101 protein-coding genes, 1 tRNA gene and 1 pseudogene (2 of these 103 cut by a window edge) are annotated in these 115343 nt (G+C 58.4%); 55 read left to right on the top strand and 48 right to left on the bottom strand.

The annotated features are described in order from the left end of the window. Positions 1-1738, top strand: the 3' portion of a protein-coding gene (locus tag RQ935_RS04765; protein ID WP_311497433.1) for a cation-translocating P-type ATPase. 155 nt of this gene lie to the left of the window's left edge; only the last 1738 of its 1893 coding nucleotides appear in the window; its start codon lies off the left edge, out of view; it ends in the stop codon at positions 1736-1738. Between the two features lie 261 nt (positions 1739-1999). On the opposite strand, the gene RQ935_RS04760 is transcribed toward RQ935_RS04765, so the two are convergent. From RQ935_RS04760 to ispH, 3 genes are all read right to left on the bottom strand, one after another. Next, positions 2000-2395 carry a hypothetical protein gene (locus RQ935_RS04760; RefSeq protein WP_311497432.1) on the bottom strand — a complete coding sequence of 132 codons (396 nt, stop codon included), beginning with the start codon at positions 2393-2395 and terminating at the stop codon, positions 2000-2002. Positions 2396-2435: 40 nt separating this feature from the next. Continuing rightward, positions 2436-3521, bottom strand: a complete 1086-nt coding sequence (gene ychF, locus RQ935_RS04755) for a redox-regulated ATPase YchF (RefSeq protein ID WP_311497431.1) — start codon at positions 3519-3521, stop codon at positions 2436-2438. 750 nt (positions 3522-4271) lie between these two features. Next, complete coding sequence (gene ispH / locus RQ935_RS04750; RefSeq protein ID WP_311497430.1) at positions 4272-5276, bottom strand: 4-hydroxy-3-methylbut-2-enyl diphosphate reductase; 1005 nt, start codon at positions 5274-5276, stop codon at positions 4272-4274. Positions 5277-5458: 182 nt separating this feature from the next. Between ispH and xseA the strand changes: the two genes are divergently transcribed. From xseA to RQ935_RS04735, 3 genes are read left to right on the top strand one after another with little or no spacing between them, the layout of a single operon-like run. Further along, a complete protein-coding gene (xseA, locus tag RQ935_RS04745) occupies positions 5459-6721 on the top strand; it encodes an exodeoxyribonuclease VII large subunit (protein ID WP_311497429.1) in 1263 nt (420 codons plus the stop codon). A gap of 6 nt (positions 6722-6727) precedes the next feature. After that, positions 6728-6982, top strand: coding sequence for an exodeoxyribonuclease VII small subunit (locus RQ935_RS04740; protein WP_299296827.1), 255 nt, complete (start codon positions 6728-6730; stop codon positions 6980-6982). Then, the gene (locus RQ935_RS04735; protein ID WP_311497428.1) at positions 6979-8097 is read left to right on the top strand and encodes an acyltransferase family protein; all 1119 of its coding nucleotides are present in this window, start codon (positions 6979-6981) and stop codon (positions 8095-8097) included. The genes RQ935_RS04740 and RQ935_RS04735 overlap by 4 nt, the downstream gene beginning before the upstream one ends. Here the strand turns inward: RQ935_RS04735 and greA are convergent. Together greA and RQ935_RS04725 are read right to left on the bottom strand one after the other, a co-directional pair. Next, a complete protein-coding gene (greA, locus tag RQ935_RS04730; RefSeq protein ID WP_311497427.1) occupies positions 8057-8542 on the bottom strand; it encodes a transcription elongation factor GreA in 486 nt (161 codons plus the stop codon). The genes RQ935_RS04735 and greA overlap by 41 nt on opposite strands. A 196-nt stretch (positions 8543-8738) precedes the next feature. After that, positions 8739-9431, bottom strand: a complete 693-nt coding sequence (locus tag RQ935_RS04725; protein ID WP_299296893.1) for a hemolysin III family protein — start codon at positions 9429-9431, stop codon at positions 8739-8741. Between the two features lie 108 nt (positions 9432-9539). Here RQ935_RS04725 and uppS point away from each other — a divergent pair, with 108 nt between their 5' ends. The 5 genes from uppS (at position 9540) to RQ935_RS04700 (ending at position 15650) form a co-directional block, all read left to right on the top strand. After that, positions 9540-10316, top strand: a complete 777-nt coding sequence (gene uppS, locus RQ935_RS04720) for a polyprenyl diphosphate synthase (protein ID WP_311497426.1) — start codon at positions 9540-9542, stop codon at positions 10314-10316. A 98-nt stretch (positions 10317-10414) separates the two neighbouring features. Further along, positions 10415-11827 (top strand): PhoH family protein, encoded by a 1413-nt coding sequence (locus RQ935_RS04715; protein WP_311497425.1) that lies wholly within the window; start codon positions 10415-10417, stop codon positions 11825-11827. 156 nt (positions 11828-11983) lie between these two features. Further along, positions 11984-12157: a cutinase gene (locus RQ935_RS04710; protein WP_299296816.1), complete on the top strand. Its 174-nt coding sequence runs from the start codon at positions 11984-11986 to the stop codon at positions 12155-12157. A gap of 115 nt (positions 12158-12272) precedes the next feature. Continuing rightward, positions 12273-13559, top strand: a complete 1287-nt coding sequence (locus tag RQ935_RS04705) for an adenylosuccinate synthase (RefSeq protein ID WP_311497424.1) — start codon at positions 12273-12275, stop codon at positions 13557-13559. Between the two features lie 252 nt (positions 13560-13811). Next, positions 13812-15650 carry a phosphoenolpyruvate carboxykinase (GTP) gene (locus RQ935_RS04700; protein WP_311497423.1) on the top strand — a complete coding sequence of 613 codons (1839 nt, stop codon included), beginning with the start codon at positions 13812-13814 and terminating at the stop codon, positions 15648-15650. A gap of 86 nt (positions 15651-15736) precedes the next feature. Here the strand turns inward: RQ935_RS04700 and RQ935_RS04695 are convergent, their stop codons facing one another. Then, positions 15737-16270, bottom strand: coding sequence for a hypothetical protein (locus tag RQ935_RS04695; protein WP_311497422.1), 534 nt, complete (start codon positions 16268-16270; stop codon positions 15737-15739). A 120-nt stretch (positions 16271-16390) separates the two neighbouring features. After that, a complete protein-coding gene (locus tag RQ935_RS04690) occupies positions 16391-18148 on the bottom strand; it encodes a CAP domain-containing protein (RefSeq protein WP_311497421.1) in 1758 nt (585 codons plus the stop codon). Positions 18149-18568: 420 nt separating this feature from the next. On the opposite strand from RQ935_RS04690, the gene topA reads away from it, so the two are divergent. Together topA and RQ935_RS04680 are read left to right on the top strand one after the other, a co-directional pair. Next, positions 18569-21298 (top strand): type I DNA topoisomerase, encoded by a 2730-nt coding sequence (topA, locus tag RQ935_RS04685; protein ID WP_311497420.1) that lies wholly within the window; start codon positions 18569-18571, stop codon positions 21296-21298. A 70-nt stretch (positions 21299-21368) separates the two neighbouring features. Further along, positions 21369-22838 carry an MFS transporter gene (locus RQ935_RS04680; protein WP_311497419.1) on the top strand — a complete coding sequence of 490 codons (1470 nt, stop codon included), beginning with the start codon at positions 21369-21371 and terminating at the stop codon, positions 22836-22838. A gap of 1 nt (position 22839) precedes the next feature. Here the strand turns inward: RQ935_RS04680 and RQ935_RS04675 are convergent, their stop codons facing one another. From RQ935_RS04675 to RQ935_RS04650, 6 genes are all read right to left on the bottom strand, one after another. Further along, positions 22840-23310, bottom strand: a complete 471-nt coding sequence (locus RQ935_RS04675; protein ID WP_311497418.1) for a peroxiredoxin — start codon at positions 23308-23310, stop codon at positions 22840-22842. A gap of 109 nt (positions 23311-23419) precedes the next feature. Further along, the gene (locus RQ935_RS04670) at positions 23420-25549 is read right to left on the bottom strand and encodes a hypothetical protein (RefSeq protein WP_311497417.1); all 2130 of its coding nucleotides are present in this window, start codon (positions 25547-25549) and stop codon (positions 23420-23422) included. A 76-nt stretch (positions 25550-25625) separates the two neighbouring features. Continuing rightward, complete coding sequence (locus RQ935_RS04665; RefSeq protein WP_311497416.1) at positions 25626-26015, bottom strand: hypothetical protein; 390 nt, start codon at positions 26013-26015, stop codon at positions 25626-25628. 72 nt (positions 26016-26087) lie between these two features. Then, a complete protein-coding gene (locus RQ935_RS04660) occupies positions 26088-28829 on the bottom strand; it encodes an ATP-binding cassette domain-containing protein (protein WP_311497415.1) in 2742 nt (913 codons plus the stop codon). Continuing rightward, a complete protein-coding gene (locus tag RQ935_RS04655; RefSeq protein ID WP_311497414.1) occupies positions 28819-29832 on the bottom strand; it encodes an ABC transporter permease in 1014 nt (337 codons plus the stop codon). The genes RQ935_RS04660 and RQ935_RS04655 overlap by 11 nt, the downstream gene beginning before the upstream one ends. After that, the gene (locus tag RQ935_RS04650) at positions 29820-31463 is read right to left on the bottom strand and encodes an ABC transporter substrate-binding protein (RefSeq protein WP_311497413.1); all 1644 of its coding nucleotides are present in this window, start codon (positions 31461-31463) and stop codon (positions 29820-29822) included. The genes RQ935_RS04655 and RQ935_RS04650 overlap by 13 nt, the downstream gene beginning before the upstream one ends. 194 nt (positions 31464-31657) lie before the next feature. Between RQ935_RS04650 and RQ935_RS04645 the strand changes: the two genes are divergently transcribed. Then, positions 31658-32140: a metalloregulator ArsR/SmtB family transcription factor gene (locus RQ935_RS04645; RefSeq protein WP_311497412.1), complete on the top strand. Its 483-nt coding sequence runs from the start codon at positions 31658-31660 to the stop codon at positions 32138-32140. 50 nt (positions 32141-32190) lie between these two features. Here RQ935_RS04645 and RQ935_RS04640 read toward each other — a convergent pair whose 3' ends face one another. From RQ935_RS04640 to RQ935_RS04625, 4 genes are all read right to left on the bottom strand, one after another. Continuing rightward, positions 32191-33567 carry an MFS transporter gene (locus tag RQ935_RS04640; RefSeq protein ID WP_311497411.1) on the bottom strand — a complete coding sequence of 459 codons (1377 nt, stop codon included), beginning with the start codon at positions 33565-33567 and terminating at the stop codon, positions 32191-32193. Positions 33568-33684: 117 nt separating this feature from the next. Continuing rightward, positions 33685-34407 (bottom strand): ABC transporter, encoded by a 723-nt coding sequence (locus tag RQ935_RS04635; protein WP_311497410.1) that lies wholly within the window; start codon positions 34405-34407, stop codon positions 33685-33687. Continuing rightward, complete coding sequence (locus RQ935_RS04630; protein ID WP_311497409.1) at positions 34404-35978, bottom strand: MFS transporter; 1575 nt, start codon at positions 35976-35978, stop codon at positions 34404-34406. The genes RQ935_RS04635 and RQ935_RS04630 overlap by 4 nt, the downstream gene beginning before the upstream one ends. 644 nt (positions 35979-36622) lie before the next feature. Next, on the bottom strand, positions 36623-37348 hold the full coding sequence (locus tag RQ935_RS04625; RefSeq protein WP_311497408.1) for a 2-C-methyl-D-erythritol 4-phosphate cytidylyltransferase: 726 nt from the start codon (positions 37346-37348) through the stop codon (positions 36623-36625). A gap of 737 nt (positions 37349-38085) precedes the next feature. Between RQ935_RS04625 and RQ935_RS04620 the strand changes: the two genes are divergently transcribed. From RQ935_RS04620 to RQ935_RS04605, 4 genes are read left to right on the top strand one after another with little or no spacing between them, the layout of a single operon-like run. Then, on the top strand, positions 38086-39303 hold the full coding sequence (locus RQ935_RS04620) for a DUF1538 family protein (protein ID WP_311497407.1): 1218 nt from the start codon (positions 38086-38088) through the stop codon (positions 39301-39303). After that, positions 39296-39973 carry a P-II family nitrogen regulator gene (locus tag RQ935_RS04615; RefSeq protein WP_311497406.1) on the top strand — a complete coding sequence of 226 codons (678 nt, stop codon included), beginning with the start codon at positions 39296-39298 and terminating at the stop codon, positions 39971-39973. Before RQ935_RS04620 ends, RQ935_RS04615 begins: the two co-directional genes overlap by 8 nt. Next, entirely contained in the window at positions 39974-41608 is a 1635-nt protein-coding gene (locus tag RQ935_RS04610) for a DUF1538 domain-containing protein (protein WP_311497405.1), read from the top strand. Next, complete coding sequence (locus RQ935_RS04605) at positions 41605-41916, top strand: P-II family nitrogen regulator (RefSeq protein ID WP_279105576.1); 312 nt, start codon at positions 41605-41607, stop codon at positions 41914-41916. The genes RQ935_RS04610 and RQ935_RS04605 overlap by 4 nt, the downstream gene beginning before the upstream one ends. 90 nt (positions 41917-42006) lie before the next feature. Here the strand turns inward: RQ935_RS04605 and RQ935_RS04600 are convergent, their stop codons facing one another. After that, entirely contained in the window at positions 42007-42489 is a 483-nt protein-coding gene (locus RQ935_RS04600) for a CarD family transcriptional regulator (RefSeq protein ID WP_169756031.1), read from the bottom strand. A 140-nt stretch (positions 42490-42629) separates the two neighbouring features. On the opposite strand from RQ935_RS04600, the gene RQ935_RS04595 reads away from it, so the two are divergent. Then, positions 42630-42863 carry a hypothetical protein gene (locus RQ935_RS04595; protein ID WP_311497404.1) on the top strand — a complete coding sequence of 78 codons (234 nt, stop codon included), beginning with the start codon at positions 42630-42632 and terminating at the stop codon, positions 42861-42863. Positions 42864-43106: 243 nt separating this feature from the next. On the opposite strand, the gene RQ935_RS04590 is transcribed toward RQ935_RS04595, so the two are convergent. The 14 genes and pseudogenes from RQ935_RS04590 to RQ935_RS04525 all read right to left on the bottom strand — a co-directional run bounded on the left by RQ935_RS04590 (position 43107) and on the right by RQ935_RS04525 (position 58525). Beyond that, entirely contained in the window at positions 43107-43841 is a 735-nt protein-coding gene (locus tag RQ935_RS04590; RefSeq protein WP_297723276.1) for a phosphoglyceromutase, read from the bottom strand. A gap of 81 nt (positions 43842-43922) precedes the next feature. Then, on the bottom strand, positions 43923-44246 hold the full coding sequence (locus RQ935_RS04585; RefSeq protein ID WP_311497403.1) for an AzlD domain-containing protein: 324 nt from the start codon (positions 44244-44246) through the stop codon (positions 43923-43925). After that, positions 44243-45001, bottom strand: coding sequence for an AzlC family ABC transporter permease (locus RQ935_RS04580; RefSeq protein ID WP_311497402.1), 759 nt, complete (start codon positions 44999-45001; stop codon positions 44243-44245). Before RQ935_RS04580 ends, RQ935_RS04585 begins: the two co-directional genes overlap by 4 nt. A gap of 22 nt (positions 45002-45023) precedes the next feature. Then, positions 45024-46544 carry a cysteine--tRNA ligase gene (gene cysS / locus RQ935_RS04575; RefSeq protein WP_311497401.1) on the bottom strand — a complete coding sequence of 507 codons (1521 nt, stop codon included), beginning with the start codon at positions 46542-46544 and terminating at the stop codon, positions 45024-45026. 209 nt (positions 46545-46753) lie between these two features. Then, positions 46754-47731, bottom strand: a complete 978-nt coding sequence (rlmB, locus tag RQ935_RS04570) for a 23S rRNA (guanosine(2251)-2'-O)-methyltransferase RlmB (protein WP_311497453.1) — start codon at positions 47729-47731, stop codon at positions 46754-46756. A 55-nt stretch (positions 47732-47786) separates the two neighbouring features. Further along, positions 47787-48341 (bottom strand): DUF1003 domain-containing protein, encoded by a 555-nt coding sequence (locus RQ935_RS04565; RefSeq protein ID WP_311497400.1) that lies wholly within the window; start codon positions 48339-48341, stop codon positions 47787-47789. A 205-nt stretch (positions 48342-48546) separates the two neighbouring features. Continuing rightward, a pseudogene (locus RQ935_RS04560) lies at positions 48547-49827 on the bottom strand (magnesium transporter MgtE N-terminal domain-containing protein); the annotation flags it as partial. A 41-nt stretch (positions 49828-49868) separates the two neighbouring features. After that, positions 49869-50801: a cytochrome c biogenesis CcdA family protein gene (locus tag RQ935_RS04555; RefSeq protein WP_311497398.1), complete on the bottom strand. Its 933-nt coding sequence runs from the start codon at positions 50799-50801 to the stop codon at positions 49869-49871. A gap of 70 nt (positions 50802-50871) precedes the next feature. Then, positions 50872-51714, bottom strand: coding sequence for a thioredoxin domain-containing protein (locus RQ935_RS04550; RefSeq protein WP_311497397.1), 843 nt, complete (start codon positions 51712-51714; stop codon positions 50872-50874). A 67-nt stretch (positions 51715-51781) separates the two neighbouring features. Then, the gene (locus tag RQ935_RS04545; RefSeq protein ID WP_311497396.1) at positions 51782-53626 is read right to left on the bottom strand and encodes an N-acetylmuramoyl-L-alanine amidase; all 1845 of its coding nucleotides are present in this window, start codon (positions 53624-53626) and stop codon (positions 51782-51784) included. A gap of 21 nt (positions 53627-53647) precedes the next feature. Then, the gene (locus RQ935_RS04540) at positions 53648-54859 is read right to left on the bottom strand and encodes a hypothetical protein (protein WP_311497395.1); all 1212 of its coding nucleotides are present in this window, start codon (positions 54857-54859) and stop codon (positions 53648-53650) included. A gap of 65 nt (positions 54860-54924) precedes the next feature. Further along, positions 54925-55731, bottom strand: a complete 807-nt coding sequence (locus RQ935_RS04535; protein ID WP_311497394.1) for an anaerobic ribonucleoside-triphosphate reductase activating protein — start codon at positions 55729-55731, stop codon at positions 54925-54927. A 71-nt stretch (positions 55732-55802) separates the two neighbouring features. Beyond that, the gene (locus RQ935_RS04530) at positions 55803-56435 is read right to left on the bottom strand and encodes a hypothetical protein (protein WP_311497393.1); all 633 of its coding nucleotides are present in this window, start codon (positions 56433-56435) and stop codon (positions 55803-55805) included. A 194-nt stretch (positions 56436-56629) separates the two neighbouring features. Next, positions 56630-58525, bottom strand: coding sequence for a ribonucleoside triphosphate reductase (locus RQ935_RS04525; protein ID WP_311497392.1), 1896 nt, complete (start codon positions 58523-58525; stop codon positions 56630-56632). A gap of 182 nt (positions 58526-58707) precedes the next feature. On the opposite strand from RQ935_RS04525, the gene RQ935_RS04520 reads away from it, so the two are divergent. Then, positions 58708-59856 carry a pyridoxal phosphate-dependent aminotransferase gene (locus RQ935_RS04520; protein ID WP_311497391.1) on the top strand — a complete coding sequence of 383 codons (1149 nt, stop codon included), beginning with the start codon at positions 58708-58710 and terminating at the stop codon, positions 59854-59856. Positions 59857-59888: 32 nt separating this feature from the next. Here the strand turns inward: RQ935_RS04520 and RQ935_RS04515 are convergent, their stop codons facing one another. The 7 genes from RQ935_RS04515 to RQ935_RS04485 form a co-directional block, all read right to left on the bottom strand. Further along, entirely contained in the window at positions 59889-61325 is a 1437-nt protein-coding gene (locus RQ935_RS04515; RefSeq protein ID WP_311497390.1) for an ATP-binding protein, read from the bottom strand. Then, entirely contained in the window at positions 61318-63879 is a 2562-nt protein-coding gene (locus RQ935_RS04510; RefSeq protein WP_311497389.1) for a histidine kinase N-terminal 7TM domain-containing protein, read from the bottom strand. The genes RQ935_RS04515 and RQ935_RS04510 overlap by 8 nt, the downstream gene beginning before the upstream one ends. An 11-nt stretch (positions 63880-63890) precedes the next feature. Next, complete coding sequence (locus RQ935_RS04505) at positions 63891-64520, bottom strand: response regulator transcription factor (protein ID WP_311497388.1); 630 nt, start codon at positions 64518-64520, stop codon at positions 63891-63893. A 168-nt stretch (positions 64521-64688) separates the two neighbouring features. Beyond that, the gene (locus RQ935_RS04500) at positions 64689-66149 is read right to left on the bottom strand and encodes a cell wall-binding repeat-containing protein (RefSeq protein WP_311497387.1); all 1461 of its coding nucleotides are present in this window, start codon (positions 66147-66149) and stop codon (positions 64689-64691) included. Between the two features lie 90 nt (positions 66150-66239). Further along, positions 66240-67097 (bottom strand): phosphatase PAP2 family protein, encoded by an 858-nt coding sequence (locus RQ935_RS04495; protein WP_311497386.1) that lies wholly within the window; start codon positions 67095-67097, stop codon positions 66240-66242. 165 nt (positions 67098-67262) lie between these two features. Beyond that, entirely contained in the window at positions 67263-68732 is a 1470-nt protein-coding gene (locus RQ935_RS04490; RefSeq protein WP_311497385.1) for a TPM domain-containing protein, read from the bottom strand. Between the two features lie 11 nt (positions 68733-68743). After that, positions 68744-69955, bottom strand: a complete 1212-nt coding sequence (locus RQ935_RS04485) for an ATP-binding protein (protein ID WP_311497384.1) — start codon at positions 69953-69955, stop codon at positions 68744-68746. 138 nt (positions 69956-70093) lie between these two features. Here RQ935_RS04485 and ispF point away from each other — a divergent pair, with 138 nt between their 5' ends. Next, a complete protein-coding gene (gene ispF / locus RQ935_RS04480) occupies positions 70094-70579 on the top strand; it encodes a 2-C-methyl-D-erythritol 2,4-cyclodiphosphate synthase (protein WP_311497383.1) in 486 nt (161 codons plus the stop codon). Between the two features lie 61 nt (positions 70580-70640). Here ispF and RQ935_RS04475 read toward each other — a convergent pair whose 3' ends face one another. After that, positions 70641-70979: an Lsr2 family protein gene (locus tag RQ935_RS04475; RefSeq protein WP_311497382.1), complete on the bottom strand. Its 339-nt coding sequence runs from the start codon at positions 70977-70979 to the stop codon at positions 70641-70643. A gap of 176 nt (positions 70980-71155) precedes the next feature. On the opposite strand from RQ935_RS04475, the gene RQ935_RS04470 reads away from it, so the two are divergent. Continuing rightward, positions 71156-71296, top strand: coding sequence for a hypothetical protein (locus RQ935_RS04470; protein ID WP_311497381.1), 141 nt, complete (start codon positions 71156-71158; stop codon positions 71294-71296). Between the two features lie 395 nt (positions 71297-71691). Here the strand turns inward: RQ935_RS04470 and RQ935_RS04465 are convergent. The 4 genes from RQ935_RS04465 to tmk form a co-directional block, all read right to left on the bottom strand. After that, positions 71692-71764: transfer RNA gene (locus RQ935_RS04465), tRNA-Thr, on the bottom strand. 119 nt (positions 71765-71883) lie between these two features. Further along, a complete protein-coding gene (locus RQ935_RS04460; RefSeq protein ID WP_311497380.1) occupies positions 71884-73452 on the bottom strand; it encodes an alpha/beta hydrolase in 1569 nt (522 codons plus the stop codon). 3 nt (positions 73453-73455) lie between these two features. Further along, complete coding sequence (locus tag RQ935_RS04455; RefSeq protein WP_399532000.1) at positions 73456-74808, bottom strand: DNA polymerase III subunit delta'; 1353 nt, start codon at positions 74806-74808, stop codon at positions 73456-73458. Beyond that, entirely contained in the window at positions 74805-75524 is a 720-nt protein-coding gene (gene tmk, locus RQ935_RS04450; protein ID WP_311497379.1) for a dTMP kinase, read from the bottom strand. The genes RQ935_RS04455 and tmk overlap by 4 nt, the downstream gene beginning before the upstream one ends. An 81-nt stretch (positions 75525-75605) precedes the next feature. Between tmk and purD the strand changes: the two genes are divergently transcribed. Continuing rightward, the gene (gene purD / locus RQ935_RS04445; protein WP_311497378.1) at positions 75606-76868 is read left to right on the top strand and encodes a phosphoribosylamine--glycine ligase; all 1263 of its coding nucleotides are present in this window, start codon (positions 75606-75608) and stop codon (positions 76866-76868) included. Between the two features lie 68 nt (positions 76869-76936). Here purD and fliW read toward each other — a convergent pair whose 3' ends face one another. From fliW to RQ935_RS04425, 4 genes are all read right to left on the bottom strand, one after another. Continuing rightward, complete coding sequence (gene fliW, locus RQ935_RS04440; RefSeq protein ID WP_297723213.1) at positions 76937-77389, bottom strand: flagellar assembly protein FliW; 453 nt, start codon at positions 77387-77389, stop codon at positions 76937-76939. Then, the gene (locus tag RQ935_RS04435) at positions 77386-78369 is read right to left on the bottom strand and encodes a flagellin (protein WP_308535796.1); all 984 of its coding nucleotides are present in this window, start codon (positions 78367-78369) and stop codon (positions 77386-77388) included. Before RQ935_RS04435 ends, fliW begins: the two co-directional genes overlap by 4 nt. A 5-nt stretch (positions 78370-78374) precedes the next feature. Then, a complete protein-coding gene (locus RQ935_RS04430; RefSeq protein WP_311497377.1) occupies positions 78375-80345 on the bottom strand; it encodes a FlgK family flagellar hook-associated protein in 1971 nt (656 codons plus the stop codon). Between the two features lie 127 nt (positions 80346-80472). Next, entirely contained in the window at positions 80473-80958 is a 486-nt protein-coding gene (locus RQ935_RS04425) for a flagellar protein FlgN (RefSeq protein WP_311497376.1), read from the bottom strand. 179 nt (positions 80959-81137) lie between these two features. Here RQ935_RS04425 and RQ935_RS04420 point away from each other — a divergent pair, with 179 nt between their 5' ends. The 34 genes from RQ935_RS04420 to RQ935_RS04255 all read left to right on the top strand — a co-directional run. After that, a complete protein-coding gene (locus RQ935_RS04420; protein WP_311497375.1) occupies positions 81138-82439 on the top strand; it encodes a sigma-70 family RNA polymerase sigma factor in 1302 nt (433 codons plus the stop codon). Positions 82440-82573: 134 nt separating this feature from the next. Continuing rightward, positions 82574-84139, top strand: coding sequence for a flagellar filament capping protein FliD (fliD, locus tag RQ935_RS04415; protein WP_311497374.1), 1566 nt, complete (start codon positions 82574-82576; stop codon positions 84137-84139). 118 nt (positions 84140-84257) lie between these two features. Beyond that, positions 84258-84707: a flagellar export chaperone FliS gene (gene fliS, locus RQ935_RS04410; protein ID WP_308535801.1), complete on the top strand. Its 450-nt coding sequence runs from the start codon at positions 84258-84260 to the stop codon at positions 84705-84707. Beyond that, positions 84697-85005, top strand: coding sequence for a hypothetical protein (locus RQ935_RS04405; RefSeq protein WP_311497373.1), 309 nt, complete (start codon positions 84697-84699; stop codon positions 85003-85005). The genes fliS and RQ935_RS04405 overlap by 11 nt, the downstream gene beginning before the upstream one ends. A gap of 777 nt (positions 85006-85782) precedes the next feature. Next, entirely contained in the window at positions 85783-86130 is a 348-nt protein-coding gene (gene flgB / locus RQ935_RS04400) for a flagellar basal body rod protein FlgB (RefSeq protein WP_297723197.1), read from the top strand. Then, positions 86127-86525: a flagellar basal body rod protein FlgC gene (gene flgC / locus RQ935_RS04395; RefSeq protein ID WP_308535803.1), complete on the top strand. Its 399-nt coding sequence runs from the start codon at positions 86127-86129 to the stop codon at positions 86523-86525. The genes flgB and flgC overlap by 4 nt, the downstream gene beginning before the upstream one ends. A gap of 7 nt (positions 86526-86532) precedes the next feature. Further along, on the top strand, positions 86533-86964 hold the full coding sequence (locus RQ935_RS04390) for a flagellar hook-basal body complex protein FliE (protein ID WP_311497372.1): 432 nt from the start codon (positions 86533-86535) through the stop codon (positions 86962-86964). Further along, on the top strand, positions 86964-88574 hold the full coding sequence (gene fliF, locus RQ935_RS04385; protein ID WP_311497371.1) for a flagellar basal-body MS-ring/collar protein FliF: 1611 nt from the start codon (positions 86964-86966) through the stop codon (positions 88572-88574). The genes RQ935_RS04390 and fliF overlap by 1 nt, the downstream gene beginning before the upstream one ends. Before the next feature lie 2 nt (positions 88575-88576). Further along, positions 88577-89602 (top strand): flagellar motor switch protein FliG, encoded by a 1026-nt coding sequence (gene fliG / locus RQ935_RS04380; protein ID WP_311497370.1) that lies wholly within the window; start codon positions 88577-88579, stop codon positions 89600-89602. Next, complete coding sequence (locus RQ935_RS04375) at positions 89592-90296, top strand: FliH/SctL family protein (protein WP_311497369.1); 705 nt, start codon at positions 89592-89594, stop codon at positions 90294-90296. Before fliG ends, RQ935_RS04375 begins: the two co-directional genes overlap by 11 nt. Then, positions 90293-91627 carry a FliI/YscN family ATPase gene (locus RQ935_RS04370; protein WP_311497368.1) on the top strand — a complete coding sequence of 445 codons (1335 nt, stop codon included), beginning with the start codon at positions 90293-90295 and terminating at the stop codon, positions 91625-91627. Before RQ935_RS04375 ends, RQ935_RS04370 begins: the two co-directional genes overlap by 4 nt. 12 nt (positions 91628-91639) lie before the next feature. Beyond that, a complete protein-coding gene (locus RQ935_RS04365) occupies positions 91640-92179 on the top strand; it encodes a flagellar FliJ family protein (protein ID WP_311497367.1) in 540 nt (179 codons plus the stop codon). Beyond that, positions 92176-93375: a C40 family peptidase gene (locus tag RQ935_RS04360; RefSeq protein WP_311497366.1), complete on the top strand. Its 1200-nt coding sequence runs from the start codon at positions 92176-92178 to the stop codon at positions 93373-93375. The genes RQ935_RS04365 and RQ935_RS04360 overlap by 4 nt, the downstream gene beginning before the upstream one ends. A gap of 1 nt (position 93376) precedes the next feature. After that, complete coding sequence (locus RQ935_RS04355; protein WP_311497365.1) at positions 93377-94855, top strand: flagellar hook-length control protein FliK; 1479 nt, start codon at positions 93377-93379, stop codon at positions 94853-94855. A gap of 16 nt (positions 94856-94871) precedes the next feature. After that, positions 94872-95633, top strand: a complete 762-nt coding sequence (locus RQ935_RS04350; protein ID WP_311497364.1) for a flagellar hook capping FlgD N-terminal domain-containing protein — start codon at positions 94872-94874, stop codon at positions 95631-95633. A 17-nt stretch (positions 95634-95650) separates the two neighbouring features. Continuing rightward, complete coding sequence (locus RQ935_RS04345; RefSeq protein ID WP_311497363.1) at positions 95651-97096, top strand: flagellar hook protein FlgE; 1446 nt, start codon at positions 95651-95653, stop codon at positions 97094-97096. Between the two features lie 125 nt (positions 97097-97221). After that, the gene (locus tag RQ935_RS04340; RefSeq protein WP_311497362.1) at positions 97222-97494 is read left to right on the top strand and encodes a flagellar FlbD family protein; all 273 of its coding nucleotides are present in this window, start codon (positions 97222-97224) and stop codon (positions 97492-97494) included. 2 nt (positions 97495-97496) lie between these two features. After that, complete coding sequence (locus tag RQ935_RS04335; protein WP_311497361.1) at positions 97497-98267, top strand: MotA/TolQ/ExbB proton channel family protein; 771 nt, start codon at positions 97497-97499, stop codon at positions 98265-98267. Positions 98268-98324: 57 nt separating this feature from the next. Then, positions 98325-99263 carry a flagellar motor protein MotB gene (locus tag RQ935_RS04330; protein WP_298634106.1) on the top strand — a complete coding sequence of 313 codons (939 nt, stop codon included), beginning with the start codon at positions 98325-98327 and terminating at the stop codon, positions 99261-99263. A 204-nt stretch (positions 99264-99467) separates the two neighbouring features. Beyond that, entirely contained in the window at positions 99468-100061 is a 594-nt protein-coding gene (locus tag RQ935_RS04325) for a flagellar basal body-associated FliL family protein (protein ID WP_282920897.1), read from the top strand. A 105-nt stretch (positions 100062-100166) separates the two neighbouring features. Further along, entirely contained in the window at positions 100167-101087 is a 921-nt protein-coding gene (locus tag RQ935_RS04320; RefSeq protein WP_295027919.1) for a flagellar motor switch protein FliM, read from the top strand. Next, positions 101084-101833, top strand: a complete 750-nt coding sequence (gene fliN / locus RQ935_RS04315; RefSeq protein WP_295027917.1) for a flagellar motor switch protein FliN — start codon at positions 101084-101086, stop codon at positions 101831-101833. Before RQ935_RS04320 ends, fliN begins: the two co-directional genes overlap by 4 nt. A gap of 29 nt (positions 101834-101862) precedes the next feature. Beyond that, positions 101863-102822: a flagellar biosynthetic protein FliO gene (locus RQ935_RS04310; protein ID WP_311497360.1), complete on the top strand. Its 960-nt coding sequence runs from the start codon at positions 101863-101865 to the stop codon at positions 102820-102822. Further along, positions 102815-104068, top strand: coding sequence for a flagellar type III secretion system pore protein FliP (fliP, locus tag RQ935_RS04305; RefSeq protein WP_311497359.1), 1254 nt, complete (start codon positions 102815-102817; stop codon positions 104066-104068). Before RQ935_RS04310 ends, fliP begins: the two co-directional genes overlap by 8 nt. After that, positions 104065-104337, top strand: a complete 273-nt coding sequence (locus RQ935_RS04300; RefSeq protein WP_295027914.1) for a flagellar biosynthetic protein FliQ — start codon at positions 104065-104067, stop codon at positions 104335-104337. Before fliP ends, RQ935_RS04300 begins: the two co-directional genes overlap by 4 nt. 14 nt (positions 104338-104351) lie before the next feature. Then, positions 104352-105098, top strand: a complete 747-nt coding sequence (locus RQ935_RS04295; RefSeq protein ID WP_282920903.1) for a flagellar biosynthetic protein FliR — start codon at positions 104352-104354, stop codon at positions 105096-105098. Beyond that, on the top strand, positions 105095-106198 hold the full coding sequence (locus RQ935_RS04290; RefSeq protein WP_311497358.1) for an EscU/YscU/HrcU family type III secretion system export apparatus switch protein: 1104 nt from the start codon (positions 105095-105097) through the stop codon (positions 106196-106198). The genes RQ935_RS04295 and RQ935_RS04290 overlap by 4 nt, the downstream gene beginning before the upstream one ends. Positions 106199-106313: 115 nt before the next feature. Next, on the top strand, positions 106314-108407 hold the full coding sequence (locus RQ935_RS04285; protein WP_311497357.1) for a flagellar biosynthesis protein FlhA: 2094 nt from the start codon (positions 106314-106316) through the stop codon (positions 108405-108407). Beyond that, a complete protein-coding gene (locus RQ935_RS04280) occupies positions 108382-109788 on the top strand; it encodes a hypothetical protein (protein WP_311497356.1) in 1407 nt (468 codons plus the stop codon). The genes RQ935_RS04285 and RQ935_RS04280 overlap by 26 nt, the downstream gene beginning before the upstream one ends. 429 nt (positions 109789-110217) lie before the next feature. After that, positions 110218-110616: a carbon storage regulator CsrA gene (csrA, locus tag RQ935_RS04275; RefSeq protein ID WP_311497355.1), complete on the top strand. Its 399-nt coding sequence runs from the start codon at positions 110218-110220 to the stop codon at positions 110614-110616. A gap of 183 nt (positions 110617-110799) precedes the next feature. Then, complete coding sequence (locus RQ935_RS04270; protein ID WP_311497354.1) at positions 110800-113340, top strand: chemotaxis protein CheA; 2541 nt, start codon at positions 110800-110802, stop codon at positions 113338-113340. Positions 113341-113346: 6 nt separating this feature from the next. Beyond that, the gene (locus RQ935_RS04265; RefSeq protein WP_004008847.1) at positions 113347-113784 is read left to right on the top strand and encodes a chemotaxis protein CheW; all 438 of its coding nucleotides are present in this window, start codon (positions 113347-113349) and stop codon (positions 113782-113784) included. Between the two features lie 241 nt (positions 113785-114025). Then, on the top strand, positions 114026-115153 hold the full coding sequence (locus tag RQ935_RS04260) for a chemotaxis response regulator protein-glutamate methylesterase (RefSeq protein ID WP_282920909.1): 1128 nt from the start codon (positions 114026-114028) through the stop codon (positions 115151-115153). Continuing rightward, positions 115150-115343 carry the start of a protein-glutamate O-methyltransferase CheR gene (locus RQ935_RS04255; protein WP_282920910.1) on the top strand. The gene runs 631 nt beyond the window's last position, so only the first 194 of its 825 coding nucleotides appear in the window; the start codon lies at positions 115150-115152; the stop codon falls past the right edge of the window. Before RQ935_RS04260 ends, RQ935_RS04255 begins: the two co-directional genes overlap by 4 nt.

Here is a 115343-nt window from a genome sequence, read left to right as displayed (position 1 = left end):
CGCGACGGTACTGTATTGGGTTGGCCTGCTGCTAGGGGCGTATACGTTCGCGCCCGGGGCGATCCGGAACCTTGTCACGAAGCGCAAGCTTGGCATTGGCTTGCTGATGACAATCAGCGCGATCGGCGCGGTGATCCTCGGTTACGTCGGAGAGGCCGCGGCGTTAGCGTTCCTGTACTCGATCGCCGAGGCACTGGAAGACAAGGCGATGGACCGGGCCCAGGGCGGACTGCGGGCACTGTTGAAGTTGGTACCGCAGACCGCGACGGTGCTACACGACGGCACAGCGGCCGAGGTCGCAGCGAAGGACCTCGTAGTTGGCGAGCTAATGCTCGTGCGCCCCGGGGAGCGGATCGCCACGGACGGCATCATTCGGTCCGGGCGCTCCAGCCTTGACACCTCAGCGATCACCGGAGAATCCATTCCGGAGGAGGTTGCGCCCGGCGACGAGGTGCCCGCGGGAGCGATCAACTCCGCCGGTGTGCTGGAAGTCCAGACGACCGCAGCTGGAACGGACAACTCGCTGACCACACTCGTCGACCTCGTCGAGCAGGCGCAGGCGGAAAAGGGCGACCGCGCCCGGATCGCCGACCGGATTGCCCAACCCCTAGTGCCCGGGGTGATGATCCTGGCGGTGCTGGTCGGCGTGATCGGCTCGCTGCTGGGCGACCCCGAGACGTGGATCACCCGTGCGCTGGTAGTCCTGGTCGCAGCATCGCCGTGCGCGCTGGCAATCTCCGTGCCGCTGACGGTCGTGGCCGCGATCGGCGCGGCCAGCCAGTTCGGCGTGGTCATCAAGTCTGGCGCGGCGTTCGAGCGGCTCGGCGGCATCCGTCACCTGGCGGTGGACAAGACCGGAACCCTCACCCGCAACCAGCCCGAGGTTACCGGCGTGGTCCCGGCAGACAGGTTTGATCGGGCGCAGGTGCTTACTTTCGCGGCGGCAGTTGAGCAGCAATCGACGCACCCCCTCGCCGCGGCGATCGCGGCAGCGGGGCCCGAAGCGCCCACCGCCTCGGACATCAGTGAGGAAGCTGGGCATGGCATCGGCGGCACCGTCGAAGGCCGACGGGTGCTGGTGGGCAGCCCCCGATGGATCGACGCCGGACCACTGAAAGCGGACGTTGAGCGCATGGAGTACGAGGGCCAGACCTGCGTCCTGGTCACCGTCGATGACGCCCTCGCCGGAGCGATCGGGGTCCGCGACGAGCTGCGGCCCGAGGTGCCCGAAGCCGTGCAGACCCTGCGCGCCAACGACGTGGAAGTGAGCATGCTCACCGGCGACAACACTCGCACCGCCCGGGCGCTGGCTGAAATCGCCGGAATCGACGACGTGCGCGCCGAGCTGCGCCCGGAGGACAAGGCAAGCATCGTAGCCGAACTCTCCTCCAAGACGCCGACGGCGATGATCGGCGACGGCATCAACGACGCGCCGGCACTGGCGGGCGCGACGGTGGGCATAGCGATGGGAGCGACCGGCTCTGACGCCGCGATCGAGTCCGCTGACGTCGCCTTCACCGGCCACGACCTCCGGCTAATCCCGAAGGCGTTGCAGCACGCCCGCCGAGGAAGCAGGATCATCAACCAGAACATCGTGCTATCTCTGGCCATCATCATCGTGTTGATGCCACTGGCGATCAGCGGCGTGCTGGGCCTGGCCGCCGTCGTGTTGGTTCACGAGGTCGCCGAAGTGATCGTGATCTTGAACGGCCTGCGGGCTGCGCAAGCGAAGCGCTGAGGCTGTGACCGGCAAGTCTCATAAGGGTTAAACCACACGCCGAGTGGACACGCCTTGGGCCAGGCACGTCATTCGAGTTCACGGTCCGGCTCCGTGAAATCGGGATCGTACTCGGCGACCTGGCCCTTCTCGGTGCGTGCGGGCACGGGGGTTGTGGGCGAGCCACCACCCGACACGTGCCCCAGCCGGTCAAGGGCCCCCGAGTGCTCCGCGCCCCCAGCGCAGATCGTGGAAGGATCGAACTTCCTCAGGGACCAAGCGTCACTGCGAAACTCTTTTCGTCCCGCAACTTGAATAGTTCAGCGGCCTTGATACTGCGGACATCCATTCGGAGTGCTGCCGAATCTCATCGACACAGCCCGCGACTACCTGGGCAGCGTGTTTGACAAAGGGCCCCACCCCCATCAGCGTCGCCGAGCCCTCGCCGGTCCAGTTGTCGTAACCGACTAGATGCAGATTCTTCACCGCGGTTTCGCGGCCGCGCATGAGGTGGCGGAATAGACCGAGGGCCGAACGAAAATCAGTGCACCAGATTAGGTGGTCGTGGTCCAGCTCGCTCAAGCTATCGCAGATGGGGATGTCCCCGAGATTCGGGCCGGAATCGCTGCCGAGAATCCGGCGGCGGCTGCGTCGGCGAACGAACGGACCGCGCTTCAACCTACCCCCCAATAACGCAAAGCACCATCAACGCCCGGCGTTAGACGTTAAATTTGAACTCCACCACGTCGCCGTCGGCCATCACGTAGTCCTTGCCCTCCTGGCGGACTTTGCCCAGTTCACGAGCCTTATGAATGTCGCCGATTGCCACCAGTTCATCGTAAGAAATCACGTCGGCCTTAATAAAGCCACGTTCAAAATCGGTGTGAATCACGCCGGCCGCTTGCGGGGCGGTGTCGCCCTGATGAATGGTCCAGGCGCGGGATTCTTTCACCCCGGCGGTCAGGAAGGTTTGCAGTCCTAGCGTGTCAAAGCCGACGCGCGCCAACTTGTCCAGGCCGGATTCTTCGATTCCGGCGTCCGCCAGCATCTCTCGGGCGTCCTCGGCGTCGAGCTCCACCAGCTCCGCCTCAAAAGCTCCGTCCAGGAAAATCGCCTCGGCGGGAGCGACTAGGGCAGCTAGTTCGGCCTGTTTCGCTTTGTCTGCCAGACCGTCAGAGTCCATATTAAATACGTAAATAAAGGGCTTTGAGGTCATGAGTTGAAAAGTTTTAACAATGTCGCGGTCCAGGTTTCCCGACGCGATTTCCTTAGAGAGTACCGTGCCAGCGTTGAGGTATTCCTCGCATTTTTCCGCTTCCGCCAGGACTTCTTTCGGCGTTTTCTTGCCGCTGACTTCTTTGCGTAGGCGGGGAATCGTGTTTTCGAGAGTCTGCAGGTCAGCCAGAATCAGCTCGGTAGAAATCGTCTCAATGTCGGAGGCCGGGTCAATTTTGCCCTCAACGTGAACCACGTCAGGATCGGTAAAAGCGCGCGTGACCTGGCAAATCGCGTCGGCTTCGCGAATGTTGGCCAGGAACTTGTTGCCCAAGCCTTCGCCCTGGGAGGCACCCTTGACGATGCCGGCGATGTCTACGAATGACACGGTCGCGGGCACAATCTTTTCCGAGTGGAACATATCTGACAGGACTTGTAGCCGCGGGTCAGGTAGCGGAACCACGCCGACATTGGGGTCAATAGTGGCGAAGGGATAGTTCGCCGCTAGCACGTTCGCCCTGGTGAGGGCATTAAAAATAGTGGATTTGCCGACATTGGGGAGTCCCGCGATACCGATAGTTAAAGCCATGCTTCAATCTTAGTGGGTTTTCCAACCGGCCCTAAACCGGTTAAACCCGGGCGACTTATCCGGTTTTCTGGGGTTGCGTTGCTGAGGGGCGGTCGCTCGGGGGCGCTCGCGAGAGGCGAAAGGGGGAGGGCCCCCTCGCGTTTTGCGCGACAATTGTCGCAAAACGCTCACCCCCCAGCCTCTCGCTGAGTCGCCCCCCAACGCTCCCCTCTCCGCCTGCCTAATTTCCGGTGTGTATTACCTGAATTCAGTGCTATTCAGGTGTGAAACCTTCCTCAGTTTTGGGGCGCACGTGGATTATAAGGGGAGAATAGCCGGGTAGCTGCCAATAATGGCAGCTACCCGGCTATTCTCCATCTTTAGGCACAACCCGGCGAGTATCCCAGTATTCTCTCGCCCGTCTTTTCCCGAGTTTTCCGTATTTACATACATGTTCGCCCAGATACGCGAGGGCGGTGGTGGAGGGGGACCTCGAAGGAGCATATGGGTACTTGCAATCTCTGCGAGATTGCGTTCCCTGGTATGCCACGGGTGTTCGTCGTTTTTCTTAGCGGCTTTGCCGCTTAGAAAAACAGAACGGGAGACCACCGCGACGCAGACTTTGGCAGCGCAAGCTCGCTTGCATTGCCAAAGTCCAGGAAGCGGCACGGAAAGCGCAGCTTTCCAAGTATCTCTGCGACTGAGAGGCATCCCCCGAACGCCACCAGACCTCGCAACCCAGCCCGATGTCATCAGAACGGACCGAGGCGGTTAGCGCAGGGGTTTTGGCAGAGAGAAAGAGGTCGTTTCCTGCGTGGTTTGCACCGTCTGCACCTCGTCGAAACCGCGTTGCGCCAGCCACTCCAACACCTCGGTCACCAGGACTTCCGGCACCGAAGCCCCCGAAGTCACCCCGATGGTACTGGCTGTCGCAAACCAATCCGGATTGAGTTCGTGGGCGCCTTCAACTCGGTAGGCTGCACCGGCTCCAGATTGCAGGGCGACTTCCCGCAGCCGCACTGAGTTCGAAGAATTGGCCGAACCGACAACTACGACAACTTCACATTGGGGCGCCATAGCCTTAACCGCGCCCTGCCGGTTCTGGGTCGCGAAGCAAATATCGTCAGATGGCGGGCTAATCAAACCGGGAAATCTGCGCTGCAGACGCTGTACGGTGGCTGCCGTCTGATCCACCGACAAAGTCGTTTGGGACAGCCAAATCAGCAAGGCATCAGGGTCGGTGCTGAGTCCAGCCAGGGGATCCGCGGCGGTGGGCGGGTCGCCCACCGCGTCGTCCCCGGATTCCTCCCCCGCGGCACTCAACGCCGAGGTATCGACCCAATCCGTGTCAATCACGTGAATCTTGTCGGGGGCAACACCCAAGGTTCCTTCCACTTCCTCGTGACCGGCGTGGCCAATCAAAATAATGTCGTAGCCCTCGTTGGCGTAACGCCGTGCCTCCCGATGCACCTTGGAAACCAGCGGACAGGTGGCGTCAATCACTTCCAGACCGCGTTGCTCGGCTTCAGCATAAACGCTCGGAGCCACCCCGTGAGCTGAGAAAACCACTCGGGAACCCGGGGGGACCTCGGACAATTCATCGACAAAAATCGCCCCGGCGTCAGCCAGCGTGCGCACCACAAATTTGTTGTGCACAATCTCTTTGCGCACGTAGATGGGTTGACCGTAAACTTCGAGTGCGCGCTGCACCGCTGTGACGGCGCGGTCTACCCCGGCGCAGTAGCCTCGCGGCGAGGCCAGCAATACTTTCCCCATCCGTCCTCACTTTCGCACTAGGTTCCCCGGTAGAGTTTTCGGTGACGCACTAGGTCCCCCGGTCAGCAGTCCGGGTGGCGCCCTTTCTCGGGCGGGTGCGCAACTGCCTTGAGTTTAGCGGTTTGCGCCCCGGGGCAAAACTCGAAAATTTTTGCCTCCGGGGTCTGTGTCATGATGGAGTCATGGAAGTGAGAAAACCAGAACCGGCGCAACTGGCGCGAGACACGACCCGGGAAAACCCCTGGCCGCTCAGCCGCCTGAGCGAAAATATGCGCAAATACGTCGACCGGGTCGATCCGACCTGGGTGGAAGCGCAAATCATCGAATACAACCAACGCCCCGGCAACCGGATGTCCTTTTTCGTGGCAAAGGACCTGGAAGCCGATATGTCTATGCAGGTCAAGGCATTTGGTGGGGTGGTGGCTGCGGCCGGCTCGGCGTTGAGCGCCGGGGCGCGGGTGGTGATGCGGGTCAAGCCCGATTTCTACCTGAAAACCGGGGCGCTGGCCCTGATGGCATCGGAGATTCACGCGGCCGGCCTGGGTGGTTTCCTGGAACAGCTGGAACAGCTGAAACAAAAGCTTGCTGCCGAGGGGATTTTTGCCCGAGAACACAAGCAGTCTTTGCCGTTCCTCCCGCGACGGGTCGGGCTTATCTGCGGGCATGCCGCCCGAGCACAGGCCGATGTGATTGAAAACGCGACGCGGCGCTGGCCCCTGGTACAGTTCGAGATTCGCGAGGTAGCGGTGCAAGGGGAACGCTGCGCGGCGGAAGTCAGTGCGGCCATCGCTGAGCTTGACGCCCTCGATGGGGTTGACGTGATTGTCGTCACGCGCGGGGGCGGGGCCCTGGAGGACCTGTTGGGATTCTCCGATGAGAGCGTGGTGAGAGCGGCTTTTGCGGCGCGCACCCCCATCGTTTCCGCCGTTGGCCATGAGGAAGACACCCCGCTGCTGGATTTTGTAGCGGACTTTCGCGCCTCCACCCCTACCGATGCGGGCAAACGGATTGTCCCGGATTTGGCCGCTGAAATTGAGGGGGTGTCAGGGGCACGCTCCCGGATGACGGCGCTCATTTCCAACCGTATAGAGCTGGGCCTGCGTGAACTTGACGCGATTCGCTCCCGGCCGGTCATGCAAAATCCGCTGGCGGCTTTAGACGAGCGGCGCCGGGACATCAACCACGGCTTGGAAATCCTGCGGTCGCGAGTCGCGGCGGTCCTGGCTAATCAGGCACGCGACATAGCGGCGGCGCGGGCAACCTTGCGAGCTATCTCGCCCCAGGCCACTTTGGAACGCGGGTATGCAGTGCTGCGCAAACCCGACCAAACCGTAGTGACAGACGCGGGTGCAGTTCAGAAGGGCGACCTCCTGGAGGCCGTCTTGGCGCGCGGCTCCCTGGTCGCCACCGTTTTTGGCACGAATCCAAACACCGATGAAAGGTAAAGAATCATGAGCGAAAAAAATCCTCAGCAAACCCCGACTGACGCGGCGGGAACAGGCGCGACAGGCAACCAGGATGTCACCGAGATGAGCTACGAGGCGGCTCGCGCCGAACTCATCGAAACCGTGCAGGCCCTGGAAAACGCTGAAGCTCCCTTGGAGGACACCCTGAAACTGTGGGATCGCGGAGAAGCCTTGGCCTCACGCTGCCAGGCTATCCTCGACTCCGCTCAGGAGCGGCTCGCCGAACGCCAAGCCCAATGAACCTGTTTCTGCTGTTTATTGTCATTCTGGTGTTGTGGGGTGCCAGGATTCATCGGCGCGGTGACAATTTCGAGGGTTACCTCGATCACGACCACACGACCCGCATCAACGGTGTCTTTATCCTGATTGTTTTTTATGCCCACATCCGTTCCTACATGCACTATAACCCGGCGTGGGATGGAGTGATGCATCACGTTGCCACGGGGCTCGGTCAGCTGATGGTGGCTTTGTTCCTGTTCTATTCCGGTTACGGAGTGGCATATTCCCTAGCGCACAAGCCCGGCTATGTTCACACTATGCCGCTCAAGCGCGTGGGCGTGACCTGGGTGAACTTCGCTATCGCCCAGGTCTTGTTCATCATCATGAACCTGTCGCTTTCGCGCCCGTTCACCCCGGCTCAGACCGTCTGGGCGTTCCTCGGCTGGAAATCTATCGGCTCTTCCAGCTGGTACATTTTCGCGATTCTGGTGCTCTATGCCCTGACTTGGCTGGCGTTCGTAATCCTAGGCAGCCGCCCGTGGTTGGCTTTCATCCTGAACTGTGTACTGGTGGGAGGCTTCACCGTGTTCATGTGGCACTTCAAAGGTAGCGCCACCTACACCTACAACACGTTGTGTTGCTATCTGCTGGGCATGTGCTACTGCCTGGCCCGCGACCACTTCGAGCGCGTCTACCGTCGCACCGTGGGCTACATCTCCGCGCTACTCGTCACGGTGGCGCTTTTTGTCCTCACCACCAAGCTCGACCACCGGAGCTTCCTGGTGTTCGAACTCGAAGCCATGCTGTTTTGCCTGATAATCGTGCAAATCACGTTGTTCTTACATCTGAATAATCCCGTGCTGCACTGGTTTGGCAAACACCTGTTCTGGGTTTATGTGCTGCAGCGTCTGCCGATGCTGGCGCTGCGGGAACTCGGCATGGCCGATGCCGCTCCCTACGTTTACGCCCTAACGTGCTTCGCGGCGACGGTTGGCTTGGCGTGGCTGATGGCGCGCCTCACCGCTCCGATTGATTCCCAGCTCAGCGCCTGGTCGAAAACCTGGGCGGAATATTGCACCAAACGTGAGGGAAAGCTCAGCCTTGGTAGGGGTGAGCGTCCAGCACCTGAACCTTGATCTTCTTGCCGGTCGGCGCTACGTATTCCACGGTGTCGCCAGTCCGGTGACCAGCCAGCGCTACCCCAAGGGGAGCGTCTGGGGAAAACACTTGAATGTCCATTCCTTTGGCGGCGTCACGCGAACCCAACAGGAAAGTCATCTTTTTCGGTCCGACCTTCGCCTCTACCACGCTGCCCGGTCCGATCGTGCCATCGGCGGCCGCCTCGCCAACCTCGGCGTACTTCAGGATTTCTTGCAACTCCAAGATGCGGGTTTCGTTTTGGGACTGTTCGTCACGAGCCGCGTGATAGCCGCCGTTTTCTTTCAGGTCGCCTTCGCGACGGGCCGCGTCAATCTTCTTGGTGATTTCCGAGCGGATTGGGCCCGTGCGTTCGTCGAGCTCCGCTTGTAGACGGTCAAAAGACGCCTGGGTCATCCAGTTTTTTTTCGCTTCTTCAGCCATAATCGTCTCCTTGAAAGATTAAAAGATTAGCGCCTGCGTCAGGCACAGAAAGCAAGCTTGTTTCAAAAAATCAGCCGCAACGCAAGCGTTCAATACTTTACCAGATATTAAAATCAAGTAAAACGCTAGAAAAATGGAAACAGCCCGGCAAAAGTCCGCTGCCGCGAGGAAACCCGAACCACCGGCCTTGTGAGCCCTAACCGAGAATAGCGAAATAAGCCGCAACGCAGTGACACGCCCAGGCCGCGACAGTCCAAGCGTGGAAAAACTCGTGAAAACCGAAAATCGTAGGATCAGGATTCGGCCACTTCGTGGCATAGATGACCGCCCCGACCGTGTAGGCTAAACCGCCTGCCACCAGCATCCAGAAAGCAGGGAGGGAAGCCGCGTAGAGCTCGGGGAAATACATCAAGGCAACCCAGCCTAAAACCACGTAAAGAATCGTGGTTATCCAGCGGGGGGCGTGTGGCCAAATCAACGAGGTAGCAATCCCCAAAATCGCCCCCACCCAGACTACTGAAAGCAAAATCGTTCTATCGCGCCCTCCCAGCAGACCGAACGAAACCGGCGTGTAGGTGCCGGCAATGAGCAAGAAAATATTGGCGTGATCGAAACGGCGCAAAATCGCGTCCACCGATTGCGGCCACGAACCCATGTGATACACCGCGCTCATCGCAAACAGCACCAGGGAAGACAGCATATAGACAACACAGGCAAACTTCAGGGAACTCGGCGCCAACACCAGCAACACGATAGAAGCCGCCATCGACAGCGGCGTGGCGACCGTGTGAATCCACCCCCGCAGGGCGGGTTTGCGGCGCATCGCTTTCCAATCCCACCGTTGAAAAGTGTAGGGACGCCCGGTGCGAGGATTAACCAGACGCGGCATCAGCGTCCTGCCAGATTTCACACCCATAACATTCCCCCCGCTCGGCTTGCCCCACCCGCACCAGTCAAGACAGGCAAGTTAAGTGTTTTAATGTTTTAAACTGATTATGTGAGCAGCTCCGTAAAAAAGTCAAAGCCTGGAATCCTCTACCGAATTTACGCCAGACGTTTGGCTCGTGAAATTAACCCGGCTGGGGTGCCTCAGCATATCGGCATTATCCTGGACGGAAACCGGCGCTGGGCAAAGGCGGAAGGCGCTCCGGCGACCCGCGGTCACCAGCGCGGAGCCCTGAAAATTACCGAAGTTTTGCAGTGGTGTGAGGAATGGCCCGTCAAAGTCGTTACCTTGTGGATGCTTTCGATTGACAACCTGGGTCGGAAAGCCGCGGAGCTCAAGCCCCTGCAAGACGTCATCGGCCATACCGTGCGAGGTTTGCAAGCCTCGGGCCGCTACCATTTGCGGGTGTTGGGCGACACGTCCCTGCTGGACCCGGGCCTGGCCGCAATCCTGCACGCGGCGGATGGAACCGGGCCGGAAAACGCGCTGGTGGTGAATATCGCGGTCGCCTATGGGGGACGTCAGGAAATCGTCAACGCCGTGCGGGAATACCTCAACGAAGCAGCTCAAAAAGGCGAAACCCTGGCGGATTTGACTGACCAAATCCGTTTGGAGGACATTGAAGCGCACCTGTACACCAAGGGTCAGCCGGACCCTGACCTGGTGATTCGCACTTCGGGGGAGCAGCGTCTCAGCGGATTTTTGCTGTGGCAAAGCGCGAATTCGGAGTTCTATTTTTGTGAAACGTATTGGCCGAGCTTCCGCAAGGTCGACTTCCTGCGTGCCCTGCGCGACTACGGAAATCGGGAACGCCGCTTGGGAAAGTGAGTCGCGCCGCTCCCGCCCCGACAAATTGCAAATGTAAGAACCTTGTAAAGGCGGCGCTTTAGCACGCTCGAACCCCGTGCTATTGATAGGGTCAAGACATGGCTACCCCCGCGCGCACCTATGTGCTTGATACGTCCGTGTTGTTGTCCGATCCGAAGGCCTTGCTGAAGTTTGCCGAACACCAGGTGGTTTTGCCGGTGGTGGTCATCACCGAGCTAGAGAAAAAGCGCCACGATCCGGAGTTGGGATATTTTGCCCGTAAAGCGCTGCACCTGCTCGACGATTTGCGGATCGCCAACGGTCGGCTCGATCAGCCGGTTCCGGTCGGTTCACAAGGGGGGACCGTGCGGGTGGAGCTGAACTCTATCGACGACTCGGTGCTCCCCTCCGGGATGCGCCTGGGTGACAATGACACGAAGATTCTGGCGGTCGCCGCCAACCTGGCGAAAACCGGGGCGGACGTGACGGTCGTGTCCAAAGACCTGCCGATGCGGGTCAAAGCTTCCTCTATCGGCTTGGACGCCGATGTGTACCGTAACCCGCTGTCGAGTGCGGACACCTATCGCGGGGTCATTCGCGGCGAGATGAGCGAACAGGACATGTCTCGGCTCTATCAGGACGGCGCGGTGGAGTTCGACACGATTGTGCTGACAAACGACCCGGGGGATGAAGAAAACGATGTCGCGACTTATAGCAGCGACCCAACGAGCCTGGTGAACGAGGAAGACAACAGCGTCGACTTTGAAGAACCCGAAATCCCCTCGCTGGAGGACCAACCCATCCATACCGGAATTATTTTGAGTTCCCCGCGAGGCTCCGCCCTGGCTACCATCTGGGGCGACAATCAGGTACATCTGGTGCGTACGGATCGGGAACTGTTCGGCGTGAAAGGGCGTTCCGCCGAGCAACGTATCGCGATGGATCACCTGGTCAACCCGGAAATTGGGATTGTGTCCCTGGGAGGGCGGGCCGGCACCGGCAAGTCTGCCCTGGCTTTGGCGGCCGGGTTGGACGCGGTGGTGGAACGTCACGAGCACCGCAAGATTGTCGTGTTCCGTCCCATTTACGCGGTCGGGGGGCAGAGCTTGGGCTACTTGCCGGGCAGCGGTGAAGAAAAAATGGATCCGTGGGCGCAAGCCGTGTTCGACACTTTATCTTCGATTGTGGCTCCCGAAGTTGTTGACGAGGTGGTGGCGCGCGGCCTGCTGGAGGTGCTGCCGCTGACCCACATTCGCGGCCGTTCCTTGCATGATGCGTTCGTGATTGTTGATGAAGCGCAGTCCTTGGAGCGCAACGTGTTGCTGACGGTGCTGTCGCGGATGGGTCAGAACGCCAAAATTGTGCTGACTCACGACGTTTCACAGCGCGACAACCTGCGGGTCGGACGTTATGACGGTATCGCCGCGGTTATCGAGGATTTGAAAGGCTCGTCCCTGTTCGCCCACACGACCCTGATTCGTTCGGAACGCAGCGCCATCGCGGATTTGGTCACGAGCCTGCTCGATTACTGAGTCGCCGCGCTAAAATCGTCCCTCACGAGCCGCTCTCTTGGGCGGCGCTGCCCCAGGCAGACTTAGGCACGCCAAAGGGGACAAATCTGGTTGATTTTGGGCGGTTTCGGGTGTTGATACCGCAGAAATTCGCCCCTGAATGCTAGTTTGATACCCGTGCGTGATGACGAAAACCCGCAAGATCTCCCGTTTCCTCCGGAGGCACAATCGTTGCTGATGCGTTCAGCCATCGCTGCCGCGCTCGCGTCCAAACGCCTAGCGGAGGAAAAGGGCGTGTTCCGGCTGACTCCCTCTGAATGGGCCGAACTGGAGGCGTCTTCGCGTCCCTGATTCCCCGCCGTTATCTCTGAGCCATGAGCCGAGAGGTCAAAGGCTCCGATGATTTGCTAGACTGACTCTGCGCGTGCCGCGCAATCCCGATTTCCAAAGGACGACGAAAAGAACAATGCCTGCGATAGTAGTTTTGGGAGCCCAGTGGGGCGACGAAGGTAAAGGAAAAGCAACTGATCAGCTGGCCAAAGACGTGGATTTTGCGGTCAAATACAATGGTGGCAACAATGCTGGTCACACCGTGGTGGTCAATGGTGAAAAGTTTGCTCTGCACCTGCTGCCTACCGGCATCCTGTCCCCGCGCGTGACCCCGGTCATCGGCAACGGCACCGTCATCGACCCGAAAGTTTTGTTCCAGGAAATCGACGACTTGGAAAAACGAGGCGTGCCCTGCGAACGACTGCTCATCTCCAGCCGCGCCCACGTCATCACGCCTTTCGCCATCGCCATAGACCGTTCTTCTGAACAGTACCGTGGCCATCGCAAGATTGGCACCACCGGCCGCGGGATTGGCCCGACCTACGCCGAAAAAATGTATCGGATCGGAATCCAAGTTCAGGACCTGTTCGACCCCGAAATTTTGGGCGAAAAAGTCACCGTCATGTCCGACCTTGTCAAGAGTCTCTCCCAGGGCTGGTCCCATGCCGAACCTATCGACCCCATCGAAGTCACCCAGGAACTGCTGTCCTACTCGGAGCGGCTGCGCCCCATGGTGGCGAATACCTCCCTGGTGCTGAACAACGCGCTGGACGAAAAGCGGGTGGTGCTGTTCGAGGGCGGTCAGGCAACCATGCTGGACATCGACCACGGCACCTACCCCTACGTCACTTCGTCGAACTGCACCGCGGGAGGAGCCTGCACCGGTACCGGTATCGGCCCGACCCGCATCGACCGAGTGGTCGGGGTTATGAAAGCCTACACGACCCGCGTGGGCGAAGGGCCCTTCCCGACCGAACTGACCGATGCAACTGGTGAACAGCTGCGGAAACTCGGTTCAGAATACGGGGCGACGACGGGACGTCCGCGCCGTACCGGCTGGTTTGACGCGGTGGTAGTGCGTTACGCCGTGCGCGTCAACGGCCTGACCGACCTGGTGATGACGAAACTGGACGTTATGTCCGAGTTTGAAAAAATCCCGGTCTGCGTGGGCTACGAGACCCCGCGCGGACGTACCGACCAGATGCCCGACTATTCGGTCGATTTCGCCGCGTCCCGCCCGATTTACGAAGAAGTCCCCGGCTGGAAAGGCGAGGATATCAGCGGCATTACCGACTTCCGGAAGCTCCCCAAGGCGGCCCAGAACTACGTCGCTTACCTGGAGGAAAAGGTCGGTTGCCGCATCTCCGTCATCGGTACGGGGGCTTCGCGTGAAGACGCCATCGTGCGTTACACCCTCATCTAAGTTCGTTTCGGTTTCCTTTTCCGCTTTCGCCTGCACAAGCGCGCTGGTGAGCGGTACTTTCGGTCTGGCGTTTTCGGGGGCGACGGTTCGCTTTGGGGAACCCGCGGTGCCGCAGTTCACAGCTTTACTGACTTTCCGAATGTCGAAAAGTTGCAAAAATTCACCTCGGGGTAGGACTTAACTCCCTGCACAATGTTCGAAAATGCGCGATAATTGCCGTGTAAGAGAAACATTCTATGTAGGAGGCCCTTTATGGCTGTTACTGAAACCGATGTCCGCGCTGCAGCTCCCGCAAATGCTCCTGAAGAGGTAGTTAAGTGGGTTGCTAAGGTCGCGGCAATGACGACTCCGGAATCTATTGAGTTCTGCGACGGTTCCCAAGAGGAATGGGACCGTTTGTCGCAACTGCTGGTTGATGCCGGAATCTTTACCCGTTTGAACCCTGAGAAGCGCCCGAACTCGTTCTTGGCGCGCTCGCTGCCGTCTGATGTGGCGCGTGTGGAATCCCGCACCTTCATCTGCTGTGAAAAGGAAGAGGACGCTGGCCCCACGAACCACTGGGCAGACCCCAAGGAAATGAAGGAAACCCTGATTGGGGAAAATGGCGTGTTCCAGGGCGCGATGAAGGGTCGCACCATGTACGTGGTGCCGTTCTCGATGGGTCCGCTGGGCGGCCCGATTTCCCAGCTGGGCATTGAGCTGACCGACTCCGCTTACGTGGTGTTGAACATGCGCATCATGACGCGCATGGGTGCCAAGGCGATGGACCTGATTAACTCGGGCAAGCCGTGGGTGCCGGCGGTTCACTCCGTGGGCGCTCCCCTCGAGCCGGGCCAGAAAGATACGAACTGGCCGTGCAACGAAACCAAGTACATCACCCACTTCCCCGAGACCAACGAGATTTGGTCCTACGGTTCGGGTTACGGCGGCAACGCCCTGCTGGGCAAGAAGTGCTTCGCGCTGCGTATCGCTTCCACCATGGCGCGCCGCGACGGCTGGATGGCCGAGCACATGCTGATTTTGCGTCTGACGGACGAAAAGACCGGCAAGCGCTACCACGTGACGGCGGCTTTCCCGTCGGCCTGCGGCAAGACGAACCTCGCCATGTTGCAGCCCACCATCAAGGGCTACAAGGTCGAAACCATCGGAGACGACATCGCCTGGATGCGTCCCGGCCCGGACGGCACTTTGCGCGCCATCAACCCGGAGGCGGGCTTCTTTGGTGTGGCTCCCGGCACGTCTTATGACACCAACCCGATGGCCATGGAGTCCATGAAGGAAAACACCATCTTCACCAACGTCGCCTTGACTGATGACGGCGATGTGTGGTGGGAAGGCATTGACGGGCCGACCCCGAGCCACCTCATTGACTGGCACGGCAAGGACTGGACGCCGGATTCTGGCGAAAAGGCGGCTCACCCGAACAGCCGTTTCACCGCCCCGGCCGCGCAGTGCCCGATTATCTGCCCCGACTGGGAAGCTCCCGAGGGCGTGCCGATTGACGCCGTGCTGTTCGGCGGCCGCCGTGCCTCGAACGTGCCGCTGGTGACCGAGCAAAAGAACCCGGCTCACGGCGTGTTCATTGGTGCGAACGTGTCCTCCGAACAGACCGCTGCCGCGGAAGGCGCGGTTGGCTCGCTGCGTCATGATCCCTTCGCGATGCTGCCGTTCTGCGGCTACAACATGGCGGACTACTGGGGTCACTGGCTAGAGATGCAAGAGAAGCTGGGCGACAAGTTCCCGCGTGTCTACCACGTCAACTGGTTCCGCAAGACGCCTGACGGCAAGTTCATGTGGCCCGGCTACGGCGAGAACTCCCGCGTGCTCGACTGGGTAGTCAAGCGCGTGTCCGGCCAGGTTGACGCCATTGACGGCCCGACCGGTGAGTACCCGAAGTTCGAGGACTTCAACCTGGAGGGCTTGGACATCGACAAGGCCGCCTGGGATGCCCTGTTTGAGATTAACCCCGAGGCTTGGCTGGTTGAGACCGAAGATACCGAAAAGTACTTCGCTCAGTTCGGTGACAAGCTCCCGGCTCAACTTAAGGCAGAGCTGGAAGGCTTGCGTGAGCGCCTCAAGGCAGCCAAGTAGTTAGTGCTCATGGGGCACTGACCCATTAATATTTTGGCGGGCAGTCACCATTCGGTGACTGCCCGCCTTTATAGAATTATTTATGGTTATAACTTATCAATACGATAAGCAATTTCGATCTTCGCGTCGTCTGACGGTTCAATGCTCACCACGCTATTGTCGGCCTCGTCAATCGAGAGTGTGACATTTTCTGAAGTCACGCCATCGGAGCAAACCATATCCGAAATAGATTCCGTTTGGTCACCAACCGTAAACGATGCGTTCAGAGTGCCTTGCCCGATGCAAAAAACTTGGAACCGGTAGGTTCCTTTCTCCCACTTGGACTTATCTTCATCTCTGATATTCATAATGGTCTTTTGTTTCTTGGCATCAAGTTGATAGCTCGGTTTCGGACCAGATGTAGTCCTAACTGACCCTTCCTCGACATCAGCATTTACCGCGTCGGTAATAGCTTTCACTTGCGCCGTCGGCAAGATATGTCCTGTGCTTTCAGGAGTACTCTCAGGCGTATCAGTGGCAGCATTTTCAGTTGCCGGTGAACAAGCCGCAACGCCCAGCATAGCTAAAGCCAGCGCGGTGCCCGCACAGCTGCGGTGAAGTGTCCGGTATTGTTTGTTCATTGCGCGTATCCTTTCTGAAGTCGAAATATTCTGCCATTGCCCCTCATCGGAGCAATAAAAAAATCGTAATTTAGTGAGGATACGATCGTCAAGACTTAGCAAAGAAATGTTAAGTAAGAATTAGTAAACCGTGAGTTTGGCGTTGCCGTCCGACCAGGAAACCACCACGTCGTAGCCGGACAGTTTGAAAATCTTGGAGCGAACTACCAAGCGGAACGCAAGCCCTTGGTCAGCAGGGGTAACCCGACTGATAGACAGGCGGTTCGTGGTGGTGTCTTCAAAATGCCCGTCGTCGAAGATTCGCTGCCAGATTCCGGCGCGTTTCACCTGCCACTCATAGGTCGTGTCGAATAGGGAGCCGTCAGGATCCATGATGGGTGACGCCTCAAACGAGACACGCGACCCCACCGGGGCTTTTGCGCTGGTCGGCATATTCTTTAGCCCCTGCACCGCCACCCGCACCGGTTCAGAAGTGGCGGTTCCTTCCGAAGAGGTCGCCATCAGGCGATATTCGGTGTTCTTGGATCGGTTCCAAGTCCAGATACCATCGGGAGTGAAAGTTTCCTGGGTCGCATCGGGGATATCCCTCCAGGCTCCGGCATGGTCGCGTTCTTGCCACTGATATTTCGGCACCGGCCAAGCCGAGACTTGCATCCTAATCGGGTTGACAAGCTTGTATCCCACACCGGTGAGGGGTTGTTCCATCAGCTGAATCTGAGGCGCGGTTTTCTCCAGGGGGGTCAGCGGGTCAAACAGCGCCACCTGATATTCATAGGTGCTCTTCGGCGCGTTTTTCACCCCGTCAATCTTGACTTTGTACACCAGGTTTTCCTGGCCGACAGGCTTTCGTTCAATCGTGGGGAACTTCATCAGCAGGGTGGAGTAGTCCGCGATGGCACGAGGCGTGAACGTGACCCCCTTTTCGCCGGGGTGAATGGTGGTGAGCGGAACCGGGTGCCCGGTCGGGTCAATAATGCTGGCTTTCGCGGAGGAAAGGTCCGCGTTCAGTACCGAGAAACTCCAACGTTCCAGATCCATCCCCGAGTTGGTTTCCCCAACCGAGGTCAGCAGCTGTTTGGGAAAGAACCCGGCCGATGGCCAGCTCATCCATTCCGGGGAGGGGGCTTGGGGATTATGCATGGCTTCGGCGGGCAGCCCCGGATAGGGTTCACCGGTGCGAACCGAGATAGCGGTATAGCCTGCCACGGCCCCGATAGAAGTCAGGGACAACTGCGGATCCATCATAAACAGGCGGTGCCCGAGCTGGTCATTGGTGGGGTTGGATTGGCTGGAATAATCCATGTAGTACCATAGGGCAGTTTCTGCAGAAGTTTGTGAGATGGATTGGGCGAGGTTGGAATGTCTTGCCCCGCGCACCGCATCATCGGTAGCACAAGCAAACCCCTCTACCGCCGGATAGTGTGACAGTTTGCCGTTGCGGGCGCTGACCATTGCGGCGGCTTGAGTGTAGGGAGCGATTGCTCCCGAAGTGTCCAAGGTGACGGCGTTTAAGCCGTTGAGACCGCGCATAAAATTCCAGGCCTCCATAATGGGAAGAATCCCGTCCGTTACGGCTTGACCGGGGTCGCATTTTTCCAGGTCCACCCCGACACTCATGGCGGGACGAATCATGTTTTTTTCGTAATGTGCCAGGTAGGCACGGCGAACTTCAGATTTAGAAGTCGTGTCGATAAAGTTGTCGTCCGGTGGCGCCGGCTGGTGCAGTTCGGCGGAGTGGACTCGGTCGGGGGTTTTTGCCGCACCGAATTTGCTGCCATGCCCGCTAGCGGGAACTTCCAGCACACATGCCACGAGGATACCGACGATGGAGACGAATGCCAGTGCTGGCGTCAGTTTAGTGTCTAACGCACGGCGCATCGTTCAGCCCTCCCCTCGCAAAACGGCAACGCCCCGGCCTCCTTCCAATCTGACAAAGACCAGGTGAATTGGGCGCACTTTCCCTCTTTAATCGTATCGACCTTTATGAGTCGTGAATGAGAATTATATATCGCGACTTCTTGCAGGCGAGACCAGCGAAAGGGAGTTGGGTCCGCTTTTCCTCCGGCAGGGGGTCTACCCTTGGTCTTTGCGCTGAGTGGGAGTGCAAAAGGTCGGATGTACGTGGTGCCGGTAAGGCTTGTGTGATATAAATCACAAGCAGAAAGGGCGATTAGACCTGACAATTTCGATGGTGACAAAGTCCCCCGGAAAACCCCTGAATTTTACCCAATCGGGGAATTCGAGGTATCTTTCAGAAGGTAAACTCATTTTTTGCGCATTTAAAAGGAGTAAGACTTAGTGGCTGAAGCAAACCAAAAACTCGTGATTGTCGAGTCCCCGGCGAAAGCCCGAACCATTGGGAGGTTTCTTGGCGACGACTTCGACGTGGAGGCATCGGTGGGTCACATTCGTGACCTCGCGCAGCCCTCTGATCTTCCCGCCGCGTTGAAAAAGACCGGCTACGCGAAGTTCGCGGTTGACTTGGATCACGACTTCGAGCCGTATTACGTGGTTGACGGGGATAAGAAAAAGAAAGTTAGCGAGCTGAAAGCCCGGCTGAAAGATGCTGACGAACTCCTGCTGGCCACTGATGAGGACCGCGAGGGGGAGGCTATTGCCTGGCACCTGCTGGAGGTGCTGAAACCGAAAGTCCCCGTGAAACGCATGGTGTTTCACGAGATTACTAGGGACGCTATCAACCACGCCCTGAACCACCCCCGCGAGCTAGACACCGACCTGGTCAATGCCCAAGAGACTCGCCGTATCCTCGACCGCCTGGTCGGATACGAAGTCTCCCCCCTGCTGTGGCGCAAGATTCGTACCGGCTTGTCAGCAGGACGGGTGCAGTCGGTGGCGACCCGGATGGTCGTCGACCGGGAACGCGACAGGATGAGTTTTACCTCTGCTGAATACTGGGATTTGGTGGCGTGGCTGACTCCCGAGGCGGACGGCACCGAGTTCTCCGCCACCTTGCGGGAGGTGGATGGCAAACGCATTGCGACCGGCAAAGACTTTGACGAGCACGGAAAGCTCAAGTCCGCGGCACAAAAGGCCGGGGTGTTTGCGCTGGATGGCGCCACGGCACGAAAGCTGGCTGACGCCATCAGCACAGGCGCGACCTGGTCGGTCGACGACGTAGACTCCAAGCCTTATCGGCGCCGTCCCCCCGCCCCGTTCACGACGTCCTCCCTGCAGCAAGAAGCGTCCCGGAAACTACGGTTGAACTCGCGAGACACGATGCGCGTGGCACAGTCTCTGTACGAAAACGGCTACATCACCTACATGCGTACCGACTCAGTCAACCTGTCTGAACAGGCTATTTCCGCGGCTCGGTCCCTGGCGGTGAGCCGCTTCGGCAAGGATGCAGTACCCGCCAAACCCCGAATTTACGAAACAAAGACGAAAGGGGCTCAGGAGGCTCACGAAGCTATCCGCCCCGCGGGGGAGCAGTTCCAACTGCCCTCGAGTCTGGAAGGCAAACTCAATGCGCGCGAATGGAAGCTATACAACCTCATCTTCCGGCGCACCCTGGCTTGCCAAATGAACGATGCCACCGGCACCACCGTGTCGGTGAAGATTGCGGCTGTTCCTGCTGATGGCTCGGTTCACGCCGAGTTCGGGGCATCCGGAACAGTGATTGAAAATCCCGGTTTCCTCGCCGCTTACGAGGAAGGCCGGGATGAGGGCGATGAGCCCGCGGTGACTTCCGGCGAGGGCAAGACCGGCGAGGCGAGACTGCCACGGATGCAAGCCGCGGACCGGCTACATCTCAATAACCTGGACTCCGGTCAGGAGCGGCAGCACTTCACGACCCCGCCCGCCCGCTACACTGACGCGTCGCTGGTCAAAGCGATGGAAGAACGCGAGATAGGGCGACCCTCCACCTACGCTTCGACCATTTCCACCATTGTCGATCGGCAGTATGTGTATCGCCGCGGGCAGGCTCTGGTGCCGTCATGGCTGGCGTTTTCCGTGGTGAAACTGCTGGAAGAAAACCTGCCCGGGCTCATTGATTACGACTTTACGGCAGATATGGAAGCCGATTTGGATAAAATCGCGGCCGGGCAAGCCGACCGCACCCAGTGGTTAAAGGACTTTTGGTACGGTCACGGTAAAGGCTCTGACCTGCAAGGATTAGGGCTACAGCGCGCGGTGGCGGAGCTGGGAGATATTGATGCTGCCGCCCTAAACACAGTGGAGCTGGGTGAAGGAATCGCCCTGCGCGTGGGACGCTACGGCCCCTACCTGCAGCGCGGCGAGGAACGCGCTTCGGTTCCAGATACAGTGGCTCCCGATGAGCTGACTCTGGAGATGGCCCGGGAACTGTTGGAAAAAGGTGCCCAAGGCGACCGGGTGGTGGGGGTACACCCCGAAACCGGACTTCAGATTGTCGCCAAGAACGGCAGGTTTGGTCCTTACGTGGAGGAACTGGCCCCGGAACCGAAAGCCGAGACGGACAGCGACACCAAAGCAAAGAAGACCGCGAAAAAGAAACCCAAGAATCGGACGGCCTCCCTGCTGAAAACTCAGTCCCCGGACACGATTACCCTGGAGGAAGCCCTGCAGCTGTTAAGCCTGCCGCGCACGGTCGGTCAGGACAGTGAAGGCGTGGACATTGTGGCGTCTAACGGGCGGTACGGGCCGTACATCAAGCGCGGTACTGACACGCGTTCACTGGAAAGCGAGGAACAGCTGTTCACGTTGACGACCGAAGAGGCATTGGCGTTGCTGGCAGCTCCGAAAACTCGCGGGCGGGCGGCGACGTCGCAAACGGTGATGATGGAGTTTGGCGAGGATCCCGAAACGGGCCAGAAAGTCACCCTTAAGAACGGCCGCTATGGACCTTATGTGACGGACGGAACCACGAACGCGACCGTGCCGCGCGGCACCGACCCCGCCACGCTGACCGAAAGCTCCGCGTTTGAACTTTTGGCCATAAAACGCGCCAAAGGGCCAACTAAGAAACGCAAAGCGCCGGCACGCAAAACTACGGCGAAGAAAACTACTGCAAAGACCAAGAAAAAGTAAGCGAAAACCTGCTGGTCTCGACCCCCAACAGCGAGACCACGCCTAGGGGAACCTGTGGAATAGAAAGAAGATGAGCCGCTTGGCCAGTAAAACCTTCTATTCACTGCGGTTCGCGAATTTTCGGCTGTGGTTTGTCTCGAATCTGTTTGCGGCTACCGCGATGTGGATGCAGCGTGTCGCCCAGATTTGGGTGGTCCTGGTCGTTTTGACCGACAACGACGCGTTCGCGGTCGGGATGACCACCGCCCTGCAGTTCCTGCCCCAGCTGATTTTCGGTTTCTTTGGCGGGGCGTTGGCAGATTGGATGGATCGGCGCCGGATGCTGCAGATTACCCAATCCGGGGTGGCCCTGCTGGGATTGATTCTGGGGATGTTGCTGCTGACCGGCTCGGCTCAGCTGTTTGAAATCTACCTCATCGCGTTCGTGACCGGCATTTTCGATGCCCTGGCGATTGCGCAGCGCCAAACTTTCATCGCGGAACTGGTGCCGGCGGACTGCCTGCCCAACGCGGTGGGGCTGAACTCGATGGCTTTCAACATCGCCCGACTGATTGGTCCCGCCCTGGCGGGGGTGTTGATCGCGGTGCTGGGTCCGGGCTGGGTGTTCGTCATCAACACGGTCATTTTCGTGATTCCGGTAGTGACTCTGGCGCTGATGCGAAGGGAAAATTTCTTTTCGGTCAAGCGCGGGGTGCGGCGTCGTGGCATGATTCGGGAGGGTTTCGCCTACGTGCAATCCCGCTCCGACCTGAAAGCCATCATCTTCCTGATAACCCTGACCGGCGCTTTCGGATTCAACCTGCAGATGACCCAGGCTTTCATGGCCACCGATGTGTATGCCAAAGGGCCGGGCGAGTACGGTTTGCTGGGGACGATGCTGGCGGTCGGTTCTCTCTCGGGCGCGCTGCTGGCGGCGCGGCGCACTCACCCGCGTTTCGCGATGGTCATTTCCGGGGTTTTCTTTTTTGGATTGGCCGAGGCGCTTTTGGCGCTGTGCCCGACCTATTGGGCTTTTGCGGTCATGTCCATACCCGCCGGGTTCTTCATGATTACCCTGTTGACCGCGGCAAACGCCCTGATTCAAACGTCTACGCCCGAAAGTTTACGAGGGCGGGTCCTCTCGATTTACTTCGTGTTCAACCTGGGTGCCACGCCCATCGGGTCCCCGCTGGTGGGCTGGGTTGGAAAGACTTTCGGAGCCCGTTGGAGCATCGGTTTGGGGGCGCTGGCCTGTATGGGTGCGGCGATAGCGGTGTTTATCTGGGCGCTGTTTGCTTGGCAGCTGCGGTTTTCCTGGCAGCGCCGGTGGCCGTTCTTGCTGATGGAAGGCCCTCGGGAACGCCACTACGACTGCGGGCCGAGCCCGCTGCAGACCGTCTATCCCGTAGACCCCGGCTATTACGGTCCCGAATCGGATCCGACCGAGGACGCTAGCGAGGACCCTCGTGAAAACCCAACCGAGAACACTTCGGAAAACCCCAGCGGCGACCCTTCTGACGAAACCGGCGAGAACCCTGATAGCGGCCTCGACGAACAGTGATTTAATCCAGTCCGAGTTCTTTGCGCAGGCGGGCGACATGCCCGGTCGCCCGCACGTTGTATTTCGCGGAAATCAGCGTGCCATCCGGGCTGACTACGAACGTGGAGCGCACCACCCCGAGCTTTTTCGTCAGGGGTTTCACCTGCCACACGCCATAGTCAGACAGGACTGTATGCTCCGGGTCGGAGCCCAAGGCAAAGTTCAGGGTCTGTTTGTCGCGGAACTTTTCCAGGGCGGGCATTTTATCCGGGCTAATCCCGATGACCGTGTATCCCGCGGATTTCAGGGAGTTCAGGGAATCGCGGAAGTCACAAGCCTCCGTGGTGCAGCCCGGGGTCATCGCGCGGGGGTAAAAGTACACGACCACCCCGGCTTTCGCGGCTTGACGAGCCTCGGCCAGGTGGAAGGTTCCTGCGGTGGTTTCGATTGTAAAGTCCGGGGCCGCATCGCCCACGTTGAGTTTCTGTTCCATGTCTCTATCCTACGACCCGCCAGACATTTCGCCCTGCCCAGCGACCCCGCAGCGCCCCGTAACGGCACCGGACACCGGAGCCAACCCCTTGTGAAGCAAGCGAGTGCGACTACTGTTCAGCGATGGTGACCAACAAATCCTCAGGATGGATGGTGTAGCGAATCAGCGCGCCGCTAGCGTCGTAGCGTGGCGGAAGGATGACGGGCGTTTCGTACTGGCCATCGGTGTCACGGCGGCGAAAACCGATCAGAACTTCGTTCTTTTGGGCCGTGAGAGCCAACATTTCAAAAAAGTTGAAGGCTTTGGGAGAATCGGAAAATCCCAGGTAGGAGCCAGCTTTGCGCATATAGAGTTCGGAACCGTTGGGGCTGAGCAGCTCCCGGAAAACTAGGTACAAATCGCGGCTCTCTGAGATTTGCGCAATAATCATGGCGGTAACGCTGGTGCCCACCACATAATCCTCGTTGCCGGTGTATTCGGCAAGTCTCCGATTTTGCTCAAGGTTCATTTCACAGGTGATGGAGTAAGGCTCGGACGCCAGGGTACAGAGTTGACGGACATAAAGGAGGCGCGAAAGCGTTTTTTCATCCGCCAGACTCATCCGGTTGTACAAGTCATCCGGGTCGGGGTGTGCCTCGTCGGCTTGTTCCCACTGGAAGTCGGACAGCAGCAAAATGCTGCGAGTGCAGTCCCAGCTGGGGCCGCAGCCCGGGGACGCGGGTTCAGGAGTGGGCAGCCACTTCGCCAGTTCCTCATAGGAATCGATATTGCAAGCCGCGTAGCGAACATCGACACCTTCGGGGCAAAAATTATTCGCTTGGGCAATCTTAGAGGCATTGTCCAGCACCAGAATTGAAGCATTGTCGCTGAGGAATCCGCTAAAGCCCTCCAGCACGGAGGGGAGCAGGTCGTTAGCCCCGATAATGACGATGTTGCCCCGTGGTTTATCCGGAACCGTCCAGGGCTTCGGATCATTTGACCAATCGCAGACTTTCTCGGTCAGTTCCTCGACCCCGTTGTCCTCCTCAACCAGATAGAGTTTCTCAAAACCGCGCAGCGTTCCCGGATTTGTTTCGTTGACTATGGAGGGAAACAGCAGACTGTGAGGAATTTGCCGGCGATTGAGTTTGTCGTCCACGCTCAGCCGCGGCGCGCCTTGACTCGTATAACCGCCGATAGCCACCGCATTCTTAAGGTATTGATTGATTTCATAAATCGGGATGTTCTCAAGAGGTAGGGGGGTGCCGTTAAGCCGCAGGTTTGCGGTATCGGCGGAGTAAATTTCGCTATCTTGGTAGTTGAACAGCATGTTAAATACTTGGGATAGCCCCGGCTGGCGAGCGGAATTCGCCATGATTCTGGACATAAACTCTTCGTAGCAAATGACTTCGAGAAACTCTCCGCCGGCGATATAAGCGGCATTAATGTTCTTTTTCTGGTGAATAACCGCTGTGATATGAGGCCCGGGGCGCCGCGGTTGGTTTTGTTCCGACCCGGCCGCCACGTTTTCCAGATACTTCCGGCAAGCCATAATGGCTTTGATGGTGTAAAAGTCACTGTTGGCGTTGATGATGACGGAATGGCAGTGTTCCAGGGAGCACATCGCCAAATCGTTTTCGGCGTAAATTTCGCCTTTGCGGCAAATGACCCGAGTGTGTTTTTGGTACTTACGCTGCGGGGTTCCGTCTTGCAGACCCAAGCGGAATCGGTTGTGGATAGTGTCTTCCAGCTCTTGCGGGTCATGGTCCGAGGAAAGAATCACCACAGTTTTCTTGGGTTCACTGAGGTTGGCCAGAAAAAGCTGTTCCAAAATATTGAACGCGATTTCGTTGAAGCCCAAGAGGACGGTGTGGTTACGTTCCAGGACATGAGATTTACCCTGATTGAGCGCATCCATGTAGTTTTCCAGGCCGTTATTGATAATCCCAATAAACGTGGCCAAGAAAAAAATGCCGTACAGAGTGGCTAACAACATGAAAAACACGAAAACTTTTGAATAGACTTCTTCGTCCCCGTTGAGGTTGCCGGGGTCAAAAGTCCGCATCAGCGTCACCCACAGCTGTTTGCCCGGATCCATCGGCGTGCGCTCAAAGATACGGGTCAACACAAAAATTATGAAAATAAACACGATGCTGAGCAGACCCAGCAGGAAAATTTTCCCCAACATGCCTTTGGACATGAGGTTGTCGAAACGGTATTTAAACCGCTCACCCAGCCCCGGTTTTTCATGTTCTGCCATTTGATTGTTCCTCACTAGGGATACGTGTCGCGAGCATCGCTCGCACCGTTACAGTTTAGGTCCGGGGTGGGTACGGTTAACTGGTTTTCGCGAAGTTTAGTACCCGGAGGCAGACAGCGGCTTGATGTGGCGCAAAATCAAAGCCAGGATGATGACCAAAACTGCCAGGGAACCAGAAATCGCCACCACTCCCAGCCAGCACCGTGCCGACCGCGCCGATGCAATCCAGAATAGTGATGGTCATGTCCCATCCCACCAGGTGAGACAGAAACCCGGAGATAATCCGGCCCAGCATGCCGCCAATCGCGGTGCCGGCCACGTAGGAACCCGCCGCTTTGGGTAGCTCAGCCGGACAGATTTCCTCGGCCACGATGAGTTCCGCAAAGAAATCCTGAAAGGCATCGACTTGGATATTCCGGCGGGAAAATAACCGGCTTGGCGGGGGAATCCGGTTCCGGAAAATCATGACCGGCTTCGCGATGCTGCAGGGCTGCAGAAGGTGGCGAAACAGGGAATTAATGTCGCAGCGGGGCGCAGATTAGTCCAGGTCAAGGCTACAATCAGCCCAGTAATCCAGAAGTTCCCGGTCGTGGCTAATCGCTATAACCGCGAGCCCCCGCGCCGAGCGTCGCTGAATCGCCCGCACCAGGCTAGCGGTACTGAAAGTGTCCAGCATGGCAGTGGCCTCGTCACAAATCAACACCGTGGGATTGGTCAATAAACATCTGGCCAAAGCAACGCGCTGCAGCTGTCCCTCTGAGACTTCCGCCGGGAAGCGCCGCCTGAACTCAGAGGGAATCCCCAGCTCATTGCAGATTTTAGCGCCTTGCTCGCGCCGCACATCGGGCGGAACATCCGCGTAAACTAACGGTTCCTCAATGATTTGCCCCAGTGTCCAACGCGGATTCACGGAGCGCCGAGGCGACTGGAACAGCATCGCGACTCCGGGTTGCACCGCCGCGCGTGGGCGCTGTTTGGTGGCGGAGCTATTGCCTGGCAGTGTGGCCGTTTCCCCTGATTCACACCAGCGAATCTGGCCTGCCAAGGGAGTGAGGCGTCCGGCAATCGCCCTGGCGGTAGTGGTTTTGCCACAACCAGAGTCTCCGAACCACCCCACGGTTTCGCCGCGGTGCAGGCTGAGATTAAAGCCTTTCACCACCGGGACTCCGTGATAACCGACGGTGAGGTCGCGCACTTCCAATACGGTTTCGTGGGTTACGTCGGATGTCTGCGGTGATTCTCCGGTTACAGACAAGTTGGTGCTGGTGATTGCGGTTTCCACAGGCGCCAGTAGGAGTTGACTCTCGTTGTCAGAAGTGTGGTGCTGCCCGGATACATAGACCCCGTCTCGTGCCATATTCCGTGGCAAAGCTGCTAATAGTTCCCGCGTATAAGGATGCAGTGGCGTATCTAGCACCTGCGTTGCTGTGCCTTGCTCCAACACCTGACCGTGACCCAGCACTGTCACCTGATCTGCCAGAGACAAATCCAGCAACAACGCCAAATCGTGGGTGATGGTCAACACTGCCAGACCCCGGTCTGCTAACTTTCGCAACAGCTGCCAAATCTGGTCGCGGCGTGTTTCGTCCAATCCGGCGGTGACCTCATCGGCAATCAAAACTGCGGGGTTCCCCGCCAAAGCCAGCGCCAGGTTTGCCCGAGTCAACATGCCGCCGGACAACTCGTGCGGATAAGCCGCGAGGGAGTCCGTGGGAAAGCCCGTCATTTCGCACAATTCGGTCACGGTTGCGGGCTCGGAGGCCTCACCCCGAGACGGGACTTGCGCCGTTCGCTGTGGCGTGGCATCCCTGGTGGAAGCCGAGTCGTCTACCTCTGAGGAAGCGAAGCCTTCGGCTGTCTGCCCGGAAAGCAACTCTGCCCAGTTACGATGCTGTAGTAGTTTTATGGCCTCCTCCAGTTGGTCGCCAATGGTACGGTTCGGTGCAAAAGCTGTGGCGCTGGATTGGGACGCCACCGCGATGAGACGCCCGCGAATCGCTGGCCACGGGCAGTTTTTGCCATACAGTGTTATCCCGCTGACGCTGACTTGGCCGCTGACCTGCATCTTTCCGGGCAGCATCCCGGTGGCGGTTTTCGCCAGAATCGATTTCCCCGCTCCGGATTGTCCCAGTAGCACATGTAGTTCACCGGGCTTGACCTGTAGGTTCACGTGGTCTTCCAAAACCAGGTCGCGTTCCGTGGGGGAATTGGCTGTCGATGTTAGCGTTGCGGCGGTGCTGTCAGTCGGGGCTTCATGACGCTGCTCAGAAATCCAGCCAGAGCAGGGAACCGTCACGCTCAAATCCCGGAATTCCAAGGCGGGTGGGGTGGTATTTTCGTCTGGTTCCCCGGCCGGAGCCTCATGCACACACCGGGCAACGCCGCTGGCGGCAACACTCAAATCCCCTACTAATGTGTCGGACTCTGCAGAATCTGCCTCTCCGGCTGCTCCGCGCGAAGCCTTGCCCAAACCCGAGGCCCATCCGAAAATGAGCAGGGTCAACGAAACCAAGGCGCCTGCCGGAAACACCAGTTCCCACCAGCAGCCAATCAGGATTTCCGTGCGCGCCACCTCTAGCAGGGTGCCCAGCGAAGGCTGGTCGGGGGAAATCCCCAGCCCTAGGAAAGACAGGGTAGATTCGTGCCAAATTGCGTGGGGGAACAGCAGCACGACACTGACTTTCATCTGACCGAATACCGAAGGTAGCAGGTGTTTGCGCGCCACTTGCCAGTGGCTCGCGCCCGCCAGATACGCGGCCTCTACATATTCCAATTCACGTGTGGATAGTGCAATCGAACGCACAATACGCGCTACCGGCGACCAGTGCACCAAGGCAATCGAAGCGATAATCGCCACGAGAGAACCGGGGTAAAACGCCACAATCGCAATGCCCAGCAGCAGTTGGGGCAACGCGTTAATCGTGTCGGTAAAACGCATCAGTAACGAGTCGACTTTTCCACCCCAGGAGGCTGCCACGGCTCCGATGAGTACCCCAATTACTGTGGAAACCACGGCGCAGACTGCCGCCACGAAAATGCTGACCCGCAGACCCAAAGCCACGCGCACCAACAAATCATGCCCCGCCAAGTCAGTGCCGAACCAGTGCGCGGCGCTGGGAGCCAACCGTGCTTGTGACAAATCCGCCTCGTGCAAATCCGTGCCGGCAAAAAACGGCAAGATTGCGGCGTAGAGCAGCAACAACACCAGGGCATAGAAAGCCAGCCGACTGGGACTAAATGCCTTTCTCAGCGCAGAAGGGGAGGTCAACTTAAGATTCATATCGCACCCGTGGATCGAAATAGAGATACAAAACATCGGCGACCAGATTGCCGATAATTACCAGCGCCGCCGATGCCAAAGTCAGGAAAGTCAGCAGCGGTAAATCCAATCCTTTTGCCGAAGCTACCAGCGCGGCTGCCAGCCCACCCCAAGAAAACACTTCCTCGACCAGCACCGCGCCGACAATCAGTTCCGGCAGGCGCATTCCCACCATGGTGATGGTGGGAGCCAGTGACAGCGGCAGGACAGAACGGCGGATTAAGGTGCTTCGCGGAATCCCGCGTTGAATCCCGGCTTTCCACCAGTCGGAATGGAGATTCTCTTGGGCGCGTTCCCACAAGGTCAACAGCATCCACGGCATTTGGGTTAACGCCAGCACGCTGGCAGGCAAAATTAGATACGACCACTCCCATGCCGAGGTGGCATCTGGACCTGTGCGCCCCCCAGCGGGGAACCATCCGGTTCCCAAAGCCAGGAATAACACAGCTCCCAAAGCCAACACGAACGGGGGGATGGCTTGGACAAACAGCATGAGAGCTTGGAATACGCGTCCCAGCCAGTTCCACCGCAGCCCGAGTATCCCCAATACGATACTCAGCACGAAAGCCAGAACCAGACCCACACCCGATAGCGCCAGGGTGGCTTCGCAGCGTTCTGCCAAGACTTGCACGACGGGCTGATTATAGGTGCGCGAATACCCCAAATTGCCATGAATCAGATCGCTGGCCCAAGCCAACCAGGCTCCGTGCCAGGATTGATCCAAATTAAGTGCCTTCGCGATGGATTCCCGCTGGGTGGCGCTGAGGAACTGATAGCGATCCCCCAAGTACGCCACCAGCGGGTTCAAGGGTGATACGGCGGCGAGCAGGAAAACACCTACTGAAATCGCCACCAGCAGCACCGGCAACACCAACAGGCGGTTGCGCACCAAAATCCACACCTGGTGGCGTCGCTCGTGGCGACGCGCCTGGCGCAGAGTTATTCCGGCGCTTATTTCTCCCATTGCCCTAAGTTCCACCACGGACCCCAATTCACGCCATGGGAGTGCGGCTCTACCGTCAGATTCCCGGTCTTCCAACCGGCATCACGGGTGACATAGGTGTGTTGCAAGAATGCCAGGAACACGTGGTTTGGGGCTTCCAAATACTGCTTTTGGGCTTGCTGGTATAGCTTCACGCGTTCGGATTCATCTCCGGATTTGCGTGCCTGCTCCAAGATTTTATCCATTTCCGGAGAGCCGTAGTTGCCGGGGTTATCGTACTGCGAGGTGTTTGCTTCGCGGGTGTGCAGAATTGAGTACACCTGGGTGTCGATGGAGTACGGCTTGTCGCCGCCGCCCAACAAGATACCGACTTTGTCCAGGCGTCCATCCAACGCATCCCAAGTCGTTCCTTCCAGTTTCACGTCTACGCCCAGTGGTTTCATGGCGGCGGCGAAAGCCACCGAAAGGTCACGGCGCACTGTGTCATTGGAGGTGTAAGCCAGGGTGAAAGCGGCACGCTGGCCGTCTTTTTCGCGAATCCCGTCCGCACCGACTTTCCAGCCGGCCTGATCCAGGCGCTTCTTGGCGCCCTCCAGGTCAAACTTAAACTGTGCTTCCGGGACGTAAGCCTCGTAAACCCCAGAAACTGGAGTGTATGCTGGTTTGCCCGCCCCAAACAGTACTTTTTTGATGATTTCTGGACGGTTCACGGCTTCATTCATGGCTATCCGAGCCTGCAGGTCGGCACAAAACGCATTGTTACCGGGGAAGCTGATTCCGCGCCAGTCTGCGGAATCCGCATATACTACCTGGTAGTCTGGGAGGTCTTTCAGGCTGTTTGCCAAAGCCGGGGGGATAATCGACCCGTCGAATTCCTTGGTGCGAATCCGGGCCACGCGAGCTGCGTCATCGGGAACATACACCGTCGTCAGCTTCTTGACTTGCGGAGCCTTACCCCAGTATTTAGGGTTCGCTATCCACACGGCTTTCTGGCTGTCAAGCGTTTCGAGGACGTACGGTCCGGTGCCCACGGGCTTGGTGTTCAGCGGAGATTCACTCGCCAGTCCACCTTTCATATATTCACCAGGTGCCAGTCCCAGCAACAATCGAGAGGGGAAATCGGGGTAAGGGTACTTTAGTTTGAAAGTGACCTTATTCCCGTCTGCGTTAATCTGATCAACCATATCGAAAGAAGCTCCGATTTCCGAGGCTGTGGCGGGATTCATAGCTTCTTTGTAGTTAGCCACCACGTCTTGGGCGTCGAAGTCACTGCCGTCTGAGAATTTTACCCCGTCACGGACTTCCACGGTCCACTCGGTTTTATCTGCGTTAGAGGTCGGCAACGTAGTCGCCAAGACCGGACGCAGCTCCGGCAATTTATGAGGGTCTTTGCTTTCCAAACCCAACAAGCCTTCATATATGGGGGATACACCGAGTGCTGCGTAGCCGTTGGTGGGGTTGTATCCTCCCAATTCATAAGCGTCCGCCAGAGTGATTTCATCGGCGGCCGTGACTTTGTCGGTGCCAGCGGCGGGGTTTTTCGCGGAGGAGCCCCCTTGACAAGCGGTAAGACTCAAAGCTAACGCCACGGCGGCGCCGCTGACCGCTAGGGTTTTTATGCTGAATTTGCCAGGGTGGCAGGGGTGGGACATAGCTGCTCCTTGTGTGTAACGTATTGCTTTCGCGCAGGGTTAATAATGTCTACATAGACATATGTCAGTTCGCAAAGATATTATCATGCGGTTAGTAGCGGGGCAATTCTCCTGACGGTGAGAAATCCAGAGATAACGAGCCAAAATCAAGCGAATAATGTCACAATTGAAAAGGTGTTAGGAAGGAAAGATTCATGAGCCAGCTGCCTGCCGCCGAGATTCGTGCCCTGCGCGAAGCCTTGACCCATCCACATGGAACCGGTGCGGGATGTCAGTGCGCGGCGGATACGGAGCTGATGCCCCGCGAAACCGGAACACCTCATGAACCCGATGGAGCTTACGACGAAGACCAGACCCGCCACGGCCGGCAGGCACACCCCCCAATGCAGCCGGTAGACATCGATGAGATTGCTACCATCTGGGCACCTCGCTTCGAATTGCTAGCCGATTTAACCCGGCTGAAGCTGCTGTCTTATATGCATATTTATCCCGGTTCTTGCGTACAGGATTTAGCTAACGCGGCGGGTATTACCCAGACGGCAGCCTCACAAGCGCTGCGGGTCTTGCGTGATGAAGGCTGGGTTAGCGCCGATCGTGACGGGCGCTTGATGCGCTACACCCTGAAAGACACTGCCGCGCACCAGATGCTGCATTTTATCGGGCACACCCACGTGTAACTTGATGGTGAGAAACCCCAGAAGCGCTGCAGAATTGCGGAACTCTCGGCTCAGTACCCGGAGGCGGACAGCGGCTTGATGTGGCGCAAAATCAAAGCCAGGATTATGACCACGACTGCCAGGGAACCGGAAATTACTACCACTCCCAGCCAACCTAGGGCGGTCCAGCCAAAACCAGCCAGGGTGCCGAAAATCGAGCCGCCGGCATAGTAAACAATCGAGTAGGCTGACGAAGCCTGGCCGGTGGCCCCCACCCCGGACACCGCCCGAGCCGTGACCCAGCCGGTCGCTACGGAATGAACCGCAAAAAACCCGATGGTAAACACGATGAGCCCCGCAAAAATCGCCCACAACGGCCTTGCCAAAGTCATCAAAATCCCCACCAAATAGATGATGCCGGCGAGCGGGACGACGGCGCGCCGTCCAAAACGGGAAGCCAGACTGCCCGCCGCGGATGCTGCGACCGAACCGAACAGGTTGACCAGGAAAATCAGGGAAACAATCCAGGTCGCCATGAAGTAGGGCGCGTCGGTCAAACGGTAGGGCATCATGTTGAGGATGCTTTGATAAGCGCCTAACGCGGTGCCGGCAATGACGAACAGCAGCACCAAACCGGGTTCAGTTAGCACGTCCTTGGTGTGTTGCAACAGAGCTTTCAACCCCGGTTCGGCCTTAGAGAAACCCTCTTGCTTGGGTAAAAGCAGCCACACCAGCACTGTGCCGACCACGCCGATGCAACCCAGAATAGTGATGGTCATGTCCCATCCCACCAGGTGAGACAGAAACCCGGAGATAATCCGGCCCAGCATACCGCCAATCGCGGTGCCGGCCACGTAGGAACCGGCCGCTTTGGGTAGCTCAGCCGGACAGATTTCTTCGGCCAGGTAAGCCGTAGCCACCGCGGGCAAACCCGCCAACGCCATGCCTTGCAGAAAACGCCCGACCATCAAAAAGCCCCAGTTCGGGGTAAAACCTAAGATGATACCCAGGAGGGAAGCCACGAACAGGGAAATCAAAATAATCGGGCGGCGCCCCAAACGCTCCGAGGACGGCCCGATAAAGAACATCGAGATGGCCAACGCCAGGGTTGTCAGCGACAGCGCCAGCGAGGCCGTGACCGGGGAGATAGAGAAAAATTTCGAGATGTCCGGCAGCAGCACCTGCACCTCATAAATCTGCGCGAAAGTCACGAAACTAGCTACGAACAGGGCAAACTTGATGCGGCGGTATTCCGGGTCGTGACTGGTGTAGCCGGTGAAAGCCGCTTGGGCGGCAGGGCGCAGCGCGGTCAGGGGCAAATCTTCGACTGGAACTGGAATCCCGCCCGGTTCGGTGCGGGCGGCATCAATCATGGCAGGGTCAGGAGAAGCGACGATACTGTCGGGCTGGCGGGGACCAGGAGCCTTAGATTTGCGAACTGACGACATATGGTCAGTATATTCCTCAGCCGCGCGCCCGCTGACATCGCGCAACTGCGCTCATCGGGCAACGCCGTTGAGACGGGCTGCGGGTGCCGGGTGGCGTGCTAGGGCGGATGCGAGGGACTACTCGGTGTACAGCGGGGCCAGCCGTGCATAGAAACGCGACGAGAAATCCTCTAAATCCTGCGCTATGCCCTGAGCGGTATCCGTGGAATCCACCAGGGACAGCGCCAAAACCGCGTTGTCATGCGGGACGTAACACACGTCCAAAGTTTGGCTGACCTGGTTGCTTGTCACGGTTTGGCGGTAGCCATTCGTACAAGACACCACAGGGTCGTTCGCTTTGAGGGTCATTTTAACGGTGCCGGTCGGGGCGCTCACCGTTACTTCCTCGCAGTTCCTGACCATGGTGTTGAGGTCGTCAATCATCGACCGCACATCCTGCTCGGAGGGGGCCAGGAACACCTGAGCTGCCGCCTGTCCGTCAGGCGCTTGGGCCGCCAGGGAGGGCCAGTGCAGCAGGGGAAGGTTGAAAGAATTGCGCATCATGGCTTGGCAGCCGGAACCGGCGGGCTCAAACTCCAGTCCCGCCGGGTTTTTCAGGTCCCGCACCTGATCCCCGGCCAGGTCAACCTGTTGGCGCAGCTGGGTGGATTCGTCCTCGTTGAACGGCGTGAGCGAGTGCCCCGCCAGTTTCAGGTCGGCGAAAATGGCGGCCGTCGCGCCGATGTCAGGAGAACCGGGCGCCGGTTTCGCGTCGACTTTGCTTTGATCTGAGGCGCACCCGGTCAGGCTCAGCGTCACCAGACCGGCCGCGGCGATTATGGAGATAAAGCGGCGTTTCATTGGGCACCTCCGAGGGGTTGTGTGGGGTCTGGCGCACTGGGCGGGGGAGTTTCAGGTGAGAAGTCCTCCGTTGGCGTTTCCGCCGGGAATTTGACCGGCTGGCCGGGGCTGGAGGGCGAAACAGTCACGGAAACGTCCCCCTCAAGACTTGTGGGGTCGCCCGAAACTGCGTCAGAAGCGGAATCGTGAGGTGCGGCCTCGGTCGCCCGCCGCAGAACCATGTGATCCTCACGCACCGGCAGCAGCATCAGCAACCCCACCAGCAGCACCAGGCCAATCCCGAGGATGCCCCAGTACTGAGCCTGCGCGTGAATCGCCATCATCGGGCCGCCCGGACCCGTCGTCACAGACAGCAAAGCGGGCGGAATGAACGGGGTGAAGTGCTGGCCGAGGCTGATGAACAGGGTAAACATCAGGGGAGCCAGCCACGTCACCGAGCGACCCGTCGTCTGGTAGAGCCCGAACACCTCGCCCTCGTGGCCCTCGGGAATGCGCCGTGCCAGGAAAGAACGGGAAGCCGACTGGGCAGGGCCGACCCACAGCGTCATGAACAGCCCGATCGTCCACATGATGATTTTGCCTTGGGCGTGCAGCGCGAAAACCCCCAAACAGCAGGCTACCAGCATGATGAGGGAGAAAATCATGACTTTCTTGGGGCCGATTTTGTCGTCAAAGAAGCCCATCAGCGTCGTGGCGATGCCGGCCGCGACGTTGGCGACGACCGCGAAAATAATGACTTCCCCCGGAGAGAAACCGAAGGTCACCGCGGCGATGATGCCGCCGAAGGTAAAGACGCCGGACAGTCCGTCGCGGAAAATCGCGGAGGCAATCAGGAAGTACAACACGTTTGGGGCGTTGCGAAACAGCCAGGCGATGGTTTGGAACAGCTTTTTGTAGGAGGTGAAAATTGACTCGTGAGGCAGGTTTTCGCTGCCCGGCACGACTCGCCCGCGCACGGTAAACAGCACCGGTACAAAGAAAATCAGCGACCACGCGGCCGCGACCAGCATCGCGACTCGCACCCCCATACCGTTTGCGGTGTCCAAGCCGGTGAAGTTATTTTCCGAGATGAAACCGAAGTTCAGGAACATCAACAGGACGATTCCGCCGAAATACCCGCTGGCCCAGCCGATACCGCTGATTTTTCCGATGTTGTCGGCGTTGGAAATCCGGGTCAGCATGGCGTAGTAGTTCACGGTGGCGAACTCGAAGAACATGGTCATCAACGCCAGCAGGCCCACGCCCAGCCACAGGAAGTTCGGGTGCGGCGCCACAAAGAACATCGCCGCCAAGCAAGCGATGATGATTACCGAAAAGACCCCTAGCCAAAACGTCCCTTTGCCGCGCCGATCCGCGCGTTGCCCGGTGATGGGGGCGGTCAGCGCCACGATAATCCCCGCGATGGTCATGCCGGTCGAAACGGCTTGTGAGGAGGCGGTTTGGTTGCCGAAAGCCGAGCCGGTCAAGTAAACCGTGAACACGAAAGTCGTCGCGACCGCGTTGACAGAGGCGCCGCCGGCGTCCCACATGCACCAGGTTAGTTTTTGAAGAAATCCGCCTTCTTTTACCATTGTTTTCCCTTTCAAGGAGCTGCGGCTAAAACGGTTCCCCGGACCGTTTTTTGACGCCTTCGCGCCCGGCCCGCGATGGCTCTTGCGCTTCGCGCTGCCATCGCGCCCCCATGCACCATGTTAACTTTTGGATGAATCCGCCTGGTTTTGGCATTGTTTCTCCCCTTTGATGACTTCACTGTTAACCTACCGGTTTTACGTTAGGGATTTGTTAAGTTTTCTCGTGTTATCTAGGGTGTTCGTTGCTCAATCGGGTTGTTGCTCGCTAGGTCGGTCCGTGCGGCGTCGGGGGGATGCCTCTCAGTCGCAGAAATACTTGGAAAGCTGCGCTTTCCGTACCGCTTCCTGGACTTTGGCAATGCAAGCGAGCTTGCGCTGCCAAAGTCTGCGTCGCGGTGGTCTCCCGTTCTGTTTTTCTAAGCGGGCAAGCCGCTAAGAAAAACTACGAACACCCATATGCTCCTTCGAGGTCCCCCCTCCACCACGGGACCTCTTACGACCAAAATATCGAGGGTACCCCGGACAATCCTGTTTACCTCTCAGAACTGCATAGTGTGCCATCAATGGGACATCAAGGTGTGCAAATAGTATCTATTGTCTAGAAATCGTGAGTTATTGTTGCGGCTCAGGAAAAATCTGGGACGTTAGTGGTGCGGGGAATGCTGGGATTCGGCGAGAGCCAGGTCAGCGGGTGTGGTGATTTTGTAGGCTAAGCGATCGCCCTCTACGGTCACGACTGGCAGGTTTGCGGCTTCGTAGAGCGCTGCATCATCGGAGAAAGACGTGGACTCCGCGAGCGAGCGTTCGGCAAAACGCTGGTGCAGCGCTGCCAATTCGTGCAGGAAAAAGCCTTGTGGAGTCTGTACGGCTCGCAAAGTTGCGCGGTTCGGGGTGGCGGTGACGACCTCGACAGGCTCGTCGGGACGGGTCCGCGGAGCTATGACCTTGATTGTGTCGGTGACGGGCAGGGCAGGAACAACAGCCCGATGGCCATTCTGTAAAGCCGAAACTACGCGGTCAAACACAGCGGGGGGAGTGAAAGGCCGGGCCGCGTCATGAACCAGGACCAGGTCATCGTCTTGCACCGGGTCAACCATGTTTACCAGCGTTTTGAGGGCTGCTGCTACTGAACCTTGTCGCGAAGAGCCACCGGGAACAACCGCAGCTGGGAAGTCACAACCGGAAACCACCGATTGAAAACGGTCGAGCTGCTCCAACGGAGCGCTGACAACCACAAAATCACAGCTGGGTAGACCTTGTAAAGCCCACTCCAGCAACGGGTGTCCCGCCACGGGAACCAGCGCTTTGGGCATATCACAGCCGAGTCGAGTTCCCGACCCCGCCGCAGTCAGCACCACAAAAAGTCTCACCCTGCCAATTTACCCCCAAAATTTTCCCCTGGTTTCGGTGTAAATCCTATTAATTTGCCTCGGTGTGCCATATATGGCACACCGAGCCGTTTAAATAGGTTTTATTCTCGGTTTTCGAGGAATTTAGGGGCTGTTTGTTGTTTTGGGTGCGGGGCACTCGCTCGGGGGCGCTCGCGAGAGGCGGAAGGGGGAGGACCCCCTCGCGTTTTGCGCGACTATTGTCGCAAAACGCTCACCCCCCAGCCTCTCGCTGAGTCGCCCCCAACGCTCCCCGCCCCGCCCGGCTGCCCGAATCCTGGTGTTTGAATCTTGATTTCGGTGCTGCTCGGGTACGTAGCATTCCTTAGTTTCCGAGTAGTTGCACTAACAACCAATTTCAACCCAGAATTGGCGTCCCTGCTGAGTGTTGGTTTTCCGAACCCGCAGGTAAGCGAGATTCTAGCTGTGTAGAGCCGGCACTTATCGGAGTGAAATCGGTCGTTCATGCAAGACGGACCGGTTTTACGCGAGGGCGGTGGTGGAGGGGGGACCTCGAAGGAGCATATGGGTGTTCGTAGTTTTTCTTAGCGGCTTGCCCGCTTAGAAAAACAGAACGGGACCCCATTTCTGCGACTGAGAGGCATCCCCCCGAACGCCGCCAGACCTCGCGGCAGGGCTCACTTGCGCAACCGGCGCGGTACTTTCTGGCTCGACAACTTGATAAACTGGCATAAAACCGCCCCTATGGAGGAGCCAAATTGCTTGCTGATTTTTCTGCTCCGCTACGAAAGCTAAAAGAGACGCTGTTCTCTGAGGCGCCAATCGTGGGGATTGTCGTGGTTTTGGCACTCACTTTGGTCCCCCTGGAAGGTTCGTTGCCGGCACGTTTTGCCTGGGGCACGCTGGCCATTATCGTTGGCCTGGCGATCTTCCTGCTGGGAGTGGATATTGGCCTGACCCCCATCGGCCAGCTGCTGGGGCACGCCATCGCCCGTTCCGGCAGGCTCGCGGTCGTGATATCGGCAACTTTTGTGCTGGGCCTGTTCATCTCGGTAGCGGAGCCTGACCTGCATATTTACGGCGGTCAAGTGGAGGAAATCACCGACGGAATGCTGGGCAAGCTCTTCTTGGTGCTGGTGGTGAGCCTGGGCATAGCGGTGCTCCTGACCATCGGAATGGTGCGCATTATCCGCTCTATCTCCCTGAAATTTATCCTCCTGGGAGCCTACGTTTTAGTGGCGGTTCTGGGATTCTTTGCCCCTACCGAGTACCTCGCGATTTCTTTCGATGCCTCAGGAGCCACCACCGGGGCGTTGACCGTGCCATTCATCTTGGCGATGGCGGCGGGGGTGTCCGCGATGAAAAAGGACTCCCGCAGCGGTGAGGCCGATGCGTTTGGGCTGGTGGGGATTGCTTCCGCGGGAGCAATTTTGGCGGTGTTAGTTACCGCCGTCGTTTTTCAGCTAGGTGAGATTCCGCGTGACATTCCTGCCCCGGAAGTGCTGGATCTCAGCCCCGTGGCGGCGTTGTCGCAAGAGGCCCCCCGCCAGATTCGTGACGTAGCGCTCGGATTAGCTCCAATCCTCACCGCCTTCGTAGTGGGCGCCCTGGCAAAGTTTATCCCCCTGACCGCAGCAAAACTGCGCCGTATTATCTGGGGTCTGGTGTTTTCCTATGTAGGACTGGTCATTTTCCTCACCGGAGTCAACGCGGGCTTCATGGACGTGGGTCGCGCCATCGGCGAAACGCTGGCCGCAAACCAACCCCCCGCCCTGCTGCTGGCAGTGGCGTCCGGACCGATGACCGCCACTTTCGTGCTGGCTTTCGCCCAAGGCGCGGCGGCCGGTACACCGGGAGCAAACGTGGTGGTGGACGGACTGGGGGTAATCGCGACGGTAGCTATGACACCGCTGATTGCTATCCAAATTCTCGGACTAATATATTCTTCTAAGACAAGGAAGGTTTCCCATGCTTGAGAAAGACTGGCACAAGGACGCCGTGCTGCTCTACATTGTGGTCAATGACCAGATGGCCTCCAAAATCATTGCCGAAGCGAAAAAACACGGGATTCGCGGCGCCACGGTGATGCTGGGGCGCGGCACCATCAAAAACAAGTGGCTCAACGCTATCGGCGTGATAGATTCCCGCAAAGAAGTCCTCATCATGGGGGCGGACACCGCCACCGCGAAAACGGCGATGGACGCCTTGGCAAAACGTTTCCACTTCGAGAAACCTAACCGGGGTATCGCTTTTGCGGTTGAGATGGAGGGTATCGCGGGAACGTCCGCCATCGAGCACTGGCCCGAACCCCCCGCTGACCACGCTGCACAACCGGCACAGTGGCAGCTCATCACCACCATCGTGGAACACGGTCGGGCCGAGGACGTGGTCGAAGCCGCGCAAAGTGTCGGGGCTCGCGGCGGCACCATCATCGCTGGGCGCGGCTCGGGGGTAGCCCAAACCGAACTGGTGCTGGGCATGGAAATCGAACCGGAAAAAGACATTGTGTTTATGCTGGCCCCGGCCCAGAATGCCCCCCAAATAGAGGAGGCCATCGATCAGCGACTCGACTTGAATAAACCCAACCACGGCATTCTTTTCACCCAAAACGTGGTCGCCGTCAGTGGACTTTACCAGGGAGCTTAGATGAATACCCTAACCGCAAAGCTCTGGGAAACGACCAAGTCGGTCATACCCATTGCTGCTGTTGTGGTGCTGATGCATTTCACAGTAGTTCCCCTGCCGGGCGTGCTGCTGCCGCGTTTCGGGCTGGGCGCCATCGCGGTTATCGCCGGACTGTCGCTGTTCCTGCTGGGGGTCGAGGTCGGTATCGCCCCTATCGGACGAATTATGTCTTCGACTGTGGTGAAGTCCGGACGGATTACGGTGGTCATGACAGTCACTTTCGTGCTGGGTTTCCTGTTGACCATGGCGGAACCGGATATTCTCATCTATGCAGCGCAGGTCAACACGCTAACCAGTGGGATAGTGTCCTCAATCCTGTTGATTATGGTGGTTTCCGCAGGGCTGGCGGTGTTGCTGTGCCTGGGCATGGTGCGGATTTTGCGCGGCTGGAAACTGCGCTGGGTGCTGCTGGGGTCTTATGGCCTGGTGGCACTGTTGGCGCTGGTGGCGCCCATGCAGTATCTGGCGATTGCTTTCGATGCGTCTGGTGCCACCACCGGACCGTTGACGGTGCCGGTCGTGCTGGCTTTCGCTACCGGGGTGGCGTCTTTGAAACGCGATTCGGCACGCAGCGAAGCGGACGCCTTCGGGCTGGTGGCAATCGCTTGCGTGGGGGCGGTTTTGGCTCTGCAAATTACGTCTATCATGCTGCACTTGGGCGCCCTGCCGACCACCGGACCGACCCTGACTCCGGACACGACCCACCTCTTTGAACCGCTGGTGAAACATTTTCCGATGGAAGCCCGCAGTGTCAGCCTCGCCCTCGCTCCGCTGCTGGCGCTGTTCCTGATTGGGAACGTCACGGTTTTCAAACTGCACAAGTCCGTACGCCGCAGTGTCATCGCGGGTATCGTCATGGCGTTTTTGGGTCTGACTTTCTTCTTGACCGGCGCAAATGGCGGGTTCATGGACGTGGGACGCACGATTGGTGTGAGTTTGGCGCTGCGCGGCAACGCGCCGCTGCTGCTGGGTATCGCTTTTGCGCTGGGGTTCCTGGCGGTGTTGGCGGAACCGGCGGTGCACGTCCTGACCGAGCAGGTCCAGGAGGTCACTTCCGGTTCGGTGCGGGCTTCAGCGGTGATGGCGGCGATGGCACTAGGGGTGGGCTCGGCAGTTCTGTTGTCTACGTTGCGTCTGGTGATACCCAGTTTAGAGCTGTGGCATATGCTGTTGCCAGGATACCTGGTGGCGGTCGGGCTGACGTTCGTGTCTTCAGAGCTGTTCGGCGGGCTAGCTTTCGACGGCGGCGGGGTCGCGCCCGGTCCGATGCTGACTACGTTTGTGCTGGCTTTTGCTCAAGGTGCGGCTGCTGGCACACCTACTGCGGACGTGGTGGAGGACGGTTTGGGACTCATCACCATGGTCGCGCTGATGCCCCCGATTGTGTTGCAGCTGCTCGGTATCGTGTTCCAGGCTCGCGCCCGGCGCCGCACCAACCTGCACAACAAAGACCCGTGGGCCGGCCCCACCCCGACTGGTGAAACCAAACCCAACTCGACCCACTCTGCTGGTGAAAAAACCGCCCCCCGCGCTGCTGCCGCCTCGGCAGGGCACCAACTGGCTGAAACCAGCCATCAAAAGAAGGAAAACTCATGATTCAGGTGATATTGACCGTCGTGGAAAAAGGCCACGCCGAAGAGGTTATCGACGCGGCGGTGCAGGCTGGCTCGCACGGTGGAACGATTATTAATGCGCGTGGCTCTGGGGTTCACGAGACTGCCACCCTGTTCGGTTTGGGCATTGAACCGGAAAAAGAGCTGGTGATAATCCTGGCCGACCAGGCGAATACTCCGCAAATAGTGGAGACGATTTACGAAACTTTGGATTTGCACCAGCCCGGAAACGGCATTGTTTTCGTGCAAAACACGGCCCGCGTGCGCGGACTTTACCAACCGACCGAGTAGGGCGGGCACAGCGTCCGAACGGGCAAAGCGGGCAAAAAATAATAGTTGGAGGAAAACCTCCAACTATTATTTGTAAAAAGATATGGCGTTTTAGGAAGCCAAAACTTCATCCAAGCGCAGCGAAGCGTCCTCTTCGTTGGTCTTTTCAGCCAAGGCCAGTTCGGAAACCAGAATCTGGCGCGCTTTGGTCAGCATCCGCTTTTCACCAGCGGACAGTCCGCGGTTCGAGTCACGGCGGGACAGGTCACGCACAACTTCGGCTACCTTGACGACGTCGCCGGTAGCGATTTTTTCCACGTTGGCCTTGTAACGGCGCGACCAGTTGGAGGGCTCATCGGTTTTCTTGGCACGCAACACCTCAAAGACATGTTCCAGCCCGGCTTCATCAACGACATCGCGTACCCCGACCATCTCTACGTTCTCAGACGGAATCTGGATGGTGAGGTCGCCCTGGGCGACACGTAGCTTGAGATATTCGCGTTCCACACCTCCTATGACTCGGGTCGTAATCTCTTCGATTGTGGCGGCCCCATGATGGGGATAAACAACGGTTTCGCCAACATTAAATGTCATATTGAAAATCTCCCGTTTTTGAGGTGGATATACTTATGTTATCACGATTTTGTGGTAAAGAACAATTAAAGGTGTGCCCCCTTTTGGCGCAATGGCGCGAAAAAATGCCTCCTGCAGCGCGAAATTTTACCGAGGTAACAATGATTGAGCCGAAAAGAAAAAAGAAGTCCGGACGTAAAAAGAAACAGGGTATTGACCTAACAAACGCTCCGGTGAAACGGAAAGCAGTCAAGGCGGTGCGTCGGGTGATGGCTTCACAAGCCGGGGATGTGGCGGCTTTGCACGGGGCCGAAGCGGAACTGCTTGACCCTCCGGTCTATGAAGTGGCGCGGCGCGGGATTTTGGCGGAGCCTTCGCGCAGCACTGAGTTTTAGACTCCGCGACACGCCGGAACATTCGCGCAAACCCGGCGACACGCCCGGTGTACCTAGTGCGCCGAATCCAACCGAAAACAACCCCCACCGGCCTTGAGAGGCAACCTGACTACCCCACCGACCTGATGCGTCACTGCTGGAACTGGTGGACCTGGCAAACTACCTGCTCTGCAAACCCCACCCGGCCGACAACTACTTGGGGCGCCTCGGTATACCGAAGCGCCCCAAACAGTTTGAGATGAACTATTTGCCTTGGTTAGCCACCGCTTTGATGGCGTCGGCAGCTGCGTCTGGATCCAGGTAGCGGCCGTGGGCGACAGGCTTGAAATCCTCGCCCAGCTCGTAGTACAGGGGAATCCCGGTGGGGATGTTCAGACCCGAAATCTCTGCATCGCTGATGGAATCCAGGTGCTTCACAATGGCGCGCAGCGAGTTGCCGTGAGCCGCCACCATGACGGTCTTGCCAGTCTTAAGGTCTGGAATGACCGCGTCTTTCCAGTAGGGCAACGCGCGTTCCAGCACGTCCTTGAGACATTCCGAACGCGGAATCGGCTCACCGGCGTAACGCGGATCGGCGTCCTGGCTGAACTCGGAACCGAGCTCAATCTGGGGCGGCGGCACGTCATAGGACCGGCGCCACTGCATAAACAGATCCTCGCCGTATTCGTCGCGGATAGCCTTTTTGTTCAAGCCCTGCAAGGCGCCGTAGTGCCGTTCGTTCAGCCTCCACGAGCGGTGCACCGGAATCCAGTGCCGGTCGCACGCGTCCAACGCCAGGTTGGCGGTCATAATCGCGCGGCGCAGCAGGGAGGTGTGCAAGACATCAGGCAGGATACCTTCCTTCTTTAGCAGCTCACCGCCGTGGGTAGCTTCGGCGCGGCCCTTTTCGCTCAAAGGTACGTCAACCCAGCCGGTGAACAGGTTTTTTGCATTCCATTCGCTCTCGCCGTGGCGGAGCAGCACAAGTTTGTATGTCATGGTTTCATTCTTCCACAGGCCTTTGCCTGTCATAGGGCTTTTGGTCCCGGTTTTCTGCGGTGCCACGCCTTTGGTGAGCATTCACGAAAGGGTGGGCAAGAACCCTGGTGCGACCTCACAGACCCACACCGTGAGCGCCGCGGCGACAGCCACAACAAACAGCGACTGACCTCGCCACGACAGCACTAGGGCGACACCAATCCCCAACACTGCGGAAATCAGGGAACCGGTCGAGAGGAACGCGGCGGGAATAATCATCGCGGCCAGCACCGCCCACGGCACGTAATACAGGAAAGAATTAATCCAAGGAGACTTGATATCCCGGCGCAACACCAGCAGCGGCAGGACGCGCAAAGCATAGGTGACCAGCGCAGTCACCAGGATAGCAGCGGCCAGGTAGCTCATAGCTCACCCGCTTTCCTCGCCTCGCCGCCGGACAGTTCCGGGTCGGCTGCAGTCTCTCGGTGTGGAAAGAACGTGGCTCCGAGTCCAGCGGCCACCAGAGTGGCGATAATGATGCGCCAGCCGGAGGACAGCTGGGACACGACCGGGGCAAAAGCAAGGGCGACCGAAGTTCCCGCCGCGATAGCCACCACCATTTTTACCTGCGAGGACTTTTTAAACGGGGGCATGACGATGGCGATAAACATGGCGTAAAGCAAAATTCCCGCTGCGTTTTCCACCGCTTTGGGCAGCGCTTCACCCACATACGCCCCGACCAGGGTGCCTGATACCCAGCCCACAATCGGCAGAATCATCGAACCGAGATAATGTGCGAAACCCACTTGGGTGCGCCCGATGTTGATGGCGTAAATTTCGTCGGTGACCCCCAGTGCCATCACCATCCGTTTGAGACTGCCGACCGGGCGGGGATTCGTGCTGGTCAAGCGTTGGGACAGGGAGGTGCTCATCAGCAGGTAACGCAGATTCACCAGCGCCGTGGTTACGGCCAGCTCCACCAGACCGCCCCGGGCTGCAATGATGGTGATACCGGCAAACTGGCCGGTAGAGGAGATGCTGGTGAGGGAAAATACAGCCGAGGACAGGGGCGGTAGCTTGCCTTGTGCCCAATACATACCGATGGCGATAGAAACCGCGAAATAGCCTAGCCCGATGGGAAGTCCTGCCTTGATTCCCGTGGTAAAGTCGTGTTTTTTCAACAGTCTGACCTGCTTTACGGGGCTAACCGAACGTGACCGGGCCGCATTGGGCGCCGGCGGGGGTATCCACCACCGGGGCGACGTGGGCTTGCAACAGGTCGCGAATTGCGTCGGCACGGTCCCAATCCCGTTGCGCCTTCGCGTCAGCACGCTGCTGCAAAAGGGCGGTGACCAGCGCTTCCAGTGTTTCGTTTGGGGCCTCCGTGGTGTCGGGGGCGGCACTGGCCGCCGGTGTTGCGGGCGCTGGCGTGGCCCAAGCCGGGTCGGACGGGTCCAAACCGAACACGTCCAGCATGGCGCGCAATTGCCGGGCGGCCTGCTGGGCCGCAGACGTGTCCCCGCTGGCCAAAGCCGCTTTGCCAGCTTTTAGGGTGCGGTGCAGTGCCGGGAGGGCACCGGGAACATTCAAGTCGTCGTCCAAAGCCGCCACGAAGTCCGCGGGTAACTCGACCGCGGCGAGTTCGCGTTGCCGGGCGAGGTCTGGCTCGACGTCTCCATAGATATTGCAAACCTCCGGAGCCACCTGCCCCGCCGGGGCGGACCGAGGAACTTGCTGGAGGAAACTGGTGAATTTGTCCCACAGTAGTGCCGCCTGTTTCAAGGAATCCTCGGAGTATTCCAGATTTGTCCGATAGTGCGTGGTGACCACGGACATCCGCACCACCGCCGGATCCCAATCCTCCAACAGGCGGCGCACCCCGACCACGTTGCCTACCGACTTCGACATTTTTTCGCCCTTCAGCGTCAGCCAAGCGTTATGCATCCAGTATCGGGCAAATCCCCAGCCCGCCCCGTGAGACTGTGCCATCTCGTTTTCATGGTGGGGAAAGCGCAGGTCCAGCCCGCCGCCGTGAATGTCGAAGGTGTCGCCCAGGTAGGCCTGGCTCATGGCGGAGCATTCCAGGTGCCAGCCGGGACGGCCGCGTCCCCAGGGCGCGTCCCAAGCCGCATCGGCGGGTTCGTCATCTTTCGCGGCTTTCCACAGGGCAAAGTCGCGGGGGTCGCGTTTGCCCGCCTCGGTGGCGGTGTCGATTTGGGACTCGTCCTCGGTGGAAGCGAGTTCGCTGACCGGCTGGTTCGTCAGCGCGCCATAGTCCGGCAGGGACGTCACCGAGAAATACACGTTACCGTTCGTGTCGCTGTAGGCGTGACCCCGCTCGAGCAGGCGCTCAATCAGCGCAATCTGTTGGGGAATATGCGCGGTGGCGTGCGGGGTCACGGTCGGAGGCACGGTATTCAAAGCCCGGTAGGCAAAGTCGAATTCTCGCTCGAAATGGGCCGCCAGCTCCCACCACGGCACGCCGGCAGCGGCTGATTTAGCCAAAATCTTGTCGTCAATATCGGTGACGTTGCGCACGTAAGTCACCGCGTATCCCTGCCGGCGCAGCCAGCGCACCAACACGTCGAAGTTCAGCGCGGCGCGCAAATGCCCTAGGTGGGGCGCTCCCTGCACTGTCGGCCCGCACAGATAAAGCCCTACCTTTCCCGGTGTGACCGGCTCAAAGTCGCGGACTTCATGCGTGGCGGAATCAAAAATCTTCATGAGCTAAGTCTAATGGCTTGGTCCGGCTTGGGGCAGTAATCGTGCAAATGCACGAGTGACCGACTGTAAACCAGATTTTTGGGTTTTCCGGGCACCTGGGATGCAAAACCGCAGGTAAATCCGATTTTAATTTGAGGCGGTCGTCTCGAACCGCAGTGAAATCGGTCATTCGTGCCAGGCAAACCCCAAACTCGGGGCAGTCGGCGAGCCTAGCCGCGCAGGGCGGCGATTTGGTACAGGGCGATGCCGGTGGCGACAGCGGCATTCAGGGATTCCATGCGCTTATCAATCGGGATAGACACAATCTGATCGCAGGTTTCGCGCACCAGCCGGGAAATCCCTTTGCCTTCCGAGCCGGTCACGACCACCAGAGGCTGATCCGCCAGTGTCAAAGCGGGCAAATCCACTTCCCCACCACCGTCCAAGCCGATAGCGAACGCCCCCTCCGCCTGCAGCTGCTGCAAGGCATGAGTCAAGTTCCGCGCTTTTGCGACCGGCACAATCGCCGCCGCCCCCGCCGAAACTTTCCACACGGCCGCAGTGACCGAAGCCGAACGATGCTCACCAATAATGACCCCGTCGGCCCCGAACGCCGCCGCGGAACGCAGCGTCGCCCCCAGATTGTGCGGGTCGGTGACCTGGTCTAACACAATGAATAGGGGCGGACGTTTCGGCTCAGATTTGGCTCGAGCGACCGCTTGGTCCCACAAATCCATCACTTCGGCATATTCGTAAGCCGCGATTTCCGCAGCAATGCCTTGATGGGTCCCTCCCGCGGTGATGCGGTCCAGGTCGGCGGGGGAGCATTCTTGCAGCTCCGCTCCCGAAGCGGCCCCGCGTTGCACCACTTTGGACAGGCGCTCGTCTTTCATGAGCGTGGCGGAGACGAACAGCCGTTTCAGCGGTACCCCGGCCGCGGCGGCTTCGACCACCGGGTTGCGTCCGAAAATGATTTCGCTGTCCGCAGCGGTGGTGGGCCGGTACTTGTCTTTCGCGGCAGCCCGCTGGGTCACTCCCGAGGTGTGGGTGGCTTTGCGTTCCGCCTCCAGACGGTCGCGATAGGCCTGGTGGTAAGGGCGATTGGCGGCTTTCGGAGTCGGCCCTTTGCCTTTCAAGCGGTGCCGACGGACCCCGCCGCTTCCTTTCGGGGCGTGCGAAGTTGTTTTCTTTGGACTCATGCCGACCATTTTACCCATCAGGTTTTCGCCGGGCGCAAACTCACGGCAACCCGGGTGCAGGTCGTTAGCGCTGGTTAGAATCCGCGCCGGGGAAGGTGTCTTTCGATTCGTCTGACGTTTCGGCGGCGCGCTGCTCCAAATCGTCGAGTAAGTCACGGATTTCCGACCGCACAAAATCGCGGGTCGCGAGCTCTGACACCGCCAAACGCAAGGCGGCAATTTCCCGGGTCAGATACTCGGTATCGGCCAAGGTCCGGGCGGCCTGCTGGCGGTCCTGCTCCGCAATGACCCGATCGCGGTCGTCCTGCCGGTTTTGCGCAAACATAATAAGAGGCGCAGCGTAGGAAGCCTGGGTGGAAAACATCAGGTTTAGCAGGATAAACGGGTAGGGGTCCCAGGGGTTATCCCCTAGGGATTGGGTCAAAATCAGGTTCGCGGCAATCCAGACCGCCACGAAAACCGTCATCCACAAGATGAACTTGGAAGTACCCATGAACCGGGCGGTGCTTTCCGCCACCCTGGTAAACAGCGAGCGATCTTGGGCGCCCATCTGGGAGCGGCGCCGACGCCCGAACACTCCGCGGCGTCCTTCGGTGGGGGTCTCCAATCCCTTAGACATCGGGGTTGACCTCCTTACCAGTCTCTCTACCAGCCTCTCTACCTGTTTGCTGACGCGTCTGTTTGCGGCGAACTTTATCCGCCAAGATGGCGCTCACCGTAGGGCTCGATGCGGGGGCGTCATCCTCATCGTTGGGAGCGCCTTCCGCATCGTCCGAGGCCAGGGCCGAAGCGGTGTCTTGTTCTGTTTCCTCGTCACCGGCGGCAGCTTCGGCTTCCGCAATGGCGGCTTGTTCGGCTTCGGCGCGGTCCTCCCACCGCCAGTCATCGGGCAGGAGGTGGTCCAAGACGTCGTCCACCGAGACAGCTCCCAGCAGGGAACCGGAGTTTGGCCCCACGACTGGGATAGCGGTCAGGTTGTAGGTTGCCAGGGTACGCGTCAGGTAGTCTACCGACCGATCCGGGGTCACGGCCTCCAGGTCAGTGTCGACAATGTTTCCCAACATGACATTGGGCGGTTCCCGCAAAGCTCGCTGCAGGTGCACGACCCCGATAAATTTTCCGGTGGGGGTCTCGAGGGGCGGGCGAGCAATCATCGCGATAGCGGCCAGAGCGGGGGGAATGTCTCGGCGTTGCGCGTGCGCGAGCATGGTGGCGACCGTGTCTTCCGGCGCCAGCACCACCGGTTCGGTGGTCATCAGGCCGCCAGCGGTTTCCTCGTCGTAAGCCAGCAAACGCCGCACGTCTTTCGCCTCTTCTGGCTCCATCAGTTCCAGCAGGTTTGCCGCGACTTCCCGCGGAAGTTCAGCCACCAGGTCGGCGGCGTCGTCAGGCTGCATGACGTCCAAAACATCGGCGGCTCGCGCCGGGTCCAGGGAGGAAACAATCTTAACCTGATCGTCTTCCTCCAACTCTTCCAGTACGTCAGCCAGGCGGCTATCGGGCAGCTGGGACGCGATGGAAAGCATCCGCGCGTCGGACAAATCGTGCAGGGCATCAGCCATATCGGCGGGTTTCATGTCGCCCAAGGTGGCCAGCAGGGAATCTGCCGCTTGATCGGCGCTTCCGACGGTCAAACCGGTGACTTCCTCGACCCCCACATACAAGGTTTCCCCAAGCTTGGTGCGGAACGCCCCCCGGCGCGCTCGCGCTACGTAAAGTTCCGTAACAGCCCAGGTCCGGTCCTTTTGCCGCTCGATACCCAAGTCGAGAATCTGAGCCTGACCCGAACCGTCCTTTAGCGTCACGACCCGATCCAGCACGTCTTGAATCGCGCAGGTTTCCAAAGGCCGGGCCTGGAAACGACGCAGGTTCACCAGCCCGGTCGTAATGACGGCACTGGATTTGATGGCGGTGACGCGGGTGATGGGCACGAAAACTCGGTGGGCGCGCGTAACCTCCACCACTAGACCTACGGCAACGGGCGGTCGACGGTGCATCAAAACGACCACGTCATACACTTTTCCGACCGGATCTCCGATAGGGTCGAAGACGGTGGTTCCCCCTAGGCGTCCCACGAAGACGCGTTCAACTTCGTCTCTGCTCACGTGTAAATCCTACCTGTTTGTGCCGATGACGGTGGGAAACTTCACGAGGCGGGGTGAGGCGCGGTGTCCTCAGAAGGGCGGGGGCGGCGCTTTCCCCACAGGTAGACCGCCACGAAAGCCACCAGCAGCGCCGCCAGCAGCCAGAACAGCCAGTTGGGAATCCCAGACAGGGCGCGTTGCACCGCGAACTCCAGATTGGACTGGGCGCTGGCGGACAGCAGGGAAGTGGCGAGCCCGCCGGGGCCCGTCAGCATCAGTACCAGCCCCAACAAGGTAATCAACAGTCCCGAAACCAGGTTTCCCACGGTGGAATCCCGACCCAAAATCTTTAGGGGGCGCGGGCGCAGCACCCGATTCGGAATCAGGTTCCACAAGAAGGACAGCACGGCTACCGGGGTAAACATTCCCAGGCCGAACGCAAACATAGTAAAGAACCCGGTCACTGGGGAGCCACCACTGACACTGAAAGCGAGAATGGAACCCAAAATCGGGGCTTGACAGCCGGTCGCGGCGACTCCGTAAGTGAGGCCCATCAGGAAAATCGCTGCCGGAGCGGTGCGTTCGACCGGGGCATTCCCGTCCTGCGGGGAGCCGCCCGAAACCGGGGTTCGGCGCGCGGCACGCCGCGTGGCGCGGCGCCGTTTCCACACTTGGAACCGGCTTTTCAGGCTGCCAAAGTTCGGCACCGGCAACGCCAGAGCTTGCCACACCCCGAACAGGACGATGATCAGTCCCGCCCACACGGTCAGACCGCGCAGTTTCGCGTTCAGCATCGCACCGAGGGCTCCGAAAGCGGCTCCGGTGGGCAGCAATCCCGCCATGAGCCCCAGGAAAAACACGGCCGTGCGAGACGCCAACTTGGTCTTTGATGAAAAAGCGTATGAAAAGAAAGACGGAATCAGCAGGGCCGAACAGGGCGAAAACAGGGTCAGAATCCCCCCGGCATACGCCACCGCGAAGGTTACTGAGTCCATTCCGTTCCCTTCCCCGCGGGTCTATCCGCCCGCAGTGTGTTTGAAAAATGACGTGGCCAGCGGCCAGGACCTACTTTGTGGCCAAGAATTTTTGGTACTCGATAGAGTGCTCAAAGTACTCAAACGGGTAGGCTCCCGAAATCGTGGAATCGCCCAGCACGAAGAACGGGGTGCCGTTGACGCCAACTGAATGGCCCGATTCGGTTTCTGCGGAGACGGTGGATTGGGTGTCCGGGGCGTTCATATCGGACTTGAACCGTCCCAAGTCGGTGATGCCAACGGATTGGGCAATCTGAATGACCTTGTTTTCGTCATAAGTGGGGTGCTCTCCCTCGGGTGCGCTCCCGTAGGCAGCCCGCACAAAATCCCACAGTTTGCCCTGTTTCATCGCCGCAATCGAACCCCGGGCAGCAACATCGGAGCGGTACTGGTCAGCGAAAATCACCATATTGTGCCACTGAATCTTCAGGGTGCCGTCATCGACATATTTCTGCAGTTTCGGCAACGTATCGTTGCCCCAACTGGTACACATCGGGCAAGAAAAATCGCTCAAAACTGTCAGTGTCACCGGGGCGTCGGGCTTTCCCAAGGTGCGTTCGGGCTCGTCGGCTCGGTCGCGCAGGATTTTCATGGCTTCCAGCCCGCCTTCGTTCGTGACCGAGGAGGCGAAGTCTTGACCGGGGACCAAGCCCGTTTGGGCCACAAAGTCCGCCACGGCCTTCTGACCGCCGCCGTTGCCGGTGGACGAACCGGAACCGGCAGGGGAGGCCGCCGGTTCGGTTGTTCCCGGCGCGGTGGCGCGCCCCACAAAAAACGCGATGACTAAAAGCACCACAATGGCCAGGACGCCAATAATTTTCAAAGCCCACACATTGGCGGCGCTACGTTCCACAGATTTGTCCTTATCGCTCATTGTCCCTCATATTTCCAAATACTTCCTTTAGTCAAGCATAGCGGAAGCCCGGTATACCGCCGGGCGGCTACTGTCCGCCCGTGGGGGCGGCCGGGGAGGCAGACTCCGCGGCGGGAGACTGCTGCGGGGCGGCCGGTGAAACCGTGGGAGAAGCCGCCGTGGTAGGGCTGGCAGCCGGTCGGCTCGCCTCTGCCCACGCTTTCAGACCATCGAACAAGGATTGGGCGTAGCGTTCCTGACCGGTATCCGACTTCATGAGGGCGGCATCAGCGGGGTTGCGCATCTCGCCGAGCTCCACCATCGCGGCGGGCACTTCAGAAAAATTCAGCGTCGCCAAATCGGAACGTTTCCACACCCCGCTGCTGATGGACCCCCCGGACTGGGGCGCGAATCCCCCCTCCTGCAGAGCCTTGACCATTTTGGTGGCCAAATCGGAGGAAGGCTGCTTTTGTGCCTCGTTTAGTGGCGGCTCGGAAATCATCACGAAGAATCCGTGCTGAGCCGTGTCCGTGGTGCCGTTGGCGTGGAGGGAAACCATCACGTCAGCCCCGACCTTTTGCGCAAACTGGCCACGTGCATCCACGCATGGCCCCACCCCCGCATCCGAGTCGCGCGTCAGGAACACGGTGGCGCCTTCGGCCTCCAACTTGGTCTTTAGGGCGTTCGCAATCTTCCAGTTGAACTCGTGTTCGGTGTAGCCGTCAGCGGTAGCGGTACCGGTCGTGTTGCAGGGTTTTTGCCCACCGCGCCCATCGGGAACATTCGCCCCGATTTGCTGCCAAGCTGCGGCGTTACCGCCATTGTGTCCCGGATCGAGGACGATTTTCAGCCCCTTCAGACCCCCGGCAGCGCCGGCATCAGGGTTCTCGGACGGTCCCGCGTTTCCGATGGAATCAGGATTGTTCGGGTTCGGTTTGGCAAAGTCGCTGGGGGTAGCCGTGACGGTCACGGTGGGACGCGGCACCAGGTTCATTCCGGCGCTCACTCCTATGCCCACGCTAACCAGGGACAGGATAATCCCCCCGGCCAGCAGCACCAGCGGCGAAATCCCGTCGCTTGGCCGCGGCTCGGGGGTTCCCGTCCCCACCCGGCGCAGCCGTAACTTGGAGGGCCCTTCCGGTGTCTGGGCGGTGAGGGACTTCCACCGCGGCTCGGACAACTCCGCTCGCGTAGGTGGGGCGCCCGAGGCCCTCTGAGGAGTGCGCGGCGAGACCGATTGGAGATGTTCCCAATCCACATCCGGGTGTGCCGCGGCGCGTTTGGAAGTCCGCTGCGGCGCGCTGCTGAGAGAATCTGTGCCTGTCCCCAGGGCGTCCGCACTGGGTGGTGTCGCGGCTGCGGCACTGGTCGCGCCCAGGTCGTCCCATCCGGACACCAAAGATTTCCACCCTTCGGAATGGACCGGTTCGGGTCGGCGCTGTGCGGGTTTGCGCCCCCGTCCTGTTGAACTCCTGGTTCGGGGCGGTTGCGCAGTGGGAACAGCGGGCTCCCCCGGAGCCAGTTGGGTGTCGAAATCCTCACGCATCGCTTCCGGGATTTCCGCGGCTGGAAAATCCGGGGTGTCCGCAGCGTCAGACCGGGAAAAGGGAGGATCTTGGTGTTGGGGACCATCCGCATTCAGCATGTTTTGGGCATTGGCCAGCAGGGCGGCAATCCCCGGATTATCCCCGTAGGGAAGCTGGGGCAGCTGGCTGGCGCTGGCCGCGCCAGCTGCTTCGGCGGCGGCGGAAAATTCTTCAAAAAAGCTGGCAGCGTTGGCATCCGCAGGGTTACGGTCGAGGTTGCGCTCGGAATCCGAGGCTGGGGGCAAGCGGCGGCTGGGCGGCTTACCCAGTGAGGAGGAACGTGCCGGAGGTGCAGTGGGGTAATCCTGGGTTGGTTCCCAGGTGTCGAATTCCTCCCAGTTGGGCATATCGCTCCTGTTACTGATGAGTTAGTTCCCAGTGGCGTTCTGTTGGTGGTAGTCCTGTTTGGCAAAAAAGAAGCCTTTACCGGTTACCGTGTTCCAACATCCAGTACCGTTGTAGGTCGATTGGCAGGCAAAATCGCCGTAGGTAATGGCTGTCTCGTGAGGAATCACCGAGCCGCTGGTGGTGTAATCAGCATTGGACTGGCAAGAGGTCGACGGGTCGCCGTCTTTCATGCTGATGACCAAAGATTCGAAATAGATATCGCAGCCCCCCACCGGGCTGACCAGGTTACGCACCTGACAAACGAGTTCATCGCCGTTTACCTGGCAGGTGGAGTCCCCGGTTTCGGTGACAAAAGACTGGATATTTTGGGCGCCGGCCGGTGCAGGAGCCACCGTCTGGCGTGGGGATTCGCTGTTGCCCGCGGAAGTATTGCCTGCGGTATCGCCGGCGGCGTTCGGGGAAGCCGCGGCAGACTGGTCGTAGCCGCCCCCAATAGCTCCGGTGATCACCAAAACTATCGCAATAATCATGCCGATTACAGCAACGAGCAAAACTGAGAAAATGACCCATAAACCGGTGTTGGATTTCGGCTTCGCAGCCATCGGCGTGTAAGGGGTCGGGGTTGGATTCATCACCGGGATATTGCCGGTGACGGGGGCCATGTACTGGGTCTGTGCCACGCCCGGAGGTACGGTGCCATAGCTACCCATCCCCGCGCCCTGGCTTGGCGCCGCATTGGGCGGATAGGACGGGGGCAGGCCGGAGGGGGAGGATACGGGGGTACTCTGCGGGGGTAGTACGGTGGTTTCCGCAGGGTTTTGTCCCAGTATGGAGGTTCGGTTGGGGTTCACGTAAGGGGTTTCCCCGGTGGCGGGGGCAGCTTCGGAGCCGGGCGTCGTAGTGGTTTTCGGTTGCTGTGCGGCGGTTTCAGCAGGGGTGACTGTCGAGGGAGTTGCGGGGGTTGCCGATTCGCTGGGGGTCGGTGCTGCTGACAGACCGGGAATCGGGAGGGAAGGCATGGGCATCGTCTGGCCAGCTTCAAAAGCGGCCTGGCGCTCACGCAGGGCAGCGAGTACTTCGGGCTCATTCTTGTTCACGAGCCAGTCGAGCAGGCCGGTGTAGGCCGCGGGGTTCTTCGCTATCAACGGACGCAGTTCCGCATTGGTCGCCAGCTGTTGTAAATCCAAACCGGGAGTAGACGGGTCACTAGCTTTGGCACGCAGTTCATCCATACGGTTATTATTCCACAAATTCGCGTCTTTCCACCTGTAACTTGTGGTTTTTATGGGCTGTGGGGTCAGCCGGCGGAACCGCGAAACTCAAAATGCGTAAACATTGCCTTCAGCTCACCAGCCTGGGTCGCCAAGTCAGTCGCAAAAGATTTGCTTTGATCCCGTGCACAAAGCTTTTGAAATTCCGGGCGCGTACCGTCGGGGCGAGCCTGCTGCAGCGCTAAGCGTTCCACCCCGCGCTCGTGCAGGGCACGTGCCAAAGCGGGGAGGGCCGACGGATTCGTGTCGCCCGCGTCAGTGCCGGGATAGGCGGTGACGCGCACCTCGTAATCCGGCAGGGTTCCGGCCCGGTGTGCCGCCAACACCAGGTCCAGCGCCCGCCAAGCGTCCGTGCCGGCCTGACGGGCTTGTGCACGGCCCACCACTTGGGGATAGTTTTGGGCCAGGCCTTTCACGTCCAAGCCGACCCAGTCGAGCAACCCGGCGTCCAGCAGCTGCGCCAGACGCTGCGGATAGGCCCCTCCGGTGTGCAACCCCACCAAAAAACCAAGGTCACGCGCCTGCCGGGCGGCGGGCACCAGCGCCGCCTGGCGAGTCGGCTCCCCGCCGGAAAACACGACCCCGTCGAGCAGACCGCGCCGCCGCCCCAGCAGCTCCCACAGGTCCGCCTCCTCGTAACCGGCGGGTGTCCGCGGGTCAATGATGGCAAAATTTTGGCAATATCCGCAGTTCCAGGGGCATCCTTGCAGGAACACGCTGGCGACCAGTTTTCCCGGCCAATCCACCGTAGAAAACGGTGTCACTCCGGCGATAACCAAACCCGTGAGCGGGCAATCGGTTTCATTCTGGTCATCAATGCAGCCTGTGTTCACGATGGGTCTTTCTAATCGTTGCTAAAAATGCCCGGGAAGCCCCGAGATGGGGCCTCCCGGAAGCTATAAACTTAGATTCTTTCGTAGTCGGTAATCATGAAACCTTCAATCGGGACTTGATATTGCACGAACATCAGGTTAGATGAATCCGCTGGCAAGGTGTATTCCCAAGTGGCTTCGGCTGGGCTGTCCACACCGCAAGCGACTTCGCTGAGTTGACCTGGTTGATCGTCGCCTGCGTCCTCAATCTGCGGAGCAATCCACACTTTGATATTCGCGGGTTTAACAGTCTGACAATAGAAAGTGACCTTGACCTTGTCTCCGGTCTTCCAATCGTCATTAGCGTTTAGGTACAGTCGGTAGCTAGAGATTTTGTCTTTATCGAAATTGGCAAAAGTTGGCGAAACGTGGGAACTGGTGTTCTCGATTCCCTTTCCTTCCGCGAACGCTTCGCCTTCCGCTTCCCACTTGTCTTCCAATGCGTCCGCATCGTTGACTTTTTCCTCAGCTTCTTCTTGGTCAGGTATGGCCACGTCCTCGGTGGTGGAAATCAGGCCGGTTTTCTGATCAGCAGCGGGCGCCTCGGACGGAGCTTCCGTGGTGGGGGCTTTGGCGTCCGCAGTGGGTTTCTCGTCCCCACCGCCGCAGGCGGACAGGCTCAGGGCCAGGGCGAACGCACCCGTCAACGCAAGTAACTTTTTCATGAGTTTTCCTTCCATTTGTCAGGCTGAGGGGGCTGGTTGCCCCGGATTGATAAACAGCCTAGGCAAACGGTTAAGGCTTGTAATCACCCAAAAGTACGGAAAATCTCGGTTCGCGGGTGGCGTGCGAAAACTGTCACCCGCGAACCCGGTCGACCCACGACCCTTGTGAAACCACGAGGGTGGTAAATCTGTCCCTAAACCAAGGCCGCTTCCGCCAAGCGAGAGTGCAGCTCACCGTGGGAGGCAGCCGCCGACTCGTTGAAGTACTGCCGCTCAGCGAACTCGCCTTTCTTGCCGATGTTAAAGGACTGGACGGGACGGAAGTAGCCCATGACCCGCGTCCACACTTCGCAATCTTGGTGCCGGCCCTTCGCTTCGCATTGCGGACAGGTGAAGTGTTCGCCGGAAATATAGCCGTGCGTCGGGCAGATACTAAACGTTGGCGTGATGGTGATGTAGGGGGTGCGCCAGGTGGTCAGCGAGCGGCGTACCAGCTGCTTGCAGGCTTCCGCGCTGGACACGGCCTCGCCCATGTACAGGTGCAGCACGGTGCCGCCGGTGTACTTGGTCTGCAGTTCCTCCTGCAGTTCCTCGGCCAAGAACGGGTCGTTGGTGAACCCGACCGGCAGCTGCGAAGAGTTCGTGTAGTAGGGGTTTTCGGTCGTGCCGGCCTGCAGGATTTTGTCTCCGAAGCGTTTGCGGTCAGCTTTCGCCAGGCGGTACGTGGTGCCCTCGGCCGGGGTCGCCTCCAGGTTGTACATATGTCCGGTAGATTCCTGCAGCTCCACCATCTGGTCGCGCACCCCGTCCAGGATACGGGCCGCCAGGGCGTGTCCGCGCGGGTCGGTGATGTCATAAGCATCGTCGGTGAAGTTGCGGATCAGCTCGTTCATGCCGTTGACCCCGATGGTCGAGAAGTGGTTGTCCAGATTCCCCAGGTAGCGTTTCGTGTAGGGGAACAAGCCGTGGTCCATGTGGTACTGGATGGTGATGCGCTTACGTTCCAAAGTCACCGAAGCCAACTCAATGAGTTCACGCAAGCGGGCGCGCAAACCGTCCTCGTCGCCCTTGTGCAGATAACCCAGACGTGCCAAGTTGATGGTCACCACCCCGATAGACCCGGTTTGCTCCGCCGAACCGAACAGCCCGTTACCGCGCTTGACCAGTTCCCGCAGGTCGAGCTGCAACCGGCAGCACATGGAGCGAATCTGGCCGGGGTCCAGCTCCGAGTTGATGAAGTTCTGGAAATAGGGCAGCCCGTACTTTGCCGTCATCTCAAACAACAGGTTGGCGTTCGGGGAATCCCAGTCGAAATCCTTGGTCATGTTGTAGGTCGGAATGGGGAAAGTGAACACGCGTCCGTCGGCGTCCCCCTCGGTCATGACCTCCATGTAGGCGCGGTTGATGATGTCCATCTCGGCCTGCAGGTCTCCATAAGCAAAGTCGCACAGTTCCTCGCCGATGAGCGGCACCTCGTCGCGCAGGTCGGGCGGGCAGGTCCAGTCAAAAGTGAGGTTCGTGAACGGACATTGACTGCCCCAGCGGCTGGGGACGTTCAGGTTGTAGATGAGTTCCTGCATGCACTGCTTGACCTCGGCATACGTCATGTCGTCCAAGCGGACGAAAGGCGCCATATAGGTGTCGAAGCTAGAGAACGCCTGGGCACCGGCCCATTCGTTTTGCAGCGTGCCCAGGAAGTTCACGATTTGCCCGCAGGCCGAGCTGAAATGCCGCGGCGGATTGGAGGCAATGGCCCCGCTGACTCCGTTGAAACCCTGCTGCAGCAGCTGTTTTAGCGACCAGCCGGCGCAGTATCCGGCAAACATATCCAAATCGTGAATGTGGAAGTCGCCGTCGCGGTGGGCAGCACCGGCCGCGGCGGGGTAAATCTTGTCCAGCCAGTAGTTGGCCACCATCTTGCCCGCCGCGTTCAAAATCAGGCCGCCGACCGAGTAGCCCTGGTTGGCGTTGGCGTTAACCCGCCAGTCAGCCTGGCTCAGGTATTCGTCCACTGTCTCTATGGGGTCAACCGTGTGGTGGCGCGGGTTCGTTTCAAAAACGGGGGTCGTCTCTTGCTTCATTGCAGTCATCTTTTTCCTTTCATCTCCTCATCTCCCAATATCGGGGACACAAGAATTTACTCTAGGGAGGTATTTCGCCAAATCAACTACATATTGTGCGTGTTGCTCAATTTTACCACTACATATTGTGTTTGCCCAGGTCTGTGGGCTACGGCGATTCGTCGTTGTGCGTGTCGCGGTATCGTAGGAGGGTGAAATTTTCTCACCGGGTGGAACTGAACGAACCGAACGCCGTGACTGTCGCCCAGCGCGCGGCCCGACGCGACGGCACGTTGAAAATAAATCTGGCGGATTCCAATCCGACCCGCTGGGGGTTGGGTACACCGGGCCTGCCGCCCTATGAACCTGACCCGCGGGGGCCTCGGGCAGCCCGAGAGGCGCTGGCCGCCTGGCTGGGGGAGCGTGACGGTCGAGAGGTTAATCCACAAAACCTGTATCTATTAAGTTCAACTTCCCAGGGCTATGCGTGGTTGACGAAGTTGACGTGTGACCCCGGCGAGAGGCTCGCCGCCCCGACCCCGGGATACCCCCTGGTAGAAACGATCGCGGGGCTTGAAAACGTGGGGGTCGATTTCTATCCCCTGACCTGGGTGGGATCCCGGTGGGAACTGGACGACCTCAATCTGGGGGCGGTGAGCGCCGTGGTGGCTATCAATCCGAACAATCCCACCGGCTCTTATGTACATCACGAGGATCGTCAGCGGCTCCTCAACTACTGTGCGGACCACGGGGTAGCGCTCATCGCTGATGAGGTGTTTTTTGACTTCGACCTGCCCGGCGCGCCCACCCGACCCGCCGATCGCCAGCGCCTGGCGGGAACTTCGGAAGTGCTGACCTTTGCCCTGGACGGGATGAGTAAAAACTTGAGCGCCCCGGGGCTGAAAATCGCGTGGCTGGAAGTGTCCGGGCCGGAGCCAGACGTGGCGGCGGCCTGCGCCCGCCTGGATGTCATCGCGGACGCCTACCTGCCGTTTTCCGATGTTTTGGCCCAGCGTTTGGGGCAATACTTGGCCGCTGTGCCCGCCGCGACCCGCGCCACCCGGCAACGGTGCCGCGAGAACCTTGCCACCTTGAGGGACCTTGTGCGCACGGAGCCGAGCGGAACCGTGAGCCTGCTGGAACCCGAAGGCGGCTGGAACGCGCTGCTGCGATTTCCCGCCCACGTGGACGAGGACGCGCTCATCACCGGGCTGATTGCCCAGCGGGGCATCACCGTGCAGCCGGGATACTTTTTCGATATGCCTTTTGCCTCAGTGGTGTCGGTGTCGCTGCTGCTGGATGCCCCGACGTTCCGCCCCGCCCTCGAAGCCCTGCTGGCGGGCATCGCTGACCAGCTCTGATTGCCAGGCCGGTGGGGGGATGCGATTTTCGCTCAGCGCGGCAAACGGGCGCGCAGGGTGAAACGTGGAGTGGTGAACACGGACAGGGAGCCACCGAGGGCTTCGAGCCGGGATTCCAAGTTGCTCAGGCCGGTGCCGTAGGTCAGCGTGGTCTCCACGGTGCTGGGGTTCGAGACTTCCATCCAGAAACCAGAGGCGTCCTGACCCAGACGCACCTCCATTTCTTTGGAAGTCGTGTGAATCAACACATTCGTGATGGCTTCGCGCAGCACATCCGTAAACATTCGGGCTTTGTCGGCCTGGGGTGGAAGGTCGCCGGAAATATGCAGTTCCAGTTCGGCCGCCGAGGCTAGATCTTGCAGGGTTTCCAGCCAAATTTCGGGGGTCGCGGTGACGCGGTCCTGGCTCAGGTCGGAGGGCAAACCCTCCAGCAGACCCTGGAGGCGACGCAGGCGTTCATCGTCTGACACTTCGTCCTCCAAGAACCGGTGAACGAAAGAAATCCGCTGGGAAAGTGTGTCGTGAATGGTGGACCGGGTCGATAAGATGAGCCGACGTGACAGGGCCTCATCGAGCCGCGAAGTCTCACTGACCAGGCGTTTTTGGCGGGCCTGCAGGGCATCAATCTCTGCTGAAAGCCGGTAACTGAGCGTCATGTAGTCGCTGACATCGACAGCTAGCAGTTGAATCCAAGACCGCCGGCCATCTCGAATTCGGCTATGGGTCAACACCCAAGTCCGCCCATCGGGTTCCGTGATTCGCAGCCGGGAGGTTCCGTCGTCGTTTTCTTCCCAGCAGTTCGGGGAATTGGGGGCAGCTTTGCGGCTTTTCGTCTCAAACCTGAATTGACATAGTTGGCGTTCCAGCGTCCCGATATTCGTCAACGACGTCAACCCCAGACGCCCCAAAAGCCCTTCCATAGCAGCGTTGGCAAACTTGCTGCGACCCCGAAAGTTCGCGAACGCTACGCCGTGTTCCAGCCGATCCAAAGCCTCTTTGACGCTGAAAGGACTGAGGTCGCGGTGCAGCAGCTGCCAATCTCGCCACACCTGGACGCACAGCCAAGAGGTCGTTAGTGCCCCGGAGGTGAGCAGTACCCAAACACCTCCGGCAGCGATGAAGGGTGGCATTGCCAGGGTCAGCGTCACCAGCAGCGGGGCCTCGGCATAGCGGTAGTTGGTTCCCATTGTCGCCGCCCCCAGCACCAAGCAGACCACCACAAACCACCCGAAGTTATTGTCTTGGAGCAAAAAAATCCCTGTCTGAGAATGGATAAAAACGGTGGCGAACGCCCACATATAGAAAGCCAGCAAAAATTCCACACTTAGCAGGAATACCGTGGCTAAACGCCGCCGATGAATGAGCCATTGACCCATCGTGAGCAGGCACGCCGCCAATAAGCCCATACCCATCAGGGCGGTAGCTGCTCCCATTTGGACGGGGGTGAGACTGTAGAGCTGGTCACTCATGCGCTACCTCCGCTGCCAAAGAGCGTTGACCAGCGTCGATAGCCATGTTCAGGTGGCAGGTGTCGTCCTCAACGAACATTTCGACTTGGGCGCGTGGCCAGGTCAAGAGCGGATCGAGCAGAGTGAGGTCCTGCTCGGCCAGATCAATAATCAAGTTTAGCCAGGCTGTGTTACCGTCTGGGGCGACCTCGAAGTTCACGAACACAGCCACCTCTGCAGCCCCAATGAGCTGGTTCAGGGTACGGTGCAAGCCCTCCAAACACCACAACGCTACCTGGAGCTGCACGGTGCCGGTGGTCGGACCGTGCAAGCCGGCCACAGCTCCTGCGAAAGAAAAATCGGTACAGGATTGGCTCATAAACGTTGTCAGGGCGTTGACCGAAACGGTCTCTTTCTCGAAGTTCTGCAAAGTCAGCAGACCCGCGCGTTTGGCATAACCCAAGTCCATCTTGATGTTGCGCAAAATATCGGAGCGTTCGCTTTCGTCCAGCGATACGTTGAGCCGAGCGGTGTTGGCTTGAATCCGGCCCAGGGACGCGTTCATCAAGTCATCGAGCCGGTCAAAGAGGACGGGGGCATCGGCCGATTCATCCATGTTTAACGTGGCTTCGTATTCGGCGCGCAGAATTTCGGTTTGGTGAGTCTCGCGGACGCGCAGTGCCGCCAAAGCCCGCTCCAAATCCTGCACCGCGGTGACGTCCGTTTCCCACAGGACGTGGCCGCCGTCCACAGGACGGGTTTGGCAGTACACGGTTCGGTTCGGCTGTACCGAAGTGTCTGTGACCAGCACCGGTACCTGACCGTCCCGCAGCTGCTGACGAGTGTCTTGGTCCAGGTTGAGGGGCTGGGACGTGCGGTAATGGGGGAGCCAATCCCGGTTGACAATTTCGATGGGAATCTGGGATTTTTCAAAGAACCGCAGATACCCGCGGTTTTGCCCAATCGCCCCGATAAAGAACAGAATCTCCCACGCCAACACAAAAATCACGCAATACATTTGGACGGTTTCGGTGGCGCGAACCAGCGGGATTCGCACCGTGTACGCCACGGAATAGAACAACACCGCGAGGAACAGTATCCCGATTCCCCCCACCAGACGCAACCAATGTCCCTTCAGCGACCACGAACCGGCATAGATGATCGCCGCGAAGACCAGCAGCGCTGCCGCGTAATACAGGTAGTATCCCGGACCGTAGCTGTAATCCACCCCGGACTGCCCGGTGCCAAAGCGCAGCACCAAGTGGTGCAAATCGTTGGTGAATACCAGCAGAATCAGGGCCGCGCCGACCCCGATAATCGTGGCGCGCAAGAAACGGTAACCCGGCGGGCGCCCGCGGCTGGAGTGGGCCATGACAAAGAACACAATTGCGCAGGTCGTATAGATGGGGACGTAATAGTAGTACCAGGTGTAACGCTCAAAAACCCCGAGGGAGGCGTGCTTTATAATCCGCGCCATTATCCACAGGGCGAGTATCCCCGCTTGTGCCAGCACTGCCCAGCGCACATAGGTGAAAGTTGCTGTCCAGAACCGCCACCCTGCCCAAAAACTTAGGAAACACAGCAGGGCGATGAATCCTCCCAGTTCGTAGGCTTCGTTGGTGTTTTCCCAGCCCCAAGACCCGCCGTAGGTGTCGTTGTAGAGGCTGGCATCCCAGACAAATTCCTCGTAACTGCCCAGGTTAGTTACTGTTTCTGAATGAATTTGTTCCCGAAAGGACGGGTTTGTTGAGGGGTAGTCTACGGGGTTGAAAAAACCGGGGGGTACCGCCGCCAGTGGCAAAGTTCCGTTGATGCCGTTCGGGCTGCGTTGCCAGATTCCGATTTGTGCGGTGAGCGTGGGGGCGGGGGCGTAGTGGACAGAGCGACCCACGGAGGATTGGGCCACCCGCCGATCCGTGGTTAGGCAAAACCAGCCGCGGCGAAGCGCCTGTTCCAAATCTTGCGGGGAGGTTCCGGTCTGGAGCCTGCCCTGGCGGTTGATGTTATTCAATAGTCGTTTTGCTTGAGCTGCGGAGAAAACTTGCGTTCCCGCGGAGTCGTGACGCAAGGCCAGGGCGCTCATCAGTTCCAGCCGGGAAACGCCTTGATCGAGATAAATAGTTTTCGTGCCATCGGCTAGTTTCTGGAAATCAGTGATGGACTTGACTTTTGTGGCGCGCGAGGCCAGTACAGTCGATTCGGGATAAAGTTTCGTGAACCGTCCCTCCGGTTCGGATTTCTGTGCCGAATTAGCCATGACTTCACTGGTGATAACGTAAGCGGGACCCGAACGCAGCAGCTTTAGCAGTGACCACTCACTGTGGAGCTCGACCTTGACTCCATTTCGTTGGTAGTAATCCGTGAGGCGTTGGTCAAAACTCGTAGGGACCGCCATGGTATATTCGGTTTGGAAGGAAATCGTGCGCAGTGGGGCAAAAATCAAAACCACCGCAATCAGCCCCAAGGCGAGAGCAACGCCCAAATGCGCCAGCCAGTCGTGTACCCAGGTGGGTCCTACCGAAACGACAGAAGGTGAACTGGGGAACCTATTGCGCGGATAGGGCGAGGCAGACATGAAATCCCGATTCAGCCACAGTCCGCGTCATTGTCTTGGACCACGATGTAGCCGCTGGAAACCGCCCACAACGCCAGGCGTGCCACAGAAGAAAAACCGCTTTTCGCCAGCAGCTGGGTGATGTAGGACTTGATGGTGTTTTCGCTCAAATACATCTTTTTCGCGATTTCCTTGCGCGCATAACCCGCGCACACTAGGCGCAGCACCTGCATCTCGCGCTGGTTCAACTCGTTGGCGCCAAAACTGGGCAGGGCCGCGGCACCGGGAAAACTGGAGTTACCCTGCATGGTTGAACGCAGCACAGCCAACAAATCGGGGGTGGAAATGGTTTTGTACACAAAAGAATCGACCCCGGCCTCTTGGGCTTCCTGTACGAAAGCCGCATCAGGCATGGCAGTGAAAATGACGACCTTGAGGTTGGGGTGGTCCCGCTTAAGTTTGGCCGATTCGCTCAGGCCAGAAGAATTTTCCGTCACCACGTCCATCAGCACCAGGTCGACGGGGTGAATCCGCACCGAAGCGTGAATCGCGGCAGCATCGCTCAGTTTGTCGACAACGGTAAAATCGTCCTCGGCATCAATCGCGGAAGCGAGGGAATCCAACAGGATAGTTTGATCCTCCACAATGGTTATCCGAGTCAATTGCCTTTCCCTTTCCGATTTTCCTGTCTGTGACTGCGGTGAAGCCCTGCCGTCTGTTGCTTGCAAATTTTATCAGGGCGCAGGACTCTTTGGGCTGAATTGGAACAAAAAGCGGTGGTGGGGGTTCTGAGAATCCCCACCACCAACGCTTTCGCTACAGTGCCAGTTTTAGCTGACCGGCTGCACGACTTTCGGCTTGCCGCCGATATCCTCTACGGTAAGCTGATTGACCACTTGTCCGTCGGAAAGCGGTTCAAACAGGGGGTAAGAAGACTGTTCCACCACGCGGAAACCCCAATCACCATTGCCGCCCCACAGGTAGGATACGTAGGGGTGGCTCGGATTTGCGGGGTTATAAACCACCAGGAACACCATCGTTCCGTCCACATCGCTGACATAGACTATGGCATCGGGGAAACCGTCAGAGAAATAGTCTCCACGGTGTTGAATGCTGATGTGTGTACCCGTCGGCTTTTGCCAGCAGGCATTTTCAGCGTTCGGCATTTGTTCCATCATGCCCAGAGATTCCGCCGCGTTCCAACTCGCGGTAGTGCAGGCCTGATCGGTGCCGAGGGGGTACAGCAGCCCCTGGACCAGGGAATTGGTGATTCCAGCAGTTTCACCGCAGGCGGCAATTTGTGCGGTGCTATCGGGAACCACGCCGCTTCCACCGACAACCGTGATGCCGTCCGCGTTCATCATCCGTGCCCATTCATTGATTCCAGAACCATCCGGCGGGGTCAACAGGATGACCCCATCGTTGAAGGCTCCGGCCACCATGGCATCTTTCAAAGCGTGACCGCTGGCCAGATAGATGTGGTGAACCGGGCGGGTTTGCGCCACCCAACTCGCAATGACTCTAGACGTTTCGTAGCGATTCATCCCGCTGAGGCGATTCAGCTGTAAGCCTCCGGCCAGGATATTTGCCTCGGCGGTGGACACTACCGCTTCACCACCCAGAATGACTACGCCCTGACTGGGGTGCATTGCCTGGATTTTCGCGGCCGCGGCTTGCAAGCTCGCAGCACTCGTAAAGGTCAAGATGGGTCCGTCTCGGACCACGGAAGCGGCTACGGCATCGGGTGAACCGGTCCCGGTATTGCGGGTGACATAGACATGAGTCGGTTGGCCGTGAACTTTTACCCAGCGATCGGCAATAGCGGTGGCGGTGGCGTTGCGGTCAGGGCCTTGCAGTCGGGAGCTAGAGATGCCGTGTTCGTCAAAAAATGTTTCCGCCAGCTCCTCGACCGCCCCGTAGCCGCCAAGTATCGTCACATTTTGATATTTTGCCAGAGTTTCGAGGTTCCAGCTCTTACCATCGGTGAGGAGGATAGGCCCCACGCCCAAGGCGCCGCCGGGCAGCGCGTCAACTGGGTTTCGCGCGGAAGCCACCAGGAAATGGGGTGAACCCGCCGGGTAGGCGCGATTGGCCACTAGGTCGGAAGTCTCTATTGCGTTCGCCCCGCCCAGGCGATCCCACGCGATACAGTTGTTAGCGGCGTAGGTATCTCCGGTGTCGACGCCTTGCGCCGCGGGTACCAACAAACCGGCGACAGCCAATGCCGCCACCGCGAATCCTGCTCCGGCCCGACTGAACCGAGAGGGGAAACTTGGGAAAGAAATATTCATGGTTACCTCCTGATATAACGGACTCTCACAGGCTATCGGTGCGCCGCGTGCCAGTAACCACCCAAAAGGGTGAAATCGTCCCGGCCGGTTTTAATGGCGAGCTTGCGTGTTGACCATCGCCAGGACCAAGCCGGCCAGGCCGATGATGGTCAGCACGGAGGCGCCCCCGGTCAATAGACCCAGCGGGGTTAGGGCGGCGGCATGCAGGGCGGCCTCGGAAAGGGGAATGTCTGTAGTCCGCAGCCAAATCACGCCAATTCCGCTGGCCCCGATGAGGGTCGCGGCCAGGGAAACCAACAGGGTAACGCGGTGGGTGTGTCCGAAACGTCGGTCGGTGGCTTCCCGGGGAGTCAGCACCAAACCCCAGGCGGTGGCAATGAGAATCGCGGTGAGCACATCGGAGAGGCGGTGCCACTGGTTGAGCATCACGGCGATACCGACAAAACTGGTGGTGAGCCAGGCGATAAACACGGCTACGGAACGCCACTTGGGCACGACGACCATGACGATTCCAATCGCGGCCGTCATCGCTACCGTGGTGTGTCCGCTGGGCAGTGAGTTTACCAAGCCTTGATAGTCCACGCCCAAGGCGGGGCGGTGAATAATCCAGTGTTTCAGGACCTGGGTGGTCAGGTTCGCGCCCGCCACCAAAATGAGCACACGGATTCCCAGTTCACGCCGTTTTCTGGCGGCGGCTATCAGAAATACCACCCCGGTCAGGGCGATGAGGGCACCCATAGAAATCGTGTCCAGCGCCGCTGTGTCGGCTCCGAACAGGTACGGCTTGCCGCGGCTGACCGCAAATCGAGTCAGGCCGTCGAAGTTTTGCCCCTTGACTGTAGCGAGGGACTGGAGGGCGATGAGCGCGGCGAGGATTGCGCAGACCGCCGCCGCAACCAGTCGGAAAAACTGGTTGCGGGTTAGTCGCGGCGCCGAAACCTCACTCACGAGTCAATCTTAGGTTGGTTATTCAGGGCGTTGCCAGCGCGTTGCGTGTCGCGCCTGTTCACAAGCGGGGTTCGCGCACGGGTACCGCGGTTACCGGTGTGTCGCGGTGTCACCGGACACGTAACATCGCTGGGTACGCCACGCCACCGGCCTTGGGCCGTGAACTTAGAACTTACCGCCCCCGGAACTAAACGACGTACCCCCGGAACTGAACGAGCCGCCACTGAAATCGGAGCTGTCGCTGCTCTTGGGACGCGCGACTTGGGTTGTGTATTCGTTCACAAAGACATCGTTGGAGCCCGTAATCTGGTCCGAACCAGGCACGACGTAATAGGTCGCTCCCGACTGCAGCTGCGCCGTATCGTGCTTTTTCCTGATCCGTCGCATCACCAGGGTGCCGGCACCGCCACCGAGGGCTGCTGCCCCGGCGGCACCGGCAGCGGTGGACTCCAGGGTCATGGGGTGAGGCAGTGGATGGCTCTCACTGTACGGTGTCCCGGCTTTCCATTGTTCCAGGTAATCCGCTACTTGGGCCAGGTAGACATCTACGCCGCCGTCCCAGTCGTCATCGCCCAAGGGCTCTTTGACGTGGTAGTAAAGCTTTTCGATGCCATAAACAGTAAAAGCCTTTTCACCATCTCCGTGACCCATGAACCACAAATCGCGCGAGGTGGGGTTGATTACCATGAGTACCCCGTTGGCGTCCTTTTCCCCCAAGCCAAGCTGGTTGGCGTTGTAGTAGTTCGCTCCCCACTGTTCCGGGGTTTGATAATCGAAATCGTCCACGGTCACGATATAGGGTGCAATCCCATACTTCTCAGCCAGGGCGGTCATCTGCTTTTCCCAGCCAGCAATGTTTGATTTGCTAAATACACCGGAATGGTCGCGGATGAAAGGCGCCGCGGATTTCGCATCTGGCTGTCCGCCTACGTAAGGCACCTGTCCCTCATCAGGGAATTCGATGATGTCGCCTAATTCGGTCTGAGTCAGGTTCGCGGAATCAGCCGGTTCGTTGCTGGCTGCCGGGGTTTCCTGCTCCGTCGGCGGTGTCGGTTTGGCCGGCTGTGACGCCGCCGCGGGACTACCCGCTCTTTCCAAAGGATGCTTGTTCAGGTAATCAGCGAAAGTCATAAAGAAACTGTCGGCACGCTTGGAATATGTGTTTTCCGCGGATTTATACTTTTTCAGCAACTGTTCCCAGTCCGCGTCGGAAATCGCGTCGGAGGTTTGCCCGTCAGCGGTGGTGTAGTTCACGTCTCCGGTCAGCAAAATGACGGAGTCAAGCGAAATATTGTGGGTCTTGGCGTAATCGTCGAGCCAGGCTTCGGGGTCGTCTTCCATTGCCGGATCAGTAGTGGAAATGTAGATAATGCGGTGACCGGAAGTCTGCCAGACCGCTTTCGCAATGTTTCTCAACCTGGCTTCTTGGTTGGCATCCAAATAATCCCCGTCGTCATAGATAAACTCAGGGTTGGACGTTTCACCCCGCACCACCCCGCGCTCCGGGGCCGACACGGAAAACGCGACCGGGCTGACTTCTGCGCCCGCCGCCTCGGGCAGGCCGAAACCAACCGCCGGAGCCAACGCCACCGCTAGTGCGCCGGCGGAAAAAAGGATTTTCTTACGCATATTCATGATTTCTAACCTCAATCGAAAAACCACGGCATCAGGAACGGAATAAAGATGGCACCAAAAATGATGGCGATGGGGATGGCAATCCCAATCAGGCCGCCCCAGTACTTGCGCTCGGATACCGGGAATGTACCCACGAACTTGCCGGTTTGCCCGTTCATCGCGTAGTTGTAGTTTTTGCCTTGGAAATCAACATTCATCAGCCACATCGGCAGGAACACGTATTCGAGTTCCCCGAAAGCCGGTTGGATGGAAGTGTTGATTGTCGAGACTGTGTCGTAGCCGCTGATTGAGTTCCGCAGCACTTCCTCGGTGGAGTCTTTCATGCGTTCCAAAGCGCGGGGGTTGGCGTCTTGCGCCTCCACGTCATATTTGTTGGTCATGAAGCCCGTCAGGTAGGCGGGGGAAAACGCGACCGACTTGGTGTAGTCAAAAGGTTCGATGGATTCCGTGAGCTTATCGGTGACTTTCGTGGTGCCCGCCACCGGCACGTCCAGGAAAGCAACGTTGGCGCTGCGGTACACCTGATATTCCTGATGTTGGGTGTATTCGTATTCCGAATCGGTCCAGGTGCGGAGGTTTTCGCAACTAAAGTTGCCTTCGCCGGCGACCGTTGCGTCATACAGCCAGTAAGGCACGTAAACGCCTTGGATGTCGTCGACGCTGACCTGCTTAAACTCTCTGGGAATGAGTTTCAGCCCCTTCATGTTGGCTTTGAAAGCCTCCAAGGCCTGTTCTTTGGTCATTGCAAAAGGAATCATCCGGTCGGGGACGCGGGTGCTGGTCAGCTGTCCGGTCGCCACGAAGTTGTTGTTGCACCAGGGGCATCGGGCGCTGACCATGTCGGGCGAACCGATGATCTCCCCACCGCAGGAATTACATTGGAACTGAGCCATTTTCTGTCCGGTCGCTTCGTCCAGATAGGTGGGCGGAGGCTCCACCCAGCCGGGCTGTCCCTCGGCAGGAGTGGTGGAAATCTGGGTTTCCGGGGTGGGGGAAACGCCGCCCGCCCCGCCGGCAGCGCCGGAGCCGCCGGCGCCGGAAGTCCCCGCCTGTTGCGCGTGCGCGGCATCGAGTTCCGCGTTGGCTTGGGAGATACCGTTGAACTGGTTGACCTCCTCGACTGTGAATGAAGCTCCGCAAAAGCTGCACTTCATCTTGCCGCTGGGCACATCAAAGTTAATGGGAGCACCGCAGGACGGACATTTTAGCTGCACATCGCTCACGATTGACTGGCCTCCTTAGCTTGTATCCGCTTGGGGATGAGCAAAATTCGCTACAATCCCCAGACTAAAGTGCTGGTCAGGGGAATACACCACCCAAAAGGGTGAAATACCACCAACATTCCAATTAGGATTTTATTCATGGATTTCCGAGTTGGCCAAGGTTTTGACGCGCATCGTTTTGCTGCCGGTGAGCCGGTGGCGGGCCGCCCGCTCAAGGTGGGGACCCTGTCTTTTCCTGCCCATGCGCCGCTGGAGGGGCATTCGGATGGTGACGTGGCTGCCCATGCCTTGACCGACGCCCTGCTCACGGCCGCCGGGTTGGGCGACTTGGGCACCAACTTTGGGGTGTCGCGTCCGGAGTTTGCCGGAGCCGGCGGGGAAGTGTTCTTGAGCGCGGCGATGCAGATGCTGCACGAGGCCGGTTGGGCGGTAATCAATGCCAGCGTGACTGTTATCGGTCAGGAGCCGCGGCTCGGCCCGCGCTACGCTGAAGCTGAGGCGGCGTTGGGGAATATCCTGGGGGCGCCGGTGTCTTTTTCAGCCACGACGACTGATCGCATGGGTTTTACAGGGAATAAGGAAGGACTGGCCGCCCTGGCAATTTGTTTATTGCGTCGAAAATAAAGTTTCGCCGCAATAGGCCGGACGGTCAGTCCTTACGTATGTTTTCGAGGCGAAATATCCCTTAGTTATTGCCGGTTGCGGCGCGGTATTGGTCGATGAGTTTTTGCGGAACGCGGCCGCGGTCGTTGACCTGAATTCCTTTTTTGCTAGCCCAAGCGCGCACGCGGCGGTTGAGTTCGCGAATCTCACTGTTTACCGCCGGGGCAGTTCCGCGGCGGCGGCGGCCGGAAACTTTACGTCCAGACTTAATCCAGCGTGCCAGGCTGTCGCGCAGTTCCTTCGCGTGGGTGTCATTTAAATCAATTTCATAGTTGACATTGTCCAAACCAAAGGTGACCGTCTCGTCCGCGTCCGAGCCGTCAATATCGTCAATCAGAATGGTTTTAACTTTCTTGGCCATGTGGCGCCCTCCAAAAGTATGAGTGAATGAATAGTTCTATATTAGACATCGATGAATAAATAATTCAACCCCGGACGGTAACGATTTTCAGAATAGGAAGTTTGATGAATTAAGGTTGTCTGCCGCATTTAGTGGCTCAATTAAGGTTTAGTTCCCGGCAACTAGCTGTCATTATTATGAAAATACAATTCGGTATTAAGCCCGGAAGAGGATTTTCAGACGAGCTTGATTTTTCGGCCTGGAAAGCAGCAAAAGCAGAGCTTACAGCCGATTTTGAAATAATTTCTGGCACTGAAATTGCACAGAAATACCTCTAGGGTGTGGAAACTGGGGTCTCTTCACTGTGACCCTGCGCAAGCTCATAGGCTGTCTGCATATCCAGCCACAGGCGGGCATTACCGATTCCCGCAAGTTCCATATCTTCACTCGTGAACCTCTACAAATCATTATCCAAAGATGGCGACCCATCCTTGGCAGAATCGTGGAAGTCATCATGAAACGATTCTGCACGTCAGCGAGGTTTAGAGGGCATTTTGTTGCGATTCTACAGTACTTGCGTTGCGGTTTTACAACGGTAAGAGGTGCCTCTCTAGGGCAACATTGTGAGGAATACAGCAGCGTTTTTAAATCTCTTATTGGCTGGGTATTGGCATTTTGATTTTTTCGACTTAATCGAAAGCGGTTTTCATTGGAATATCAATGAAAGACACGGAGCCGCCTGAGAGAATCGAACTCTCGACCTATTCATTACGAGTGAATCGCTCTGCCGACTGAGCTAAGGCGGCGGTGCGCAAAATGCGCGGGTTCCATTTTAGCCTGAAAAACGGGCTGTTCCAAACTGTGGCAGGCAGGTGGCAGGCCGGTAACAGACCCCGCTACCGGTACCAAGGTGCCGCGGGCACGCCTAATCCAGCTGGCAGGTGCTGCTGCCCGTGGCCTCGATTTTGCCCGAAACCAGGTAAGTGTCGGTGATGGTTTTGACGCAGCCCGGCGCATAGGAGTTGTATGCTGTGTGATTCCAGCCTGGCACGGTCAACAGTTTGGAATGGTCCATCATCTGGCGGGTGTGCTGCGCCATTTTCAGCGGAGTGGCCGGGTCTCCGGTGGTTCCAATCAGCAGGATGTCCTCCTCAAGCGGGGGGTTGACCTCGCGTTTCGCCGTGGTTTTTGCCCTAACTGGCCAGTTTTCCGCTCCGAGGGAACTGTATGAGAAAAATTCCCCGACGGTGGGATAATCCGCCTCCATCTTTGCCGCGTCTGCTTTCCATTGCGCCATGTCGCCGACCGGCTCATAGTCAAGTGAATTGATAACTATGAAAGCGTCGGAGGAGTTGTTTTGATACGTTCCGTCCGCGTTGCGTTCGTTGTAAAAATCGGCACTGTTCAGAAGGCCGGTGCCGTCAGACTCGTTAAGGGCTTGGGACAGGGCGGGCAACAGCTGCTGCCACCAGGAGGCAGTGTTGTACATGTTGCCAATCAGCCCGGTAAAGGCTTGGGTGGCGGTCAGTTCGCGGCCTCTCTTGGCAGGCATAGGGTTGGTTTTCAGGGAATCCAGCAGGGATTTGATCTGGGACATTCCCGAATCCACGTCGCCGTGCAGCGGGCACTGTTTGGCGTGCTTTTGCTGGCATTGCGTCACGAATTCCCGCAGGGAGGCTTCAAACCCGCTGGCTTGCAGAGCCGAAACCTGGTTCATGTCCAAGGATGGGTCGAGCACTCCGTCCAGCACCATGCGTCCCACCCGGGACGGAAAAAGGTCCGCGTAAATCGCACCCAGGTAAGTACCGTAGGAAAATCCCAAGTAGTACAGCCTTTCATCGCCGAGCGCGGCCCGCATTATATCCATATCGCGGGCGGTGTTTTCCGTGCTGGCAAAACGGGTCATCTGCGGGGAATTCTTTAGGCACTTTTCCCCCAGGGCTTTATAGTCGGCGATATCTGCCGCGCGTCCGGCTTCGGTAGAGAGGTCGTAATAGGTCGAGTTGTCCTCATCAAGTTCCTGGTCAGTGCGGCATTTGATGGCAGGCTGGGAAGACCCGACCCCGCGGGGGTCAAATCCCAGCACGTCATAGTAGTTTCGTACCGTGTCGCTAAAGAAATATGCCACGTTTTCGGGGGTCATATTTTCCAGTCCGGAGCCGCCGGGGCCGCCGGGGTTCATAATGAGCGTCCCGATACGTGTCGCTTTGTTAGCGGTATTCAGCCGTTTCATTGCAATTATGGCGTGTTCGCCCTGGGGGTTGTCATAGTCGAGGGGCACTTCCAGCATGGCGCACTCGAAGTCGCCGCCGCAGTTCTTCCACTGCAGGTGTTGGGCGTAATACTCGGCGAGTTTCGGTTGGTCCACAGTTTGGGTAGGGCTGGGTGGTTTGGAGGGCTGCGCCAAGGGTTTTTCCGGGGCGCAGCCAGCTAACCCCGCCAGCGCCAGTCCCACGGCGGCCACAATCCCGAAACCTGTTGTCAGCTTGTTCATTCTCTACCTTCCGTTCGCATTACATTTTGCCCTATTCCGGTCTGCCAGTTCTACACAGAGCGCCTCGATGTCCAGGGTGGTGTTACCGTTTCCCATCAGGCGGCGTCGCGCTCGACGAATCGCCTCCAACCGGGCTGTAGTTTCGGCCAGGGACTGCGGTCCGGTCCCGACCCTCGCCACGTACGCATCGACCAGCTCACCGGCAGGTCGCGACAGATTGATACGCGGCTGGGCGGACCCCGCTTGTGCCAGCAAAACATCGCGGTAAAAGCCCGAAATGTCGCCCAAAACCCGATCCCAAGTATCGAAGCTGGCGCGCCGGGCCCGCCGGTGCGCATCGGTCTCGCTGAGCTTGGCTCCCCGCAGAGCTGACTTCACATCTCGGGGCAGTCGGGAATCGGGTGTGTCAGCCGCCAAGCCGAAAGCCTCCAGGACTTTCGCGCGTTCCTCCTGGTCGTTGGCGCCGCGCAGAGCCTCGGCTTGTTTGTCTACGAGCTTCACCAGGGCGGCCGCCGTCCACATTGCCTCGGCGCTGGAGTTCATTTGCGAAATCATCCGCAGCATCCCCACCCGTTCGGCGCGCAGCTGCGGATCATAGGCCAAAGCCCGGGCCCGTCCCACGTGCGATTCGGCGGCGGCGGCGACTTCAGCCGCTAATTCGGGGCTGATGGAGGCATCTTGACGAACCAGCAGCTCCGCCACCGCGGCGGGGCTGGGCAGGGTGAGCTGCACCAGGCGGGTGCGCGAGCGAACGGTCGAGAGCACGTCGGCGGCGCTGGGGGCGCACAGCACCCACACGGTACGCTCGGGCGGTTCTTCAATGGATTTCAGCAGCAGGTTGGAGCTGTATTCACTCATGCGGTCGTAATCTTCGATGATGATGATGTTCCACTCTCCACGGACAGGCCGCCGGTAAGCCTGCTGGACCAGGGCTTTCACATCATCAAACTTGATCTCGACCATTTCGGTAGTCATCACGCTGACATCGGCATGGGTGCCTTGGCGCACGTCTCGGCAGGCCGGGCAGATTCCGCAACCGGGATTGTCCGGGTCCTCACATTCCAAGGCGGCCGCGAAGGCTTTGGCGGCGGTGGAGCGCCCCGAGCCGGGCGGCCCGACCACCAGCCAGGAATGTGTCATCGCCGCGAGGTTCGTGCCGGCGTCCGTCTGCGTAGCTGGCGTGGCGTTTTCCGGCGCGGTCATAAGGTCAGCAGGGCGGTTTTGGGCCGCGATAAGGTCCCGGGCGGCTGCGGCTGCTTGGGAGAACTGAGAGATAGCTCGGGTCTGACCGGCTACCTCAGCCCACACACCGCCGCTGGGGTTGATACTCATGTTCACCGCGACTTTCCGGCTCACCACGACTTGATGACCGGCAGCATCTGAGCCAGACGCAGTCGCACCTGAGTGGCGATTTCCTCTACCGGCAGGCTCGCGTCAACGACCAGCCAAGTGTCCTGACCCTCGCTCATCCGCAGGAAATCCTCTCGAACCCGCTTTTGAAAGTCGAGTCCGGCGCGTTCCATCCGATCCGGACGGCCCAGGGACGTGTCGGCAGCCTGGCGAGCTGCTGCTGTCTCGGGGTCCAGGTCTAGCAGTACCGTCAGGTTTGGCACCAATCCCCCCGTAGCCCACATGGACAAATCGCGAATTTCCCGGGCTCCGAGCTCCCGCCCGTGCCCCTGATAGGCGATAGAGGAAGCCAGATAGCGGTCCGTAATCACGACTTTGCCGTCGTTAATAGCGGGAATAATGAGCTTGTGCACGTGCTGGGCACGGTCAGCGGCAAACAGCAGCGCCTCGGCACGCGCCGACACATCCCCCGCATCCAGCAGCAGTTGGCGCAGAGCCACCCCCAGGTCGGTCCCGCCGGGCTCGCGCGTCTCGATGACGTCCCATCCCTGTTGGCGAACCCAAGCGGAAGCCCGTGCAATTTGGGTGGTCTTGCCTACCCCGTCGCAGCCTTCAAAAGCCACAAACAGACCCTGGGTGGGGCGTACCTCCACCACTCGGCCAAAATCAACGTTGGTTTGCGGGCGAAACTCGCCCATCCCGAGCGCTTCTGTAAACGACATACCCACATCCTAACAGCCGCCCCGAAGGCAAAATTTTGCTCCCTATTATTGACAAGTCTAAAAAGCTATTAAACTGAGATTATGAAGGTTTTACTTTTGGGAAGCGGCGGGCGCGAACACGCGCTGGCCAGGGCTATCGCTAAATCAACACGGTTGGACAAGTTGTGGATTGCTCCCGGTAATCCCGGCACCGCCGCCCTCGGAGAAAACGTCAGATGTGTTATTGACGAACCGGCGCAGGTGTTGGAACTGGCACGGTCTTTGCACCCCGACTTGGTGGTGGTCGGGCCGGAAGCTCCCCTGGTCAAAGGGGTCGCCGATGTTCTGCGTGAGGCGGGTTACAAAGTTTTTGGTCCCGGACGTCTGGCCGCCCGCCTGGAGGGCTCCAAAGCGTTCGCGAAAACGATTATGCGCCAAGCCCGGGTCGCTACCGCCGCTTCGGTAGCCTGCTGTACTCTGGACGAGGCCCGGGATGCTTTGCAGCGTTTCGGGGCTCCTTACGTGGTCAAGCAAGACGGCCTGGCCGCCGGGAAAGGCGTGGTGGTGACGTCTGACTTCGACACCGCCGTGGCTCACGCCGCCGCCTGCATTGAAGCGATGGCGAATCCCCACGAACCTGCGGTCGTTATCGAAGAATTCTTGGACGGTCCAGAAGCCTCGGTGTTCTGCATCTGTGATGGTCACGACGTGGTTGCTCTGCCCGCTGCCCAAGATTACAAACGCGCCTACGACCACAACGAGGGGCCCAACACGGGCGGCATGGGCGCCTACTCGCCGTTGCCGTGGGCTCCGGAGGATCTGGCGCGGCGCACTGCCCAGGAAATCGCTGTCCCGGTGTGTAATGTGCTGGCTAACCAGGGCTGCGATTTCATCGGTTTGCTTTATGTGGGTCTGGCTCTGACTTCGCGCGGGCCGCGGGTGGTCGAGTTCAACGTCCGGTTTGGGGATCCGGAAACGCAGTCGGTGCTGGAACGCCTGGATACGGATTTGTTAGCGCTGTTGGCGGCGGCGGCTGATGGTAACCTGGCGGCGGCCCCACAGCTCAAGGTCAGCGATGAGGCCGTGGTGAACGTGGTGCTGGCCGCCTCTGGTTATCCGCAGGCGCCCGTGAAGGGCGGTGTCATCACCGGTCTGGACGCCGCGAGCCAGGTGTCGGGGGTACATATTATTCACGCGGGCACGAAAGTTAACGATGCTGGTCAGTTGATTGCCAACGGGGGACGGGTGCTGTCAGTAGTGGCGCGGGGAAGTGACTTGAGCGAAGCCCGGCAGCGCGCCTACCAAGCCATGCAGAGTATCGCTCTAGAGAACTCGCACTACCGCACGGACATAGCTAAGTTCTAAAAACGACCCTAGCGCCGCGGCTCGTGCCGGGGCGCTGAAAGGTCATCTTGGTACCGAAAAACTGAAATTTAGGATTCCTTGGGGTCTCCGATGGGCGCCTGTAACGGCCAGTCCTGATCCTCTAACACGACCTGCAAGGCATTCATGTTTTCTGGATTAATCACCAGGGGTGCCAGCAGGTTTGCCGTGTGGGGATAGGACCCCGTCGCGGGGTGGACAATGACGAGAATGAAAGGTTCCTCGCCCTTGTTCAAGCCAACGCGATCCCGCGCTGAGGAGGGAATCATCGGGGTGTAGCCGTCAAAGAAGGCAATCGGCGGAACCGCAAAGAGGCGAACGTTGGGGTCAATAACAGACTTCAAAGTCCATAGAACCCCGGTCTCGTCCACTGCGGTCAGGCTGAAATCCAGGTGGCTTTCCAGGCCCGGCATGGGCCGAACCATCCGGATTTTGAGCATCGGAAAATCCTCGCCGTCGCCGGCGGTTTCAGTGTTTTCGGTAACTTCGTCGTTAGTGCTCATCGTAAGTAGTCTAGCAAACTTGGTTGCACGACACGCTGAGTTGAGCTAAGAGAAGCTTGGTAAGCCATATTCGCCAGTGACATTTCAATCGTGGCGGCTTGAATATCGACGTTTTCGACATCTGAAAGCTGTTTTTTGACGGCTTGCAGGTCCCCAACAATGTTGTCTTGAGCCTCGATAACTTGCTTGTGGCGTGCCCCTAACGTAGACATGCCTTCATACAAATCTTGGGCCTTCTTGTCGAGCTGGTTCTGGATAGCCAGAAGTTTGTCGACATTATCGCCTTCCAGGGTTCCGGTGCGCAGAATCTTGGCGGCCTCTGTCAGAAGGTTCATGGCGGAGGGGTTGTTGGAAGTGTCGATGGTGGTGGCTGGGGTGCCGGTCCACTTGATAGTACCGGTGCCAAAAATCTGGTTTCCGTCCATATTCGCCGGCAGTGTCGTGTTGGCGTTGATGCGACGATTGACGGGCTTAGCGGTCACTTCGTCTGTCTCGGTGGGCAGGAAAATCCGGTTTCCCTCAGTGTCAACACCGGGGCGGAAAACGCTGCCCTTGTCAGAGTTTCCGGCGAAAACTGTGCGCCCCAGGTAGGTGGCGTTGGTCTGAGACATGATAGCTTGAGCCTGCTGTTCGAGGTCTGCGGCGAGAGCCCGCAGCGAGGTGGGTCCATTGGCGGAGTTCACGGAGTGAATCAGGGTGCTCTTGGCCTTGCGGTACATATCTGACACGGACAGCATGGCGGAATCCGCTGTTTGCATCCAGGAGGCAGCGTCGTCTATGTTGCGGCTGTACTGTTCAGTTGCGGACAGCTCCTTGCGTAGGCGCATCGAGGAAACGGACGAGGCCGGGTCATCAGAGGCGAACTTCATGCGTTTGCCGGAGGACATCTGTTCGTTAACATCGGCCAAGCGGGTGAAGTTTCGCTGCACGGATGCCAAAGAGGAACTAGCCATCATCGAGGTTGTCATGCGGGTAATCATGCCACTCACCTACCTAAGTTGATAAGGGTCTCCAACATCTGGTTAACAGTGCTGGTGATTCTGGCCGCGCCCGCATAGGCGTGCTGGCCGCGAATCAGGTTCATTACTTCTTCGTTCATGTCCACACTGGACTGGCTCTTTTGCTGTTGCTCCGCAATGTGGCGCGTCTGTTCTGCCAAGTTGTATTTGTCGGAGGCTCCCGAAGCGTGCACCCCGATGTCCACTACGGACTTACCCCATTCGTTGAGAGCCGAAGTGGGAGCGTCCTGCTGGCCTCCCAGCCTCAGAGCAACCGAACCATCATAGATACCAGCCGTCTCTACACCGGCGGCGATGGCCTGTGGGTCAGTAATCGCGACTTTGAGGCGCATCGCGGCGGGCAGCTTGTTGTCGGTGGCGGCAAACTTAAAGAAGTCCCCGCCGTTTTCCTTTACGGTTTCGTAGATGGCGGCATGTCCGGGATTGCTCTTTTCGAGTTCTGCTACCTTGTCTTGCACGGCTCGGTCGAAAAGCTCGTCGGTCTTGTAGTCGCTGCGCTTTATGGTTACGCCAGGGTCGGCCAGACGGTTCGGATCGGTCGTGTCTTTGCTCAGGTCCGCGAGCTTAAACTTTACTTCTTTAGTCAAAAGGGTCTTGGTGTTGTTTTTCCCGCCTTGAGCCACATCGTTGGCGTGGATGGCGTTGACTTCCGTGGCGATATTCGTAGCCACGTCGTTATAGAGTTTGCCGGCTTCTGCCCAAGAGCCGCCCTTGCCGATGGTTCCGGACACTCCGGGAATCTCGGCCGGTCGTAAGTTTTGGGCTATACCGCCGATGACTCCTTCTTTAATGGCGATTTCATGTCCGCCAATGTCCCAGGTCAAGCGCACTGGACCTTCATCGCGATGAAAATCGCCCAGAGCAAACTCCTGATCGGTGCCAGGGACTTTCTTGCCATGATCCTCCATGTCATAAAAGGCTACGTATTTGTGGCCGATTTTCGACTTATCGGAGGTGTCAGCAGCGGTATATACGCTCACCTTTGCCTGGTATTTCTGGATTTCAACCCCGTTGCGGGTGAATTTATCGTCCAGGCTCTTTCCGCCAGCAGTAAGGGCATCGACAGATTTTTGGTACATCTCGCGCGGAGCCGCATCGATTCCCGGCATGTCATATGAACCGGAAACCACAAAATGGTTCGCATAGTCTTTGCCGACCAAAGAGTTACCGGACAGCATGATTTCAATCGTGCCGTCTTCGTAAGCAGTCCCAATCATGGACGGATGCGGGGCGTTTTCTTTCGTGTAAATCGCCTTCGACTTTCGCACGGTGGCCCCAGTCAGCTCCGAAATATGCAGGGCGAGCTTGTCACGTTCATCAATCAGGTGGTTGACGTTTTGGCCCACCAAGGTTCCTCTACGAATCCGGTCGTTAAGGTTTACCACGGAATCCATAGTGGCATTCAAATCAGAAACATGGGCTTCCAGTTCGTGCCTGGCGTTCTTCCACTGGTCGGCGATATGAGTGTACCCGGTCTGAATCTGGGTCACGAGCGCTTGGGCGTTACCAATGGCGGTCGAGCGCGCCCCACGATTGTCCGAAGAATTGTTGACGTCTCCCCAGGACTTGTAAAAGTTTCGTAGTGAGTTGGACACAGACATCTTGCCCAACTCGTCCATAGACGCTTCAATCGCGTTCCAGGATTTGGAAACCTGTTTTGTGGAAGCGGCACGGCCGGTCTCCAAACGGAGTTTCGCGTCGAGAAAGAAATCACCCAAACGACTTTCCCCGGTAATCTCTACGCCGCCGCCCTGGGGTACTGATCCAGCCCAGATGGAAGGTTCGGAACCGATGCCAAGAGCTTTTTGGTCGACGCGCTGGCGGGTGTAGCCGGGGGTGTTCATGTTGTTTATGTTCTGCCCGGAAACCTCGATGAGACGTTGGGCTGCATAAAGACCGGTCAATCCGGCGTTCAGCGAAGAAAACGTTGAACCCATCGGAGTGTCCTTTCTCTAGCCTGTGTGCTTACTCAATCTTTGTGTCGCCTCTCGCGCCCACGTTTAAGCTCATCGGCTTGAAAAGCTCAGATATAAGAATTTTTTCAAAAACCCCGCGGTCTTGTTCTTACATTGAGGTGTCAAGCATGGTGGATTCGCCTGTTCCAGAGGCGTGGATTCCCCCGTCCTCACCATAAACTTCTTCCGCGCCCTGCATGCTCATCAGGGTTTCCTGGGTGGCGCGCTGCAGGGAGGCCAGGACTTCCTGGTTCGCCTGGGACATATCGGCGATTTCAGAAGTCAGGGAGATGAGGGCTTCGCGGTGCTGGTTCAGCAGGGTCTTCCACGGTTCGTCGGCCGCCTCGGCGATTTCTTTCAGGGAGGCCTCGGGCGGCAGTCCCAAGTCGACCGCCACGGCTTCAGATTCCATAGAGCGTTCCAGTTCCATCGTTTGGGCCTGCGCAATGACGGCTTCCAGCTCACGGGTGGCGCGCGGCAGCCACCGGGACGAGGCCGTGGAAGTAATCAAACGTTCTTCCTCCAGCTTGAACAGCATGACCTCCAGAGTTTCGCGTTGTTTCCACAGCTGGCGTGATAATGCGTCCAATGACATAGCGTCCTCCTCCTCAGTCAGCACAATCGTCAATGCTTGACCGGTCTTTAGCTAAACTTACACGTAAAATTGCCAATCTCTCAATCCTGACGATTCCTCAGTAATCTACCGCTAATTAAAGGGTATAAAAGGTAAACTGATTTGGACTGCACCTGCGATTTTTTCTGAGGAGAGACACGGTGGAGGCTTCACTCGGCGAAGTGAACCGCAACGAACTAATTGAAAAAAACCTCCCCTTGGTTGGTTACCAAGTGGCGGAGTTGCTGCGCCGTGTCCCGTCTTTTGTGCAGCGTGAAGACCTCGCTTCGGCGGGTTCTTTGGCTCTGGTGCAAGCTGCTAATTCTTACGATCCATCAACCGGGGTGCCCTTTCATCGCTACGCAATTTACCGGATTCGCGGGGCCATGCTGGACGAGCTGCGTTCTATGGACTGGGCGACGCGCGGGGCCCGCCAACGCACCAAGCAACTGGAAGAAATGACCTCTACCCTCACCGCTGCCGCGGGACGCGCCCCCACGAAAGAGGAACTCGCTTCGGCCTTGGGAGTGGACGTAGAGACGGTGGAGTCCGCCCAGCAAGACGCCGCCCGCCGTGTCATTTCGATGGATGCGCCCGCCGGCAAAGACGACGAGCGGACCCTGGAAGTGCCTGATGAAAGCCCCTCCCCGGAGGATACGCTGCTGGACGATGAGCGCCTGGTGTATCTGCGCGCGGCGGTGCGGGCTCTGCCCCAGCGCCTGCGCTACGTGGTGGAACAGGTATTTTTCGAGGAACGTCCGATTCAAGATGTCGCCGATGAGCTGGGTGTTACCCAGTCGCGGGTGTCCCAGCTACGTTCAGAGGCGCTCACCCTGATGCGCGAGGGGATGAACCGCCACCTCGATCCCGAAACGGCCGCGGAAGAAAACGAAGAAGTCACCGGCATCGTTAAGAAACGCCGCGAGAACTACTTCCAAAAGATTGAAGATCACGCTGATGAGATGCTGCGCGCAGATTCAGACGTGGACCTGGAGATAGAGGACACGCTGATTCCACCCCCTGACTCCTCGTCAGCGCGGAGTCGCCCGCGGGATTCTTCCGGGGCGACTCGTCCCCGTTCGTCGTCTCTGCGTGATTCGTTGTCACAAGTTTCGTCCGGCGGGACTGCGGGGTCGTCTCGCCGTAAGGAAAAGGAGGGGGAGTCCTCCACCGAAGATTCGTCGGGTACTTCGACCAAGAGTTTCCTGGCTGGTCACGCCCGTGGCACGGCGCAGGCGAAGGCCCGTATCGAAGCGGAGCAGGAAGCCAAGCGCGCCGCCGAAGAAGCTCAGAAACCTAAAAGTAAAGACAAAGTCCGATCTCGTGGTGGGGAACCCGAAGTGGAACTCACGGCGGAAGAAGAAAAACCACCGACCCCGCCAACCACCTCTTACCTGGGAGGATTGTCGATTCGACAGCAGAATATGCGGGCGGAAGCACGCCGGAATCGACGAAAAAAATAATTTCTCCTTAATTTTCAGAGTTAATGGCCGACAATTAAGCGTGAGGTAGTGTCAGCGGGACACCTGTCGGTGTTCTGTGCCTCGGCGTTATCTCAGGATGGGATAACACCTTTTATTCCATGGAAGGAGAAATCATGGGTATGGGTATAAGCGGTATTGGCGGTTTCAATACCGAGGGAATTGTCCAGAAGCTAATGGCTCTGGAATGGCAGGCCGGTAAGGGTCTGCAGACCAAGAAAGTCCAGCTTGAATCCCGCACTAAGGCATTCCGGGATTTGAACACACAGCTGGCAGCCTTGACGAAGAATGCTTGGACGGTTTACGGCAAGGAAAGCAAGTTCGATAAAAGCCTTGACGCCTCGGCTGTCTGGGGTGCAGTGAAGGGCTCTTCCTCTAGCGAAATGGTCAGTGTCAGCACCAAGGCTGGCGCGGCCGTGGGGTCGGTGGAGTTCGACATCAAGTCCCTGGCTCAGTCCAAGCAGGTTACCTTTGACAGCAATCAGCTCACCGAGCTTACCAATGCAATCGGCCAGGGCGGCTCATTCTCCATTATGGTGGGGAATAAGGTCACGAACATTACTCCGGCTTCCAACTCTATGCAGGATATTGCCCAGGCAATTAACTCCGTGAAGGATTCCGGCGTGGCTGCCACGGTGGTGCGCGTCAGCGACAGCAACGGACAAGCCCAGTATGTATTGCAGGTCACCGGCAAGGAAACTGGCGCCGAGGCTGGAGACTTCAAGATTTTTGCCGGGGACGTGACGAAGGGTCTATCCGTCACCCCTAAGACCACCACTCCCGACGCGGCTTCTCAATCGGTGTCTTACGCCTTTGAGGATACGACAGCGCTACGTTTCGCCACTTCGGGGATTACCTCTTATAACGGCACGGTGCGCCGGGCGTCCAGTGATGCGGTTATCTCCCTCTACGGTGAGGACCACCAATATTCCTCCAACCAGATTGAGTTGATGGATAAGGTCACGGTGGATATTTCTGGTGTGAAGGCGGAAACCAAGGCGGACGGAACCAGTGTCTACCCCGGATACCTGACCAAGGGCGTCAAGATTGATGTCGTGGCCGACCAGTCCGAAGCAACCAGCAAGGTGAAGTCTCTCGTCGGAGACGTGAACAAGATTCTGGGGACTTTGGCCAAAGGCATGAAGTCGGTGGAGCAAACCCGAACTGATGAAGACGGAAGAAAGTCTACGTGGAAGGCTCCGGGTGTCCTATCAAACTCGATTGGTCGCCAAGTGCAGTCCGAGCTAGGGGATATGCTCTCCTCTGGAATCACGATTAAGGATGCTGCGGGGAATGCTCAAACCTATTCTGCGGAGGACTTCGGGATTGTCCTGAAGAACACCTCTGATGGTTTGAAAGTGGAGTTTGACGAGTCTAAGTTCCAGGCCATGATGGAGTCTGACCCGACCAGGACGGAAAAAGTTGTGTCTGCTTTTGCCGAAAAACTTGGGGATTTCGGCAGCAACATTTCCGATTCGAGCACGGGAATGCTGACGAGTGTTATCAAGTCCAACGACGACGAGAAGAGCTACGTCGAGTCTCGGATTAGCGACTTTACGGAGCGTATGGTGCGCAAGGAGGCATCTTTGAAGCAGCAGTACTCTCGGTTGGAGACCTTGCTGGCCGGCTTCAGTCAGCAGCAGGCTTGGCTGACTTCTCAGTTGGCCGGGCTGCCGAGATAGTTTTTGACAGACTGAAGATTCTTCACGCAGATTTTGTGGTATTTCGGCTGGGTTCACTGTATTAGTGACCCAGCCGAAGTATTGTAGTAGTGGGTAGTGATTTTTACGGAGGGAAACTATGCAAACCGCAATTAACCGGTTCCAACAAGACTCTATTGCGACAGCTTCTCCCGCGAGGCTGCTTACAATGCTTTATGACCGACTGTTGCTTGATATTGGACGGGCTGAGAAAGCCCTGCGCGGTCAGAACCGGGTTGAAGCGCATAAAAATCTCACTCATGCTCAGGACATCATCGCCGAGTTGATGTCGTCCCTGCGGATGGATGTGTGGGACGGCGCTGAGGGCTTGATGGCTCTGTATGTGTATGCCATGAAAGAACTGGTCAACGCCAACGTGCAGGGCGATGCCGATAAAGCCCAAGAGATTCGGGAGCTGTTTGAGCCGCTGGCGGACGCGTGGAAACAGGCGGCCGCGCAAATGGAAGCCAACGATGCAAAAACTGCGGGGAATCAGTCGAATTCAGCGGGTGTCAAGCGTAACTCTAAGGGTGATTTGGGTGTCGGATAGTCAAGATGTGGCACAGTGGTCCGCTGAGTTAGAAAAAATCCATCAGCAGGTTCTGGAAGCACGCCGGCAGCTTAGTGCAGGTCAGATTCCGGAAGAAATCGTGTGGCAGCCGCCAACTGTGAGTGCTTTGCCATCGCAACTGCGTAATCAGGCCCTGAAATTGCAAAGCGAGTTGCAGGACGTACAGGCGCGTATCATGGTTGCAATGGATAATAACCGTGAGGAAAGAGATCGTTTGCGCCAACGGTCAAGTCAGAAAACCGATCCGAAACCGGTTTATTTGGATGTTCAGGGTTAGATACTGAACTGCTGTTTGTGTTCACGGGGAACTTCCAGGAAAATGACTTTTCCTGGAAGTTGTCTTAATATTTGGGCAAAAAAGCGGCGAAACTGCTGTATAAATGCGAACAATTCAGATAGTGTGACCAACATCACAAATAGGACATTAGTCCTGTTAGAGTTCGGGCTATGAACACTACACGATTTTTCTCGCAAAGAAACCTACACACTGACAATTTCTGCGTCCCCGGGAAAGCTTAGTATAACTTCCAGCCAGACTTCAGAAAGTTACCACCCTTAAAGTGTTCGTGTCAGAACTGCCCCAGGGGGGAACCTTTTGAATATTCTCGAAACAGAAGGGAATCAGGCAATCGCGGGACGAAATCAAGCAGAAAATGCCACATCATAAACTGAGAGAAGCCTGAAAAAATATTTCTCAACATTATTAAAAATGGCTCCTAAGATGAACGAAAGCTACCGGTTTGAAAGCTTACAACGTGGTAAAATTTAATAGCTGAGAATACTGTAAGTTACAGCTGTGTAACCTCTCAGAAGCCATCCTCACCTGGGACTATAGTTCGGGCATTTGTACTAACAAAAACCTACTTAATGTAAAAATAGTGAGGTTTGCAGGAACTTCTCATGAACTCCAAACACAATAATTAAATCTCCTCGACAATTGCTTGGGAACTGCCGATACTGGATATGTCAGCGCGAAAAGCACTGAACCGCAGCAGGAAGTTACGCGGAATGAGGATCGAGGGAATGATCCAGCGAGAAAACATGTGAGGTCGTCATGTTTGATTCTGTTGGTTACGTAGCAATGCGAACCGCGCTGGATGGATTGTCAATGCGTCAGCGAGTCATCGCCGATAACATTGCCAATATTCAGACGCCGGGATTCTTAGCCGGCAAGGTTTCGTTCGAAAATGAACTGGCTCGCGCCGTTGAGTTCGGACACCCTGCCACCACGCATATCGCCACTGCACGCTCCTTGGAGCCCACTCGTATCGATGGTAACAATGTCAATCTGGACACTGAGACCATCTCGAGTGTGGATACGGTTCTTCGCTTCCAGCTGGCTACCCAAGCAATCAGTGGGGAATATACCAACATTCGCTCGGCCATGAGGACGACATCATGACCACGTTTGGAGCAATCGGTATCGCTGGAACCGGCATGACAGTCAACCGTAAATGGTTGGACTGCATCTCGGATAACATCGCCAACATCAACACCACCAAGCCCATGAACGAAGAGGCCTTCCGGGCTCGCTACGTCGTGGCTCAGGCTGTTGACTATGGGCGTCCAGCAGGAACGATGGTCACGGGCATTGCGCTCGGTGGCACCGATGGACGGATCGTGTACGACCCCCGCGATCCCAATGCGAATGAAGAAGGGTATGTCCGCCACCCTGATATTGACTTGGGATCACAGATGACCCAGTTGATTATGGCGCAAAGGGCTTACCAAGCGAACGCTGCCGTGGTGGACCGTGCAAAGTCCACTTACGAATCAGCATTGCAAATCGGGAGGTAAGTAAGCCATGCCTTACTCTGTAGACGGTATTGGTAGCCAACTGACCAGTTCCTTGACCGGAACCCAGCAGCTGACCAATAACTTCGTACAATCCCTTGGGTTCTCACGTTCCGCAGCCACCCAAGCCGGTCCGTCGCGTCTGGGCACCAATGCCACGCACGTCGCCCCGACTGGCACCGGTCTAACTCCGTTGGGTGCAGACGTCCGCGACGTCGCGGAAACCTCTTTCGGCAATGTCTTTGCCGATGCGGTGTATAACATGCAGCAACGTGAGAGTACCGCCAAGAAGCTGGGTGTGCAGGCCCTAACCGGGCAACTCAATGATGTCCACCAATACACTATTGCAGCCGCAGAATCCCAGCTGACCATGGAACTGACCTCTACCATTCGGAATAAGGCAGTTGATATGTTCAACGAGATTATGAGGATGCAAGCATAATGCCACCGGTCATCGTAAACGCAGTAGATAAAGTCAAAAGCACCGTCGGCCAGTTTTCATTAGGCCAAAAGACCCTGTCAATCATCGGGGTAGCCGTGCTCATCTTGGGTGGCGTGGTGCTTTACTCTTGGGTGGCGAGTCCCGATTACACCACCCTGTACACCGGTTTAACGGATAAAGATCAAGCCGCCGTAACTGAACAGCTTGATTCGCAAGGCATCAAATATCAAGTCGCCGACAATGGTGTGGTGAAGGTGCCGGCCAAAGATGTGCAAAGCGCCCGGATGAGCTTGGCAGCCGCCGACCTGCCCGCCCAGCCCACTTCCGGTTACGCCGTTTTGGACAACTTGGGCGTAGCGGCTTCGGACTTCCAACAGCAGATGGCAAAGAAACGCGCCCTGGAAGGCGAGCTGGCCAAAACGATTGACACGATGGACGAAATCGAAAAGTCCACGGTCGCCCTGGCCATTCCCCAGGAAACCGTGTTTGCCGACCCGAAGAAACCGGTTGCCACCACCGCTTCTGTGACTATCACCCCGAAGAATCGCAAAGACGTTACCAATGACACGGTGCAGGCGATTATTAATATGGTTTCCGCTTCCGTGCCGAACCTGGATAAGTCGGGAGTGACCGTGGTCGATACGCTGGGTAACAGTCTTTCTGACAAGGTAGAAGGCGGTACGGCCGCGGCTTCGGAGATGGAAAAGAGTCTGGTCGCCAAGGCTTTGGCGGTCGTGGAGCCACTGGTTGGGGTGGGCAATGCCCGCGTCTCGGCGCAAGTTGACTTATCGCAAGATAATCAAGTGAAAACGACGCGTATCTATACCGATCCGGAGGGCGGGGTTAAGCAACTGTCTGCCTCAAATGCGGCCGAGCAGTACAGCGGCGGCGGAGCCACCGTCGTCGGCGTGCTGGGCCCGGATAACATCGGCAACCCCTACGAGGTGAACGGTAACAACGGGGGCAATTACACCAATACCCAAAACGTGCAGAACAACGCCGTCAACGAAGAGGTGACCCAATCGACTCGTGGACCGGGAGCGGCACTGCGCAAGTCCGTGTCGGTCGTGGTGAATCAAGAGACCGCCCGGCGCTTGGACATGGCTCAGGTGCGTGACATGGTGGCGGCCGCAACCGGTATTGATGCGGCAGCCGGAGACGTTGTGAATATCTCGCGTTCCCCGTTTGATGACACGGCCAAGAAAGCGGCCGAAAAGGCGGCGGCGGATGAAGCTGCTGCGGAAGCCGCAGCCAAGACCGCCTCCCTGATTCGTCAGGCGGTTATCGCCGGATTGATTATCCTGCTTTTGATTATCATCGCGGCGGTGGCCAAGAAACGGGCTAAGGCTCGTGAACGCGAGGCTTTGGACCTCGGCGAGTTGGATCAGCTGCCCGATCCTTACACCTTGAGCGCTCCGGAAGATGAAGCTCTCGAGATTGAGGCGGCCACGATTCCGGAGCCCGAGCCGGAGCCCGAGCCGGAGCCCGAGCCTGAACCGGATCCAATCCTGCTCAAGCTGGAAGCCAAGCGTGAAGAGATTGCCGAACTGGCTCTCGACAAGCCGCAACTGGTCGCTGAGCAGCTGCGTTCCTGGATGGGAGGTCACTAATCATGGTAGTGTCACAAGCGCTTACTCTGAGCGGGCTGCAGAAAGCCGCCTTGCTGCTGATTCAGATTGGCAAGGACCGTGCCGCTCGCGTCATGAGCGAAATGAATGATGATGAAGTCGAGGCTTTGTCAGCCGAGATTCTGCGGATGACTAACGTACCCCGCGAAATCACCGCTGATGTCATTGATGAGTTCTATGAAAATTCGATAGCGTCGGCCAGTTTGCAGCTGGGTCACGGCGGTCTGGACTACGCCCAGAAAGTTTTGGAACAGACCTTCGGTCGGGAAAAGGCCGAGGAAATTATGGAACGCCTGATGCAGGGCATGCAGGGCCAGCCGTTCGATTTCCTGAAGTCCGCCGACCCGCGTGAAATCGTGACGTTGGTTTCTTCGGAACATCCCCAGACGATTGCCCTGGTGCTGGCGCACCTGCGTCCGGATCATGCCGCGCGCGTCATGGCCGGTTTGGGACCGAAACTCCAAGGCGATGTGGCGGTACGGATTGCCCAGATGGAACGGGCTAACCCCGAAATGGTGACCTTGGTCGCCGAATCCCTGCAAAAGAAGGCTGAGCAGGTCATTAACTCTGAAGAGATGCAAGCTATCGGCGGTGTCGAACCGCTGGTCGACATCATCAACCGGGCTGATCCGGGCACTGAAAAGATGATTCTGACCGGACTGGAAGAACGTGACGAGGACTTGGCTGATGAAGTCCGTTCCCGCATGTTCGTCTTTGAAGACATCGTTATGCTCGAAGATCGGGGCATTCAGCTGGTGCTGCGTCAGGTCGATGGGGCTCGCTTGGCGATGGCTCTGAAGGGCACGAACGAAGATTTGCGTTCTCGCCTGATGAAGAACCTCTCCGAGCGTGCTCGTCAGAACGTTATGGAAGAAATCGACATGCTGGGCAGCGTGCGCATGAGCCAGGTACAGGAGGCTCGCTCCGAAATTGTCCAGCTGATCCGCAAGATGGAGGAATCCGGCCAGATTGTCATCCGCCGCGAGGAGGAAGACGAATATGTGGCTTGATCAGGACCTCTTGGAGGTCAAGGAAAATCAGCGACGCGGCGGCGCGCCCAACCCGGTGGCTTTGTCCACCGCTTCCGGGGCAAACTCTGCCGGCGCGTTCCGTTTGGCGGGTGCATCCAATCAAGCCAAGGGCGACGACAAATCCACCCAGGCTTTCGGATACGCCAAAGGGTTTTCCTCCGGATGGGCGGCCGGTCAAAAACGGGCGTCGCGTGAGGCTGAACAGGAACGCAACATCATAAACGAGGACGCACGTCTGGCTGAGGAAGCCCGCACCGAGGCTTATGTCGACGCGATGGATGAAATTCAGGCTATCGCCGATGCGGTTTCCTCCCGGGACGCCCTGGTCATCGAAGAGATGAAAGCTGCGCTGATGGAAGCGGCTGTCGATTTGGCCGAAGCCCTGATAGGGGCGGAACTGTCCGACGAACCGACTCGCGCCAAGGCGGCGTTAAAGCGGGCTTTGTCGATGAACGATCCGAAAGACATTGTGAAAGTGAATATGAACCCACAGGATGTGGCTACGCTGACCAGCTTGGGCGTGGATTGCCCGGTACAGCTGGTTCCCGATTCGGAACTGGATCCGGGCGACGCGGTGGCTTACATGCCGGAGGGTTTGCTGGATGCCCGGCTGACTTCGGCTGTGCGGCGTGCTCGAGAGGCTCTGGTGTCCGCCCAAGCAGCCGAGGAGTGAGCATCTTGGAGCTGGCCACTTTACCATCTTTTGTGAGTTTGCTGAACGCCTCACGCCCCCAACGGGTCGGTGAGGTGGAATCCGTTGTGGGCCTGTCTGTGCAGGTACGCGGCTTGCAATGCTCTGTTGGTGAAGTCGTGCTGGTCGGTGACGATCCGGGAGTGCCCGCCGAAGTGGTGGCGCTGGACGCGGGTATTGCCTCGTGTATGCCTCTGGACAATCTTGACGGTTTGCGGATTGGTTCTCCCGTTCGCGGTACCGGTTTACCGGCCACAGTTCCGGTCGGTCCGGCTTTGCTGGGTCGGGTTATTGACGCCGCCGGCCGTCCGCTTGACGGCAAGGGTCCGATCTATGCGGCTGACCGCGTGCCGATTCACGGGGCGGCTCCCAATGCTTTGGAACGTGCCCGGATTGATATGCCCGTCGCGATGGGAGTGCGTGTCCTGGACACGCTGGTGACCTTGGGGCGGGGTCAGCGCATTGGTTTGTTTGCCGGTTCCGGGGTCGGTAAGTCGACTTTGATGTCGATGATTGCGCGGGGTACGAACGCAGAAGTTTGTGTCATTGCCCTGGTGGGTGAGCGCGGACGTGAGGTTCGTGAGTTTTTGGAAGATGACTTGGGCGAGGAGGGCCTGTCCCGTTCGGTTGTGGTGGTGGCGACATCGGATGAGTCCCCAATGCTGCGCAAACGCGCTGCTTTCACCGCTACCCGCGTCGCCGAATACTACCGAGACGCGGGCCGCCACGTCCTGCTGATGATGGATTCCCTGACCCGTACCTGTATGGCGCAGCGCGAAATCGGCCTGTCCGTAGGCGAACCGCCCGCCACGCGCGGCTACCCACCCTCAACCTTCTCGATGATGGCGCAATTGCTGGAACGGGCCGGTTCGGGTGCCGTCGGGTCCGTGACCGGCATCTACACGGTGCTGGTGGATGGCGACGACCACAACGAACCTATTGCTGACCAGGCGCGTTCTATCCTGGATGGGCACGTGGTGCTGGACCGGAAACTGGCGGTGGCCGGCCACTATCCGGCTATCGACGCTCTGGGTTCCATTTCCCGGGTGGCTTCCAAAGTTACGACGCGGGAACAAAAGGAAGCCGCCACTGCCCTGCGTCAGATTATGGGGGCGAAACGCTCGGTCCAGGACCTGCTAGATGTGGGGGCTTATCAGGCCGGCACGAACCCCGAAGTGGATACGGCTGTGAAATACGATGCTGACATCGAGGCGTTCCTGACTCAAAAGACCGACGAAAAGGTCGAATTCGACACGGCTTGGTCACAACTGTTTGATCTCTATCAGGCTTTCAAGTCTGAGGAAGCGGCGTAGGGGGTGGAGTAAATGGTAGATCGCGCGTTCCGTCTTCAGGGTTTACTCAATTTACGCCAGCTCCAAGAGGATCAGGCGGCCGGTCGTCTCGCCTCGGCTCACGCGGACTTAAACCACGCTGACCAGCAGCTGACTTCGGCCCGGGCTCGGCTCGGTTCCATGCAGACTTCCGGGGCTACAAACCTGGCTGTAGCTGCGGCGATGCGTAACGCGGCGATGATGCAGATTCAAGAGGGTATTGCTCGAAAAGAGTACGCGCAAGCGGTGGTGGATCAGCGTCAGGATGAATGGCAGGGGGCTCGACGCCTCACCGCAACCTTAGAAAAGCTTGAAAATCGTCATGCTGAAGAAGTTATTGCCGATGATTTGCATAAGGAACAGGTTGTTCTTGATGAGCTCGCATCTCACATGGGCAACACTGGCAGTGCCACGGAAGGCAAAACCGGTGCGGAACCGCGTGTTCGCACGAAGAGGGAAACGCTACCGAGTGAGTCTGTGACGGGCTCGACCGGTCAGCGAAATCCGGCTTTTGCCGAGGGAGGTCAATTGTGAGCCTGGCTAGTGTCCAGTCGAGAATTAGTGCAATTCAAGACATGATTAACTCGTTGAATAATAACGGCCGTCCACCGGTCTCTGTGACCGAGAGCGGGGCGGCGAATTCTGCGTCTAAAACTTCTAAGAATTCCGAGGCCACGGGAGACTTCAGCACCAAACTGGCCAGCCAAATTTCCGCTGCCAACAAGGCCACTCCCACCCGTACTTCCGGTAAAGGGCAAATCCAGGGAGCCCCCGGGACTGCTGAAGCTTTCGTGGAAAAGGTTCGGTCCTACATCGGGGTGCCTTACGTGTGGGGCGGCACCAACCCGAAGACCGGTTTGGACTGTTCCGGTTTGGTCCAGACTGCCGCGCGGGAAGTCGGGGTGACGCTGCCGCGAGTCACCTACGATCAGCAGCACTCCGGCGTGGAAGTTGACGGCATCAAGAATGCCAAACCCGGCGACTTGCTGATTCTGCGCAACTCCGGGCACGTGGCGGTTTATATTGGCAACGGCAAGGCGATTCACGCTCCGCGTCCGGGCAAGAACGTGACGGAAGCCAACGTTTCTGACTTGGGTCCGATTGTGACCATTCGTCGCGTCATGCGCTCCGCGGGGGATGCTCCGGGGGCACCCACTCCGGCTGTAAACGCGGCTTCGGCTCCCGATACCACAAAGGCTTCTTCCCGCGTCACCCCGCCCGTGGAAGAATCCGACAAGACTACCGCCCCGACCGGGGTAACCGCGAACGCAGCTTTCCAAGACAACGGCAGTGCTGTAGCACCGTCGGCGAATGCCGTGGCGGCAGGTTTGGTGAGCTTGCTGGGAGCCTTGGGTAATGCGGCTTTGGCTCAAAACAATACGGCTAATAATACGGCTCCCGGTGTGGCCAACCGTGGCGCGGCGAACCCGGGCAATGCCTCCACAGACCTGGCTGCCGCACTGGTGGGAGCCTTATCAGGAGCTGGTGCGGGTACCGCCGGTGCTAATCCGCTGGCATCCCTGCTGGGTACGGCCAACTCAAATAACTCTTACAGCTCGACGTTGCTCAGCCAGTTCTTGGGTGGATCCTCGCTGTATGGTTCTAACGCGGCCGGTGGCTTGGGGGCTTTGGCCGGTAAGTCAGGCACGATGGGAGCTAACGCGAGCTTGAGTAATACCGCGTCTTCCTTGAGTGCGTTGGGCGCCTTACGTTCATCTTTGGGGGTGTGACATGATTGATATTAAGAACACGAATGCAGCTGCGATTGCCGCCCAAATGGCTTCGCAGGGCGCGAAAGCAGCCGACACCACGGCTTTTGAGTCGCTCATGAGTTCGTTGGCGACCGAGGCTCGCACTCCCGTTGAAGGCGCGGTGCGCGGAAGGGAAAACTATCCCGACCCGGCTCGTGATTCCCGCCCTGCTGCACCAAAGCCGTCTCGCGTCGGGGCTCCCGAACCGGGGGTATCGGTGCGTCCGTCCAGTAGCCGTCGTGATGCCGCTGGTAAACCGAATAATGTTCGGGCCGACAAGCCCCAGCGTCCCGAACGCCCGGAACGCCCGGAATCCCCGGAACGACCGGAGCGTTCGGATCGTCCCGAGCGTCCCGAAAAAGTTGAGGCGAAGGATCAGAGCCAAGCAAAGGATCCCGCTGATAAAGCGAAACCAACTGATGAGCCGGCTAATGACGCAACCACCTCGACTGATGCTGAACAGACTGCGGAAACTGTCCCCGCTGCGGACACCGCCGCAAGTGCCGTGATTGCCCAGCAAACCGGGACGGACGTGGGCGCGCAGATTGTGGAAACGCCAGATGCGGCACCTGAGACTGTGAAACCGGCTTTGGCTCAGCAGCCTGGGACGACCCCGGACACCCCGGAGTCACACGCTGCCTTGGTTGAGACGTCGCAGGCAGAAAAATCGATAGACGGGGCAGACATCGCCGCCCAGCTGAAATCCGGTAAAGCTCCGTCGCCCCTCCCGGCAAGACCTGAGATGGCAGTGCCGGTGGCACCCGAAGCGATTGAGACGCCAGCGATTTTGGCAGAAGCCCTAGCGGCGGCTGGGCAAACAGCTGGGAACAGTGCGAATACTTCCGCCACGACCGTTTCCAGCGCGAATACCTCCGCGGTGAGCGGTGTGTCTGGCACTTCTGCCCAGACCACCCCCGTGGCTTCCGCTGCGCCGGCGGCGGCTCCCGCTGTGTCCACCCCGAACCCGGTGGCCCAAGCCGCGCCGACTTATGCCCCGAACCTGAGTCAACAGCTCTTTGACCAGATGCAACACCAGCTGTCGCGGTTGAAAGTTCTGGGTCAGGGTCAGCACCAGTTGAAGTTAGCTATCAACCCCGAGACTTTCGGTCCGGTGCGGGTCGCGGCGAACTTCCACGCTGACGGCACGGTGCACCTGCAGCTGTTGGGGGCTTCGGAGGCGGCGCGCGAGCAGCTGCGCCAAGCCCTGAGTGACTTGCGCCGCGACCTGGCATCCACCGGGTTGCAGGCGGATTTGGATTTGGCGGAAAACGCTCAAGAGTTTGCCCAGTTCACGGGAGCGGGAACCGGTTCTTCCGAGAGGGGAACCGGTCAGGCTGGCCAGGCAGGCGCAGCGGGAACGGATGGATCCGAAACTGAACCAGAGGACATCGTGACCCAGCCGAAGGTGGGTGACGTCCTGAAGGACGGCACTGACGGTTCGGTGGATATGTTCGCGTGATTGTGAGGAGAAGATAATGCCAGTCGATGCAGTAAGCGCCGGTGCTAATCCGATTGTGGATAACTACACAATCGGGGCGAACGCCAAGGCAAAAGAGGAAGCAAAAACCCTCGCCACCACCAAGGAAATGAGCCAGGCGGAAAAAGAAGCCCTGTTCCTTAAGAAAATGAATCAGGGACAAAAAACTGACAAGGCGGCCGAAACGAAGGAAAACCCCGGCAAGCTGGGCAAGGACGACTTCATGAAGTTGCTGCTGGCAACGTTGAAGTACCAGGATCCGACCGAGCCGATGGATACCGCGAAGCTGCTGGAACAGACCTCGACCATGACGAACATGGAACAGATGATTCAGATGACCGAGGCTTCCAAGAAGTCTTTTGAGGCTCAGCAGCGCGCCCAAGGTACGACCATGGTCGGCAAGACCGCCGTGTATGACGCCGTTGACCCGGAGGGCAACGCCGTAACTACCGCCGGCAAGATTGAAGCTGTCGAGTTCCTGGCTGATGGCAAGGTGCTGGCGCACATCGGCGACCAAAAGGTCGAGATGAGCGACATCCTCGGTATCGCCGACCCGACTGACAACACGCCTTTGGATAAGGCTATTAAGGATGCCGTGCAGGAGGGCAAAAAGACAGGCGCGGCCACCGAACCCAAGAACACGCCGGCAGCTTCGGGAACTGCCTCTGGAACCACTCCGAGCCAGTCGGGAGCCACTCCCGCTCCGGCTACACAGACCACTAATCAAGGAAACAACACTCCAGCCCCCGCGGCTTCATAGAGCAAAGGAAAAAGAAAATGTTACGTTCACTGTTTACCGGCATCTCGGGCTTGAGTGTCCACCAGACCATGCTCGATGTCACTTCCAACAACATTGCTAACGTCAACACCACCGGGTTCAAGAGCGCGTCCACTCGTTTCGAGGACACGTTCAGCCAGCTGGTGCGTTCCGGGGCGGCACCCCGACTGAACGAGCGCGGCGGTATGAACCCCTCGCAGGTCGGTTTGGGCGTGAAGCTCCAGTCCATTACCCAAAACTTCACCGGCGGCGCGGCCCAGATGACGGGCCGTAACCTGGATACCATGATTAATGGTGACGGGTTCTATGTCCTGAAGAAGAGCAACGGCACCAGCGTGTACACCCGTAACGGCTCTTTCGGTTTGGACGCTCAAGGTCAACTGGTGGCTGCGGACGGCTCGTTCGTGCAGGGCTGGATTGCGGACGAAAAGGGCAAGGTCGAATCTGCGGGGGCCACAAAGAACATTACGCTACCGCTGACTTCCACCTTCAAAGCCAACCCCACCAAGAAAATCACTTACACGGGCAACCTGCCGGCCGACCAAGTCAAGAATGAAGCGGGTGATGCATTTATCAAAACCGAAATTGTGCGGGTTTTTGACGATAAAGGCAATCCTCATAACGTCCTGTTAAAGTTTAGCCGTCCGGATCACGCGGCGCCGGGAGTGGCTCCCAAATGGAAACTCACGGCTTACGATGCGGATGCCTACAAGGCTCTTGATGGCAAACCAACCGAGCAAGACAAGGCCCTAAAAGACGGAGGCGCACGTATCGACCTTGAAGGTACTGATGTCCCGTACGCTGATGCAAAAGGTGCCACGAAGAATGCCAATGCAAAGGGCAAGATAGCTGACGGTTCCTTGACAATTGATTTCCAACCGGACGGTACTTTGGATGAAGCGTCAAAAGCTGCACTAAAAGGGTTGCAGTTCCAGATTCAACAGGTGAACATAGATCCCAACACGAAAAAGGTTTCGGTTGCAGAGGGAACAGTTGCTAAGGATAAAACCACTCTTGACCTCTCGGCACTTACAGGTTACGCCGGGGTCAACAGTGCAGCTCACGACACTATTGACGGTAACGCTGCCGGGACTATGACCGGGTTTTCCATCGAAGCGGACGGCACCATTCGTGGCACGTTCTCGAATGGGGATACCCGAGCTCTAGCGAAGGTCGCTGTGGCTTCCTTCTCCAACCCGCTGGGCTTGGAGAAGGCCGGCAGCTCGTACTTCGTGGAATCCGGTAACTCCGGGCAGCCCCAGATTGGAGAAGCCGGCAGCGGTACGCGCGGCTCCATGACGGGCGGCGCTATCGAAATGTCGAACGTCGACCTAGCCGCCGAGTTCACGAACCTGATTCTGTCCCAGCGCGGTTTCCAGGCAAACAGCCGTGTCATTACGACCTCGGACGAGATCCTGCAGGAGCTTGTGAACATGAAGCGCTAAACCAGGGGTAAACCGGGACTGAACACGGGGTGAAAAATCCCGAGAAATTCCTTGGAAAATCCCTAAAAGCCTTTCAATTTCAGAAAAGGCACCGAAGTTAAGGAAAGCCGCGTAGAGGAGGAACCATGATTGCGTTGACACGCTTGGGCGGGTCGGACTTTGTCCTGAATCCTGACCTGATTGAGCGCGTCGAGTCCACGCCTGACACGATTATCGTCATGGTGGACGCAACTCGCTACGTGGTTTCCCAAACCGTGACCGAAGTCATCGAACTGATTCGTGAGGACCGCGCCCGCCTGCTGGCTCGGGTGGAGGAACTCATCCAAGAAGATTCCCGGACTTCGGCTCCCGCGGCGAGGCTGACCGTGGTGAACATTCAGCAAGATTCGGAGGACTGAGTATGGATCCCGCATCAATAGTTGGTATCGTTGGCGCGCTCTCGGCAGTGGTCGCCATGCTGTACATGGAGGGTGCCGAGATTACGAGCATCCTGTTGCCCCCTCCGATGATTCTGGTGTTCGGTGGGACTATCCTGGCAACGATGGCGTCTTTTACCATGAGAGACTTCCTCTTTGCTTTTGGTCAGGTTCCGAAAGCCTTTACCGCCAAGGTTCCCGATGCTACCGACGCGATTGACACGATTGTGTCCCTGTCTGAAAAGGCTCGCCGCGAAGGTTTGTTGGCTTTGGAAGACGCCGCGAAAGGCATTGAGGATCCGTTCATGCGTGAGGGGCTTATGGCCGCCATCGACGGGATGGATCCGGAAGATTTGCGCTCCATGTTGACAGATAAGATTGAGGCTCGCAAGCAGTCAGATAAAACCGCTTACGGATTCTTTAAGCAAGCTGGCGGCTATGCCCCGACTATCGGCATTATCGGTACCGTCATTTCCCTGGTGCACGTGTTGACACAGCTGTCCGAGCCCGAGACTTTGGGTCCGTTGATTGCTTCGGCTTTCGTGGCTACCCTGTGGGGTCTGCTCAGTGCGAACATGATTTGGCTGCCGATTTCCTCCCGTATGCAGAGAATCTCCAATCTGGAGTTGGCTCGGATGGAAATCGTCATGGAAGGGCTCATCAGTCTGCAGTCCGGAGCGAACCCGCGTCAGGTTGGCGAACGTCTGCGTTCCTTGATTCCGCCGAACCAGCTAAAGGCCGAAAAAGCGGCCTAGGCCTGACCAGTCGTTAGGGAAACGACTTGTCCGCAAACACCGAGAGGAGGAACTTGTATGGCAAAGCGTAAGCATGAATGTCCGGAACCTGACAACACCGAGCGTTGGGCAGTATCCTATCTGGACATGATTACCGTCATGATGTGCCTGTTCCTGGTGCTGTACGCGATTTCTCAGGTTGATCAGGGCAAATTGGCCAAGCTGCGCACGTCCCTGGCGGCCGGTTTCAACGCCACCATTCAGATTGCCAATCCACTGCAAACCGATGGGGGACTGGGAATTTTGGCCGGTTCCACCTCGGCGGTGCAGCTGGGCAGTCTGATGGGTAACCTGAACCAAAATCCTCAATCTCAGCCTGAACGTATGCAGGCTATGCGGGAAGCCAGTCACCTGAACTCCATCAAGAAACAGGTTGAAGAACAGTTGAAAGCGGCTGGCAAGGAAGGCGCCTTGGCGATGCGCATCACCGACAAGGGCCTGGTGTTGGGCATGGTTGCCAACGACACCTACTTTAAAACTGGAGAGGCGACGATTCAGCCCACCGCTCGTGAGGTACTCGGTGCGGTGACCCCGGTTTTGGCGTCCCTGGAAGAAAGCATTGCCATCGAAGGCTATGCCGATCCGCAACCAATCGCTAACGCGAGATTCCCCTCTAACTACCACCTGGCTTCAGCTCGTGCCATTGAGGTGCTGATTGCGCTAAAGGACGGTGGAGTGCCGGGGGCGAAACTGCGAACGATTTCGTATGGAGCTGATCACCAGACTGAGGCTACAGACGGTCAGGATGCTTGGGCTTTCAACAGGCGTGTGGATATTGTCATTATGTCAACCGCAAAAGATTCCGTCCGCGCCTTACTGCCCGATGCTGCGAAACAGCTTGCGGGTGGGACAAATGCCAACATCGCCCCGCCGCCCCCCAATATTGCCCCGTCCCTAGCACCCCCGCCGCCGGAAGGCACCGCGGGTGAGGCAGGCGCTACGGGCGACGAAAACTAGGCTGGGCGGGTTTCATCGAACGATGACATCGAAAAAGCTAGATTTTCGGGGTCAAGCCGCCCCGAGAACAGGACTTTACAGGTAACGTAGGAAAAGGATAATACGAATCGTCCCGGTGCAGGTCAATTGCAAAGTCTCTGACGCGGTCCGATTCTAAACACACACCGGAACCGGCCATGCTGGTCCGGACCTAAGGGAGGAAATATGCCAGTCGGTGTTGGAGCGAAACCAGCGGGAGGCACCGCCGCAAGACCGGTCCCGGCAGCCGCTAAACCGGCTATGCCCCCAACCGCGCCTCCGGCGGGAGCGGAGCCGGGCAAGAAGGGCGGCGCGAAAAAGATTCTGCTCGTCGTCCTGATTGTAGTGATTCTGGCCGTATTAGCGGTGGGCGTGTTCCTGGCGCTGAAGTTGCTCGGTGTCATCGGGGGAGGAGACGGGGAAAAGGAATCCCCGAAACCCGCAGAGACCACTAAGGCTTTGGTGATGGGCAAGCAGTCGGTGTCGACTGGGGAGCCGCTGAGTATCAACCTCGATGATGGATTCATGTCGTTTGCGGCCACGATTTACTTTGATGAAGAGATTAAGCCGGAGGGCGAGGGTAGCTCGGACATCGATCCGTCCCCCGCTCGCGATGCGGCTTTGCGGCTGTTCAAAGGCATGAAGAAAGAGGATTTGGACAAGCCCGGCGCGATGCAGGAGCTGCAAAAGAAATATACCGCCGAGCTGAACAAGAGCCCGATTCCGCCTTATAACGGACACGTGGTGACTGTCCAGTTCACCACTTTTGCCTACCAGTAAAGCTCAAACTTGCTGGCGGGGAACACCCGCAACTGAAGGCAATTCTTTCTAACAACGCAGGAAAACCCCAAACTCTAACGGTTTACCTGGATAAAATGGAAAACGATGGCAAAGACAAGTACCGTTCAGACTGACGTAGATGCGAGAGTTTACGACTTTAGTAAACCGATGAAGCTCCCGCGTGAGTACGCGCGCATTATGGAGATGGCTCTGGAAGCCTTTACCCGGCACTGGGTCAACCAGCTGGTAGGACGCCTGCACGTGGTGATAACCGGTGAAGTCGGGGATTTGTCCATGCGGTCTTATGACGATTACATTAAGACCCTGCCGACCCAGACTCTGATGGTGATTATTGATTTCCAAGGGGGGCGCAACAAGGGAGTTCTGCAATTCCCTCGCCAAACCGCTCTGGCTTGGGTCGATCACTTGCTGGGTGGAACCGGAGATGTGGAATCGACTCCTGACCGGGAACTGACCGAGGTCGAGGTTTCGGTCCTGATTGACTTCCTCAAGCGGGTGCTTTCTGACCTCGATGTGGCTTTCCAATCGATGCTGCCGCTGGGTAGCCAATTCCGCACCATCGAGTATGCTCCTCAGTTTGTGCAGGTCGTGGACGGTTCCACTCCGGTGCTGTTTGCTCCGATTACACTGACCGCCGGGGAACACCAGGATGACTGCTCCATCATGATGCCGGTGTCGATGATTACGGACGCGATTCATCAGGGCGATGTCCATGACACTCGTACCGAACAGCAAAAAGCGGAAGCCGCCGCGGTGCGTCAGCTCCTGGTGGATTCTATCGAAGACGTGCCGGTTGAGGTGGCGGTGCGTTTCACTCCCCGGAAGGTCAATCCGCGTGAACTCGATGGCCTGGCTATCGGCGATACCTTACCTTTAATCCACCCGACCTCTCGTCCATTGGATATGGTGGTTGGGGATTTGATTTTGGCAGAAACGGCTGCAGGAACTTCCGGGTCGCGTTTAGCGGCGATGGTGGTTTCGGTTAACAAAGGAGAAAAGAAATGAGCGTGACCCCGAATCAGGTTCTGGATGCTGCCCAGGCGGTCATACCACTACTACCCTCGACCACTGAGCTTACCGCATCCTCATGGGAGCCAGGCGACCCGATGCCGGGTGCTGATTCTCCCGCAGTGGTCACGACTCTATCCGCCGAAGAATCTCTGCAGGTGTGCTTGGTCGCCTCCTCGATTATTGCGGAAGCCTTGGAGGGCGCGGAGGGGATGACCCAGACCCAGGCGTTGTTGCCGGCTTTGGAAGCGGCTACTTCTGCCCTGGGGACCGGGGTCATGGAAAACACCACCGAGGGAACCGTAGACGACCTGCTGGACAGCGAAGACTGGATTAAGGCCACCTTGGAGGCTGACGGCACGGTGCAGGGCTGGTTAGCGGTGCGTCCTGCGCCGGTCCAGGAAACCGCCGCCGAGGACAAAGCCCAGGAGACTCCCGAAGGTCCGGTCACTCAGGCCACTGCCACTCCCGAGCAGCGCGCCGAGTCGATGAAACTGCTCTATGACGTCGAGATGACTTTGACGGCGGAAATCGGGCGCACCAAGTTAGCGGTGCATGACGTGCTGGATTTGTCCCCCGGCTCCGTTATCGAGTTGGATCGTTCCGCCGGTTCAGCCGCTGACGTCATGGTGAATGGCCGCCTCATTGCTCGCGGTGAGATTGTCGTGGTTGACGAAGAATACGGTATTCGTATTACGGAGATTGTGTCTCTGGCCGATCAACAGAATCAGAGCCAGTCCTAGTGAATGGATCAGTCGAAAAGGGGTGAGCGGTGAGCTTACTGGGCGTCTTACAGACCGGTGTGGCGTGGACAACGCTCGGTTACGTTCACCTCAATAACCTTGCCGCGGCTCTGAGCGCTTCCGAAACCTCAGACCCGGCCAGTCCCAGCCCGACCGGCAACACGAAGCTGGTCGGCTCCACTCCAGCTTCCCCTCCGACTACACCCGCAAAGGGTACCCCGCCGAGTTCCCCTGCCTCCGATACGCTCACCCCGGACGTGCCGTTGACCGGTCAACCTGCCGAGAACCCCATGATGATATTCCTGCGCTTCATCGTGGGAATCGTGGTGGTGTTCCTGCTGATGTGGCTGCTGTGGCGTTGGTTCAAGCGCACTAACCTCGGTGATTACGAGGGTCCGGGCTTGCGTTTGGTGTCTCGACTGCAGCTGTCTCGGGTTTCCCAAGTCGCCCTCATCGAGATTGGCGGGCGAATGTTCCTGGTGGGCGCGGGGGATTCCTCCGTCACTCCCATCGCCGAGATTTATGACACGGAGGAAATGTCCGCGGAACTGAGCGCTGCCGCCGAGGCTTTTCAGGAGCGGGCTAATCAGCCGGTGTCCCGGCCTTTTGGGGAGCTGTTGGCTCGCGCCACGAAACGTGCCGAGCGGGGCTCGCGCCCCTCGCCGCAGTCGGCGAGCCCGAAGTCTACCGAGACTCGTTCCGTCACGCCAAGCCGTACTGCCGTGCAGGCCAGGCCCGCAACGCCAGCCGCCCTTGCCGCGGCCAAAGCCAAGCCGAAGTCGCAGGTTACTGAGGAACAGATGGATGCTCTAGCCTCTCAGATTGCCGCCGAATTCGGGGCCAAGGGACCACAGAAACCTGCCGCGGACGGTCAGCTCGTCCCCACGAAAACAGCGCCTACGAAACCCACGGCGAGCGACAAAAAGCCGGCAGACAAATCTTTTCCTGCCGCTGCATCGCAGACTTCGGCGGTGAGTCCGCATGAGTGACCTGTTGCTGACCCAACACGCCGCTTCGGTGGCGGAGTTTCAAGCCTATGCGCGGGAGCGCCAGGCGCGCCAAGCGCGGCGCCAAGCTGCCTTCCGTCAGGTCGTGCGCGACCAGTACCGCACCAGCGCCGCTCACTGGGAACGCCTGGGTGTCACGTTCACCTTGCCCCCCGATTTCGGCGCGGACACCATCGGTTCCGGGCGAAGCCCTGTCGATGCCGCCAGCCTGGAACGGGAAAAACGCGAACGCGCCCGCGGCTCTCGCTTCGGATTCGGCCTGAAACATCGCGAGCTGAGCCCGGAGCAGCGCGTGGCTCGTCTGCGCCTGCAGCTGGCTTGGTTCCTGGCTGTCGTGGCAGTTTTTGCCATCAATTTTTCCATGCCCCACGCTTCAGCCGACCCTGCGGTCGCCCCGGCCGCGTCAACCGTGAGCCAGTCGGCAGCCCCCGCGCTCAGTCAACCAGGACAATCCGCCCTTGTGAGCTCTGCAAATGTAATCCAACCTGGGCAACCCGACCCGTTAACGAATCCGGGAGACATCATCGGCCCCAATGACCCGAACGCCCCGGTCAATCCAGAAAAACCCGGCATTCAACTGAACGTCAACGGCTGGGATAAAGCGCCCTCCACTGCCGTCCTGGTGTTCCTGCTGATTACCGTGCTTTCAGTGGCGCCGTCACTGCTGTTGATGATGACGTCCTTCACCAAGATTTTCATCGTCTTGGCGATGGCGCGCAATGCGATGGGGCTGAATCAGATTCCTCCGACCCAGGTCATCTCCGGTTTGGCGATATTCCTATCCCTGTTCATCATGAGCCCCACCATCACGTCTATCTGGCAAGACGCTGTGCAGCCTTATATGGACGGCAAGATTCAAGTGCAGGATATGCTGAAACTCTCGGAAAAGCCGGTGCGCGAGTTCATGGGACCGCTGACCCGCGAGGAGGACATCGCCCTGATGACCCGAGCCGCGGACCGCCCTAATCCGCCCAGCCTGGAGGAAACCCCCTTCACCACCCTGGTGCCGGCGTTCATGATTTCCGAAGTCCGTTCCGCCTTCATCATCGGGTTCGTGGTGTTCATCCCCTTCCTGGTCATTGACCTGGTCGTGGGCGCCGCCCTGATGAGTATGGGTATGATGATGCTTCCTCCAGTGATGGTTTCTATGCCTTTCAAGGTTTTGCTATTTGTCATGGTTGACGGTTGGGGCTTGTTGACCAAGACCTTGATAGGAACGTACCGATGAACTCCTCCGCAGTTTTGGACCTCGCGTTGACCGCCATGTTGATGGGGGCCAAGCTGGCGGCACCCATTTTGATTACCTCCCTGGTCGTGGGCTTTCTCATTTCGCTGTTCCAGTCCATCACCCAAATCCAGGAAGTCACGCTGACTTTCGTCCCCAAGACCGTTGCGGTGGGGATTGCCCTGTATATTTCGGGCTACTGGATGCTGCAAACCCTGGTCACCACCACCCAAGACATGATGGCGCGGATTCCAGCCCTGCTGAATTCTTAAGGCGAGGTGGGGCAATGACCATCAATCTCGCTCTCTTTACCGCTTTTGCCCTGGCCACCGTGCGCGCTACCGTTTTCCTGGCGCTGTGCCCGCCTTTTAATAGCCGTGCCATCTCTGGCCGAGTAAAAGCACTGTTGGGGGCCGCTTTGGGGTTCGCTTGCATGAGCCGGGTCGGGCCGATAGAGCAATCGGACGTATTCCTATTTGAGCTGCTGATTCAAGCCCTCATCGGCTTTTCTATGGCGGTCATGGTGCGCATCATCATCGCGGCACTCCAGATGGCCGGTTCGCTCATTGACTTTGAAGGCGGCTTTGCGATGGCCCAGGCCTTCGACCCGCTGACCATGACGAACCAGGCGACTTTCGGGCGGGTCTACGAACTGACGGCCATGGCCATGCTTTTTGCTACCAACGGCTACCAGCTGCTGATAATGGGACTGGCGCGCTCTTTTAACGCCATGCCGGTCGGCGCGGTCTTTGATATGGCCAACTACGCCGACCGTCTGGTGTTTCGTTTCGGTGAACTGATGATCGCCTCCATAGAGATTGCCGGGCCGCTGCTGCTGGTGCTGTTCCTCACCGACATGGGTCTGGGTCTGTTGACCAAGGTTGCGCCGGCCATGAACGCCTTTACCTTGGGCTTCCCGCTAAAGATTATGATGACCGCGTTCACCGCCCCCCTGATTATGGTGGTCATTCCTCAGGTCGTTGAGAAACTGATGGACAAGGTCATGGTGAGTTTCCAGGGGGTGTTCATGTGAGCGATTCCGGCGAAAAGACTGAAAAGGCCACCCCGCGGCATCTGAAAAAAGTTCGTGAGGAAGGTGGCCTGCAAAAGTCCCAGGATCTGACCGGGTGGATTTCCTTGGCCGCCGGGGCAGCCTTGCTTCCGTTCATGATGGATACGGCGTTCCAAAAGGCTCGTCATCAGACTTTGACGGCGGTGACCCTGAAAGAGGTTCCCTCTAAGCAAGAAATCGTGGGTTTCCTGGCCTCTTCATTGAGCACGATTGTGTGGACTCTGCTGCCGTTCATGCTGGCCATTTTGCTGGTCGCCGTAATGGTGAACATTATCCAAGGTAAAGGCGTGTTCCCTTCCGCCAAACACTTGAAGCCCAAACTGCAAAACCTGAACATTGTCAAGGGCTTTAAGAAAGTGGTCGGCATCCAGCCCCTGTGGAACGGTTTGAAGGCTCTGCTTAAGACCATCGCCGTGGGCATCGTGTTGTACGTGGTCATTTCCGGGGTCACCGAGATAATGGGAGCGGCCGGACATATCTCGCTGTGGGATTTGATTGCCTACGGTCAGGGCAAGATGTGGCTGCTCATCTGGGCTTCGGTTATCGCCGGCATCGCGGTCTCCGTGCTGGACGCTCTGTTTATCTTTAAAAAGAACCAGAAACAGACCAAGATGTCCAAGCAGGAAATCAAGGAAGAATACAAACAGGACGAAGGCGACCCGTTGATTAAGTCCCAGCGCCGCTCTCGTGCCATCGCCATGAGCCGCAACCGGATGATTGCCGACGCCGCTAACGCTGACGTAGTGGTGGTAAACCCGACCCACTACGCTGTTGCTCTCAAGTACGAAGCGGGTCAGGGCGCCCCGAAAGTCCTGGCGAAAGGGGTGGACCATATTGCTTCGCGGATTCGTGAAGTCGCCCAGGATTCAAAGATTCCCCAGGTAGAGGACGTTTCGCTGGCGCGGACTCTGTATTCCACGGTCGAGGTCGGGGCGGCGATTCCCGAGGAGCTGTATACCGCGGTCGCCCAGGTTTTGGCGTTCGTGCTGATTCTGAAAAAGCGCGGGACTCGCGGCGGGGTTCACAAGATGCCCTCTTACCTCTTTGGGAAGGACTCCTGACGAACCAGTTTTGCCCCTAAAAAGTCGGAAAACCTAATGTAAACGACCCTTTTGCCGATGTGGCAACGGTAAGATAAGTGAGGAATGGAGTCCATGGCCGTGAGGAGACCGGCACGTGAAGGGCAAATTTGATGCCACATTGATACCGAAGCTGATAGTCCCCATGGGGGTTGTCGGCATCGTCATGTTGCTTGTTTTCCCGCTGCAGCCGTGGATGATGGACGTCCTGCTCACCATGTCCATCATGCTGTCCATGATTTCCTTGCTCACGACCATGTTCGTTTCCAAGCCGTTGAACTTTTCGGTGTTTCCGACCCTGGTTTTGGTGCTGACACTGTTCCGGCTGAGTTTGAACATCGCTTCGACCCGGTTGATTTTGACGCCCGGCTCCGGGGGTGGTTCCGCGAAAGCCGGCAAAGTCATCGAGGCCTTCGGGACTTTCGTAGTGGGCGGCAACTTTGTGGTCGGCATGGTGGTATTCGTCATCCTGGTCATCATCAACTTCGTCGTTATTACCAACGGCGCGGGGCGTGTGGCGGAAGTCGGGGCGCGTTTCACCTTGGATGCTATGCCCGGTAAACAGATGGCTATCGACGCCGACCTGAACTCCGGTCTCATCGATGAAGAAACTGCTCGTGCCCGGCGTGCCGAGATTGCTTCCGAGGCCGACTTTTACGGCGCTATGGACGGTGGTTCCAAGTTCGTTAAAGGCGATGCTATCGCTGGTATCGTCATCACCATCGTCAACCTCATCGCCGGCTTCATCATCGGCATGGTCGTGGAAGGCATGCCGGTTGGCGACTCCATCGCGACGTATTCCCAGCTGACGGTCGGTGATGGTCTGGTTTCCCAGATTCCGTCCCTGCTGATGAGCTTGGCTACCGGCGTTATCGTCACCCGTTCCAAGGACTCTCCCGAAGGCGGTATCGGCGGGGACTTCTCTCGCCAGCTGACTCAGTCCTTCGCCGCGCTGTTTATCGCGGGGATAGCCTGCGTCTTTATGGGGATTATTCCGGCCATGCCGAAGGCCCCGTTCTTTGTTATCGGCGCCCTGCTGCTGTATGCCGGGTGGCGCTCCATGTCGAAACTCAAGCAAGTCGAGGCTGAGGAAGAAGTCGTGGTCGAGGAGGACGACTCCAAGCCCGCGGGCGAAACCCCTGAACAGCTCATCGAACAGATGCGAGTCCCGGCCCTCGAAATCCTCCTCGCTCCCGACCTCATCGACCTGGTGGGAGCGAACACCGACACCGACCTGCTGGCGCGAGTGCGCGGCTTGCGCCGCAAAGTGGCTCTCGAATCGGGCTTCGTGCTGCCTCCGGTGCGTACCCGCGATTCTGTAGACCTGCCCGTGTCCACCTACGTCATCCGCATGTCCGGCGTGGAAGTCGGCCGCGGCATTGCCCCGCCCGGCAAGGTTCTGGCCTTGGGCGATATCCTGGACGACCTGCCTGGTGAAATCACCAACGAACCCGTATTCGGCTTGACCGGCAAATGGATCCCCGTGGAGCTGCGGTATAACGCCGAGCTGGGCGGAGCGACCGTAGTGGATCGTGTTTCGGTGCTGATTACCCACCTGGGGGCGCTGGTCAGCGAGAACGCGGCGCGGCTCCTGTCTCGTGAAGACGTGCGGATCCTGGTCGACGGGGTGCGTCAGACGAACCCGAGCGCCGTGGAGGAACTGATCCCCGCGATGCTGTCCCTGGGCGAGGTCCAAGTCGTGCTACAAGGCCTGCTGGAAGAACAGGTCCCCATCTTGGACTTGCCCCGGATTTTTGAGGCGCTGTCCGTGAAAGGCAAGCAGACCACCGAACCTGAGCAGCTCATCGAGGCGGCTCGGGCGGAGCTGGGTCCCTCGATTGTGGCAAAGTACGTAATGGAAGGGGTACTGCGGGTCATTACCTTGGATCCGATTTTTGAACAGTCCCTGCTGGAGAGCGTGCGTCCCGGCGATGAAGGTTCCCAACTGGCTCTGGACCCGGACCGGATGGAGACTTTCCTGAACCAGACTCGCGAAGTGACCGAGCAGGCAGAACAGACCGGATTTTCTGTTGTTTTAGTTTGTGCGCCTGTCTTACGCCCAGCGCTGCGAAAACTTGTTAACCTTGGTATAGCGCGTTTGCCGGTGCTGTCGTACACCGAAGTATCGGGCGCGAAAGTAATGATCGAGACGATGGGAACGATAAGTGGCAGCCACGCGATATCTGGTTGAAGGCGATCGCCTTGACGTCCTCATCGGCCAAGTAAAACGGATGGGCCGACGTGTCACCGTGCTCAAAGCCGAAAAAGTCCGCAAGGGCGGCCTGGCCGGGATGTTCGCCAAGGAACACTATGAAGTCCTGGTGGAAGTCGAGGGGGTCGGTGAACCGCCCCAGAGCTTCCGCAACGCTACCGGCACTGCGGCTGCCGCTGCGGCGAGCGCCAAACCCAAGCCCACCCACAAGACCCTTTCGGAACAGGCTGACGAAGCCGGCTTAGGAAAGAAAAAGCAGGCTCCCCCGGATGCTGGTGAATCCGCTGATTCTGCCGCGACCGCGACCGGCAAAGGCACTGTGCGAGACGATGGCGGCACCGCTTCTCCCACCAAGAAAGATCCCGATCTGGAACACCTGCTTGACGAAGCGCGTTCCCAGCTCAGCTCCAATACCGAAGCCGCTCAAGCCCAGCTCGAAGCCCAGATGGCTCAGATGGGAATCGGGGATGCCGCTTCCCTCATCAACGAAACTCAGCCTGAGCCGAGTGCCGCTCCCAAGCCTAGTGAAACCGCCGGTTTAGCCGGCTCGATGGGGTCCCTGGCCCGGCCTGTCGGCGGGGCTTTTGATGCGCGCCTGCAAGGGGCGGCGGCGCCGGGTGCGAGTGCCGGGCGTATCGTTACCTCCGCTCCGCGCGTTGCTTCCGGTCCGAAATTGCCGGCCGCGGCTCTGAGCGAACTGGGATTCCCGGCGGAGTTGTTTGCTGGGGTGCCGGGAGGCGAGAACCTGGCTGAGGCCGTCGCTACCGGCACCGTGGACACCAGTGAGATGGCGCTGGATGATGTGTTGGGGGCTTTGCCCGAGCCGGTGCCCCTGCTGGAAAAGCCTGGTTCCACGATTGTAGTGGTCGGTTCCTCGCCGATATCCCTGTCGATTGTGGAAACCGCGCAACGTTTGGCGGGTCGGCTGGGCGAGGACGCCTATTGCGTGCTGGGCGGACCGAAAACCACCCTTCCCGGAGAGGCTCTGCGGGCTCGTTCCGGGGAAGAATTGAAGTCCCTGATGGAGGCCCATCCGGGGCAAACCTGCGTGTTAGCTTTGGCAGATTCGCTCATTGAAGCCCACCGGCGCACCATGGCAAAACTCATCTCGGTTATCTATGTCGATCAAACTTGGGCGGTAGTCGATGCGCGTAGTCCCGCGGACAAAATCGAGAGCTGGATTCGCGGCCTGCCGGACGCGATACGTCCCGATGCCCTGGCGGTTCAGCGCATTTGGGAATCCGACCATCCCGGTGCCCTGTTCGAAGTGGGCATTCCCATCGGCATGCTGGACGGGGTTCCCGCTCGCGGCGAAGCCTGGAAGATGCTGCTGGAAGACATTTTCGCCGGCGCCCACTGATTTTTCCGCCTGGAATCCGGGTTGCGCTGTCTTAATTTGGCATCGCTGCCGATGATTCCATTCCGCTTGGTGAACAGACTGCAGCCTTTCTTGGTTTGGGTGGAAATCTCCATATCCGGGTGCGTTTAAATAGTTTTTATGGCGTGTTTTGGGTTCTGCGGGGTGGTCGCTCGGGGGCGCTCGCGAGAGGCGGAAGGGGGAGGGCCCCCTCGCGTTTTGCGTGACTATTGTCGCAAAACGCTCACCCCCCAGCCTCTCGCTGAGTCGCCCCCAACGCTCCCCACCCCGCCAGCCTTTCTAAATTCCTGTGTCTCTAACCTGAATTCAGCGCTATTCGTGCGTAAAACCTTCCGGGGTATCGCAGTGGTTTTTTCGCGGATTGTGTGCAAAATCGTGAGTTTGCGGGTTTATCTCATGTAGAGTAGTTCCGTGTTGGTTTTATCTAGGCGCATAGGCGAAAAGATTGTCATCGGTGACGGCATCGTGGTTACCGTTGTGGAAGTTCACCGTGATTCGGTGCGTTTGGGCGTGGATGCCCCGCGTTCCGTTCCGGTCAACCGGGCCGAGTTGCTTCAGGCAGTTTCTGAAGAAAACCAGGCCGCCATGTCGGGCACCGAAGCCGCCGCAGCCCTGCAGTCCCTGCAGTCCATCAAGCCCAAGTCCGGCCAGCCTTTGGACCTGCGCCGGTTGATGAAGGGATCATCAGCCTTGCCGGGCGCTGCCTCCGCACAGTCCCAGACACCCAAACCCTCCCCGAATTCACCAGCATCGCCGACAAATCCCGCCGTTAAACGGGTTCCGAAACCTCGCCCCCCACAGACGAATTAATCGCCGTAAGCCCGCCGCCGGAGCTGGATAAAACCCCATAAACCTGAGCAAACCGTCAAAATGCGCTCCTGAAATCAAGAAATATCGCTGAAAATTCACTGAATTCGCTAACAAACTCATTTAAATGCACGAAACTGGTGCGTAGACGGTGCCGCAGGCACCACTTATTTGGGAGGTCGCTTTATGGGCGAAATGGATGAAATTGTCCGCGAATTCCTGGTCGAGTCCTATGAGAACCTCGATCAACTTGAGCAAGACATGGTGTCCTTGGAATCCGAACCGGGTTCAAAAGAACTCCTGTCCTCGATTTTCCGGACTATTCACACGATTAAAGGCACGTCAGGATTCCTGGCGTTCAACCGGCTCGAGAAGTTGGCACACCGTGGTGAAAACTTGCTTTCCGAGTTGCGTGATGGCGTACGTGAGATGGATCAAGACACCGCTGACGTACTGCTGTTGATGGTAGACCGAATCCGCAACATTATGGGTTCAGTGGAAGACACCGGTCAAGAAGGCGATGTGGACATCGAATCCGTCATCGCTCAGATTGAAGCTATTCAAGGCAAGACGTCGAGTGCGCCAGTGCCGGCTGCTGACAGCATGTCTGGCGAACCGGCTCCGGCCGCCGCTGAGGAAGCTCCGGCCGAGATTCCGTTCTTGACCAATGTGGCTGATGAGAACGGTAACGTGAACCTGGGTGAGGACCTGGCGACCCCGCCAGCCGCCGCTGAGGAAGCTCCGGCCGAGATCCCGTTCTTGACCAATGTGGCTGATGAGAACGGCAATGTGAACTTGGGTGAGGACGCCGCCCCGGCAGCCCCGGCTACCCCGGCAGCCCCAGCAGCTCCGGCTGCTCCTGCCACCCCGGCTGCTCCGGCTGCCCAGTCCGCCCCGGCTGCGAAACCGGAACCGGCCGCCCCGGCATCCCCCGCCCCGCAGTCGAAACCGGCGGCATCCAAGAAGGACGAAGCCAAGCCGGCGGAACACGGTTCCTCGCGTTCTGCTGCGGATTCTTCCATCCGCGTGGATGTCGACCTGCTGGACGTGCTGATGCGCGAAGTCTCCGAGTTGGTGTTGGTGCGTAACCAGATTGTGCGCCTGACCGATTCGATGACCGACATGAACCTGGTGCAGTCGTCTCAGCGCTTGTCCATCGTCGCCACCGAGCTGCAAGAGGGCATTATGAAGACCCGCATGCAGCCCATCGAACACCTGTGGTCCAAGATGCCGCGCGTGGTGCGTGACCTGGCGAAACAGACTGATAAGAACGTGCAGCTGGTCATGATTGGCGGCGACACCGAACTCGATCGTTCCTTGCTGGAAGCCATCAAGGATCCGCTGACGCACATGGTGCGTAACGCGGTTGACCACGGGGTGGAACTGCCCGAGGTCCGCCAGGCTGCCGGGAAAGACCCGAAGGGCACGGTGACCTTGAAGGCTTACCACGCCGGCGGCCAGGTCGTAGTTGACATTATCGACGACGGCGCGGGCATCGACCCGGTCGTGGTGGCGAACAAGGCTCTGGATAAAGGCCTGGTCACCCAGCAGCAGCTCGGTGAGATGAGCGACAAGGAAATCTTTAACCTGCTGTTCCTGCCGGGATTCTCGACCGCAAAGAAAGTCTCGAACATTTCCGGCCGCGGGGTCGGCACCGACGTGGTCAAGACTTCCGTTGAGGCCATCGGCGGTACGGTTGACGTCGAGTCTGAACTCGGCAAGGGTTCGACTTGGCGGATGCGGATTCCGCTGACCCTGGCGATTCAGCCGTCCTTGACGGTCGAGTCCCACGGCGAGCTCTACGCCATTCCGCAGGTGTCCCTGCTCGAGTTGGTCGTTTTGGATTCGTCTCGCAAGGAAACTTCGATGGAGTACGTGAACGCCTCGCCGGTTTACCGCCTGCGTGGCATGCTGCTCCCGCTGATTCGCTTGAGCCACGTGCTGCATCCCGAGGAATCCAACGACCGCGGCTCCGAAGCCAACGGCGTCATTGCTGTGCTGCAAAACGATGACCAGCGTTTCGGCCTGGTGGTCGACAAGGTCATCAACAACGAAGAAATCGTGGTCAAGCCGCTGTCCTCCAAGCTCAAGTCCATCGGCCTGTACGCCGGTGCAACCCTGCTGGGCGATGGCCGCGTGGCGCTGATTTTGGATATCGGCGCGGTGGCGCGCAAGTCCCTGACTGGCGCGACGACCCAGGCTGCCCAGAAGGCTCAGATGGATGCGGAAGCCGCACAGGCTCGCAGCTCCGAGATGACCGGTCAAGCGCTGGTGGTTGGTATTGGCGATGGGCGTCGCGTGGCGATTCCGCTGGCTGCCGTTACCCGCTTGGAGCACATCAGTGTCGAGGCGGTGGAACGCGTGGGTGGCCGCGAGGTCATCCAATACCGGGGCCAGATTCTGCCTATCGTCCGTCTGGATCGTTTGCTCGGGGTCATGGACTACGAGGAGCCCAAGGATCTGCAGGTCGTGGTGTATCGCCGGGGCGATCGTTCCGTGGCGATGGTGGTCCGCGAGATTCTGGACATCGTGGCCGACGACAAGCGCAAGCACTCCAACATCGAAGACCACGGCTTGCTGGGCTCTGCGGTGCTGAAGGACCGGGTTACCGAGCTGCTGGACGTCGAACAGGCCGTCCGCGCCGCCGACCCGACGTTCTTCGACGAAATCGAAGACTTCAACGCGGAACTCGAGATGAACTCTCGCCTGGACATGGTCGGGGCGTGATGAGCGATGACGCAGTACGTAACTTTCCGTTTGGACGGAGCCCTTTATGGCATTGAAGTCAATCAGGTCACCGAGATTCTGCACGGTGAGGACATCACGAACGTGCCGCTGTCGCCGACCGCCATTACCGGCCTGGTGAACTTGCGCGGACAAATCGCGACCCTGATTGACCTGCGTAACCAACTGCATCTGCCGCCCCGTGAGGATCCCCGCGAAGCCATGATGGTCGTGGTGGTCCTGGACGGCGAGACCCTGTCGCTGATGGTGGATTCGATTGGCGATGTTCGCGAGGTCGACGAGTCTGATTTCGAGGCTCCGCCGGACACGCTGGGTCAGGACATGCGCGAACTCATCTTGGGTGCGTACAAGTTGAGTGATGACCTGCTGTTGGTCCTCGACGTGGAGCGCGTCGTCGCTATCGGCGCGGAAGCCCGCGGTGCGTGAGGTCCAGCCGTAGCTTAGAAATTGCAAAGTCGGAGGGGGTCACTGCGGTGGCTCCCTCCGATTTGTCCGCACAAGGGTGGGGCGCAACAGTGTGTTTCGGGTGCGGCTTTTCGGTAAAATGTACGTAAAGCGGCACGCGGTCTGACTTTGTCACATCGCAAAAACTACCGTCCGTTGTCGGGCGAAGAACCGTAAAACCAGTTAGCCTTAAAAGGTAGAACTCGCAGCTGAGGGAGAGAAGATGTCAGGCATTAAAGTCCTCGTCGTGGACGATTCCGTTGTGGTGCGTAAAATCGTGACAGACGCGCTTAACGCCGATCCTAACCTGGAGGTTGTGGGTACTGCCCCGAACGGCAAACTGGCGCTGATGAAGTGGAAACAGCTGAAGCCCGATGCCATCACTATGGACATCGAAATGCCCGAAATGAACGGAATCGAAGCCGTGCGGGAGCTGCGCAAGATGGGCTGCAAAGACCCCATCATCATGTTCTCCACCTTGACCCAGCGCGGAGCGACCGCGACTTTGGAAGCCCTATCTGCCGGCGCTACGGACTACGTGACGAAACCGGCTAACCAAGGTTCCGTCCAGCAATCCATCCAAAGCGTGCGTGAACAGCTGGTTCCCATCATTCTGGGCTTGCTGCCCAGCAAAGTTCGGGCGATGGGGGCGGTGTCCTCCAGTTTGTCCCCCGAGGCTCGGGCCAATATCTCGTCCGTCCCGTCCATGTTTGCCGGTCCGCTCAAACTGCACGACCGCACCGGTATGCCCGACAAGCCGATTCGTATCGTTATTCTCGGCTCCTCCACCGGTGGTCCCGAGGCTTTGACCAAGGTCATTTCCGGGCTGAGCCGTCCCATGCCGGTGCCTATGGTCATCACTCAGCACATGCCCCCCGTGTTTACCACCCAGTTGGCGGCCCGTTTGGACAAACTGACTTCCGCAACCGTGCAGGAGGCTTCGGAAGGCATGATGCTGGCTCCGGGCCATATTTATCTGGCACCGGGCAACTTCCATATGACTTTTGCCGGCAACGCTGGGGCTCCGCGCGTGAAGTTGACCCAGACCCAGCCGGTGAACTTTTGCCGTCCTTCCGTGGACGTCATGTTTGAATCCGCGGTGAATCTCTATGGCGGAGACATGTTGGCGGTCGTGCTGACCGGCATGGGCCAGGACGGCAAGAACGGCTGCGGCAAGGTTCTGGAAGCCGGGGGCCGTACCCTGGTCCAGGATGAGCAAACCTCCGTGGTGTGGGGGATGCCGGGGGCGGTAGCCAACGCCGGCTTTGCTGACGAGATTCGCCCCTTAGATGAAATCTCGACCCAGATTCAGCGTCACGTCCAGACTTATGCCCCGGAGGCCCGACGATGAGCCTGACCCGCCAAACATTTGATTATGTGGCGGGATTGGTCAAGCAGCGCAGTGCTATCCAACTTCCCGCCGGAAAGGAATACCTGGTTGAATCCAGGCTCATTCCTTTGGCTCGGGAAGCCGGATTCACCGGGCCCGCCGCGGTGGACAAGTGGATTCAACAGGTTATCGCGACCCACCGGGCTGGTGA

The sequence above is a fragment of the uncultured Mobiluncus sp. genome (genome assembly GCF_963511525.1).
Lineage (GTDB): Bacteria > Actinomycetota > Actinomycetes > Actinomycetales > Actinomycetaceae > Mobiluncus.
This window is presented reverse-complemented; position numbering and strand designations above follow the sequence as displayed.

Coding starts and splice junctions, on each gene's coding strand:
- ychF (WP_311497431.1), bottom strand. CDS start 3,521: ATGGCTTTAACTATCGGTATCGCGGGACTCCCCAATGTCGGCAAATCC.
- ispH (WP_311497430.1), bottom strand. CDS start 5,276: ATGGGGAAAGTATTGCTGGCCTCGCCGCGAGGCTACTGCGCCGGGGTA.
- xseA (WP_311497429.1), top strand. CDS start 5,459: ATGGAAGTGAGAAAACCAGAACCGGCGCAACTGGCGCGAGACACGACC.
- RQ935_RS04740 (WP_299296827.1), top strand. CDS start 6,728: ATGAGCGAAAAAAATCCTCAGCAAACCCCGACTGACGCGGCGGGAACA.
- RQ935_RS04735 (WP_311497428.1), top strand. CDS start 6,979: ATGAACCTGTTTCTGCTGTTTATTGTCATTCTGGTGTTGTGGGGTGCC.
- greA (WP_311497427.1), bottom strand. CDS start 8,542: ATGGCTGAAGAAGCGAAAAAAAACTGGATGACCCAGGCGTCTTTTGAC.
- RQ935_RS04725 (WP_299296893.1), bottom strand. CDS start 9,431: ATGCCGCGTCTGGTTAATCCTCGCACCGGGCGTCCCTACACTTTTCAA.
- RQ935_RS04715 (WP_311497425.1), top strand. CDS start 10,415: ATGGCTACCCCCGCGCGCACCTATGTGCTTGATACGTCCGTGTTGTTG.
- RQ935_RS04705 (WP_311497424.1), top strand. CDS start 12,273: ATGCCTGCGATAGTAGTTTTGGGAGCCCAGTGGGGCGACGAAGGTAAA.
- RQ935_RS04700 (WP_311497423.1), top strand. CDS start 13,812: ATGGCTGTTACTGAAACCGATGTCCGCGCTGCAGCTCCCGCAAATGCT.
- RQ935_RS04695 (WP_311497422.1), bottom strand. CDS start 16,270: ATGAACAAACAATACCGGACACTTCACCGCAGCTGTGCGGGCACCGCG.
- RQ935_RS04690 (WP_311497421.1), bottom strand. CDS start 18,148: ATGCGCCGTGCGTTAGACACTAAACTGACGCCAGCACTGGCATTCGTC.
- RQ935_RS04680 (WP_311497419.1), top strand. CDS start 21,369: ATGAGCCGCTTGGCCAGTAAAACCTTCTATTCACTGCGGTTCGCGAAT.
- RQ935_RS04675 (WP_311497418.1), bottom strand. CDS start 23,310: ATGGAACAGAAACTCAACGTGGGCGATGCGGCCCCGGACTTTACAATC.
- RQ935_RS04670 (WP_311497417.1), bottom strand. CDS start 25,549: ATGGCAGAACATGAAAAACCGGGGCTGGGTGAGCGGTTTAAATACCGT.
- RQ935_RS04665 (WP_311497416.1), bottom strand. CDS start 26,015: ATGATTTTCCGGAACCGGATTCCCCCGCCAAGCCGGTTATTTTCCCGC.
- RQ935_RS04660 (WP_311497415.1), bottom strand. CDS start 28,829: ATGAATCTTAAGTTGACCTCCCCTTCTGCGCTGAGAAAGGCATTTAGT.
- RQ935_RS04655 (WP_311497414.1), bottom strand. CDS start 29,832: ATGGGAGAAATAAGCGCCGGAATAACTCTGCGCCAGGCGCGTCGCCAC.
- RQ935_RS04650 (WP_311497413.1), bottom strand. CDS start 31,463: ATGTCCCACCCCTGCCACCCTGGCAAATTCAGCATAAAAACCCTAGCG.
- RQ935_RS04645 (WP_311497412.1), top strand. CDS start 31,658: ATGAGCCAGCTGCCTGCCGCCGAGATTCGTGCCCTGCGCGAAGCCTTG.
- RQ935_RS04640 (WP_311497411.1), bottom strand. CDS start 33,567: ATGTCGTCAGTTCGCAAATCTAAGGCTCCTGGTCCCCGCCAGCCCGAC.
- RQ935_RS04635 (WP_311497410.1), bottom strand. CDS start 34,407: ATGAAACGCCGCTTTATCTCCATAATCGCCGCGGCCGGTCTGGTGACG.
- RQ935_RS04630 (WP_311497409.1), bottom strand. CDS start 35,978: ATGGTAAAAGAAGGCGGATTTCTTCAAAAACTAACCTGGTGCATGTGG.
- RQ935_RS04615 (WP_311497406.1), top strand. CDS start 39,296: ATGCTTGAGAAAGACTGGCACAAGGACGCCGTGCTGCTCTACATTGTG.
- RQ935_RS04610 (WP_311497405.1), top strand. CDS start 39,974: ATGAATACCCTAACCGCAAAGCTCTGGGAAACGACCAAGTCGGTCATA.
- RQ935_RS04605 (WP_279105576.1), top strand. CDS start 41,605: ATGATTCAGGTGATATTGACCGTCGTGGAAAAAGGCCACGCCGAAGAG.
- RQ935_RS04600 (WP_169756031.1), bottom strand. CDS start 42,489: ATGACATTTAATGTTGGCGAAACCGTTGTTTATCCCCATCATGGGGCC.
- RQ935_RS04595 (WP_311497404.1), top strand. CDS start 42,630: ATGATTGAGCCGAAAAGAAAAAAGAAGTCCGGACGTAAAAAGAAACAG.
- RQ935_RS04590 (WP_297723276.1), bottom strand. CDS start 43,841: ATGACATACAAACTTGTGCTGCTCCGCCACGGCGAGAGCGAATGGAAT.
- RQ935_RS04585 (WP_311497403.1), bottom strand. CDS start 44,246: ATGAGCTACCTGGCCGCTGCTATCCTGGTGACTGCGCTGGTCACCTAT.
- cysS (WP_311497401.1), bottom strand. CDS start 46,544: ATGAAGATTTTTGATTCCGCCACGCATGAAGTCCGCGACTTTGAGCCG.
- rlmB (WP_311497453.1), bottom strand. CDS start 47,731: ATGGTCGGCATGAGTCCAAAGAAAACAACTTCGCACGCCCCGAAAGGA.
- RQ935_RS04565 (WP_311497400.1), bottom strand. CDS start 48,341: ATGTCTAAGGGATTGGAGACCCCCACCGAAGGACGCCGCGGAGTGTTC.
- RQ935_RS04555 (WP_311497398.1), bottom strand. CDS start 50,801: ATGGACTCAGTAACCTTCGCGGTGGCGTATGCCGGGGGGATTCTGACC.
- RQ935_RS04550 (WP_311497397.1), bottom strand. CDS start 51,714: ATGAGCGATAAGGACAAATCTGTGGAACGTAGCGCCGCCAATGTGTGG.
- RQ935_RS04545 (WP_311497396.1), bottom strand. CDS start 53,626: ATGCCCAACTGGGAGGAATTCGACACCTGGGAACCAACCCAGGATTAC.
- RQ935_RS04540 (WP_311497395.1), bottom strand. CDS start 54,859: ATGGATGAACTGCGTGCCAAAGCTAGTGACCCGTCTACTCCCGGTTTG.
- RQ935_RS04530 (WP_311497393.1), bottom strand. CDS start 56,435: ATGAAAAAGTTACTTGCGTTGACGGGTGCGTTCGCCCTGGCCCTGAGC.
- RQ935_RS04525 (WP_311497392.1), bottom strand. CDS start 58,525: ATGACTGCAATGAAGCAAGAGACGACCCCCGTTTTTGAAACGAACCCG.
- RQ935_RS04515 (WP_311497390.1), bottom strand. CDS start 61,325: ATGAGTGACCAGCTCTACAGTCTCACCCCCGTCCAAATGGGAGCAGCT.
- RQ935_RS04510 (WP_311497389.1), bottom strand. CDS start 63,879: ATGTCTGCCTCGCCCTATCCGCGCAATAGGTTCCCCAGTTCACCTTCT.
- RQ935_RS04500 (WP_311497387.1), bottom strand. CDS start 66,149: ATGAATATTTCTTTCCCAAGTTTCCCCTCTCGGTTCAGTCGGGCCGGA.
- RQ935_RS04490 (WP_311497385.1), bottom strand. CDS start 68,732: ATGAATATGCGTAAGAAAATCCTTTTTTCCGCCGGCGCACTAGCGGTG.
- ispF (WP_311497383.1), top strand. CDS start 70,094: ATGGATTTCCGAGTTGGCCAAGGTTTTGACGCGCATCGTTTTGCTGCC.
- RQ935_RS04475 (WP_311497382.1), bottom strand. CDS start 70,979: ATGGCCAAGAAAGTTAAAACCATTCTGATTGACGATATTGACGGCTCG.
- RQ935_RS04470 (WP_311497381.1), top strand. CDS start 71,156: ATGAAAATACAATTCGGTATTAAGCCCGGAAGAGGATTTTCAGACGAG.
- RQ935_RS04460 (WP_311497380.1), bottom strand. CDS start 73,452: ATGAACAAGCTGACAACAGGTTTCGGGATTGTGGCCGCCGTGGGACTG.
- tmk (WP_311497379.1), bottom strand. CDS start 75,524: ATGTCGTTTACAGAAGCGCTCGGGATGGGCGAGTTTCGCCCGCAAACC.
- purD (WP_311497378.1), top strand. CDS start 75,606: ATGAAGGTTTTACTTTTGGGAAGCGGCGGGCGCGAACACGCGCTGGCC.
- fliW (WP_297723213.1), bottom strand. CDS start 77,389: ATGAGCACTAACGACGAAGTTACCGAAAACACTGAAACCGCCGGCGAC.
- RQ935_RS04435 (WP_308535796.1), bottom strand. CDS start 78,369: ATGATTACCCGCATGACAACCTCGATGATGGCTAGTTCCTCTTTGGCA.
- RQ935_RS04430 (WP_311497377.1), bottom strand. CDS start 80,345: ATGGGTTCAACGTTTTCTTCGCTGAACGCCGGATTGACCGGTCTTTAT.
- RQ935_RS04425 (WP_311497376.1), bottom strand. CDS start 80,958: ATGTCATTGGACGCATTATCACGCCAGCTGTGGAAACAACGCGAAACT.
- fliD (WP_311497374.1), top strand. CDS start 82,574: ATGGGTATGGGTATAAGCGGTATTGGCGGTTTCAATACCGAGGGAATT.
- fliS (WP_308535801.1), top strand. CDS start 84,258: ATGCAAACCGCAATTAACCGGTTCCAACAAGACTCTATTGCGACAGCT.
- flgB (WP_297723197.1), top strand. CDS start 85,783: ATGTTTGATTCTGTTGGTTACGTAGCAATGCGAACCGCGCTGGATGGA.
- flgC (WP_308535803.1), top strand. CDS start 86,127: ATGACCACGTTTGGAGCAATCGGTATCGCTGGAACCGGCATGACAGTC.
- RQ935_RS04390 (WP_311497372.1), top strand. CDS start 86,533: ATGCCTTACTCTGTAGACGGTATTGGTAGCCAACTGACCAGTTCCTTG.
- fliF (WP_311497371.1), top strand. CDS start 86,964: ATGCCACCGGTCATCGTAAACGCAGTAGATAAAGTCAAAAGCACCGTC.
- fliG (WP_311497370.1), top strand. CDS start 88,577: ATGGTAGTGTCACAAGCGCTTACTCTGAGCGGGCTGCAGAAAGCCGCC.
- RQ935_RS04375 (WP_311497369.1), top strand. CDS start 89,592: ATGTGGCTTGATCAGGACCTCTTGGAGGTCAAGGAAAATCAGCGACGC.
- RQ935_RS04365 (WP_311497367.1), top strand. CDS start 91,640: ATGGTAGATCGCGCGTTCCGTCTTCAGGGTTTACTCAATTTACGCCAG.
- RQ935_RS04355 (WP_311497365.1), top strand. CDS start 93,377: ATGATTGATATTAAGAACACGAATGCAGCTGCGATTGCCGCCCAAATG.
- RQ935_RS04350 (WP_311497364.1), top strand. CDS start 94,872: ATGCCAGTCGATGCAGTAAGCGCCGGTGCTAATCCGATTGTGGATAAC.
- RQ935_RS04345 (WP_311497363.1), top strand. CDS start 95,651: ATGTTACGTTCACTGTTTACCGGCATCTCGGGCTTGAGTGTCCACCAG.
- RQ935_RS04340 (WP_311497362.1), top strand. CDS start 97,222: ATGATTGCGTTGACACGCTTGGGCGGGTCGGACTTTGTCCTGAATCCT.
- RQ935_RS04335 (WP_311497361.1), top strand. CDS start 97,497: ATGGATCCCGCATCAATAGTTGGTATCGTTGGCGCGCTCTCGGCAGTG.
- RQ935_RS04330 (WP_298634106.1), top strand. CDS start 98,325: ATGGCAAAGCGTAAGCATGAATGTCCGGAACCTGACAACACCGAGCGT.
- RQ935_RS04325 (WP_282920897.1), top strand. CDS start 99,468: ATGCCAGTCGGTGTTGGAGCGAAACCAGCGGGAGGCACCGCCGCAAGA.
- RQ935_RS04320 (WP_295027919.1), top strand. CDS start 100,167: ATGGCAAAGACAAGTACCGTTCAGACTGACGTAGATGCGAGAGTTTAC.
- fliN (WP_295027917.1), top strand. CDS start 101,084: ATGAGCGTGACCCCGAATCAGGTTCTGGATGCTGCCCAGGCGGTCATA.
- fliP (WP_311497359.1), top strand. CDS start 102,815: ATGAGTGACCTGTTGCTGACCCAACACGCCGCTTCGGTGGCGGAGTTT.
- RQ935_RS04300 (WP_295027914.1), top strand. CDS start 104,065: ATGAACTCCTCCGCAGTTTTGGACCTCGCGTTGACCGCCATGTTGATG.
- RQ935_RS04295 (WP_282920903.1), top strand. CDS start 104,352: ATGACCATCAATCTCGCTCTCTTTACCGCTTTTGCCCTGGCCACCGTG.
- RQ935_RS04270 (WP_311497354.1), top strand. CDS start 110,800: ATGGGCGAAATGGATGAAATTGTCCGCGAATTCCTGGTCGAGTCCTAT.
- RQ935_RS04265 (WP_004008847.1), top strand. CDS start 113,347: ATGACGCAGTACGTAACTTTCCGTTTGGACGGAGCCCTTTATGGCATT.
- RQ935_RS04260 (WP_282920909.1), top strand. CDS start 114,026: ATGTCAGGCATTAAAGTCCTCGTCGTGGACGATTCCGTTGTGGTGCGT.